Annotated in this window: 84 protein-coding genes and 2 pseudogenes (1 of these 86 cut by a window edge); 21 read left to right on the top strand and 65 right to left on the bottom strand. The window is 50.8% G+C overall.

Features of this window, described 5'->3' with window-relative positions; genetic code table 11:
* Nucleotides 1–171: 171 nt before the first annotated feature.
* The 17 genes from DWZ56_RS13310 to DWZ56_RS13235 all read right to left on the bottom strand — a co-directional run bounded on the left by DWZ56_RS13310 (nucleotide 172) and on the right by DWZ56_RS13235 (nucleotide 17,927).
* A complete protein-coding gene (locus DWZ56_RS13310; RefSeq protein WP_118557106.1) occupies nucleotides 172–438 on the bottom strand; it encodes an HPr family phosphocarrier protein in 267 nt (88 codons plus the stop codon).
* 83 nt (nucleotides 439–521) lie between these two features.
* Nucleotides 522–1,709 carry an acetate/propionate family kinase gene (locus DWZ56_RS13305; RefSeq protein WP_118557105.1) on the bottom strand — a complete coding sequence of 396 codons (1,188 nt, stop codon included), beginning with the start codon at nucleotides 1,707–1,709 and terminating at the stop codon, nucleotides 522–524.
* A gap of 151 nt (nucleotides 1,710–1,860) precedes the next feature.
* Nucleotides 1,861–2,511: an epoxyqueuosine reductase QueH gene (locus tag DWZ56_RS13300; RefSeq protein ID WP_118557104.1), complete on the bottom strand. Its 651-nt coding sequence runs from the start codon at nucleotides 2,509–2,511 to the stop codon at nucleotides 1,861–1,863.
* Between the two features lie 109 nt (nucleotides 2,512–2,620).
* Nucleotides 2,621–3,748, bottom strand: a complete 1,128-nt coding sequence (gene rpoD / locus DWZ56_RS13295) for an RNA polymerase sigma factor RpoD (protein WP_118557129.1) — start codon at nucleotides 3,746–3,748, stop codon at nucleotides 2,621–2,623.
* A 204-nt stretch (nucleotides 3,749–3,952) separates the two neighbouring features.
* Entirely contained in the window at nucleotides 3,953–4,849 is an 897-nt protein-coding gene (locus tag DWZ56_RS13290; protein WP_118557103.1) for a diacylglycerol/lipid kinase family protein, read from the bottom strand.
* Nucleotides 4,850–5,003: 154 nt separating this feature from the next.
* Nucleotides 5,004–6,713 (bottom strand): ABC-ATPase domain-containing protein, encoded by a 1,710-nt coding sequence (locus DWZ56_RS13285; protein ID WP_118557102.1) that lies wholly within the window; start codon nucleotides 6,711–6,713, stop codon nucleotides 5,004–5,006.
* 64 nt (nucleotides 6,714–6,777) lie between these two features.
* Complete coding sequence (locus tag DWZ56_RS13280) at nucleotides 6,778–9,414, bottom strand: valine--tRNA ligase (RefSeq protein WP_118557128.1); 2,637 nt, start codon at nucleotides 9,412–9,414, stop codon at nucleotides 6,778–6,780.
* 523 nt (nucleotides 9,415–9,937) lie between these two features.
* On the bottom strand, nucleotides 9,938–11,515 hold the full coding sequence (locus DWZ56_RS13275) for a putative ABC transporter permease subunit (RefSeq protein ID WP_118557101.1): 1,578 nt from the start codon (nucleotides 11,513–11,515) through the stop codon (nucleotides 9,938–9,940).
* Nucleotides 11,505–12,221, bottom strand: a complete 717-nt coding sequence (locus DWZ56_RS13270; RefSeq protein ID WP_118557127.1) for an ABC transporter ATP-binding protein — start codon at nucleotides 12,219–12,221, stop codon at nucleotides 11,505–11,507. Before DWZ56_RS13270 ends, DWZ56_RS13275 begins: the two co-directional genes overlap by 11 nt.
* Before the next feature lie 13 nt (nucleotides 12,222–12,234).
* The gene (locus DWZ56_RS13265) at nucleotides 12,235–12,795 is read right to left on the bottom strand and encodes a helix-turn-helix domain-containing protein (RefSeq protein WP_176927262.1); all 561 of its coding nucleotides are present in this window, start codon (nucleotides 12,793–12,795) and stop codon (nucleotides 12,235–12,237) included.
* 183 nt (nucleotides 12,796–12,978) lie between these two features.
* On the bottom strand, nucleotides 12,979–14,358 hold the full coding sequence (locus DWZ56_RS13260) for a TrpB-like pyridoxal phosphate-dependent enzyme (RefSeq protein WP_118557099.1): 1,380 nt from the start codon (nucleotides 14,356–14,358) through the stop codon (nucleotides 12,979–12,981).
* 286 nt (nucleotides 14,359–14,644) lie between these two features.
* Nucleotides 14,645–14,779 carry a hypothetical protein gene (locus DWZ56_RS23340; RefSeq protein ID WP_279220294.1) on the bottom strand — a complete coding sequence of 45 codons (135 nt, stop codon included), beginning with the start codon at nucleotides 14,777–14,779 and terminating at the stop codon, nucleotides 14,645–14,647.
* A gap of 383 nt (nucleotides 14,780–15,162) precedes the next feature.
* Nucleotides 15,163–15,699 (bottom strand): hypothetical protein, encoded by a 537-nt coding sequence (locus tag DWZ56_RS13255; RefSeq protein ID WP_118557098.1) that lies wholly within the window; start codon nucleotides 15,697–15,699, stop codon nucleotides 15,163–15,165.
* A 52-nt stretch (nucleotides 15,700–15,751) separates the two neighbouring features.
* Complete coding sequence (locus tag DWZ56_RS22760; protein ID WP_158584577.1) at nucleotides 15,752–15,910, bottom strand: hypothetical protein; 159 nt, start codon at nucleotides 15,908–15,910, stop codon at nucleotides 15,752–15,754.
* Nucleotides 15,903–16,211 (bottom strand): hypothetical protein, encoded by a 309-nt coding sequence (locus DWZ56_RS22980; protein ID WP_147369423.1) that lies wholly within the window; start codon nucleotides 16,209–16,211, stop codon nucleotides 15,903–15,905. Before DWZ56_RS22980 ends, DWZ56_RS22760 begins: the two co-directional genes overlap by 8 nt.
* Before the next feature lie 448 nt (nucleotides 16,212–16,659).
* Entirely contained in the window at nucleotides 16,660–17,172 is a 513-nt protein-coding gene (locus tag DWZ56_RS13240; RefSeq protein WP_118557096.1) for an adenylate kinase, read from the bottom strand.
* A 95-nt stretch (nucleotides 17,173–17,267) separates the two neighbouring features.
* Entirely contained in the window at nucleotides 17,268–17,927 is a 660-nt protein-coding gene (locus DWZ56_RS13235) for a helix-turn-helix domain-containing protein (RefSeq protein ID WP_118557095.1), read from the bottom strand.
* A 328-nt stretch (nucleotides 17,928–18,255) separates the two neighbouring features.
* Between DWZ56_RS13235 and DWZ56_RS23665 the strand changes: the two genes are divergently transcribed.
* The 4 genes and pseudogenes from DWZ56_RS23665 to DWZ56_RS23470 form a co-directional block, all read left to right on the top strand.
* The gene (locus DWZ56_RS23665) at nucleotides 18,256–18,459 is read left to right on the top strand and encodes a Fic/DOC family N-terminal domain-containing protein (RefSeq protein ID WP_158584576.1); all 204 of its coding nucleotides are present in this window, start codon (nucleotides 18,256–18,258) and stop codon (nucleotides 18,457–18,459) included.
* Between the two features lie 173 nt (nucleotides 18,460–18,632).
* Nucleotides 18,633–19,325 (top strand): annotated as a pseudogene (locus tag DWZ56_RS23655) (head maturation protease, ClpP-related).
* Nucleotides 19,326–19,331: 6 nt separating this feature from the next.
* Nucleotides 19,332–19,637, top strand: a complete 306-nt coding sequence (locus DWZ56_RS13210) for a phage major capsid protein (protein ID WP_330424877.1) — start codon at nucleotides 19,332–19,334, stop codon at nucleotides 19,635–19,637.
* 15 nt (nucleotides 19,638–19,652) lie between these two features.
* Nucleotides 19,653–19,805, top strand: a pseudogene (locus DWZ56_RS23470) (phage major capsid family protein); the annotation flags it as partial.
* A 225-nt stretch (nucleotides 19,806–20,030) separates the two neighbouring features.
* Here the strand turns inward: DWZ56_RS23470 and DWZ56_RS13205 are convergent.
* From DWZ56_RS13205 to DWZ56_RS13180, 6 genes are all read right to left on the bottom strand, one after another.
* On the bottom strand, nucleotides 20,031–20,513 hold the full coding sequence (locus DWZ56_RS13205; RefSeq protein ID WP_158584575.1) for an FtsW/RodA/SpoVE family cell cycle protein: 483 nt from the start codon (nucleotides 20,511–20,513) through the stop codon (nucleotides 20,031–20,033).
* 68 nt (nucleotides 20,514–20,581) lie between these two features.
* A complete protein-coding gene (locus DWZ56_RS13200) occupies nucleotides 20,582–21,196 on the bottom strand; it encodes a permease prefix domain 1-containing protein (RefSeq protein WP_118557092.1) in 615 nt (204 codons plus the stop codon).
* Between the two features lie 3 nt (nucleotides 21,197–21,199).
* Nucleotides 21,200–21,520 (bottom strand): PadR family transcriptional regulator, encoded by a 321-nt coding sequence (locus DWZ56_RS13195; protein WP_118557091.1) that lies wholly within the window; start codon nucleotides 21,518–21,520, stop codon nucleotides 21,200–21,202.
* 233 nt (nucleotides 21,521–21,753) lie between these two features.
* A complete protein-coding gene (locus tag DWZ56_RS13190; RefSeq protein WP_118557090.1) occupies nucleotides 21,754–22,662 on the bottom strand; it encodes a hypothetical protein in 909 nt (302 codons plus the stop codon).
* 595 nt (nucleotides 22,663–23,257) lie between these two features.
* Nucleotides 23,258–24,136, bottom strand: coding sequence for an ROK family protein (locus tag DWZ56_RS13185; protein WP_118557089.1), 879 nt, complete (start codon nucleotides 24,134–24,136; stop codon nucleotides 23,258–23,260).
* 103 nt (nucleotides 24,137–24,239) lie between these two features.
* Nucleotides 24,240–25,598 (bottom strand): MATE family efflux transporter, encoded by a 1,359-nt coding sequence (locus DWZ56_RS13180; RefSeq protein WP_118557088.1) that lies wholly within the window; start codon nucleotides 25,596–25,598, stop codon nucleotides 24,240–24,242.
* A 254-nt stretch (nucleotides 25,599–25,852) separates the two neighbouring features.
* On the opposite strand from DWZ56_RS13180, the gene DWZ56_RS13175 reads away from it, so the two are divergent.
* From DWZ56_RS13175 to DWZ56_RS13160, 4 genes are all read left to right on the top strand, one after another.
* Nucleotides 25,853–26,653 (top strand): MerR family transcriptional regulator, encoded by an 801-nt coding sequence (locus DWZ56_RS13175; protein WP_118557087.1) that lies wholly within the window; start codon nucleotides 25,853–25,855, stop codon nucleotides 26,651–26,653.
* Between the two features lie 128 nt (nucleotides 26,654–26,781).
* Nucleotides 26,782–27,807 carry a glycosyltransferase family 2 protein gene (locus DWZ56_RS13170; protein WP_118557086.1) on the top strand — a complete coding sequence of 342 codons (1,026 nt, stop codon included), beginning with the start codon at nucleotides 26,782–26,784 and terminating at the stop codon, nucleotides 27,805–27,807.
* A gap of 90 nt (nucleotides 27,808–27,897) precedes the next feature.
* On the top strand, nucleotides 27,898–28,632 hold the full coding sequence (locus DWZ56_RS13165) for a gamma-glutamyl-gamma-aminobutyrate hydrolase family protein (RefSeq protein ID WP_118557085.1): 735 nt from the start codon (nucleotides 27,898–27,900) through the stop codon (nucleotides 28,630–28,632).
* Between the two features lie 120 nt (nucleotides 28,633–28,752).
* Nucleotides 28,753–29,829 carry a mandelate racemase/muconate lactonizing enzyme family protein gene (locus tag DWZ56_RS13160; protein ID WP_118557084.1) on the top strand — a complete coding sequence of 359 codons (1,077 nt, stop codon included), beginning with the start codon at nucleotides 28,753–28,755 and terminating at the stop codon, nucleotides 29,827–29,829.
* Between the two features lie 108 nt (nucleotides 29,830–29,937).
* Here the strand turns inward: DWZ56_RS13160 and DWZ56_RS13155 are convergent, their stop codons facing one another.
* From DWZ56_RS13155 to DWZ56_RS13130, 6 genes are read right to left on the bottom strand one after another with little or no spacing between them, the layout of a single operon-like run.
* Nucleotides 29,938–30,921: a LysR family transcriptional regulator gene (locus DWZ56_RS13155; protein ID WP_147369422.1), complete on the bottom strand. Its 984-nt coding sequence runs from the start codon at nucleotides 30,919–30,921 to the stop codon at nucleotides 29,938–29,940.
* A complete protein-coding gene (locus DWZ56_RS13150; RefSeq protein WP_118557082.1) occupies nucleotides 30,864–32,057 on the bottom strand; it encodes an amidohydrolase family protein in 1,194 nt (397 codons plus the stop codon). The genes DWZ56_RS13155 and DWZ56_RS13150 overlap by 58 nt, the downstream gene beginning before the upstream one ends.
* Nucleotides 32,054–33,058 carry an ABC transporter ATP-binding protein gene (locus DWZ56_RS13145; protein WP_158584574.1) on the bottom strand — a complete coding sequence of 335 codons (1,005 nt, stop codon included), beginning with the start codon at nucleotides 33,056–33,058 and terminating at the stop codon, nucleotides 32,054–32,056. The genes DWZ56_RS13150 and DWZ56_RS13145 overlap by 4 nt, the downstream gene beginning before the upstream one ends.
* Entirely contained in the window at nucleotides 33,055–34,047 is a 993-nt protein-coding gene (locus DWZ56_RS13140; protein WP_118557080.1) for an ABC transporter ATP-binding protein, read from the bottom strand. Before DWZ56_RS13140 ends, DWZ56_RS13145 begins: the two co-directional genes overlap by 4 nt.
* A gap of 15 nt (nucleotides 34,048–34,062) precedes the next feature.
* The gene (locus DWZ56_RS13135; protein WP_118557126.1) at nucleotides 34,063–34,938 is read right to left on the bottom strand and encodes an ABC transporter permease; all 876 of its coding nucleotides are present in this window, start codon (nucleotides 34,936–34,938) and stop codon (nucleotides 34,063–34,065) included.
* Nucleotides 34,939–34,989: 51 nt separating this feature from the next.
* Nucleotides 34,990–35,919: an ABC transporter permease gene (locus tag DWZ56_RS13130; protein ID WP_118557079.1), complete on the bottom strand. Its 930-nt coding sequence runs from the start codon at nucleotides 35,917–35,919 to the stop codon at nucleotides 34,990–34,992.
* A gap of 248 nt (nucleotides 35,920–36,167) precedes the next feature.
* Here DWZ56_RS13130 and DWZ56_RS13125 point away from each other — a divergent pair, with 248 nt between their 5' ends.
* Together DWZ56_RS13125 and DWZ56_RS13120 are read left to right on the top strand one after the other, a co-directional pair.
* Nucleotides 36,168–37,730 (top strand): ABC transporter substrate-binding protein, encoded by a 1,563-nt coding sequence (locus DWZ56_RS13125; RefSeq protein ID WP_118557078.1) that lies wholly within the window; start codon nucleotides 36,168–36,170, stop codon nucleotides 37,728–37,730.
* Nucleotides 37,731–37,811: 81 nt separating this feature from the next.
* Nucleotides 37,812–39,293, top strand: coding sequence for a serine hydrolase (locus DWZ56_RS13120; protein ID WP_118557077.1), 1,482 nt, complete (start codon nucleotides 37,812–37,814; stop codon nucleotides 39,291–39,293).
* Between the two features lie 82 nt (nucleotides 39,294–39,375).
* Here DWZ56_RS13120 and DWZ56_RS13115 read toward each other — a convergent pair whose 3' ends face one another.
* On the bottom strand, nucleotides 39,376–41,049 hold the full coding sequence (locus DWZ56_RS13115) for a phosphoenolpyruvate carboxykinase (ATP) (protein ID WP_118557076.1): 1,674 nt from the start codon (nucleotides 41,047–41,049) through the stop codon (nucleotides 39,376–39,378).
* A 253-nt stretch (nucleotides 41,050–41,302) separates the two neighbouring features.
* Between DWZ56_RS13115 and DWZ56_RS13110 the strand changes: the two genes are divergently transcribed.
* A complete protein-coding gene (locus DWZ56_RS13110; RefSeq protein WP_118557075.1) occupies nucleotides 41,303–42,217 on the top strand; it encodes a phosphate ABC transporter substrate-binding protein in 915 nt (304 codons plus the stop codon).
* 100 nt (nucleotides 42,218–42,317) lie between these two features.
* Here the strand turns inward: DWZ56_RS13110 and DWZ56_RS13105 are convergent, their stop codons facing one another.
* The 5 genes from DWZ56_RS13105 to DWZ56_RS13085 all read right to left on the bottom strand — a co-directional run bounded on the left by DWZ56_RS13105 (nucleotide 42,318) and on the right by DWZ56_RS13085 (nucleotide 50,682).
* Entirely contained in the window at nucleotides 42,318–44,948 is a 2,631-nt protein-coding gene (locus DWZ56_RS13105) for an alpha-L-rhamnosidase (RefSeq protein ID WP_118557074.1), read from the bottom strand.
* 10 nt (nucleotides 44,949–44,958) lie between these two features.
* Complete coding sequence (locus DWZ56_RS13100) at nucleotides 44,959–45,831, bottom strand: carbohydrate ABC transporter permease (protein WP_118557073.1); 873 nt, start codon at nucleotides 45,829–45,831, stop codon at nucleotides 44,959–44,961.
* A gap of 11 nt (nucleotides 45,832–45,842) precedes the next feature.
* The gene (locus DWZ56_RS13095; RefSeq protein WP_118557072.1) at nucleotides 45,843–47,825 is read right to left on the bottom strand and encodes an ABC transporter permease subunit; all 1,983 of its coding nucleotides are present in this window, start codon (nucleotides 47,823–47,825) and stop codon (nucleotides 45,843–45,845) included.
* Between the two features lie 111 nt (nucleotides 47,826–47,936).
* Entirely contained in the window at nucleotides 47,937–49,628 is a 1,692-nt protein-coding gene (locus DWZ56_RS13090; protein ID WP_118557071.1) for an ABC transporter substrate-binding protein, read from the bottom strand.
* Nucleotides 49,629–49,698: 70 nt separating this feature from the next.
* The gene (locus DWZ56_RS13085) at nucleotides 49,699–50,682 is read right to left on the bottom strand and encodes a LacI family DNA-binding transcriptional regulator (RefSeq protein WP_158584573.1); all 984 of its coding nucleotides are present in this window, start codon (nucleotides 50,680–50,682) and stop codon (nucleotides 49,699–49,701) included.
* Nucleotides 50,683–51,216: 534 nt separating this feature from the next.
* On the opposite strand from DWZ56_RS13085, the gene DWZ56_RS13075 reads away from it, so the two are divergent.
* Together DWZ56_RS13075 and DWZ56_RS13070 are read left to right on the top strand one after the other, a co-directional pair.
* Nucleotides 51,217–51,930: a TrmB family transcriptional regulator gene (locus DWZ56_RS13075; RefSeq protein ID WP_118557068.1), complete on the top strand. Its 714-nt coding sequence runs from the start codon at nucleotides 51,217–51,219 to the stop codon at nucleotides 51,928–51,930.
* Nucleotides 51,927–53,192, top strand: a complete 1,266-nt coding sequence (locus tag DWZ56_RS13070) for a diaminopimelate decarboxylase (protein ID WP_118557067.1) — start codon at nucleotides 51,927–51,929, stop codon at nucleotides 53,190–53,192. Before DWZ56_RS13075 ends, DWZ56_RS13070 begins: the two co-directional genes overlap by 4 nt.
* 96 nt (nucleotides 53,193–53,288) lie before the next feature.
* On the opposite strand, the gene DWZ56_RS13065 is transcribed toward DWZ56_RS13070, so the two are convergent.
* The 4 genes from DWZ56_RS13065 to DWZ56_RS13050 all read right to left on the bottom strand — a co-directional run bounded on the left by DWZ56_RS13065 (nucleotide 53,289) and on the right by DWZ56_RS13050 (nucleotide 56,608).
* A complete protein-coding gene (locus tag DWZ56_RS13065; protein ID WP_118557066.1) occupies nucleotides 53,289–53,690 on the bottom strand; it encodes a DUF3887 domain-containing protein in 402 nt (133 codons plus the stop codon).
* A gap of 52 nt (nucleotides 53,691–53,742) precedes the next feature.
* On the bottom strand, nucleotides 53,743–54,462 hold the full coding sequence (locus DWZ56_RS13060; RefSeq protein WP_118557065.1) for a YhfC family glutamic-type intramembrane protease: 720 nt from the start codon (nucleotides 54,460–54,462) through the stop codon (nucleotides 53,743–53,745).
* 81 nt (nucleotides 54,463–54,543) lie between these two features.
* On the bottom strand, nucleotides 54,544–55,848 hold the full coding sequence (locus DWZ56_RS13055) for a sensor histidine kinase (protein WP_118557064.1): 1,305 nt from the start codon (nucleotides 55,846–55,848) through the stop codon (nucleotides 54,544–54,546).
* Between the two features lie 58 nt (nucleotides 55,849–55,906).
* Nucleotides 55,907–56,608, bottom strand: coding sequence for a LytR/AlgR family response regulator transcription factor (locus DWZ56_RS13050; protein ID WP_118557063.1), 702 nt, complete (start codon nucleotides 56,606–56,608; stop codon nucleotides 55,907–55,909).
* Between the two features lie 435 nt (nucleotides 56,609–57,043).
* Here DWZ56_RS13050 and DWZ56_RS13045 point away from each other — a divergent pair, with 435 nt between their 5' ends.
* The 4 genes from DWZ56_RS13045 to DWZ56_RS13030 all read left to right on the top strand — a co-directional run bounded on the left by DWZ56_RS13045 (nucleotide 57,044) and on the right by DWZ56_RS13030 (nucleotide 60,530).
* Nucleotides 57,044–57,727, top strand: a complete 684-nt coding sequence (locus DWZ56_RS13045) for a response regulator transcription factor (protein ID WP_118557062.1) — start codon at nucleotides 57,044–57,046, stop codon at nucleotides 57,725–57,727.
* Nucleotides 57,728–57,812: 85 nt separating this feature from the next.
* Nucleotides 57,813–58,724, top strand: coding sequence for an ATP-binding cassette domain-containing protein (locus DWZ56_RS13040; protein WP_118557061.1), 912 nt, complete (start codon nucleotides 57,813–57,815; stop codon nucleotides 58,722–58,724).
* Entirely contained in the window at nucleotides 58,717–59,544 is an 828-nt protein-coding gene (locus tag DWZ56_RS13035) for an ABC transporter permease (RefSeq protein ID WP_118557060.1), read from the top strand. Before DWZ56_RS13040 ends, DWZ56_RS13035 begins: the two co-directional genes overlap by 8 nt.
* Before the next feature lie 56 nt (nucleotides 59,545–59,600).
* On the top strand, nucleotides 59,601–60,530 hold the full coding sequence (locus DWZ56_RS13030; RefSeq protein ID WP_118557059.1) for a sensor histidine kinase: 930 nt from the start codon (nucleotides 59,601–59,603) through the stop codon (nucleotides 60,528–60,530).
* Here the strand turns inward: DWZ56_RS13030 and DWZ56_RS13025 are convergent.
* From DWZ56_RS13025 to DWZ56_RS13000, 6 genes are all read right to left on the bottom strand, one after another.
* The gene (locus tag DWZ56_RS13025) at nucleotides 60,490–61,272 is read right to left on the bottom strand and encodes a peptidoglycan recognition protein family protein (RefSeq protein WP_330424876.1); all 783 of its coding nucleotides are present in this window, start codon (nucleotides 61,270–61,272) and stop codon (nucleotides 60,490–60,492) included. The two genes, DWZ56_RS13030 and DWZ56_RS13025, sit on opposite strands and share 41 nt — an antisense overlap.
* A gap of 143 nt (nucleotides 61,273–61,415) precedes the next feature.
* Complete coding sequence (locus DWZ56_RS13020) at nucleotides 61,416–62,219, bottom strand: hypothetical protein (protein ID WP_118557058.1); 804 nt, start codon at nucleotides 62,217–62,219, stop codon at nucleotides 61,416–61,418.
* 9 nt (nucleotides 62,220–62,228) lie between these two features.
* Nucleotides 62,229–63,641: a sensor histidine kinase gene (locus tag DWZ56_RS13015; protein ID WP_118557057.1), complete on the bottom strand. Its 1,413-nt coding sequence runs from the start codon at nucleotides 63,639–63,641 to the stop codon at nucleotides 62,229–62,231.
* Nucleotides 63,638–64,297 carry a response regulator transcription factor gene (locus tag DWZ56_RS13010; RefSeq protein ID WP_118557056.1) on the bottom strand — a complete coding sequence of 220 codons (660 nt, stop codon included), beginning with the start codon at nucleotides 64,295–64,297 and terminating at the stop codon, nucleotides 63,638–63,640. Before DWZ56_RS13010 ends, DWZ56_RS13015 begins: the two co-directional genes overlap by 4 nt.
* A 260-nt stretch (nucleotides 64,298–64,557) precedes the next feature.
* The gene (locus tag DWZ56_RS13005) at nucleotides 64,558–65,418 is read right to left on the bottom strand and encodes a tocopherol cyclase family protein (protein WP_158584572.1); all 861 of its coding nucleotides are present in this window, start codon (nucleotides 65,416–65,418) and stop codon (nucleotides 64,558–64,560) included.
* 70 nt (nucleotides 65,419–65,488) lie between these two features.
* Nucleotides 65,489–67,123: a Na/Pi cotransporter family protein gene (locus DWZ56_RS13000; protein ID WP_118557054.1), complete on the bottom strand. Its 1,635-nt coding sequence runs from the start codon at nucleotides 67,121–67,123 to the stop codon at nucleotides 65,489–65,491.
* Between the two features lie 327 nt (nucleotides 67,124–67,450).
* Here DWZ56_RS13000 and DWZ56_RS12995 point away from each other — a divergent pair, with 327 nt between their 5' ends.
* Both DWZ56_RS12995 and DWZ56_RS12985 read left to right on the top strand, forming a co-directional pair.
* Nucleotides 67,451–67,630: a hypothetical protein gene (locus tag DWZ56_RS12995; RefSeq protein ID WP_118557053.1), complete on the top strand. Its 180-nt coding sequence runs from the start codon at nucleotides 67,451–67,453 to the stop codon at nucleotides 67,628–67,630.
* Nucleotides 67,631–68,079: 449 nt separating this feature from the next.
* Nucleotides 68,080–69,255, top strand: coding sequence for an MFS transporter (locus tag DWZ56_RS12985; protein ID WP_118557051.1), 1,176 nt, complete (start codon nucleotides 68,080–68,082; stop codon nucleotides 69,253–69,255).
* A gap of 12 nt (nucleotides 69,256–69,267) precedes the next feature.
* Here the strand turns inward: DWZ56_RS12985 and DWZ56_RS12980 are convergent, their stop codons facing one another.
* From DWZ56_RS12980 to yqeC, 14 genes are all read right to left on the bottom strand, one after another.
* Nucleotides 69,268–70,248 (bottom strand): C39 family peptidase, encoded by a 981-nt coding sequence (locus DWZ56_RS12980; protein WP_243095251.1) that lies wholly within the window; start codon nucleotides 70,246–70,248, stop codon nucleotides 69,268–69,270.
* Nucleotides 70,249–70,400: 152 nt separating this feature from the next.
* Nucleotides 70,401–71,795, bottom strand: a complete 1,395-nt coding sequence (locus DWZ56_RS12975; protein WP_118557050.1) for an alanine/glycine:cation symporter family protein — start codon at nucleotides 71,793–71,795, stop codon at nucleotides 70,401–70,403.
* A 488-nt stretch (nucleotides 71,796–72,283) separates the two neighbouring features.
* On the bottom strand, nucleotides 72,284–73,372 hold the full coding sequence (locus tag DWZ56_RS12970; RefSeq protein WP_118557049.1) for a sulfate/molybdate ABC transporter ATP-binding protein: 1,089 nt from the start codon (nucleotides 73,370–73,372) through the stop codon (nucleotides 72,284–72,286).
* A gap of 2 nt (nucleotides 73,373–73,374) precedes the next feature.
* The gene (gene modB / locus DWZ56_RS12965; protein WP_118557048.1) at nucleotides 73,375–74,058 is read right to left on the bottom strand and encodes a molybdate ABC transporter permease subunit; all 684 of its coding nucleotides are present in this window, start codon (nucleotides 74,056–74,058) and stop codon (nucleotides 73,375–73,377) included.
* A 31-nt stretch (nucleotides 74,059–74,089) separates the two neighbouring features.
* A complete protein-coding gene (gene modA, locus DWZ56_RS12960) occupies nucleotides 74,090–74,899 on the bottom strand; it encodes a molybdate ABC transporter substrate-binding protein (protein WP_330424875.1) in 810 nt (269 codons plus the stop codon).
* A 26-nt stretch (nucleotides 74,900–74,925) separates the two neighbouring features.
* On the bottom strand, nucleotides 74,926–75,879 hold the full coding sequence (locus DWZ56_RS12955) for an MOSC domain-containing protein (RefSeq protein ID WP_118557047.1): 954 nt from the start codon (nucleotides 75,877–75,879) through the stop codon (nucleotides 74,926–74,928).
* Nucleotides 75,880–75,881: 2 nt separating this feature from the next.
* The gene (gene moaC, locus DWZ56_RS12950) at nucleotides 75,882–76,394 is read right to left on the bottom strand and encodes a cyclic pyranopterin monophosphate synthase MoaC (RefSeq protein ID WP_118557046.1); all 513 of its coding nucleotides are present in this window, start codon (nucleotides 76,392–76,394) and stop codon (nucleotides 75,882–75,884) included.
* A 9-nt stretch (nucleotides 76,395–76,403) separates the two neighbouring features.
* Nucleotides 76,404–77,441 (bottom strand): molybdopterin-binding protein, encoded by a 1,038-nt coding sequence (locus DWZ56_RS12945; RefSeq protein WP_118557045.1) that lies wholly within the window; start codon nucleotides 77,439–77,441, stop codon nucleotides 76,404–76,406.
* Nucleotides 77,438–78,523, bottom strand: coding sequence for an XdhC family protein (locus DWZ56_RS12940; RefSeq protein WP_158584571.1), 1,086 nt, complete (start codon nucleotides 78,521–78,523; stop codon nucleotides 77,438–77,440). The genes DWZ56_RS12945 and DWZ56_RS12940 overlap by 4 nt, the downstream gene beginning before the upstream one ends.
* Nucleotides 78,524–78,617: 94 nt before the next feature.
* On the bottom strand, nucleotides 78,618–78,989 hold the full coding sequence (locus tag DWZ56_RS12935; protein ID WP_118557043.1) for a winged helix-turn-helix domain-containing protein: 372 nt from the start codon (nucleotides 78,987–78,989) through the stop codon (nucleotides 78,618–78,620).
* A 34-nt stretch (nucleotides 78,990–79,023) separates the two neighbouring features.
* A complete protein-coding gene (hydA, locus tag DWZ56_RS12930) occupies nucleotides 79,024–80,394 on the bottom strand; it encodes a dihydropyrimidinase (RefSeq protein WP_118557042.1) in 1,371 nt (456 codons plus the stop codon).
* 21 nt (nucleotides 80,395–80,415) lie between these two features.
* On the bottom strand, nucleotides 80,416–82,974 hold the full coding sequence (gene xdh / locus DWZ56_RS12925) for a selenium-dependent xanthine dehydrogenase (protein WP_118557041.1): 2,559 nt from the start codon (nucleotides 82,972–82,974) through the stop codon (nucleotides 80,416–80,418).
* Complete coding sequence (gene yqeB / locus DWZ56_RS12920; RefSeq protein ID WP_243095248.1) at nucleotides 82,931–83,773, bottom strand: selenium-dependent molybdenum cofactor biosynthesis protein YqeB; 843 nt, start codon at nucleotides 83,771–83,773, stop codon at nucleotides 82,931–82,933. Before yqeB ends, xdh begins: the two co-directional genes overlap by 44 nt.
* A 163-nt stretch (nucleotides 83,774–83,936) precedes the next feature.
* Nucleotides 83,937–84,737, bottom strand: a complete 801-nt coding sequence (yqeC, locus tag DWZ56_RS12915) for a selenium cofactor biosynthesis protein YqeC (RefSeq protein ID WP_158584570.1) — start codon at nucleotides 84,735–84,737, stop codon at nucleotides 83,937–83,939.
* A gap of 175 nt (nucleotides 84,738–84,912) precedes the next feature.
* Here yqeC and DWZ56_RS12910 point away from each other — a divergent pair, with 175 nt between their 5' ends.
* Nucleotides 84,913–85,500 carry a nucleotidyltransferase family protein gene (locus DWZ56_RS12910; RefSeq protein ID WP_118557039.1) on the top strand — a complete coding sequence of 196 codons (588 nt, stop codon included), beginning with the start codon at nucleotides 84,913–84,915 and terminating at the stop codon, nucleotides 85,498–85,500.
* A 6-nt stretch (nucleotides 85,501–85,506) separates the two neighbouring features.
* On the opposite strand, the gene DWZ56_RS12905 is transcribed toward DWZ56_RS12910, so the two are convergent.
* The 6 genes from DWZ56_RS12905 to ssnA all read right to left on the bottom strand — a co-directional run bounded on the left by DWZ56_RS12905 (nucleotide 85,507) and on the right by ssnA (nucleotide 93,277).
* A complete protein-coding gene (locus DWZ56_RS12905) occupies nucleotides 85,507–85,743 on the bottom strand; it encodes a DUF3343 domain-containing protein (protein WP_118557038.1) in 237 nt (78 codons plus the stop codon).
* A complete protein-coding gene (locus DWZ56_RS12900) occupies nucleotides 85,740–86,882 on the bottom strand; it encodes an aminotransferase class V-fold PLP-dependent enzyme (protein ID WP_118557037.1) in 1,143 nt (380 codons plus the stop codon). Before DWZ56_RS12900 ends, DWZ56_RS12905 begins: the two co-directional genes overlap by 4 nt.
* 38 nt (nucleotides 86,883–86,920) lie before the next feature.
* On the bottom strand, nucleotides 86,921–87,559 hold the full coding sequence (gene yedF / locus DWZ56_RS12895; RefSeq protein WP_118557036.1) for a sulfurtransferase-like selenium metabolism protein YedF: 639 nt from the start codon (nucleotides 87,557–87,559) through the stop codon (nucleotides 86,921–86,923).
* An 81-nt stretch (nucleotides 87,560–87,640) separates the two neighbouring features.
* The gene (selD, locus tag DWZ56_RS12890) at nucleotides 87,641–88,690 is read right to left on the bottom strand and encodes a selenide, water dikinase SelD (protein WP_118557035.1); all 1,050 of its coding nucleotides are present in this window, start codon (nucleotides 88,688–88,690) and stop codon (nucleotides 87,641–87,643) included.
* A gap of 239 nt (nucleotides 88,691–88,929) precedes the next feature.
* The gene (gene ygfK / locus DWZ56_RS12885; protein WP_118557034.1) at nucleotides 88,930–91,929 is read right to left on the bottom strand and encodes a putative selenate reductase subunit YgfK; all 3,000 of its coding nucleotides are present in this window, start codon (nucleotides 91,927–91,929) and stop codon (nucleotides 88,930–88,932) included.
* A gap of 10 nt (nucleotides 91,930–91,939) precedes the next feature.
* The gene (gene ssnA / locus DWZ56_RS12880; protein WP_118557033.1) at nucleotides 91,940–93,277 is read right to left on the bottom strand and encodes a putative aminohydrolase SsnA; all 1,338 of its coding nucleotides are present in this window, start codon (nucleotides 93,275–93,277) and stop codon (nucleotides 91,940–91,942) included.
* A gap of 385 nt (nucleotides 93,278–93,662) precedes the next feature.
* Here ssnA and DWZ56_RS12875 point away from each other — a divergent pair, with 385 nt between their 5' ends.
* A protein-coding gene (locus DWZ56_RS12875) for a helix-turn-helix transcriptional regulator (protein WP_118557032.1) crosses the window boundary here: on the top strand, nucleotides 93,663–94,135 show its 5' portion. 172 nt of this gene lie beyond the right edge of the window; 473 of the gene's 645 nt are visible here — the first part of the coding sequence; the start codon lies at nucleotides 93,663–93,665; the stop codon falls past the right edge of the window.

Genomic DNA, 94,135 nt, shown 5'->3' with positions numbered 1-94,135 from the left:
AAGTGCGTAAGTTTGGTTACCGGTAACTTACACACTTTATTTTACACTCCCTGGCATAAGCAATTTTTACTGTGTGCCGCCAGGCGCACCACGCTAAAAACGGCAGAGATTTTCATCTCTGCCGTTTTTTCATTCAGTCGGATTTTATGGCCCTGCGGCCATATCCTTTTGTTACAGCTCGCCCAGGCCGCTCTCAATCGCTGCGGACATTGCATCCATAGCCGCCTGCTCGTCTTCACCCTCACAGATCAGTTCGATCTCAGAACCGCATTTGATTCCTGCAGCCATTACATTCAATACGCTCTTCGCAACCACTGTTTTCTCCCCACATTTGATTACGATATCGGATTTGAATTTCATCGCTTCCTTAGAAAGAACGCCTGCCGGTCTTAAATGCAGCCCGGAAGGATTTACAACTGTCAATGTCTTGCTTAACATAGGTCATTTCTCCTTATTAATTATTTCTATGTAGCAGCGCGGGATTTCTCCATCCGCGCATTTACATCAGATATCATGCCGCATTACAGCAGCGCAACAGTTTCCCTTGCTATCGCAAGCTCCTCATTGGTCGGCACGATCATGGCAATCCGCTCTGAATCGTCGGTGCTGATGATGCGCTCCACTCCGCGGCAGTTGTTTTTCTCCTTATCCAGCTTGATTCCCAGATAACCGAGATAAGAGCATACCTGCTCCCGGACAACCGCATCATTTTCGCCCGCGCCCGCTGTGAACGCCACAACATCCACGCCGTTCATGGCAGCAGCATATGCGCCGACATACTTGGCCACATGATAGGAAAATGCTTCCACTGCGACCTTCGCGCGCTCATTGCCCTCTCCTGAAGCGGTATCCAGATCCCTGAAATCGCTGGAAACGCCGGATATACCGAAGATACCGGACTTCTTGTTGAGCACATTTAAAACCTCACCGATGCTTAAATTCTCTTTGTTCGCAATAAACTCCACAATCGCAGGATCGATATCGCCGCATCTGGTTCCCATAATCAGGCCCTCCAGAGGAGTAAAGCCCATGCTGGTATCTACGGACTTGCCGCCGTCAACGGCACATACGCTGGCGCCGTTGCCGAGATGGCAGACAATCACCTTCAGATCCTCAGGCTTTTTGCCCAGGATTTGTGCCACACGCTTGGATACAAAACTGTGGCTGGTTCCGTGGAAACCATAACGTCTGATTCCGTATTTCTCATAATATTCATAAGGAAGGCCATACAGATATGCTTTCTTGGGCATCGTCTGATGAAACGCCGTGTCGAACACACCTACCATAGGAACATTCGGCATCAGCTCCTTGCAGGCGTTGTAGCCGATCAGGTTGGCGGGATTATGCAGCGGCGCAAGCTCACAGCATTTCTCAAACTCACGGATCACCTCATCTGTCAGGACTGTGGAGCAGGCAAATTTTTCTCCGCCGTGTACCATCCTGTGACCTACCGCACCGATCTCATCCAGGGAAGAGATCACTCCGTTTTTCTCGTCAGTCAGCTCTTTGAGCACCAGGCTGACCGCCGCCGTATGGGTAGGCATGTCCGCGCTTATCTCTACTTTTTCCTTGCCGGTGGGCTTATGGGTCAGCCTTCCGTCAATTCCGATTCTCTCACACAGGCCTTTTGCCAGCACTTCCTCGCTGTCAGAATCAATCAGCTGGTATTTCAGTGATGAACTTCCGCAGTTAATAACCAATACTTTCATTACAGTTCCTCCTATGAACATCGCTATTCATTTTTTCTCGTTTCTGAATATTTTATACATCAGAACCCTTCTATTAATTTTATACTTTTTTACCAGGACTGTAAAGCCTATGTCGCACTTTTTCATGTTTTTTCCTACAAACAATGCGGCATTATTCCTCCGATACGTTCAAAGCGCGTTCTTTTTTCTCCTGTTCGCGCTGCTGTCTGCTGTATATGCAGCCGCAATAATCCTGACGGTACATGCCATACTCTGCGGACAGCTCCACGGACCGCTTATAGCCATCCTTCTTTTTAAAATCTGAGAGGAGATAAGAAACGCCGTACTCCTTAGCCAGTTTCAGGCCGATCTCTGCCAGTTTCACCGCATTTTTAAGCGGGCTTATAGACAGGGTCGTGGTAAAATAATCAAATCCCTGCGCTTTTGCCATGGCGGCCGCCTCTCTAAGGCGCAGCTCATAGCATAAAAAACATCGCTCCCTTCCCTCCGGCATCGCCTCGTATCCCTTCACCGCCGAATAAAATTCCTGGGGTTCATACCTTCCTGCCGCAAAGGCCACCGGATACCGGGTATTCAGCAGGCCGATAAAACGTTCCTGTTCCTTCACCCTCATGCGGTATTCCTCTTCGGGATAAATATTGGGATTATAGTAAAATACGGTGATTTTAAAATATTGGGAGAGATATTCCAGCACATAGCTGCTGCAGGGAGCGCAGCAGCTATGAAGAAGCAGGGTTGGGACACCCCCCTCTTTTGTGATTTTCTCCAGCAGCTTTTCCAGTTCCTTTTGATAATTTTGCATGAATATATCCTCTAAAAACGAAGCTGCGCTCCGATTGTTTTCCAACCGAAGCGCAGCTTCCCAGCCGTTTTGATGCCGCTTTCACCGGTATCAGTATCACTGTTTGATCTTATAAGAAATCACGGATTCTCTTGCTTCTGACAGGGTTGCGCAGTTTACGCAGCGCTTTCGCCTCGATCTGGCGGATGCGCTCTCTGGTCACATTGAACTCCTTACCCACCTCTTCGAGTGTGCGGGGATGTCCATCTTCCAGACCAAAACGCAGCACGATTACCTGCCGCTCTCTATCCTTTAAATCTTCCAGCAGTGTGTCGATATGTTCTCTAAGCATCACAGATTCCACATTGCCTTCCGGTGTCACAGCATTGCTGTCCGCAACAAAATCGCCCAGATTGGAATCGTCTTCCTCTCCGATCGGCGTCTCCAAAGATGCCGGTTCCCTGGCGATCTGCATGATTTCCATCACCTTGTCTTCCGACATATCAAGAGCCTGCGCCAGCTCTGTCACGCTGGGCTCATACCCCAGCTCCAGAGTGAGCTTTCTCTGCATTTTAGACATTTTATTAATGGTTTCCACCATATGTACCGGCACACGAATTGTTCTGGCCTGATCTGCCAGGGCTCTGGTAACAGACTGTCTGATCCACCAGGTTGCGTAAGTAGAAAGCTTATACCCTTTGGTATAATCGAATTTCTCCACACCCTTGATCAGCCCCAGGTTGCCTTCCTGAACCAGATCCAGAAAACTCATCCCGCGCCCGGTATAACGCTTCGCTATACTGACCACCAGCCTTAGATTCGCCTCGATCAGGCGCTCTTTCGCAACCTTATCGCCTTCCGCCTTGCGTTTGGCGAGTTCCAGTTCCTCATCGGCCGTCAGCAGGGGGACTGTACCGATCTCCTTCAGATACATACGGACCGGATCCTCCGTACCAATACCATCCAGCAGATCAATGGAATCAAGGTCGATCTCCTCTTCTACATCCTCATCCAATGGGAAGTCTTCGTCTTCCGTATCCAGCACCAGGCTATCGTCGATGGAGAGGTCGTCGTCCATGACTCTGAGAACGTCAATCCCGTTGTTCTCAAGGTAGGTGTAAATGTGTTCCAGCTGTTCCACTGATAATTCCACTCCGGCAAAGAAGTCGTTGATATCGTTCATATCCAGCACGCCTTTTTTGCTCTTACCCAGTTCGACAAGCTTCTTCAGGTTTTCCATGAAATTGTCTTTTTCCACCATTTAACGTCCCTTCAATAAGTATAAATACATCTTTACTTCTGCAGCAGGACATACTCCATCCGGTGTATAAATCCAGGTCACATTCCTGCAAAATATTATTATACACCAAACCCAAAACGATGTAAATAGAAAACCTGCAATTTTCCAGCCTTTTCTACATTTTACGACGGCGCACGGCCAATTTCCGACACAGTCAGCTGCCTATTTCCGGATGATCCGAAGAGCCTTCTCACAAATTGTAACCGTGATATCCGTATGCCCGCCTCCATATTCTCCGTCCACCACAAAATCAAGTGGATTTTCTGATATAAATCTTATGCTGCCGGTCTTGAATCGATACACAAAATCGTGTTTCTTACTGTCATTCTGTATCAGCTCTCCGAGGACTGCGGTAAACTCCACCGGTGTCTTGGGATTTCGGATCAAAACCACCTCAAACAGACCGTCATCCAGTTCAACGGAATTGCCGGTGATACCTTTAAAACCGGCCACACTGATGGAATTCGTCACCATGCCCAGTAAAAATTCCTCTTCCAGCACCTGGCCCTCATATTCCACGCGGACGTGGTTGGGCTTTAACTCCGGCAGACGTTTGATCCCTTCCATAATATATGCGGGGTGCCCCAACACGTTTTTCATATCCTGAGGCGTCAGATAGGACACATCCATGAACGCGCCGAAACCTGCAACATAGGTAAAAAAGCGTTCTCCAAGCTTGCCGATGTCAGTGAAACGTCCCTCTTCCCTGACGGCGATTCCGGCTGCCTTCACCATTTCTCTGGGCAGGCGCAGGCTTTTGGCAAAGTCATTGGTAGTTCCGGCAGGGATATAACCAAGTACCGGCCGTTTCTCCTCCGGTATGGTCATCAGCCCGGAAACGGTTTCGTTCATCGTACCGTCACCGCCGCAGCAAACCACCAGATCAAACCTGGCCGCTCTTTTTTCCGTCACCCGTCTGGCATCCTCCCTGCACTGGGTCACATGCACCTGTACCTGATAACCGGACTTCACAAAGACATCCAGAATTTTTACCAAATGATTTTTTATCTGGCCTTTACCCGACAGGGGATTAAATATAAAAAGCAGTTTTTTAGACATAACGAGCCTCCACTGCCAGCATTCGTGTGCTGGCACACCAGATTGTTAATACTCATTTTACATCTTTGCCAAGTTTAAAGTCAATCAGTCAATCATTACAGTATTCTAAACAATTCGTTAACAAAACATATCGTTTCTTTTCAGCAAAGTTTTATTAACGTGCCGACCACCGCAATCCGCGGCAGCGGTTTAAGCACCCGAATAACTCCTGGCGGCGCGCCATGGCCGGCTGCCCGGCATGATATCCCGGCGGGACCACGGCGGCAAGCCCCTTTTTCTCTATAACTTCAAACACTTCGTTTACCACTTCCACAACCGTTTTTCTGCCGTCAATCACATGTTTCTGCGCATAGCGCATCATATAGCCCAGCGACGCCATCTGCCCGCATCCGGCAATCTGCTCCAGGCAGCGCAGGTCTACGGTTTCTTTATTAATCAGCAGGCCGTCCGTTCCCTGCACCTTGATCTTATAGTCATCATATTTATCGGTTGGAAGACCTTTTACAATTCTGCGTACCGATTTATAAGAGGGAAAGGATTCTCCCTCATATCTTCCTTCCATCTGCCATTTCCTGCAGATCATGGCCGCCTTTTTTGTAACGTCCTTCACGCGATAGTTCTCCAGCTGGAGCACGCAGTCCGCCGCAGCCAGATATTCTCCGGAGCTGCCCACCACAATCACCGAGGAGATGCCCAGATCCTGATACAGTCCACGGATTCGGCGGATAAAGGGGGTGATGGGCTCTTTCTCATCGTCCACCAGCTCTGCCATCACCGTATCGCGAATCATGAAATTGGTGGCGGAGGTATCCTCATCAATCAGAAACACCCCGGTTCCCGCTTCAATTCCTTCTATGATGTCCGCGGCCTGTGAAGTGCTTCCGCTGGCGTTTTCCGAAACAAAATCGGCGGTATCCTGTCCGCCCGGCAGATGGTTGATAAAGGGCGAGAGATTCACACATGCGATGCTTCTGCCGTCCTCCGCCCGAACTTTCAACGCAGTTTCATCGGTGATCACATATTCTCTGCCGTCACCGAGGATGTGATTGTAAACGCCGGACTCCAGCGCCCGCAAAAGCGTGGATTTGCCGTGGTAGCCTCCGCCTGCGATCAGCGTAACGCCCCTCTTCACCGCCATGCCAACAATCGGCTGTCCGTGCGGCACTTCCATAACCGTCCTCATGCTCTCCGGAGAGGAAAAAGGCACACATTTTTTCATCGGCCGGTCCGATACACCGCTCTCTCTGGGCAGTACAGCTCCGTCCGCCACAAACGCGACCAGCCCCCGCTTCTTAAGCTCCCCGCGGATATACCGCTGATTCTCTGCCAGCTCCATCCGCTTTTGAATCTGCGCGCTGTCAAGATTCTGATAATAAAAGCTCCGGCGGACGATCTCCGGCAGGATGTCAAACAGGATTGTATCCAGCTCTCCTGCCAGTATGCTCCTTCCTCTGGCGGGAAAGCCCACTTCAAATCTGGCCTCCAGTCCTTCCGGTCCGAACACCACCGCAATCTGTTCCAGGACCTCCTGCCCGGTGGGGCAGGTTGTGATGACACCGCTTTTGCCGGACCCCATATTGCGCCGCTCTCCGTTCAGGATATTTTGCCGGAATATGCGCAGCAGCCAGTCTTCCAGAGCATATTTTTTACAGCGGCTGTCAAAGAGGCCGGCCGGAAAGCCATGTTTTGACTTCGGGACGCAGATTCTAAGCCTTGAGGGGGCAGCGAAAGGATCCCCCTGCACATGGTCTATGAAGAGCAGATAGTCCTTAAAATCATAGCTGCCTGTCAGTTCTTTGTATGCGCCGTAGCTTTTTCTGTCAAGCTGTGTGAGTTTTTTCTTTAAATCATACATGGATAACATACGGATCTCCTTTATATGCAGAACAATCGATCAGGGATGCCGCGCTGCGGCATCCCTGATCGTTTTACTTAAGCTGCGCAAGCCTTGTCTCTACCTGCTCCATCATCTTTGTATATTTCTCCAGCTTATCCTTTTCTTCCTGCAGCTTGGCAGCCGGAGCCTTGCTCACAAATCGCTCATTGCCGAGCATGCCGTTCACACGCTTCAGTTCTCCCTCCAGACGCTTCTGTTCTTTCTCAAGCCGTTCGATTTCCTTGGCGATATCCACCAGATCGGCAAAGGGCATATAGATCACCGCATCCGCAGTCACAACGGACACCGCATCCTCCGCAATCCCCTCTTTGCCGCTTTGGATCACCACCTCATTGGCATAGCCCAGCGATGCAAAGAACACTTTACCCTTTTCAAAAATGCTGCGTATCCCGGAGTTTTCGGAAACCACAAAGACTTTGGCCTTTTTGCTGGGCCCTACATTCATGGATGTGCGCACATTGCGGATGCCGCGGACAGCCTCTTTTATGGTCTCGATCGCATTCTCCTCCTGCGCAAAATTCCACTCTTCCTTATACTCCGGCCAGGAGGAGATCATGATGGATTCTTCCTCATCCTGCAGATTGCAGAAAATTTCCTCTGTCAGGAAAGGCATATAGGGATGCAGAAGTTTCAGGGACTGAATCAGTACTGTCTTTAATGTCCACAGCGCCGCGGCATGGGAGGCATCCGCCTCATTGTAAAGGCGGGGCTTCACCATCTCTATATACCAGTCACAGAATTCCTCCCAAATGAAATCGTATATCTTCTGGAGAGCGATTCCCAGCTCATATTTATCCAGATTCTCCGTCACATCCTTAGCCAGGGTATTCACCTTGGAGAGGATCCAGCGGTCCGCATCGGTCAGATCCACAAGCCCTGCCTTCGCATCTTCCGCCTTTTCCATGTTCATCATAATGAAGCGGGAGGCGTTCCATACTTTATTTGCAAAGTTGCGGCTGTTCTCCACTCTCTCCCAGTAGAAGCGCATATCATTGCCCGGCGCGTTGCCGGTAATCAGTGTCATGCGAAGCGCGTCCGCACCGTATTTATCGATCACCTCCAGCGGATCGATGCCGTTGCCCAGGGACTTGCTCATCTTGCGGCCCTTAGAATCTCTTACAAGTCCATGGATTAAGACCGTATGGAACGGACATTTGCCGGTCTGCTCTATGCCCGAGAACACCATCCTGATGACCCAGAAGAGAATGATATCGTAACCGGTTACCAGCACATCCGTCGGATAAAAGTATTCCAGCTCCTCGGTCTTATCCGGCCAGCCGAGTGTGGAGAACGGCCAGAGAGCTGAGCTGAACCAGGTATCCAGCGTATCCTCGTCCTGGTCCAGATGGGTCCCGCCGCATTTCGGACAGGTATGAGGGGCTTCCTTTGCCACCACCATCTCGCCGCAGTCCCGGCAGTAATACGCAGGTATCCTGTGCCCCCACCAAAGCTGTCTGGAGATACACCAATCCCGGATATTTTCCAGCCAGTGCAGATAGGTTTTCTCGAAATTGGCGGGAACAAATTTCAGTTCGCCGGACTTAAGCGCTTCGATGGCAGGTTTGGCCATCTCTTCCATGCGCACGAACCACTGCGGCTTTACCATGGGTTCCACCGTGGTGCCGCAGCGGTCATGGGTTCCCACGTTATGGCTGTGGGGAACCACCTTCACCAGCAGGCCCAGCTCCTCTAAATCGGCAACGATCTGCTTTCTTGCCTCATAGCGGTCCATCCCCTGGTATTTGCCGCCCTTTTCATTGATCGTGGCATCATCGTTTAAGATATTGATCTCCGGCAGGCCATGGCGCTTTCCTACCTCAAAATCGTTGGGATCATGGGCCGGGGTGATCTTTACGCAGCCGGTTCCGAACTCCTTATCCACATAGGCATCGGCGATCACCGGTATCTGCCTGCCGGTCAGGGGAAGCTCAAGCATCTTGCCGATCAGCCCCGTATAGCGTTCATCCTCCGGATTCACCGCCACAGCGGAATCCCCCAGCAGTGTCTCCGGCCTCGTTGTGGCAATCTCTACAAACCCATCCTCACCCACGATCGGATAATTGATATGCCAGAAAAATCCGTCCTGTTCCTCATGCTCCACCTCAGCGTCTGAGATGGATGTCTGGCAGACAGGACACCAGTTGATTATTCTGGAACCTTTGTAGATATAGCCTTTCTCATACAGGCGGATGAATACTTCTTTTACGGCTTCGGAACAGCCCTCGTCCATCGTAAAACGTTCTCTGTCCCAGTCCGCGGAAGAACCCATCTTTTTAAGCTGACTCACGATCCTGCCGCCGTACTCTTCTTTCCACTGCCAGGCCCTCTCAAGGAATTTCTCCCGGCCAAGCGCTTCCTTGTCGATGCCCTCACTCCTAAGCTTCTCAATGATCTTTACTTCCGTAGCGATGCTCGCGTGGTCGCAGCCCGGCTGCCACAGCGCGCTGTATCCCTGCATCCTCTTATAGCGGATCAGGATATCCTGCATCGTATTGTCCAGCGCATGGCCCATATGCAGCTGACCGGTGATATTCGGCGGGGGCATCACAATTGTAAAGGGCTTCTTCTTTTTGTCTACCTTGGCTGCAAAGTATTTATTATTCAGCCATTTCTGGTAGAGTCGGTCTTCAATTTCCTGGGGATTATAATTCTTTTCCAGCTCTTTCATGTTTAACTCCTCATCTCTTAATGATTTCAGCTTCACCGCATCTGACCCCATGGGAGCAATTTCCCATGATATAAAAAGCCCTTTACTCTTCTGCACGAAAAGTAAAGGGCGAATCAGCGCGGTACCACCTTTGTTTCATCTCTTATCCCTTAACGCGGGGCACGTGGCTACTTACTGGCGGCGGGCAAATATCTTAAAACGCCGGTTCAGCGGTCCGGTTCCGAAGCTACTTCCATCCTCACTGCCTGCAGCGGTCTCTCAGCCGGTGAACCGCTTTCTCTTTCAGGTGCTCGTGGATGTACTCCTCTTCATCTCAACCTTTGTCTGATCTGTCAATTTTTTTGATCTTATATATCCTATCAATATTTTCATAATATACAGGACGTCGGATTTTGTCAAGCACTTTTCTGTATTTTACGAAAGATTTGGTAGCTGTTCATTACTATTCATAGCTGTCATAAACGTCCCGCTATGCGCTGCTTTATCGGCGACCTTGAATAGCAACAACAGTTCGGATCTTCACTCAAAGAAACAGTCTTACTCTGCGGAGACAGCCGTACATGACGCCGGTAAGCAGGAGCATGAGGACCGCATCCGCCGCCAGAATAAGCTGGGCATAATTTGCCGCAGCATATAGCAGAACCATGGGAAGCACCGCACAGACCAGCCCTGCCGCCATCGTAATCAAGACTCCCGGCGACTGTTTCACGGCCTGATACTCGCTGGTCCAGTCATAGTTTGGATATTTGAGATCGAAGAACAATCCGGCCACCGTTGAAAACAGCACGAAGACTGTCGGAATCACAAACAGCCATACCGCACCCGCAAGGCCGGGGTTCAACGATACGATGAGCAGCGCCGCACTGATCCATACCGCAGGAAGCATTGCAGTCAGATTCACCGCCATCTTGGCATGAAAAATGTCCATCGCTCTGATCGGACAGGAAAACAGGAGCCACCGGTACTTTCCTTCCACGGACATGGAGACCGCGGTGGTCGATGTCATGCCGGCAATCAGGGCGACTGCAAACGGTGCGGCTGTTATGATCAGATCCAGGTATTGGCCCATGCCCGCTTCCGCCACCCGCTGCACCGGATTCACAAACAGCAGCGCCGCGCAGGCCGCCACCAGCAGCACGGCCATTATGCAGGAATTCAGCAGATAAATGCTGCAGGAAACCAGATGCTTCAGTTCCCTAAGGTAAAGAGCTTTCAGCTGTCCCCGGCAGCGCATCTGTCCGACTTTATAGGAAGCCGCCGCCCGGTGTGAAAATATGGCTGTGTTAATCTTTGTGTAGAAGCGGGCCAGCAGCGCCACAAACAGGGCAGTCCCGGCCACGGATGTAAGTAAGAACAGGCCGAACTGCAGAAGGCTCCCCTCATTTAAGGCTGCGGCGACCCAGCCGGCCGGAATCCAGATCCTGCGCACAGTTTGCTCTGCAGCTATGGCTAGGGATATAAGCTGCGCGTCATCGGCCTGGTCCAGCTTCATGGAGCCCGCCAAAATGGCCAGGATGGCCGCAACGCTTAGAAGGATGACCAGAACATTACTGTGGCCGAATCTGACGGAGACGGCCGTGATCACCGCACCCAAAAGCATGGCCAGCACCATGGGCAGCAACGGCGAAAGCACGAGGCATACGCACATGACAAATACCGATACGGCCGATCCGTTCACCGTCACTCCATAGGCCACCATGGACGGCACCAGAACGAGACAGCCAAATAAAAAATTCATGACATACATGGACAGCAGGCGGCTTACAATAACCGCTGTGCTGCTCACCGGCAGTGACATGACCATATCATAGTCCTTCATCCCAAACAACACGCCATTGCACTTCATAAAAGTGAAGATAAAGGTTACGACAGAACTGACCGCCAGCATCAGCGCCGGCAGCACCGACGCCATCCCTATCATCGCGCATCCCGCCGCGATCATACAGCTGTAGGAAATCATTACGAGAATCACAAACACCACGCCCACAGCTAAAAAACCCATCTTTCTCTTTTCCTGCCGGCTTCCCCCGTATCTTAGACGGTTGATCCCGAAAAAGCCCAAAAGCTGCAGCCGTACTAACAGAAGACATTTATGAATCATGCTCCGTCACCTCCAGAAATACTTCTTCCAGGCTGCTGTTTCCGCGCACCTCATCGGTTTTTCCGCTGGCAATGAGCTTGCCGGCCTTAATGATGGAAATACGGTCACAGAGCTTTTCCGCCACTTCCAGCACGTGGGTGGAAAAGAAGATCGCTCCCCCTCCGGCGCACAGTTCCTTCATCATCTCTTTCAAATGAAAAGACGCTTCAGGATCCAGTCCCACAAAGGGTTCATCCAGCACCAGCAGGCGCGGATGATGCATAAATGCGGAAATCAATGCCAGCTTCTGCTTCATGCCATGGGAGTAGGAACCGATCAGCCCTCCCAGTTCCTTAGTAAGCGACAGGAGATCCCCATATTTCTCTATCTCTTCCTTCCGTTCCTTTGCAGGCACGCCGAACATGTCTCCGATATAATTTAAATACTGAATGCCGGTCAGATAGTCATACAGATCCGGGTTGTCCGGTATGTAAGCCATCATGGACTTGCACAAGACGGGCTCTTTCTGTATGGAATGCCCGGCAATCAATATCTCCCCCTCTTCAAATTCCAGCACGCCTGCTAACGCCCGGATCGTCGTAGTTTTCCCCGCACCGTTGTGGCCGATAAATCCGTGGATCTCACCCTTCCTCACATCCAGATTAAGCTGATCCACCGCCCGTTTCCCTCCGGAATAAATTTTTGTAAAACTCCTTATTTCCAATATGTTTTCTGACATTTTAAACCTCTTTTCCGCGCGGATCCGCGCATGTTTTAGGTGGAGTTATAATGGTACCGATGCTGTGCAGACTTCTCTCTGATGAAGGGGGATTGCTGTGCAGTTTTTTTAATATTCCCCCAATTTCCGTCATCGCATCCTCCAGTTCCTTCAGGGTTGCATATACCGGCACCACAGAGAATCCTGTGCCGTCATGCAGGATATCAATATCTCCTCTGTCCGTATACTCCTGAAATTCTTTCAGAAAACCCATCATATACTGCATGAACATCTGCATATACAGCTTTCCGGAGCGTTCTGTCAGCACTTCTCCCGCATCCAGGATCACGGACTCTGCGATCACATATACCTTTTCCGCCACGCCCCTCACCTGATTTTCGCGCACGATTTCAAGCGCTCCATCCTTCAACAGGCGGTTCAGATACCGGTACAGCGTCGCCTGGGGGATATCCGGCAGTTTCACGGCCAGCTGCTTCGCCGTCGCCTCCTCAAGTTCCTGAACCTGGAGGATAATTCTGCATTTAATAGGGTTTATCAGGCATTCCATTAAACTATCTTTCATTTGTCGGTGAGGCATCCAAAATTTCAGCTTGCTGAACTCTTTTCTTCCTCTTTCGCCCCTTTCATTATCATTATGATAATATTATCACTTTGATAATATTATTGCAAGCAGATTTACAAAAATAAAACGGTCAGGACCCCTAAAGATCCTGACCGCAGTGTTTTGTCCTTATCCTTTATTCATTTATTCCTGAATGCCCGGAATCTTAGGAAGGCCTGCAAATCCGACGGCCAGCTCCTCATCCGTGGGGATATAGTCGCTCATGCTTCCTGCAAGATAGGAGGAATAAGCATTCATATCAAAATAGCCGGTTCCTGTCAAGCCGAACAGAATCGTCTTGGCCTCGCCGCTCTCTTTGCACTTCAGCGCTTCATCCACCGCCGCGCGGATCGCATGGGCGGATTCCGGCGCGGGCAGAATGGTTTCCTGCTTTGCGAACATGATTGCCGCTTCAAATACTTTGGTCTGTTCCACTGAAACAGCTTCCATGTAACCGTCATGATACAGTTTGGAAAGGATCGGGGACATTCCATGATAGCGCAGGCCGCCCGCATGGTTTGCGGATGGAATGAATCCGCAGCCCAGCGTATACATTCTGGCAAGCGGCGTTACTTTACCCGTATCACAGTAATCGTAAGCGTAACGTCCTCTGGTGAGGGAAGGACAGGATGCCGGTTCCACCGCTACAATCCTCGGATCGGCTTTACCGGTCAGCTTATCCTGCATAAACGGTGCAATCAGACCGCCCAGATTGGAGCCGCCGCCTGCGCATCCGATCACGATATCCGGATACTCGCCAAGGATTTCCATCGCTGTCTTGGATTCCAGGCCGATCACGGACTGATGCAGCAGCACCTGGTTCAGCACGGAACCCAGCACATATTTATAGCCGGGGGTACTCACAGCCTTTTCCACAGCCTCAGATATGGCGCATCCCAGGCTGCCGCTGGTATCCGGATGCTCCGCCAGGATCGCACGGCCGGCATTGGTGGTCATGCTGGGGCTAGGCACGATGTCCGCATCAAAGGTTTCTATAATCGCCTTGCGGAAGGGTTTCTGCTCGTAAGAGCATTTCACCATATATACGGTCAGGGGCAGATGATAATATGCGCACGCTTCCGCCAGCGCCGTTCCCCACTGGCCGGCTCCGGTCTCCGTGGTCAGACCCTTTAAGCCCTGCTCCTTAGCGTAATATGCCTGTGCGATTGCGGAATTGAGCTTATGGCTGCCGGAAGTATTGTTTCCTTCGAATTTATAATAGATTTTCGCCGGCGTATCCAGCGCTTTCTCCAGATTGTAAGCCCTGATCAGCGGTGACGGGCGGTACATCTTATAAAATTCCTGGATTTCTTCAGGTATATCCACATATCTTGTGGCACCGTCCATCTCCTGATGAGCCAGTTTTTCACAGAATACCGGATAGAGTTCTTCTTCCGTGGCCGGCTGAAACGTGGCAGGGTTTAACATCGGGTCCGGCTGTTCCTTCATATCCGCCCTCAAATTGTACCACTGCTTCGGCATCTGCTCCTCTGTCAAATAAAGTCTGTGCGGAATCTTTGTCATAATTGTACTCTCCTTTACTTTTAATTGAGATTGTTTCAATGAAATGTATATGAATCCCGCTGGCAGGTCGCTTTAGCGACATAATGCCTTCCTGCAGTGCGATCCTTGCTAAGCATTTTTGTTCAATAGGTCGTATTTTCCTATTGAATAAAAAAACAGACCTCCATCCCATTACTGGGACAAAAGTCTGTCGATCACTTTTGCGGTACCACCCGGCTTAGCGCATTGCGCTCACTCTCACTGCATACATCCATATGCACTTCCCTGGTAACGGGTGAAGTCCCCGTCAGGTATTACTGAATGCTCCCGCATCGTTCTCCCTGCCCTCATAAGTCCATTCCACACCCTGACTGCTGCCCTGATCCCACCGCTTAGGGCTCTCTGTAAACAATACTTCCGGATATGTACTATTCTTATTCATCGGTTTCAATCTCTGATTTATGACGTTACTATACTAAATTGCGGGCAAAATGTCAAGCGGTTTTTTCTGTATCTCCATAGGTTGTCGTATTCATCATCGACTGCAATAAAGCGGACATTGATGGCATTTCTGCGAAGCATCGCAGAACTGTGTCCGTTGATCCTTGGCATTACCTCATTTTTTTGATATGATATGCTTATACTTGCAGCTGATCGGATTTGCTTGCGGTAAGTCGTCCGATAAATACACTTCGGCAGTTACACTGTTTTTGAATAAATAGTTTTCAACAGCCTGCTTTGCTTCCCCAAATACCTGCCTCCTATTATTCGCTGTCAGACGCAATTCTAATTGATTGTTACTATGCTGTATAATCTGGAAACGCTCTATTCCATGAGATTGTATTTTACGGAGCCGCAGCCCAGATAAAACCCATTATCCGCAAATAGAGCAATTGTTTTTCCACCGCTTTGCATAAATTTCTTCATATCTGATTTGCGGGCAAAGCTTCGCAAAACGCCGATAGCCGAAGAAACATTGATAGCAGTATCATCATAAAGGACAATGCAGGGAGTTCCTGTTGATCCCGATGTAGTATAGACTAAGTATTTTCCATTTAATTTTGTCCCGTCATTTGACAGGTCGGACATGAAATACTCAACCTGTTTCCTTGATACGTTATTGTCTGTCAGCCATTCATCAAAATGTGCCATCATTTCTTTTTTGTTTGTAACAGGAAAAGAGGACAGCGGAGCTGCAAGATTGATTCCCTCATATAATTTTGAAAAATAAGGGCTGTTTTCTTTCGCATATAAAATTAACTCATACAGGCGTTTCTGCTGCAGCGCAGTACGCTCGTCGGCAGTCATTTTATCGGCTTTCCATGTCAAAGCCATTGCCTTAAATAATCCAATCGATTTCATTTCAGACCTCTTTCTCAATTCACCATATCGGAAACTGTTCACCTTCTTAAATTCATTTTTTTAATTCTTCAAGCCCTGCATTTACATAGCGTTCCAGATAAAGCAAAACGCAAACACACATCCCCATGCACTGCCTGTTTTCTTTCTTACTATCAGCATTCCATATATCGCAAGTATAGAAAACAGTATAAGCATCCTCATCTTCATTCAAAAAATCCGATTCCGACCTTTTGGGGATCAGCCATAAATTCTTTTGGAACAGGAAGGGGCCTCGCAGATTTTGTGTTTGTCAGCGGCGGATAAAAAATATTTTTCCTATGTATTGCACAATCAACGGAGCCAAATCTGTCATTTTCACTTTTCAGCTCATAAATACCACATGGCTTTTTCATACTATAATCAGCAGTACGCAAATACAATTTTGCAATTTCTAACGACTTAAAAGGGAAATTCCACCGTTGCAATCCACGATTGGGGTCATGCTCAATGCAGATACAGAGCCGTTGCATCATACTTATCATCTTCATAATTAGAATATAGACCAATTGCATATTCGTTTGTCCTACCGTGAATTGCAGCTGCAGACTTTGGCGAATATAGCTTTTCCCATAGCCCACCTATTACGCTTTACATATCTGCACTGGTGTTACTAGTTCTTCCGGTATAACCTACAACGATTTTTTGTTTAACCTCTACGATTTCGTAATTCATTTTACATTCCTCCTAAACTCTTGTAATGTTGTTTACAAGAATAAGGATAACAATAAAAACATGACAATGTATGTCATATTATCTATCTTTTATAGTAAATATCAAAAGAATTTCCATCAGTCCCGCTGTACAGCCAATCACAGCAATCACACTTTCTTTCCTTGCACAATTCCGGTTGAAATTGTATAAATCACGCCGGTTCCCGGCAGCAATACAATAATTAACGATGTAATTATTTTTTACTGTTTATCATAAATCAATATCTATCTCATAACTATCATCAATAAATACGATATTTACATTATGTTTTTTTGCACTTGTAAAAAAATGAGCATTATCTTTTAAAACGCTTTCCATCGTACAACATTCATCATCTAAACGATTTTCTACGGCACTTGCATATTTTTTTATACTATCAAAATTATTCTTAATATATCTTTCGCTCATCACAAGGCAGTAGTATTTGATATTATCAAGATATTCTTTTGCAAAAGCATTTGCCCAATCAAAAGGGATATAACACCCTTCAATAATAAGGTTTTGCTTATTCTCTATGGCGGTCTTAATCATTTCACGAACAATAGGCCACAGATACTCTGTAAGCTCATCGTCATCTTCGGGTGTAAGCTTGGTATAGCCACTACGAATGAAACCCATTTTCAAATGGTCTATTGAAAAATAGGGATATTTATATTTTTCGAGTAATTTTTGAGCAAGTACTGTTTTGCCTGTATGTGATGCTCCTGTAATTAAAACAATCATTTCTTATCCTCATAACTTCCGACTTATCGAGTCAAATAGGCAACTTTTCATTTCTTTCATCCCGCCAACTCGGGATTTGTCTTTTTCAACAGCGTTTATTTACCGTTGCTTTCTGCTTTTTTGCGTTGTGTAATTTGCTTAATCCCGATGCCGATTGCCAGCCCGACAGCGGACACGATACACCCGCCTAAAATCATGCCCCATTCTGGCGCATTGATATTTCCGAAAGTTTTCATATTAGCCGCGCTGAAGGTCGCATATTCGGCGAGCATATACATCACACCAAATACGACGGCGGAGATCCATTTCAGCTTGCCCCAATAGTCGTTTTTCCCTATGAGTAAAGAAAGAACGAAAGTAGTTATCGGGATAAGCACCCACAAAAACATGACGCCGTACCCCATTGCGTCGGAGGGGTCGGAAAAAAACCAAAAAGTAATTAACGCAAACGCCCATATTGCAAGATACGAAATAATCAGTATGAGCTTTGCCAGCTTGTTTTTGCTTTTTACCACATTTGTGCTTTCATCGAGATACTCCAAATAATTTGACATAGACTTTTCCTCCTTTAGCAGGCGGTCAAGACTAACGGAATACAGGTCGCTCATTTTAACAACGCTGACAATATCCGGGTAGGTCTTTTCGTTTTCCCAATTTGAAATTGTCTGTCTACTCACGCCCAGAGCTTCCGCCGCATTTTCCTGTGTGAGCTTCGCGTTTAATCTTGCTTCCTGTATTCGTTTTCCAATATCCATTGTTTGTCACCGCCTTTGTTGTGCTTTTTATTTTACGGAGGAGAAAGCCTTTCGTCTATCAAATGGCTTTGTCATATGTATTATTACCTGTCAAAATCCTTTTACAATGAGTTGTCTCGCCTGTTTTCACAATAGGCTGTCGTCCCCATTTCTTTTTTGTCTGTTCAGCTCTACAACTTCCAGTTTGTCTTAGAGTATATCACTTATCCATCCCTTTTTCCATCACAATCGTTCAATTCCCAATCGCCCAGAAAGGGCCGCCTGCGGCTGCACCTTTCCGTGCTTCATCCATAATCAGGGACAAGCCCCACTCCTGTTCACTTCGTCTGTGACTGGCTGGATCTGCCGCAAGGATTTTCCCCTCGCTGGTGACACCGCGCGTACATCTCGTTTGCCCACCGCTCATCCAACGATTTTGGAAAGCATTGCATCCCGCATACCAAGCGTTTCCTTATTTGTTTCCGTGTATGTCCGTAAGGAAGCCCTGCTGTCCTCACAGATTGAAGGCACATATTCCGGGCCTCGGCTTTGACGGTCTTGTTGGCTACAGTCCCATTTCGATGGCGAAAAACGCTATCGGCAGACAGAACGGCTGAATGAGTGCAAACGACATCCGTGAACTTGAGAACTTAGACCGTATCCCTGCCGAAGAAGTTCTGGAACTGAAAGACCCAGACGGTGACCAATCAGGAGACTCTGGAGACGGTGACGGAGAGAACGCTGTTCCTCAACGGAACAATCGCCGTGGAAAGCTGGTTTGACGATGATGTCACTCCACAGATTTTCAAGGATGAGCTGAACTCCGGCTCTGGTGACATTACTGTTTGGATTAACTCTCCCGGCGGCGACTGCATTGCAGCAGCGCAGATTTACAACATGCTGATGGATTACAAGGGCAATGTGGCCGTCAAGGTAGACGGTATCGCAGCGTCTGCGGCATCTGTTATCGCTATGGCCGGTACCAAGGTGCTGGTATCTCCGGTTTCTATGCTGATGATTCATAACCCCATAACCGTTGCCTTCGGTAACTCTGCGGAAATGCAGAAAGCTATCGACATGCTGGACAGCGTGAAGGATTCGATTCTGAATGCTTACGAAATCAAGACCGGCCTCTCCCGTGCCAAGCTCTCCCATCTCATGGATGCGTAAACTTGGATGGATGCCAACAAAGCCATCAAGCTTGGCTTCGCCGATGAGCTGATGCAGCGCTCTGCCTCTACCGACGAAGTGCCGGTGCCGCAGGTCAGCATGATGTTCTCCCGCACAGCAGTGCTTAATTCCCTCATGGATAAAAACGCTGCCAAGTGCAAGATCAAAGCCAGACCCACACAGACAGAAACCAAAGTCAAAGCCGGCTCCCTGATGGATAGACTCAATTTTGTCAAAAATTGGAGGTAATTTATTATGACTATTTTGGAACTCAGAGAAAAGCCTAACAAGGCATGGGAGGCTGCAAAGGCCTTTGTGGAAACCAAGCGTGACAAGGACGGTCTGCTCTCCGATGAGGACGCCAATACCTATGCCTCCGATGTCCTTTCTGAAGGTATCGATGAGAACGGCGGCTACCTTGTGCCTGAAGAGTACGATTCCCGTCTTATCGATGTGTTGACTGAGGAGAACATCTTCCGTGGTCTTGCCAATGTCATCACTACCAGCGGCCAGCACAAGATTAACATCGCCGGTGCCAAGCCTGCAGCAGCGCGGATTTAGGAAGGCGGCGAGCTTACCTTCGGTGACGGTAACGGCAAGCCTCTGGGCCTCTTTGCTGAGACCGGCGGCGCAGAAATCGGTGTGACTGCAGCAGGCGGTACGGAAATCACTGCCAGCGAAATCATCAATCTGCTTTACGCACTCAAGCCACCTCTGTGGAGAATGTAAAAGGCCATGGCATGTATATATGCCCTCTGCAATGAGCTTGTTCCGCAGCTCATTCAGACAGTAAATCTACCCATTTCACAGCGTTAACTGATTGCCGGTTCTTTCTGTATCTCCATATACTGTAGGATAAACGCATTAATTGTGTTCATACAAAAAAGTAAACATAGAAAGCAATTATTCTTTTGTATCTTTCCATATAAATCCTACATATTTATATTGTTTTTATTATTCCATACAATGGCTTCTACTTAAGAAAAAAGGTTCTTCAACCATAAGCCGATTATTGCGCAAAACATTACTTATGATTCCTGCAAGTATTGTATTCATGATCATACTGATATGCCCATCGGAAATAAACGGATAACTGACAGATAAGCCATAACCATAGCCCAAATTAGCAAAAGTATAAACTATACATTGCATAAATAAACCAAGCATACATCCAATGGCAACATATTTTCCAAAAGAATTACGCTCTCCATGCACACACTTTAACAGTTCAATATACACTGCAAATAACACAACAATTACAATACAAGTCGGCAGTATCCCCCATTTCACTATTAAAAAAGCCCATATAAAATCACTCTGATAATACTGCGGCAATATATTGTTAAGCTGCTCTTTGCTTCTGATATATTTTGACTGCCCCACCCAATTTGCGTTTTCAATTAATGACCGTACAATCTCATTGTTATCTTTTATCAATAAAACAGACGGATCTCCTTCTGTGTCAAACTCTTCTGGTACATTACCGTAACCATCTGTATATATATTTACATAAGAATTGTTGGCGCATCGCGTTTGCTGCCCCATATCAACACAGAACACAGCACAGCTGACAGAAGTATACCGCAAAATAGAATACTTCTATTTCTGCCCAGGTGCCACCAGTCTGAACCGGCCATTCTTAGTAAGGGATATGCTACCGCTGTCAACATAATGACAAAATACATACTTGAATTTGCTCTTATTATACCTTTCGCATAGCTGAATCTCGAAAAGGTGATCGCCAGCAAAATCACAATACATACAACATACTGAATACTATTTACAAAAAAGGAATCTGCCAATTCATGATTAATCACATCCATATAGCATCTTAAAACTAAGCCCACAGTTAACATTACTATGATTGCTGCAATAAATATCTTATTAATTTTGGGCGAATACAAATTATTTATTGACCTGCCCACATCTTCAGGAGCCCCCATCTCTTCTATTGCACGCAAGCCTGCTTCCTTACTGTCCACTCCCAAATGTACATATTCAAATACTTTGTCATCGATATGATTCATTAATTCATTTGCCGCTTTCTTCCTGATCAAAGGGAATTTAATATATGAACAAACCTGTTCAATATAATCATCTGCTTCTGAATATTTGCTCATGCACTAGCCCTCCACAATCCTTTTAACCGCGTTTTCATAAGTCAGCCACTTTGATTTTTGGGACTCCAGTTCCTTTCTGCCCTTCTTTAACAAGCTGTAATATTTTCTTTTCTTCCCATTTTCAGCCACTTTTTCATAACTGCCTACAAATCCCTGTTGTTCTAATTTGTATAACACCGGATATAGCGTTCCTTCTTTAAACTCAAAAACATTTTCACTTTTCTCAGACAGGCGTTTTATAATTTCATATCCGTACAAATCTTCCTTCGCAATAATGCTCATTACCAGAAGAGCAGTCATATTATTAGTAACCTCTTTATACATATCTCTCCTCCAAGCTTATATATTTAGATGATCTAAGTATATTATACCTAGATCATCTAAATATGTCAAGTCTCCTACTGGATTACAGCATTAAATCATGCTAACAATTCTGTGCAAGGCATTAAGCAGCAAAATCCCAATAGAGCATTTGCATTTCAGCATGGTGCTGATACCCTGGAAAAATACGAGCCCAGGCTGATACCCTCACGAGATCAGTCTGAGCCCTTTATAAGTTACTTGGCCGGCAAAAACCACTTTTCCACATACTCTTCAGACGCTTCCTGTGAAAGTGAAAATTTTTCTTCCAGCTTTGCAACTATTTTGTTCCTCGGAATACCTAACTCTGCATAGGCTTCGATCAGAGCCTTTATTCCTTGCTCTAACCCTTGATTTAATCCCTGCTCTAATCCCTCTTGTCTGCTAAGCTCCTTTTCACTGGCTATATGAAACTGTTCATCATATTCAGTAAGAATCACTTCATTCACCTCCGCTCTATGGGCGATCAGAAATTCCGCGAGAATCCCCTCTTTGATGCAATGGGTTATGGCTTCATCTGCCGCTTCTTCCAAACGCGCTCCCCTATCGAGTCTCTTTCTCACTTCTCCGACAAACTGTGCATATTCTTTCAGTTTTTGGCAGTGTTCCATCAACTCCTGATTGTGCCCAATATTGATATTGAGCATCACAGCCTTAAATTCCAGACACGGCGTAAGCTGCGAATATTTCTTCGAATAGGCATCCGAGATCTTAAGTTCCGTTCGGTCCGGTTCCTCTTCGCGCCCGTTGTAAAAGACATAGTACTGCGGCAGCGGCAACCGGATCAGGCTGCTGCCGTAAATATTCAGCCTGTACTCTTCAAGATACCGGCGGTATTCATTGGCCATATACAGCACTCCCCGAAGAGGCATGTTGGGATTTTTAGTGCTCTGGTGCTCATACAGGTTTAATATGTCATCAATCAGAAAAGCGGCATCGTTTTTCATGCCCATGTAGATCACATCGTCCAGCGTGACAATCTCAATTTCATCCGGATCCGTGCAGCTGTTTCCGGAAACGGCGTTATAAAGCGCAAGCAGCGCCTCCCCGCTGCTGAATACCATGCGGAATAACCGGTCTTTGTACTTTCTGTTTACTGTAGTCATCTGTTATCTCTCCTTTATTTTACATGAATTGTGAGCGCGAAGCAAGGGGCAGCCGATAAAACTGCTGATTCACTACCTATATTTTTATCATTATCAATCCTCCCAATTTCATCCGCCAAAGGCCGAAGTTTTTTGCGCATGATGAGCGCCTTAATACAGGGAAAAAGGCTCCAAAAGAGCAGAATAATCCCTTGTATCGCTGCAAATTAAATGGGAATCAAGCGGCCGAAACTGCCGCGCGGTCCAGGAGAATGCTCCTGAAAAGAAATGAAAAATCTTATTGTACTGATGGAACTTATGTTATCATACTTTTGTTTATACGGCAAGCGGCATTTTGAATTATCCGCACATTTTGAATTATCCGCAGTAAATTTTCATCGGATTCATCGGATGTGTTGCTATTCACGGTTGGCGGTAAAGCAGCGCTTCACGGAGCGAGAGCGCGTCCCTATGGGGACTATACTCTGCCCCGCTATGCGCGGGACGTTTACGGCAATTGTAAATAGTAACACATTAAAAACCATTCACGGCTGCCGAACAGCAAAAATCAAAAAGCTGTTCGGCAGCCGATAAACTCAACCCTATCATTCAATTTTCAGGCAGAAACCGTCAGTGCCCTCTTAGCCAGCTCCACGCATCCCATAATCCCCTGATCGTCGTGCAGGCTGCTGGGAACGATGTAACTGTCCATATCCTTTAACTCCTTCGTATTCAGGTAGCCGTTCAAAAATTCCGTCACCTTGCTGCGGATCAGAGGAAACAGCTGTTCCTGATGCATGACGCCGCCGCCCAGTATGATCTTTCTGGGAGAAAGTGTCAGTATATAGTTGACAAGGGCCTGAGCGATATACCAGCTCTCCATCTCCCATACCTCGTCACGGTCCGCCAGATTTTTAGCCTTATCCCCCCAGCGCGCTTCAATCGCGGGGCCTGCGGCCATGCCTTCCAGACAGGTCTTATGATAGGGGCACTTACCCTCATAAGTATCCTCCGGATGTCTTGGCATGAGTATATGCCCCGCCTCCGGATGCAGCATGCCATGCAGCAGCTGTCCGCCGATGGCTATGCCGGCGCCGACGCCCGTGCCGAAAGTAAGGTACAGCACATTGTCGAGTCCCCTGGCACACCCAAAGGTCATCTCCCCCAGGCAGGACCCGTTCACATCGGTATCCAGTCCCATAGGAAGATGCAGACCCTCCCGAAGGGCTCCCAGCAGGTTATAATTCCTCCATGGCAGTTTCGGTGTATCCAGGATATATCCGTAAGTTTCGGAAGTCGGATTGACATCCACCGGACCGAACGCAGCCACACCGAGTGACGCGATATCCTTGTCCTTAAAATACTCGATAATCTTGGGCAGCGTCTCTTCCGGAGTGGTGGTTGGAATGGATACCTGCTCCAATATTGTTCCGTCTTCTTTGCCGACCGCACACACCATCTTCGTGCCGCCCGCTTCCAATGCTCCATACAGCATACTTTTTCCCTCCCATAAATATAAAGAATCCCGCCCTCGGGCTTCCAGTGTACTGACACGCTTACGTAATAGTCTAACAGCACACTAATCATTCTCTATTCTATCATGAGTTTTGGGACAGGGGAATAGTGTTTTGAGCGTTTCTTAAATTTTTTCTTCTGCTGCTGACCCTGCCAACCGCAAATACCAGCAGCAGGCAGGCGCTTTCCGATACCAGCGTCGCGAGCCAGATCCCGTTGATGCCGAAGAAATATGCCATCGGAAACAGGCTGGCCGCCAAAAGCACCAGGCCTCTGCCCACGGATATGATCAGGGACTGGGTCGGCCGCTCCGTAGCCGCATAGTAACCCGCGGTTACCACGTTGTATCCCACCACAAGGAATGAGAACGAGAACAATTTCACCGCCCCCACGGCTTCTGCAAAGATCTGGCTGCTTCCCTCCTCCAGAAACAGGGACACGATTCCTCCCGCAAACAGATTCACCACCGCAAAGGACGCTGCGGATAAAAGCAGCACTGCGATCAAAGCATAGCGGTACAGGCTGCGGCAGGCCTTCCTGTCCTCTTTGCCATAATGAAAGCCGACCAGTGGCTGCATGCCCTGGGATACGCCCACCATGGTCATCACCACAAGGGAGTTGACATAAGCGGCGATGGTATAGCAGGCCACTCCCTGGTCACCGGCTACGGAAAGCACCACATGGTTAAACATAAAGATCACGATTCCGCTGGACAGTTCCGTAAAACCGTCGGAAAGTCCCAGGGGAATCATGCTCCTATATACGGACAGCCTGGGTCTGCACTTTACAAAAGACAGCTTTGACTTCTTACCAAGAAAATGCTTCAGGTAAACCAGCACCGTCAGCATTTGTGACAGCCCCGTAGCGATGGCTGCGCCGGCCACCCCCTGTTTCCACACGATTACGAACAGGTAATCCAGCACACAGTTGGTCAGCGCGCCTAAGATCACGGTTTTGGTGGCCAGCTGCGGATAGCCATCCACCTTTACCAGTATCTCAAATGAGTAGGAAATAATATAACAGGGCGAAAAAAGCAGGATATAACGCAGATACTCCATCACCATGCCCCTGGTGGCATCGGTAGCTCCCAGAAAATTCGCCAGCTGCGGCAGTAAGATCAGCGACAGGACCGCCATAGTGACCGCCGCAATGACTAACACTATGGTATTCATAGAAAATATACGGTTAGCCTTCTCCTTATCCCCACGCCCGAAGGAGATGGAAATCATCGTGGAAGCCCCCACTGAAAAAATCAGCGACAGGGCGAAGATAAAATTAATATACGGTATGGAGATATTTACCGAGGCCAATGCCAGCTCACCGGCACCGCGGGCCACGAAAATACCGTCCACCATGGAATACAGGGTGAACACCCACAGTGACATCACCGTGGGAATCACATAACGTATCAGATCTTTTTTTAAACTTTTACTTTGCTTCATAATGCTTTCCCTCCATTCGAAGCCTTTCCACTACGCTTTTTCAAATGAACACAATCATGGATCCCGCAGCGGTTCTTACGCTGCGGCGCCAAAAAACGCACTGGAAAAACTTTTCCTCTTGACATTTATCATTTTAAACCTTACCATGGTGGTAAAGTCAAGTCTTTTTTATTTGATGTCCCGTTTGATGATTTCTATTCACGGCTGCCGATAAAGCAGCAATACTCTGACCTTCCAGAGAAGAAAGGTTGAAAATGAAAGAATTCTACTCCATCGGCGAGATCGCCGCGCTCTATCATCTATCCCCCCATACCATCCGCTATTATGAGGAGCTTGGCATCCTCACTCCGCAAAGAGCGGATAACGGATACAGGCTCTATACCACCTCCGATACCTGGAAGCTCAATGTGATCCGGGAATTGCGGCAGCTGGATTTCCCGATGGAGGACATCGCCGCCTATTTCAAAAACAGGAATGTGGACAGCACCATAGAAATACTGGAAAAAGAGCTCGAATATATCCGCCGTCAGGAAGCATTTCTTAAGGACTGCAGAGACAGCGTAACCAGGCGCCTCACCACCTTCCGCGACGCGAAGACGCTGCCCCTGGATCAGGTACAGATGCTGCGTATGCCTGCGCGCCCCTGTTTCTGCCTGCACGAACCCTTTTCCAGGGACGCGGATATGGATTTTCTGGTGCGCAGGCTGCAGGAAGCGCATCCCGGTACTTTTTATTTCATCGGAAACCGGCAGATCGGCTCCATGATCACGATGGAAAATGTCCGGAACCATCACCTGCATCACTATCACAGCGTATTCGCCATGCATCCCGACGGCGATGAGCTGCTGCCGGAGGGCAATTATCTGGCAATCGCATACCGGGGGGATTACACGGATGGCAACGCCAGATGCATCCCTCTGCTGCTCTCTTATCTGGAAGAAGCCCGCCTAAAAGCGGATGGGGATCTGCTGGAGCTTGTCTGGGTGGACATCCATACCACCGGCAACCGGGCGGAATACCTCACACAGTTGCAGCTGAAAGTCAAAAATATTTAAGAATTGCCGCCTTGAAAGCCCCTGCCAAAAGCTATATAATGGCTAACATAGGCATATAGCGCTCATCGATCTGACGGTCGGTGGCAGCATATAAATAACATGATGTCATATATTATAGGAGGAAGATTGTGAAATTACTATCCGTAGCGATTCCGTGTTACAATTCCGCAGACTATATGGAGCACTGCATCCAGTCTCTGCTTGCCGGAGGGGAGGAAGTGGAAATCCTGATCGTCGATGACGGCTCCGCAAAGGACAATACCGCAAAAATAGCCGACAGCTATGCAGAAAACTATCCCTCCATCGTCCGTGCGATTCATCAGGAAAATGCCGGCCACGGCGGTGCGGTGAATACCGGTCTCGCAAATGCGTCCGGGGTTTATTTCAAAGTGGTGGACAGCGACGACTGGGTGGATGAAGACGCTTATCTGCGCCTTCTGGATGTGATGCGCGACAGCATAAATGAGGGCTGGGAGCTGGATATGCTGCTCTCCAACTATGTATACGATAAACAGGGCGTTACCAATAAGATGGTAATGCAGTACCGCAGGCTGCTGCCGGCAGGACGCCTGTTTACCTGGGATGAGATCCATAAGTTCCCCATCGGCAAATACATCCTCATGCATTCCGTGATCTACCGCACACAGCTGTTGCGCGACTGCGGGCTGCAGCTTCCCAAACATACTTTTTATGTGGATAATATTTTCGTATTCCAGCCGTTTCCTTATGTGAAAAACATGTATTATCTGGATGTGGACTTCTACCACTATTTTATCGGCAGAGAGGACCAATCCGTTAACGAAAAGGTTATGATCTCCCGCATAGATCAGCAGTTAAAGGTCAACCGGCTGATGATCGACTGCTATACGCAGTCCGCCGGGGACATTGGCTCCGACAAGCTGGACCACTATATGTTAAGCTATCTCAACATCATTACCACCATCTCCTCAGTGCTCTGCATCCGCTCCGGCCTGGAGGAGAATCTGGTAAAGAAGGACGCTGTATGGAACTATCTGAAAAAGAAGAATCCTGCGGTCTACAAAAAATTCATGCATTCACCTCTGGGAATCGCGCTGCATCTGCCCGGAAAGGCTGGGCGCCGGATCGTGAGCTGGGGGTATATGCTGGCACAGAAACTGTACGGATTTAATTAAGGCACTGCCGCACCGTGTGATCATCTTGATTTCCTGTGCGGCAGTTTCCATATCATCAGACTGATTCAGATCCCAAGGAGGCAAACTTATATGAAAAAACCAATCATAGCCCTCACACCATCCTATGATCTGGAGGGCGATTTTCTTCGGATGAATCCCACCTATACGGATGCAGTGAGCGCGGCCGGGGGCACCCCCGTCATACTTCCGTTAACGCTGTCGGATGAGGAACTGCAAGCTGTCGCAGGACTCTTTGACGGTTTTCTGTTCACCGGCGGCCCAGATGTAAACCCTCTGATCTTCGGTGAAGAGACCCGAGCCGGATGCGGCGCCGTATCTTCTCTGCGGGACGATCTGGAACTGCGGCTGTTTCCTGAGCTTGTAAAGGCTGACAAACCAGTGCTGGGGATCTGCCGCGGCATCCAGGTGATGAATATCGCCATGGGAGGGGATATCTACCAGGACATTTGCTCCCAGTATTCCACCACCCAGCAGCACAGCCAGGCATCCAAAAGCAGTGTCGCATCCCACCATATCTGCCCGCAGGCAGGCACCCTGCTTTGGGATATCCTAAAGAAAGACAGGATAGCGGTCAACAGCCACCACCACCAGGCCGTCCGCGCGCTGGGGAAAGGTTTTCAGGCTGACGCATATGCGCAGGACAGACTGATCGAGGCCATCAGCATGCCGGGCAAAAAGTTTATACTGGGCGTGCAGTGGCATCCGGAGGGGCTGTGGAAGCATGACGCGGATTCCGCCGCCATCTTTCAGGCATTTATACGCGCGGCTGCTTTAAATTGCAGCAGTGCAGGCCGCGCGGAATGACCATCATGAAAAAAAATCAATAGCCGGCCTTTCTCTTTAATAGTATAATATCATTATATACCCGGCGGTTCTTTCCGGCTGCCGCGGCACGAATATCAAGAAGGACAGGTGGGAAAATCAATGAAGATCACAGACATCAAAATAGAAAAGGTGCGGATCAACCTGACAGAGCCCTTCCGCGTAGCATTCGCAGAAATCAGCTATTCGGAAAATATTCTGATTAAGGTATCCACGGATATGGGAATTGACGGCTACGGCGAAGCGGCTCCGATCGCATTCGTAACCGGTGAAACTTCTGACAGCGTGGTCAGTGTGCTCAATATGTTAAAGCCCGGCTTAATCGGTATGGACCCTCTGGATATCGAAGCCATCCACAGCCTGATGGACGGCTGCATCCTGGGCAACGGCTCCGCAAAATGTGCGGTGGACCTGGCCATGTATGACATCAAGGGAAAACTGATGGGACAGCCCGTCTATAAGGTGCTGGGCGGCTATTCTAACAGCGTTCAGAACGATATCACGATCGGCATCAACGCTCCGGAGAAGATGGCGGCGGAAGCAAAGAGACATGTGGAGGAAGACGGCTTCCATATCTTAAAGATCAAGGCCGGCATCAATGTGAAGGAAGATGTCCGGGCCATGAAGCTGATCCGTGAAGCGGTAGGCCCCGATATCCGCCTGCGCGTAGATGCCAATCAGGGATACGATGTGGCCGATGCGGTCTATGCTCTGACAGAATTTCGTCAGTATGGCATCGAGGCTGTGGAGCAGTGCCTTCCTCATTGGGATTTTGACGGTTCCGCCTACATAAGAAGCAAAGTAAACGGCATCAAAGTGATGCTGGATGAGTCCATTCACAATCACATCGATGCCGCCAGAGCCTGCAAGTACGGCTGTGCGGATATACTGAATATCAAGCTGATGAAGTGCGGCGGCCTCTTCCGCGCAAGCCAGATCAACTCCATCGCCGAAGCTTACGGCGTCACCTGCATGGTGGGCTGCATGATGGAGACCAAGCTGGCCACCACCGCAGGCGTCAGCCTGGTGGCTTCCAAGAAAAATATCACCGAGGCCGACTGTGACAGTTTCCTCTTCTATGAGGATGAGCAGACCGGCATGAACGGCGGATTCACCAGAGTGAACGACCGCTTCACTCTGCTTGATCAGCCCGGATTCGGACTGGATATTTCTTTCTAAAAAAGAATCCCGCTCGCGGGATTCTCCGTACACAGACAAAGGCCATCGCTTAACAGCCCTGCGATGGCCTTTTCATGGTCGGCGGCCTTTTCAGCCGCTTGTTATAGTTTAACGAAACAGTCTGGTGATCTCGCCCACAAACAGTTTCTCCACCGTTGTGAGCTCCGTTTTCTTAAGCTTAATCCACCCAAACTCATACTTCAGATTCACATTCTGATAAGGATATATCTGCATGGTCAGGGACATATTCAGCTTGCTGTAGATTTTATTGCTCTGCGCAACGCAGAAAAAAGCAGGAACCTGGCCGCTTAAATTGAGAGCCGTGTCATTGTCCGCCACATATACTGTGCGCGGACTGCCAAATGCAGCTTCAATCTCCTTCCGCTCTCTGGAGAAAGGATCCAGCGTCTCTTCAATCATGATCAGCATCTGATCCGACAGCATTCCCTTTTTCAGCCGCGTGATGCCGGACTTGGCCACCGGATTGTTCTTATGAAGCGCCACGCCCACATTCAAGCGTCCCAGCGTATGGTATTCCAGCCCGTTTCGTTCAAACATCTGGCAGGCATCCTCCGTATAGGTATTGAGGGTCATCAATACGCCCACGTCGCTCACGCCGTCCTTCACATCCGTATATACTTCAGAGTAACTCCTCTGGCGAAAACGGAAATCCGTATCCACATCGAGGAAACGGTACAGAAGCCCGGCAAAAATCTCGCCGGCAAACAGCATCTGACCGCAGGAAGCGCTGAATTTTAACGGACCGGCCCCGGACTCATTCTGGGACAGCATGGCCATGTTTTTAATCTTTGTTATATGCTGCAGCGCTTTTTCCGCTTCTGCCAGAAACATTTTCCCAAAATCGGTGATTGTAACGCCGTCTGTTGTGCGGATAAAGATTTCCTGCCCAAGCTCCATCTCCAAGGCATGAATGGACTTGCTTAGCGCGGACTGCGAGATAAAGAGAGTCTGAGCCGCCCTGCTGAAGGATCCCAGCCGGTTGATCTCGCTGGCATAGACCAGCTGGTTCAGATTCATGGCTGCCGAAAGCCAGTCTGCCGCCCTGCCTGATATACGGCTTCCACATGGCAAAGCGCCGTGATGTCCTCGGCCGGATTGCCTTTCACTGCGATCATATCCGCCGTATAGTTTTCTTTCAGCTGGCCAAGGGTGTCCCCCAGCCCCAGAGCATATGCCCCGTTTGCCGTAGCGCATTCAATCGCCCGAACCGGCGGCATGCCGTATTCCACAAAGAACGCACATTCGCCTGCCACAGGGGATGCCTCATCTACATTGAGGCAGTCCGTATCCGTACCCGTTGCGACACGCACGCCGGTGCGGTAAAGTGTCTCAAAATTCTCCCGGTATGTATCCACCGTATCTTTAAGGTAAGCCCTGTTATCATTGAGCAGTTCATCCTCACAGCCAACCTGGCACACGGCATTGTATGCGGCGTTAAACACATAGATGGTGGGCACCCAGGTCTGATCCGCCGCCTTCATCTGTTCCGCCTGCATGACGGTCAGATGCGTACCGTGTTCGATGGTATCGCACCCGGCATCGATGCAGTCACCGATGGACGTGCCGTAGCCTGCATGGGCCGCGATCCGTTTCCCGAACCGATGGGCTTCCTTTACGGCAGCCTGGATCTCTTCCTTTGAGAACTCTTCCCCGCGGTATGCCTCACTGGTGAGTATTTTAATGCAGTCGGCACCGTCGCGTATATCTCTGCGGACCGCCTTTCTCACCTCTTCCACCCCGTCAGCCTCTATGACGGCGCCTTTCATATTGTAACCGTGTCCGCCGGTCATGCAGATTCCCTGAAGGCTGGTCAGAATCCTCGGAGCCTTGATATAACCGTATGACGCGGCTTTCTTCAGTGTTACGCCGATCCCGTTTGCGCTGGATACATCGCGGATCGTGGTCACGCCGGCCTTAAGCGTCTCTTCCATGCGTTTCTGCACGAAATAGGCGTGAAGCATCGGGTTCTCTTCAAATTCTCTCTCCTGGGGCCTTCCGTAATAATATCCGATATGGGTATGCAGATCAATCATACCCGGCATCAGGGTGCAGCCCTCATAGACTGTCTCCTCTTCACCTGGATATCGTTCCTTCAACTGCGCGGTGGGTCCCACGGCCAGGATCTTCTGTCCTTCTAAAACCACACTGCCGTTTTCAATCACCGTTACACCGTCCCCTGTGATCACTCTGTCTGCAGTTACTATCATATCCGTTCTCCTTTTCTGCGTGCTTCCTCCTGCGCGCGGCGGCACATCACCATATGACCGTCTTCCAGTTCTGTCAGTTCCTGTACTTCTTGGCACTCCGGCTTCGCATATGGGCAGCGCCCGGCAAAGCGGCAGCCCTTCGGCGGATTATAGGGAGTGGGCAGGTCTCCCTCCAGCAGTATCCTCTTTTTCTCCCGCTTTTCCTTTTTGGTAAATGCGGGCGCGGCCGACAGCAGGGCCTGTGTATAGGGATGCGCCGGATGGTCAAAGATCTGCGCCTTGGTTCCCATCTCCACAATCTGTCCCAGATACATGACCGCCACATCGTCGCTGATAAAACGCACGATGCTCAAATCATGGGAAATGAACAGATAGGTGAGCCCCATCTCTTCCTGCATGTCCTTTAACAGGTTTATGATCTGGGCCTGTATGGATACGTCCAGCGCCGATACCGCCTCATCGCAGACAACGAACTCCGGCCGGGTTGCCAGGGCTCTGGCAATGCTGATTCTCTGCCTCTGCCCTCCGGAGAACTGATGCGGGTAGCGGTTGGCCTGTTCCGGAAAGAGTCCGCATTTCAGCATCAGCTCGTTCACCTTTTCTTCCAGATCCGCCCTTCCATCGACCATCTTCTGCGCGACCATGCCTTCGCTGATCAGATCGTATACCGTCATCCGCGGATCCAGCGAAGAATACGGGTCCTGAAATACGATCTGCATCTTCCGGCGGATCTCATGCTGCTTCTCACCTTTGGCGCCGGCGATATCCTCACCTTCAAACAGTATCTTTCCTTCCGTAGCCGGCGTCAGTCCCAGTATGGTTCTGCCAACTGTGGACTTGCCGCAGCCGCTCTCTCCCACCAGACCCAGCACCCGGCCTTTCTTAATGGTAAAGCTTATATCATCCACAGCCTGCACATAACCGAGCGTATGGCTGACGAATCCGCCCTTCACCGGAAAATATTTTTTCAAGTGCTGTACTTCCATTATGTTTTCCATCATTGCACCTCCGAAGCATTGCAGTATTTCCAGCAGGAAACCCTGTGCCCGTCAGGATATACTCTCTCCGGCGGAAACGCTTCCCCGCACTGCTTGCTGGCATACGGGCAGCGGGGATGGAACGGACAGCCCGCAGGCTTATCGTTTAAGGATGGCACGTTTCCCGGTATCACCTGCAGACGGTCTCCGTCATAATCCGATGTGGGCCTGGAGTGAATCAGGCCCTGGGTATAGGGATGCATTGCATGTTCAAACAGCACATCCGTATCAGCCACTTCACATACTTTTCCGCCGTACATCACCACCACACGGTCCGCCATCTCACTGATCACGCCCAGATCATGGGTAATAAAGATGCAGGAGCTGCCGGTCACATCCTTCAACGCGTTCATCAGATCCAGTATCTGTGCCTGAATCGTAACGTCCAGCGCAGTGGTCGGCTCATCCGCGATGATCAGCTTGGGATTGGTAATCAGGGCCATCGCGATCATAACCCTCTGTCTCATGCCGCCGGACAGGCTGAACGGATAGCGGTTCAGCATCTCCTTAGGCATCGGTATCTTCACCTTTTCCAGGTATTCCACACATTTTTCCCTGGCATTTTTCGTGCTTAGCTTCTTATGTATCTTAAGAGCCTCCATCATCTGGTCACCCACCGTATACAGCGGGTTTAACGCCGTCATCGGCTCCTGGAATATGACGGAAATTTCTTTTCCGCGAAGCTTTCTAAGCTCCTTTTCCGTCATCTTCAGCGTATTTTTGCCTTCAAACAGAATTTCTCCGCCCTCATACCGCACATTGGGGCTCTGCACCAGTTTCAGTATGGACATGCAGCTGATGCTTTTTCCGCATCCGCTCTCGCCGACAATGCCGAGGGTCTCCCCCCGTTTCACGTCAAAGCTCACATCGTCCACGGCCTTTAATACCTGGTCCTCATTGACAAAATATGTTTTCAGATTTTTTATGGATAACAGTGTTTCCTGTTCGTTCATCGATCGTTCTCCCCCTTATGCCTTCAGCTTCGGATCCAGCGCATCCCTAAGGCCGTCGCCCACCAGGTTTAACGACAGAGCGCTAAGCGCGATTGCGATTCCCGGAAATGCCAGGAGATACGGCGCTTTGGACATGTACTCTCTCGCCGTGCTAAGCATTACGCCCCATTCCGGCGTCGGAGGCTGTACACCCATGCCGATAAAGGACAGCCCGGCGGCAGTCAGCATCATGGAGGCCACGGACATGCTGGCCTGCACGATGATGGGACCCATGGCGTTGGGAAGGATATGGCGGGTGATGATCACCCAGTTGCTGCTGTCGCAGGCCCTGGCCGCATAGATATATTCCTGTTCCACGATGGACAGGATGACCGAACGCACAATACGGATAAAACCCGGAATACTGATGACCGTCACAGCGATCAGCAGGTTCTGCATGCTGCTTCCCAGGGCGGCGACCACCGCCAGCGCGAACAAAAGCCCCGGCACACAGTTTAGCACATCGCAGAGCCTCATCACCACACTGTCAAATTTCGAGCCGTACAGCCCGCAGCAGGCGCCGATAAAACCGCCGATCAGCAGCGAGATCAACGTGGTGCCCACGCCCAGAGACAACGACCTGCGGCTGCCATGCACCACCCTGGCAAACATGTCCCGGCCGAACTCATCCGTGCCGAACCAGTGTGAGGCGCAGGGTGCCATCAGCCTATCCGCGGAATTTTGCGTAATGGCCTTGGAATAAGGAATGATCACGTCTGCAAAAACTGCAAAAAACACAAAGATAAACAGCACGCAGAGCCCTACCATAGCCGCTTTATTCTTCTTAAAGAGCTTCCAGGTCTCCCCCGCCCTTTCGCCTCTCCTCTTCTTTTTCGTGAATGTACTCTTCATTGCTTTCTCCATTCTAATCTCTTAATTATCAAAGCACAGCGCCCCAGAGCACTACCTGCTCACACGTTCGCGGATCCGCGGGTCGATCACCGCATAGAGCAGATCCACGACCACCATAACCAGACAGAAGAACGCGGCAAGAAAAACGGTGGACGACATCACCACCGGAACATCCTTGCTCCGGATGGCCGTCAGCACATAGGTGCCCAGGCCCGGTATCGAAAATACGGTTTCACAGATCACGGCGCCGCCTAAGATGGAGCCGAAGCTGGTGCCCATCACAGTCAGAACCGGCAGCACCGCGTTTTTCAGCGCATGTTTCCAGATCATGCGCGCATTGCTGCAGCCCTTGGCCTTAGCGGTCCTTATGTAATCCTGGCGGATGGCCTCTAACATCGTCGTCCTGGTCAGCCGCATGATGGCCGCGCTGCCTCCTGCAGTCAGCGTTGCCACCGGAAGCACATAGCTCTTCCAGCCGTCGATGCCGTGGGTGGGCAGAAGCCCCAGCTGCAGGCCGAACAGGTAGATCAGCACCATCCCCAAAAAGAACGCGGGAATCGAGGCAAACAGAATCGCCGCCAGGGTGCTGAAGGTATCCGTCCAGGAATACTGTTTCACCGCCGACAGGATTCCCAGCGACACGCCGATAATGGATGAAAAAACAAACCCCCAGGTGCCCAGCTTTAAAGTGATCGGCAGCTTCCCGAAGAATTCATCGGCGAAGGGCTGCCTGGTCCGATAGGATATGCCCAGATCTCCCTGCGCCAGATCTCCGATATAGGAAAAAAAGCGCGAAAAGAACGGACGGTCAAATCCCAGTTCATGGTTCAGCTGATCCACCTGCTCCTGCTTGGCGGATATACCGAGGATCTGCCTGCCGGGATTACCCGGCGTAAAATTCATGATCGCAAAAACGATAAATAATACGCCCAACAGGGTCGGAATGATGAGAAGCAGACGCTTGATCGTGTATTTCAGCATAAATAAGCCTTCCTTTCAATTTAACTGTACAACATGCATAATTTTCATGGATATTTTTCCAATTACTTCATTACTTTATTGCAGTACAGTTGCACATAGTCTTATATTATTGCATGTTTGGGGTTCTGTCAACCGGATGCCGGTGTATAAGGTATAACTTTTATTCATATGGAGTGTGATATTTTTGCAAATACATCTGTCTGAATTTAGTGTATAATATTAAATACTTTAATAAGGAGGAAACTATTATGAAAAAAGCAGTAAAAAGAGCCTTAGCAGCATTCTGCGCTCTGATCCTGGTGCTGGGGCTGGCTGCCTGCAGCAATAATTCCAACAATGAAGGCGATACCACCGCGACAGGCAACAGCGGAAACAATTCCTCATCCGCCGGACGCACCGACCTGAATTACCGCATTCCCGATGCGTTCAACACACTGGATCCCCACAATCTGGCGCTGGAAAACGACATGCTGATGAGCCGCCAGATCTACGAACCGCTTTACTGGATCGATAAAGACAACAAAGAAATCCCTGTGCTCGCAACCGAATACACCGTAAGCGAGGACAACCTGAACTGGACCTTTAAAATCAGGGAGGGCGTAACCTTCCACAACGGCGAGACACTCAAAGCCAGTGATGTTGTATACTCCTTCAACCGCTGTCTGGAAAGCGCTTATATGCAGAGCTATGTGGAGCCGATCGAGTCCGTTGCCGCGACGGACGATTCCACGGTTGTATTCACACTGAAATATCCCTTTGCACCTCTGCTCGAGAATATCTCGGCCATCGGTATCATCAATGAAAAATTTGCTGAGGATAACAAGGATGAGCAGGGACAGATGGGTTTTAATACCTGCGGCACCGGCGCATATCAGCTGACGGAAGCCATAACCGATGTAAAGGTTACGATGGAAGCATATGCAGGCTACTGGGACGGTGAACCCCCGATCAAAACCATAAACTTTGAACTGATCGTGGATCCCACCACCGCCTTTACGGCATTTGAGGCGGGAGAACTGGACATCTGCTCCGTTCCCACATCGGAATGGGAATCCGTTACCGGCAACCCGAACTACGGCAGCGCTTCCTATACCTCCAATCATGTTACATACCTGATTTTCAACACTGAGGTGGAACCGTTTAACAACAAGAAGCTCCGTCAGGCGATCGCTTATGCGATCAACCGTCAGGATATCATCGACATGGCTGCGGACGGGCTGGCAGATCCGGCTACCTCCCTGGCGACCCCCAGAGTATTCGGCTTTGATGAAAGCCACACCGCATTTGACTATGATGTGGAAAAGGCTAAACAGCTGCTGGCTGAAGCCGGCTATCCCGACGGGCTGGATATCGGCAGCATGAAAACCGTAAGCGGCACCTACTTTGAAAAGGTCATGCAGGTAGTACAGTCCCAGCTGGCTGCTATCGGTATCACCGGTACCGTAGAGGGCATGGAGGGCAATGCTTTAGTGAACGACTGTGTAACCGGCAACTTCACATTTACGGATATGGGGCAGAGCTTAAACCGCGACTACGATTTCATTAAAACCTTTGTCGGTACCGATTATATCAACGGACTGAACATGGCCAGACTGTCCAATGCGGATCTGGATACTCTGTTTGCCCAGGGCGCAGAAACGGTCGATAAGGACACGCGTCTTGACATCTACAAACAAGCTGAGGAAATCATTCAGGATGAATGCGCTTATATCCCGCTGTTCAACAAGAAATCCACAGCGGCATGGAATAAGGATTTAAACTTTGAGCCTTCCTTCGTTCGCACCCTGTTCAAGGATGTGAGCTGGAAGTAATCACTAAAGTCCCTCCGGAATAGAAAACGGGGGGACTTTATCGGCATTGCGCATTGTAGATGCGCGGAATTGGAGGTTAATATGAGTGATGCTGGAAAACATCTGAATCAACATCTGGAGGAATTTCTGGAGACGTTTCAGATACCTTCCGTAAGCGTAACCGTGTACCGGGATCCGCAGCGCACAGCTTCGTGCGATTCCCCTTATCAGCATTTTAATGCCGGGTATAAGGATCTGGAACACAGTCTTTGCGCAGGGCCGGATACCATGTATGCGATCGGCTCCTGCACCAAGTCCTTCACCGCCGCCGCCATCGGCGTCCTGTGTGACAGAGGGCTTTTAAATCTGGAGGATCCGGTTCGCAAATACATACCGGAATTTGAAATGTACGACCCCTATGCCGGAGCGCATCTGACCGTACGGGATATGCTCTGCCATCGCTGCGGTCTGCCCCGCCATGAGGTCTCCTGGTATCCCCGGCTGGATACCTATACCGAAGCCGATATGATCCGCATCCTGCGCTATCTGAAGCCCAATGCGCCGTTCCGGTACAAAATGCAGTATCAGAACCTGATGTTTACGCTGGCCGGCTTTGTGATTGAACGGGTATCCGGCACCTCTTGGGAGAACTTCCTAAAGGAAAACATTACCGACCCGCTGGGCTTGGGCTATGTGGCCTTCGATGCCCCGGACCTGGCGGCCGCAAAAGATCCGGCCGTCGGATACCGCTTTAACGACAAGAGCGGCCACAATGAAAAGGTAGAATACGCCACTTTAAACACCATGAGGGCCGCAGGATCCATCAGCCTCACAAGCCATCAGCTGGCACAATGGGACGCGATGTTCCTGCACAACGGCTCCTATGAGGGGAAACAGATTCTCTCCGAAGAAATATGCAGGGAAATGTGCTCTCCTCAAATGTTAATCAGCGATCCGGTCATTGAGCCTCTGCAAGGATACGTGGAGATGCAGTCCTATGGCCTGGGCCTGTTTACCGAATGCTACCGCGGGGTCCGCATCCTGCACCACGGAGGACATATTGACGGTTTTATCGCCGATCAATGCTTTGTACCCTCCCGTGGCCTGGCTTTTACCGTGCTGACCAATTCCGAAAATGCTTTCGGCGCGAGAGCCATGCGCTATACGCTGCTGGACCGGTATCTGGAGCTGGAGCCGGTGGACTGGATCGGCAGGTTTCATCAGTTCTCACAGAAGCGTAAAGAACAGGCAGCCAGCCAAAAACGGCCTGATCCCCAGCTATCTATACAGTATCCCTGTCCTGTTTCCCTGGACGAAATAGCCGGTGAATACATGGATATGGGGTATGGCAGCATCACGGTCACCGCCTGTGACGGCCGCCTCGTCATCCGCATGGGGACCCTGACACTGGACGGCGTCCATGTGCGCGCACAGCATTTCCTGCTGACCGAGGAGCATGTGCTGCCCGGCGAGCTGCTGGAAGCTGAAGTTGAGATGGACAAGGAGGGAAACGCGGCTGCGTTTCTCATCGCGCTGGAATCCACTTCCGCCGAGAAAATCCGTTTTGTCAGAGTGAAACATTAAAGAACCGCCGGGCAGCACATACACTGCCCGGCGGTTCTTTTCTTCAATAGGAAAATACGGCCTATTTATTTTATACCGCTTCTTATTTCAGTTCGTCAACAACCTTCTGAATAGCTTCCAGAGCATCTTCAGGCAGTTTGTCATAGCCGCCCTTTTCAACTGCAGTATTCTTAACGAATGCTAATCTGTCGTTCATTCTGGCCTTTAACTGTGCGACGTAGTCAGCGTCATTCATATCCGGAACAAAGCCTTCCCAATCAAAAATCTCGATATCTGTGAACGGTCCCCAGGGCTTAAACTCTGCCTTGCCCTCTACGATCGCTTCCAGAATTCCCAGCGTATCCTTGGGCTGTACTTTCTTGCCCATGAAATCACCGGTATTTACGATATAGCAGTCTACGTTCTTCTCTGCAACCAGCTTCTTGAATTTCTCGAAGTCGTTTGCCAGAGGATAGGTCCTGAACGGGTTTGCATAAGGAACTACAACCAGAGCGTTGGGATCTACGCCTTCTGCCAGTCTTTCCGCAGAAGATCTCTTTGTAGCCAGTGTAGCGCCCATTACAGATGCAAGGGAAGCGCCTTTCAGCTTCACTACCGGCGGAATGGTAGGATCTTTCATGATCCAGAAAATTGCGTTTACAGGCTCGTCAATCTTGTCCACACGGTTCGGAGACCACAGTTTGGACTTGATCGCACGGCCGTTGCCGTTACGGATATCTTCTGTCACCAGAACTACCTTGCCGTCCTCATCCAGAGTTGCGGAGCAGTTCTGAGCGGTCAGCAGGTACTTGTTGTCTTCACAGTTGGTCGGATAATCCTGTGTCTTATCGAAATAAGTAGGCTCCAGAGCTACGGAAGCGCATGTATCTGTATTGATGATAAACGCATCATCATGCAGTACGGTTACATCATACTTGCCGCCATGCTTTGCATGGGTCAGTGTGGACTTTCCGGATCCTGACAGACCGAATACGGATGCAACATACTTTCTTCCGTCCGCCAGTCTGTACTCCTTCTGTCCGCCGTGGCAGGATGCATAGCCGTTGCGGTTAGCGATCGCCCATGCCATGGTCAGAGTACCCTTCTTGTGCTCACCGAAGTATCTCATGCCCAGGATTGCTGCACAGTTCTGCTCGGTATTGAAGTAGCACAGGCACTTAGGGTCATAGGAAGGCTTGGTGGTACCTACCCACTGAGGGTTGGAGAAAATATAGATATCGGGCTCTTTGCCGTCGCCTACCGGCTTGGAGTTTTTATACATTCTTACATATTCGTCGGACATGTACTGGAAGTTCAGCATCCAGGAATACATGAGGTTCTCTTCCCCTTCCGGAATCAGAAGATGTGCCTTTACCATGAATTCAGGATCCAGACCTACAAATACTTCCGCATGGTACATGGTTACCCATCTCGTATCGTAGATCGCGTCCATCACCATCTTATCCAGCTCGTCACAGTTTACATTGGGCTCGCCGGCAATTCTGCGGGCTGCAGCATAGCGGCCAGTGATGGAACCGTCATTGAACAGCAGAACCTTCGCATCCTTCTCCAGTCCAAATTCTTCTCCTCTATAAACGGGCATATCGGTAACAATGGTTCCCGGTGAATTCTTCGCCAGCTCGTAAGCTTCCTTTAAAGTATTCACTTTTACTACATTGTTGCCGTAGAATGCAGCTTCGATGATGGAACGTGTTTTGGCAAAGCCAACTTTTCCAGCACCAATTTCGGTTCTTGGATAATACGCTTTTGTTGCCATGAAATTTCCTCCTTCTTTAAAACCAAATTTGAGTCAATTATCCCACAAAACATTTCAGGAGTCAATAGATTTATGCCCCCTGTTACCCGTTTTGTGAAGATTTTATCAATATTTAATAATTAGATGCAGGATGTCAGCAACTTTACAAAGTATTTACGATTCATATACATGAATATGATAGTTTCACTGAAGCAGAAATGCTACACTGTCGTTGCAACAGCAAAAGGGATAAAAGAAAGAAGGAGATTTCATTATGAAAAAAGCACTTGCAATACTCTTAACACTTGTGATGGCAACCGGCCTTATGAGCGGATGCGGCGCTAAGGCAGATGAGACTACGGCCGCTTCCACCACCGCGGCAGCGGCGGAAAAAGGCAGCTCTACAGAAACGCCGGCGACTGAGGCCGCGACTACGGCGGCAGCCGCCGATTTAAGCGGATCCATCGTAATGTCCGGCTCCACCTCCATGGAAAAGCTCTCCAACGCATTGGCGGAAGCATTTAACCTGAAATACCCCAAGGTTACAATCAGCCCCGAATTCACCGGTTCCGGCGCAGGCATTGAAGCCGTGACGAACGGCACCGTGGATATCGGCAATTCCTCCAGGGCGCTCAAGGATGAAGAAAAAGCGAATGGCATCGCAGAAAATATCGTGGCAATCGACGGCATCGCGGTGATCGTGGATACTGCCAACACCGTTGCCGATCTGACTAAGGACCAGCTGGTTTCCATCTACAAGGGTGAAGTGAACAACTGGAAGGATCTTGGCGGAGAAGATCAGGTGATCGTAGTGGTAGGCAGAGAGGCCGGATCCGGTACCAGAGGCGCATTTGAAGAAATCCTCGGCATCGAAGACGAATGCAAATATGCAAACGAACTGGACAACACCGGCGCAGTGGTGGCAAAGGTTGCCTCCACCAAGGGCGCGATCGGCTATGTATCTCTGGATGTGCTGGATGACAGCGTAAAGGCCCTGGCTTTAGACGGTGTAGAGGCGACCCCGGATAATATCAAGGCCGGTACATACTTCTTAAGCAGACCTTTCGTTATGGCTACCAAGGGCGGGATTTCCGAGCAGAACGAACTGGTGCAGGCGCTGTTTGACTACATCTATTCCGATGAAGGAAGCCAGCTGATTGAAAGCGTAGGACTTCTGACTGCAGAATAATACTGTTTTATCGATAACAAAGGGCCGGCCCGCTCGCGATTTTAAATCCGCAAGCGGGCCGGCCCTTTAAAAGTGGGTTCCTTAGGAACCGCACTGCGGGTTACTCCGCTGTAATCTCATATACTCCCGGCATAAGAAGCAGCCTTTGGTTCTTTCTTAGTTCTTCCGATTCCTCTCCGTTTACCAGCACATTCCCTGCCGGCCGTGCGAGCACAAACAAAGCCTGCGCATCAAAAGGAACTTCCACAGTATATACCGTCCTGTTTCCGTCCCGCTTCCACTCTGACCGGTACAGGCCGCTGGCGGATAAGTAAGATGCTTTCGCATAGTCAAAGCGTGCATCCGTCTGAGGTTCAATCCTGGCCTTTTTAAAGCCCGGCGCATCTTCCGAAGGATTGATACCGCACATATAGCGGTACATCCATTCCACCACAGAACCGTACGCATAATGATTCATGCTGTTCATGCCCGTATCGCTGACCAGTCCGTCGGGCAGCACGGAATTCCAGCGCTCCCATATCGTGGTGGCCCCCATATTAACTTCATACAGCCAGCTTGGGAAATCCTCATTTAGCAGCAGTGTATAGGCATAATCCGCCATCCCGTTCAAAGACAGTGCGGAACAGAGCTGATAGGTTCCCACAAATCCGGTATCCAAATGGATATTTTTATCATCCAGCCGCTTTTTCAGATCCCGTACAATCCTTTCTCTGTGCTGCTCCGGCACCAAATCCATGTACAGAGCGATGGCCATGGCGGTCTGAGTCGGAATCGCGATGCGGCCTGTAACGGTGAAATACTCTTTCTGTATGGCGGCCTTCACTTCCTCCGCCAGATTATGGTAATACTGATATTCCTCTTCTTTTCCCAGAGCCTTTGCCGCCTTGGCGGTGAGGGAGGCCGAGTAATAGTAATAAGCGGAAGCCACATAGTAGTCTTCGGTTCCGCCGAAGCTGCTGCCTGCTACCGGATTGTCTAACGCCAGCCAGTCCGCAAAGTGGAACCCGCACTGCCACAGTCTCCTGCCGCCGCAGCGCGTGTCATCCTCGCGCTTGATAAAGTCGGTCCACATCTTCATATTGTTAAACTGGCTCTCTAACAGCGACCGGTCGCCATAATACAGGTAGCTGACCCACGGAATTACCGTGGCCGCATCCCCCCATGCACAAGAACCCGCCGCCAGGTCACCTTCCTGATGCAAAATTGACGCGATCTGATCCAGGATATCTGGCACCACATGAGGCACCGAACCGCCTAAGGTCTGCTGCTCCAGCTGCATATCGTACAGGAATTTCCTATAAAAGGCCGGCGTATACATCTGCAGACTGGCCGTCGCTGCAAACACCTCCGCATCTCCGGTCCAACCCATACGCTCATCCCGCTGAGGGCAGTCTGTTGGAACATCCACAAAATTGCCTCTCTGGCTCCACAGCGCATTTTCAATCAGGCGGTTCACCTTGCTGTTAGAGGTTGTAAGACTCCCCACCTTTTCCAAATCGGAGTACATGACGCAGGCCGTAAAATCCTCCGGCCGCACACTGTCAATGCCTTCCACCTTCATATACCGGAAACCGTAGAAGGTGAAATGCGGACGCACATGAGCTTTCTGTCCGTCACTGATATAGGTAAATTCCTCTTTCGCGGTCCGCAGATTCTCGTTATAGAAATTGCCGTTCTGCAACAGTTCTCCAAACTGCAAAAACACCCGGCTTCCGGCAGGAAGGTCACAGTCAAACTCCACCCAGCCAGTCATCACCTGTCCGAAGTCAATCACAGTTTCTCCGGCAGGCGTGCACAGAAGCTCTGCTTTTTTCCATCTCTGGCGGATCTTAACCGGCAGGCTTAAGCGTTCGGTGACAGGCGCCTTCGGTGCGTCCGCCGGCAGGGCGGGACACAGACCCGCCGCCTTTAAACTGTCTTTTGACCAGTTCTTCACACGCATCCTCGCATCCTGAACCTCGCCGTCATATATGCTGCTGGATACAATCCAGGAAGGAATGCAATCCCAGTCCGGACCGCTGCCGATCACGGTCCGCTTTCCGTCCGCCGCTTTCACATCTATTTCACAGAGCATTTTCATCTCATCGCCGTACAGCTCGGCCATGTTTTCCACAAACCCGAAACGGCCCTTGTACCATCCGTTTCCCAGCATCACACACACTCTGTTGCTGCCGGGTGTGAGCAGAGAGGTGATATCATAGGTCTGATACTGTATCCACAGGTTATAATCGTTGTAGTAAGGCGTCAGGTACTCATCCCCCACCCTCACGCCGTTAATTTTCAGCTCATAGAGCCCCAGGCCCGTGATATAGGCTCTGGCTGAAGCGATATTCCCGTCCAGCTCAAACTCTTTTATAAAGATCGGATGCACTTCCTTGTCGAAGGGCGCCCTGATCCATTGAGCCTGCCAGGGTTCTTTCATCTTCCCCGTCTCAAACCAGGATACGGCGCTTCCTTCTTCCTCTGCGTCAGTCCATACGGTCACTTCCCAGTAATATCGGCTTACGGCCTCGGGGATAAAATCCGCCTCAAAGCCCAGGCTGCTGATATCCTTACGCTTCCCGCTGTCATACACAACATCGGTCATATCCTCGCAGCGGCTGATCTTTACGCGCGCCGCTTCCTGACGCGTTCCTGCCGCACCGGAAACGATCCAGGAGAATACCGGCTTCTCCAGCCGGTATCCCATCGGTTCCGTCACATGATTTGTTCTTAGCCTGCTAATCTCCATAACTTTCCCCCTATCCCTTCAGAGCGCCGGAAGTAAGTCCTTCCATATAAAGCCTTGAAGTAAATATGAACAGAATAAACAACGGGATGGTAGCAAATACAAAGCCCGCCGCCATTGAACCAATATCCGTAGCATTGCCGTTGGACTGAAGAATACGGATCATAACCGTAATGATCTGCTTTTTATTCGATTCAATGGCAATCAGCGGCCAGATAAAGTCATTGTAGTAGTCGATCATCTTCATAACAACCACTGTGGCCAATATCGGTTTGGACAGCGGCACCGCAATGGACACCAGCGCGCGGAGCTCACTGCAGCCGTCTATTCTCGCCGATTCAAACAGATCCGTCGGCAGTTCTTCCATGCTGGTTCTGCAAAGCAGGATGCCGAACACCTGCCCGCCGGAGATCCACGGCAGGATCAGAGCCCACCAGGTATTGTATATATGGTAGGTCTGAATCAGGTTGTACAGAGGGGTCAGCGTCAGTATGCCGGGCACCATCATAAGCGCCAGTATCAGCATAAACAGGACGTTTTTCCCCGGAAACCGCAGCTTTGCAAATACATATCCGCCGACTGCGCTCAAGACAGCCGTCATGGCGGTGGCGATGAACACCACGGTCAGCGTGTTGATCATGTTAGGGATCAGCTTGGTCACGGCGATATTGAAGTTCGACCACATCACCGGATGAGGCAGGGTGAAGAAATCCCCGTAAATCTGCGCATTGGATTTCAATGACAGCAGCAGCATGATAAATATAGGTATGAATGCCATGAATAAGAACACAATGGCGATCACCATGATGATGGTCTGAAAGCCTAATTCTCTCTTATTCACTTTCTTTTTGATTTCAATTCCTTCCACTACTTTTGTTTTTCCCATATGCCGCCTCCTTAATTTTTAGCGGCGCTCGCACGCCGTCCGATCAAAGTAGCAACCATGATAAAGAGGAACATCACTACGCCCAGGGCACAGGCATAGCCGTATCGTCCAAAGGTGGTGGCATTGAAATACAGCTCCAGGCCGGGCACATAGGTGCTGGTTCCCGGACCGCCCTGTGTCAGCAGATAAACGCCGTTGAAATCCTGTACCACACCGATGAAGGTCAGTGTCAGAATCAGCCTTAACTGCGGCAGTATCAGCGGGAACTGAATTTTCTTAAAGATGTCAAAACGCTTGGCCCCGTCCATCCTGGCTGCTTCATACAGCTCCGCATCAATGCTGGTAAATCCGCCATAGTACAGCAGGAATGCCAGCGCATTGACAAATGGGAATCCCATGAAGATAATCGCCCAGATTGCCGTCTTTTCATTGCCGAGCCATACTCTCTGCCAGCTCTCCAGTCCCAGTTTGCCTAGCAGCTGGTTTAAAGCGCCGATATTCGGATCATAGATCTGCATCCACAGAAGCGCGCTGACCACGGATGGAACCACGATCGGCAGCACGAATAAAAACCTCAGGATATACTTTGTGCGGTCACCCTTTACAGAATATACCAGCCAGGCGATCAGAAGCGGCACTGTCAGCACCTTCAAAAAGCCTGTCACCACTATTTTCAGCAGGTTTTCCAGACCGGTCAGGAAATATCCTTCCGTAAACATCATCTTAAAGTTATCAAAGCCTACAAATTCTATATCCGCCGCGGCATAATTGAACTTTGACCAGTTGGTAAATGCTCTGGTAAAAGCCATCACAATCGGGACATAATTAAAGAAAATCAGCAGACCGAAGGTTGGAATCAGCAGGATATACGCAGTCCTGTAACGGTACACCATCTTACCAAACCGTTTAGCCAGCCGGTTCGTCCTGGGGATCGCCATGATCAGGGATAAGATCACCACGATGGGGCTGAACACCGTCAGAAAATAGATGAGGGTGCTGTAGCCGCTAAGGCTTGCCATCAGATCCAGATCCGCGATATCCAGGCTCATGACAAAATCTCCGTACCCTGTGATATACACTTCATCTCCCATCGGCAGGAATCCGGAAACGGATGTCCCCATATCCGCGGTATAAATGATCCTTCCGCTGTTGTCTATGATATACACCGTACCCTGTTTGGTTCCGATCAGTATATGTTCGCCGTCCTGATCTCCTCCTATTGAAAGAGCCACAGAACCGCTCATCATGTCCGGCGTACCGGTCCGGATAATGTTCAGATCGTCATCCACAACCATATAGGAGCCGTCGCTGCCCATCGCCAGATACTCACCCTGCGTTCCGTAAGGGACCATCATCAGAACCTCGTAATCCATTCTGACCTTCTTAACTTCCGTCCCGTCTGTTTCCATACGGATGATTTCACCGCGGTTGTTGGCGGTGATCAGATTGCTGCCGTCCGCCGTATAGCAGACGCATTTCACCTGGAATGTATACTTATTGTTATGGAGCTGTTCCCCATCACTGGAGTACACCAGTATATTGTGCTTTGCCGTGCTGACTCCGGCAGATATCACGACTTCGCTGCCGTCCGCAGTCACATCAATGTCATAGATCCTCCTCTGGACATTGATATCGGAAACAACCTCCCCGGTTTCAATATTCACAAAATACACATGATTATCATCGCTGCCTGCATACAGCATATTGTCTTCCGAATGAACGATTAATTTACGGAACACACCTTTTCCATCCATTTCCCACAGTTTTTCTTTCGTCTCGCCTGAAAATGCTATCAGTTTATTATCATATGTACCCACAAAGAATATATCTCTGTTTTCATCATAAGCCATCGTGTTGTTTTTCACACCGGTCTTATAGCCGGTATCGGAGAACAATTTGGAACTCTGGTTCAGCACGCTGTTTAAATAAAAAGAGACACCGAATATGAGACAAAAGAGCACACACAGGACAATCCACAGTTTTTGGCGGCGCATTAAGGTCTCCCCCTTTCCTGGTCTGTAAATAAAGAATTCTTCTGATCAAAAAAGACGGGGTGTTGCAAAATCTGTATTTTACAACACCCCTCATTCCCTACCTGTTACTGATTACTGTCCTGTAGGCTGGTTTTCCGGATGCTCAAGATCAGACGCGCTGATACCGGAACTGATCATAGCCTCTTCCTTATACTGATCGATGTTTGCACAGTGCTCTTTCACCCATGCTTCAATATCGATATCGCCGCTTAAGAACTTGTAAGTATAGTCATAGAACAGACGATAGGAAGCATCAATATCTCCTGAACTGCCGGACATACCGCGGGCCAGCTTCTGGCCGTTGCCCTTCTGGCAGTTACCGATAAAGGACAGATTGTCAAAGGATGCCTGGATATCAGCCGGAAGCTTCACATTGTACACCAGAGAAGGACCCTGAACGGTCATAGCGTTCTCAATACCGGTGGACAGGAATAAGCTCTGGCCTTCTTCTGATGAGAAATACATCAGCAGATCCGCAACCTGATCATCATGTGCTTTGTCTTTCTTAATTGCTCCAAGGAATCCTGTTGCAACTTCGATTGTACGAACAGGGGCTTCAATTCCGTCGCCTTCCATTGTAGGCATATTAAATGTACCGATATTGAATTCCTTAACGCCTTCGATTACCGCATCATCGCTGCCGGTAACACTTCCGCCGGATCTTAATTTCTCCATATCGTTCTTAAACTGGATCAGACGGCCGCAGGTATCAGGTCTCATAGCTGCTTTTCCCTGGTAGAACAGGGATACAGAACCGTTGTTATCCGTGCCAAAGAAGGAGTCTCCGCCCGCATACTGAGGGAAAATCTTCGCCATATTGGTCCATACGGTTCTCATACCGGGGGTATCCGCCGTATAGGTTCCGTCCATAACAGCCTTAAATACGCGAACTGCATTCTGGTTTACTTTGTAAGAATCATCGTTATAAGGGTCTGTAGGATCGTAAGACCATACGCCGTCCACATCGGGATCGTAGCAGAAATCACCTTCCTGAGCCTTATAAACTTCAATCATGGAACGGGTGGTCTGATCCGCATAAATTTGTGCCAGCCAGCCCATAGCGCCTGACCAGAAGCTGTTGTAATCGCCGGCCATAGCGATCGGCTGATATCCGGCTGCCTGGATCTTCTCACATACGGTGATAAATTCGTCCCAGGTCTTCGGAGGCTCTACGCCTACTTCTTCAAAGATATCCTTATTATAGGTCCAAACTACCTGTACGGAATCCAGAGACAGAGAGGTCATTTCATTTCTCGCAAGGTCACGTACCTGTGCTTCAAAATTGAACTGTTCCTGCCATGTTCCGTCGGAATACGGGCTGTCATTGCTCATGTACTCCAGCCAGTTGATGGACTTGCCGGAAGCCACTGCGCCGGCCAGGTTGATATTTACAATATCGGTTTCTGTTCCCGCTGTTGTAAATGCCTTCTGTACCCATTCTGCATAGCCGTCTACCGGTTTCAAGTCAATAACGACTTCCACGCCCGGGTTCTTCTCCATGTAAGCTTTAGCCACAGCTGTCCAGGCTTCCTCTACACCCGTACCCGCCTGTACACTGACTGTAACTTTCATCTTGTCGCCCGATGCATCCGGCGCCGCTGTCGTTGTTTCCTTTTCAGCCGCCGTTGTCGTCGGTGCCGCCGTCGTATTCTCCGGCGCTGCGGTCGTACCCGCTGAGCCGCTGCTGCACGCAGTCAGGCCGCATACCATGGCTACTACCATAAACAATGCCAACCACTTCTTGAAAGACTTACTCCCTTTCATTTGCTAACCTCCTTTAGCATTTCATTGTTATAGTGAACATGATTGCTCATGTTGCGCTCGTTTCATTGTTTTACAAGACATCCCTGACTCTTGTCACACTTGCTTTCGGCACATAAAAAGCTGTCAGTTCCACCCTCTTGGGCTCTCTGCCGTCAATGCATTCAACCAGGCTGTCCATAAACGCCTTCCCTGTTTCAAACGCCTTCGTGTCAACGCTGGATAATGTCGGATACATATAATCCAGCACATGCATGTTATCACATCCTATTACGGATATATCTTCCGGAATGCGGTAGCCGTGCCTGCGCAGTTCTTTCATCGCCCCCAGCGCCATCAGATCGTTAACCGCGATCAGTGCCGTAAACGGCTCTTCTCTCTCCAGCAGCTCTCTCGCCGCCTTTTCCCCCATCCTTCCATCTGTGGAAGCATTGGGTTTCGCATCGACAATCAGATTCTCCCTGTATTCGATTCCGAATTCACTGAACGCTTTGCATAACGCCTTATAGCGGTAATGAGAGGGTTCGGATATCGGAATACCGCTTAAAAAAGCGATTCTCTCATGTCCGTTTTCTTTTAATTCTCTGATCACCGCATGATAAGCCGGTTCATAATTAATCGTGGTATATCTTCCCAGCCAGATCACCGGGCCGCCCAGATTCTGATAACGGTCCAGTGTCGAATTATCGTAGGACCCCAGTGCCAGAAGCAGGCCGTCTATCTTTCGGCTGATCAGCTCCTGTACGATGTCCTGGGTAAAGCTGTCCACCGCTATCACCGATACTATGTAGCCCTTCTCCGAGGCCAGGGACTGCGCGCCCTCCAGCACCTCACAGTAATATGGGTTTTTCAGATTATCAACGAGAAGCGCCACATGCTGAGTGCGTTTGGAAGCCAGCCCCTTTGCCACGAGATTCGGCTTGTAACCCAGCTCTTCAATCGCTTTCTCCACCCGCCTCTGAACCTGCGGTGTCACATTCTTAGTACGGTTCATCACATATGAAACAGTTGCCACCGATACACCGGCTCTCTCCGCCACCATTTTTCTGGTAACCACAACCCTTCCCCCCAATCCAGGCATCCTTGTGCAGAACTTAGTTACTCGCGTAACCTCTTCTGGAAAAAAAGAAGCACGTGAATTCACATACCGTTCTTCTGTTTGGCGGTAAAGCAAACCTGTCTCTGAACAAGTCACTTATCTTCCAGTTTCTGTTTTTTGTATTAAGTTGCGTCCGATCTTATGACCGGATACAAGATGCACATATACTGTGCGCGGATTACCATTTAAAATTAATCTTACTTTTGGTTACTCGTGTAACCTCCATGACATAAGAATATCACATATTGTATATTATTGCAAGTGTTTTTTTCGATTTTTTGAACATTTTCACTTCTTTCTCTCCCTGATTTTATGCATTTTATCTTTTCTCCCTTATATGTCCTGCTAATTCCACAGATTAAACAGTCATTTTGCCCATGCCGTTTTTTTATATGTCTGATATTAAGCTTCAGCCATCCCTTAATTCCCTTGACAAAACCAGCAGCCCCATCTATAGTGTTCCTATAAAGAAACACTAATAGGAGGCTGATCATGGAACACATAGACGCGCTCACCCAGTACGGGCTGACCAGGCAGGAAGCGAATCTATATCTGCTGCTTTTATCCGAAGGCAGTCTGACCGGTTATGAAGCCTCTAAACAGACCGGCATATCCCGTTCCAATACATACAGCGGCCTTGCCGGCCTCGTAGATAAGGGGGCTGCTTATGTAGAGGAAGGCGCGGTCACCAGATATTCACCGGTAAAAGCGGAAGAATTCTGCAGCAATAAGATACGGTTTCTGGAAACGCTGAAACAGGAGCTGGCCGCTTCGCTTCCCAAGCAAAAGGGAAGCGAAGAAGGCTATCTGACCATCCGGGGAGAACGCCATATATTAGATAAGATGAAATCCATGCTGCAGCAGACGAAGCTGCGCGTTTATCTGGCAGTTTCCTCCAATGTGCTGTCGCTTCTGGAACCGGAGCTTACCGATGCCGCAGGCAGGAATATTAAGACCGTTATTCTGTCCGATGAAAGGCCGCAGATTGCCGGCGTCATCTACTACCCAAGCCCTTGCCAAAAGAATCAGATCCGCATGATCACCGATTCCCGGAATGTGCTGACCGGAGAGCTAAACGGCGAGCTCTCGACCTGTCTCTATTCCTGCAGAAAAAACCTGGCCGACGTATTTAAAGAGGCGCTGAGCAACGAGATAAAACTGATTGAACTGACCAGTAATGAAAAAAAGGAGGACTCCATCCAATGAGTAAAACACCCTTTGTAACCCTTGAACAGTTAAAAGAAATTACAAAAACATACCCGACCCCATTCCACCTGTATGATGAAAAGGGGATCAGGGTCAACGCCGCCAGGCTTAGGGATGCTTTTTCCTGGAATCCGGGCTTTAAGGAATACTTTGCCGTAAAGGCCACTCCGAACCCCTTTATACTGAATATCCTAAGAGAGTATGGATGCGGCTGTGACTGTTCCTCTATGACCGAGCTCATGATGGCGGACGCGCTTCATTTCTCCGGTTCCGATATCATGTTTTCTTCCAACGCCACGCCGGCTGAGGAATACGTATTCGCCAGAAAGATCGGCGCCACCATCAACCTGGACGATATCACACATATCAAATATCTGGAAAACTGCGCCGGACTGCCGGAAACGATCAGCTGTCGATATAATCCGGGCGGCCTGTTTAAAATCAGTAATGATATCATGGATAACCCGGGAGATGCAAAATACGGATTTACCACAGAACAGCTCTTTGAAGGTTTCCGTATCTTAAAGCAAAAAGGCGTAAAGCATTTCGGCATTCACGCGTTTCTAGCCAGCAACACGGTCACTAACGAGTATTATCCGATGCTCGCAAAGGTGCTGTTCGAGGTTGCGGTACATCTCAAAAAAGAAACCGGAGCAGATATCCGTTTTATCAACCTGTCCGGGGGAATCGGCATTCCCTACCGCCCCGATCAGCAGCCTAACGACATCTATCAGATCTCCGCTGGTGTTAAAAAAGTGTACGAAGAGGTGCTGGTTCCTGCCGGCATGGGCGACGTGGCGCTGTATACCGAGCTGGGACGCTATATGCTCGGGCCTTACGGCTGTCTGGTTACTACCGCGATACATCAGAAACACACACATAAGGAATACATCGGCTGCGATGCATGTGCAGTGAATCTGATGCGCCCTGCCATGTACGGAGCATATCACCATATCACCGTGATGGGAAAAGAGGATCAGCCCTGCGACCATAAATACGATGTGACCGGTTCTCTCTGCGAAAACAACGATAAATTCGCTATCGACCGCATGCTTCCGGCCATCGATACCGGCGATCTGCTGGTGATACATGACACCGGCGCCCACGGCTTCTCCATGGGCTATAACTATAACGGCAAGCTTAAATCAGCAGAACTGCTTCTTAAAGAAGACGGATCTGTCCAGATGATCCGCCGAGCAGAAACCCCAAAGGATTACTTCGCCACCTTTGATTTCTGCGATATTCTGGATAAATATCTCTAAAAGTAGATAAATGCTTACCTGTGTGCCCATCGAGCACACGCCAAAGGGCATGCCCGGCCAGGACATGCCCTTTTTATTCAATAGGAAAATGCGGCCTTATTTTATATAGAAGCCGGTTATCTTCATCTCCTGGTCAAACGCCACCTGAAACTGGATGGATGCGTTTTCATATTCCGTTACCAGAACCGCGACAGCGATATCGTTTCCGTCCTCATCTTTCTGCCCAACAACGGTCTCCGTCTTATAGCTTTTGAATTCACCAAGTCCCAGCTGATCCCATGCAGCTTCGATCTGGCCGGTCACGCCGGCATCCGCCATCTGCTGAGTCATCATGCTGTTTAAGGTCTCGTAGTCTTTCTCATTGACGAGATCCACAGCTGCTTTCGCTTCTTTCAGCACCTCATCCTTATCAAAGCCTCCCGCGATCTTCCCTCCGGCGCATCCCGCCAGGATTCCCATGCACAGCACCGCCGCCATCAGTGTCATTAAATATCTCATATTCTTCCTCCTTTTCCTGTCACCAGCCGTAGGCTGATGACCTACGCACACTTCAGTGTGCTTCTTCTTTCAAAGGAACATTCTTCTTTCTGCCCCTTTTTGTAATGATGATATAAATAAAAAGCAAAATGCCAATTGCGGCAATACTGCCTTCTATTTCCACAATTCCCATGCCCCAGACCGTCTGTGCCAGCACGCAGTAGGCATCCACCGCTGCATGAAGAAAAACTGCCAAAACGAGCCAGAAGTACTTTCTTTCCCGCACGGCCTGCATCACCATGACAGAAAAAGCCACATGGACCGGCAGAACAAACAGCCGCTCCAATCCTCCTATAAAGAAATTCGATCCCATAACGGCGATCAGCCCGGGATTCATAAACAGAGTGTATACCGCATTTATTCCTATGATATACAGGGCTTCCATGGCCCAGTGTCCGACGCCGAACACCACGTCTTCCCAGGCGCCGCGCTCTTTTTTCATGAAAAGCTTCATGGTGAGAAAGCGGCCGCCTTCCTCGAACAGTGCCGCAGTAAAACCCAGAAACAGGGCATACAGCCAGGGGCTTTTAAGGAACAGGATGCTCTGCCACCCCATGGATGACATCCGGTTTAAAATCGGCACGCGAAGCAGTATCTGAAATACCAGAAAGGTGGCAAGGCCCGCAAAATAGCTTTTCAGATAGCGTCTTCTGCCGGCCAGCAGTCCGATCAGCATTACAGCCGGAAATATGCCGGTGATACAAAGGGTAAATACAAAACAAACCACATTCATAGAAATATCCTCCACTTTATGTTATCAGCCCATGGTCCGATAACCTGCAAATGTTTCAACGCGTCTCCTTTTCCCACAAATTTAAACCGGTATCATTACATTCACTTCAAACACTCCGTCCTCATAATGAAACGTCAGAGTTCCGTCATAGGCCTGCACCGCGCGATTCACATTTTGCAGACCGATTCCTTCTTTGCCGTCTTTTGCAGAGATTAATCTGCCATTACGGGAGACCGGCGGATCAACAGCCGCATTCCGTACATTGATTACCACAAAGTCCCGGATCTGATCCATCCTAAACACCACCCATTTTTCCTCTGCTTCCGAAGCCGCTTCCAGCGCATTATCCATCAGATTCGCAAAGACCGTGGTGATATCCATCTCCTTCATAAAAGTCAGGTCGGTTCCTGCGGCGCGTATCTCAAAAGTTATGCCCAGGCTCTCTGCCAGCTGCGCCTTGTCGTTTAATATTATGTTCAGCACGCGGTTTTCCGTATAATAGTTCTGTCCCAGCTCGTTAAGCATCCGGTGCATATCCTGCATATAAGAGACACTGCCCCCATCCTTTTCCTGATACAGCTGTTCAATCGCAATCAGGTGGTTTCTCATGTCATGGACAACCTTGCGCGTCTTCAGATATTTTTTCTCCAGTTCCTCATAATAGCGGTACTGCATAGTTTCTTTCTGGCGGATCAGATTCAGTTCGTTCTCCAGCTCATTTTTCTTTACAATATTGTCAAATATATAGCTCACATAAATATTTAAAAGCAGGATGCAGACCAGGTTCACAATTAAAGTAATGATGCCTTCTTCTGTGGGCAGAAGCGCCACATAGGCGGACATGGACAGCAGGAATACAACCGAAAAGACAGGCAGTATAAAAGAATTTAAAATCTGCTGCCACCTAACGCTCCCCTCCTTCCTCCTGCCGAATATCCAGACAAACAGCTTAAGATTTAACAGCTCCATCAGCTGTTTAAACGTCATCAGCGCGCAGCTGTATACGATGGCACTGCTTACAAAATTGCCGGTTTTTGCCGCATACCACTGGAACGCGACTATGGAAAATATCTGTACCGCGATAATGCTGCAGCCGTAAACCAGATTATAGATAATGTGCTGCCCTGTCCGGTTAAAAAGGAAGTATCCCAGAGCCACCGGCGATACGGTCAGCATAAGGCAGCCGTACAGATCGCTTCTGATCACGGCAGAGAGCAGAAGCGCGGCCATATACAGAGAAAAGCCGAGTATATAATAACCTTTAGGCAGGTACAGATTCCTGCCTGTTTTATTTAAAAACTGGTACATGGCATAGATCAGCACGGCATAATCCGATATGGCGATCACCATGTTTATAAAAATCATGAATTCCTGTGTCATCTCCATGTAACCCCCGCTTCATATCAGATACGCGCAATGCGCGCTTCGGCTCCCGCTTGTACAATCACAGCATATTTGCCAGATATCTGTTCAGCCGCTCCCGAAACTGCACCGATTTCTTCTGTGACAGGGGGAGGGTCTGGCCGTCCATCATCTGAATTTCATAGCCCTTCACCGATTTTACCTGATACAGATTGACGAGAAAACTCTTATGCGGCATACAGAAATCATACTGCTTCATGCGCTCTTCCATATTTTTCAGGGTATCGTTCGTCTCGTATACCGCTTTTTCCGTATGAATGACGACTTTACGCTGCACATACTCAAAATAGCAGATCTTTGAAAGTGGAAGACGTATTCTGCCGTTCTGCGTTTGAAACTCAAAAACCGGGTCATCCTTTTCTTCTTTCAGATAATCCGCAGCCTCATCGAGCTGGCGGTAAATCGCCGTGTCACGTATAGGTTTGATCATATATCCGAAGGCATGGACCGAGAAAGCCGATCCCACATAATCCCTGTAACTGGTCAGATAGATGATCTTTACCTGTTTGTCCTTCTCCCGAAGCCGTTTGGCCGCCTCGATCCCGTTGATGCCCGCCATATCGATGTCCAAAAATATCACATCGTAACGGTTTTCGGACTTAATAAGCTCCTCCCCGGAAGCAAAACAGTCCGTCAGGCATTCCCTTTTCGTATACCCCGACAGTATCCGCTCCATCTGCTCTCTTACGCTCTTCTCGTCATCACACACCGCGATCCGGAACATTCTCTCTCACTCCTTAGTATTTCCAGGGTGTATACCCGTATTGTATGCATTCTTATCCTAGAATACAATAATTTCTGTCTCACGTATAGTTTTTTTGGTCTGAAATACAGGGAAGCGTTACTGTTCACAGTTACCGAAAAATTCCCGCGTAAGAGAGGGCAGGGTATGGTCCTCATTGGGACCCGCTCTCGCTCCGTGAAGCGCGCAGCGGTACTAATGCTGTAAAATACACAGCAATAAGTACCGGCGGGCTTCAAGGGATCCCTATGAGGACCATACCCTGCTCTCTCATACGCTGCTTTATCGGCAGCGTGTGAACAGTAACCCGTGATCAATAACGGGGAAGCTTCTATGCATGGGCGCATTGACATGTTTCCCTGCGGACAATATAATATAAACGGATGAAACAGGGACGGACGGTGCAGGGAGGGCTTTATGGATAAACTACAGGTTTTGCTTGTGGAGGACGATGCGCATATCAGCAATATGGAACAGGAACTGCTGACAGGAAACGGATATGGGGTGCGGGCGGCTTATTCGGGGACCGAGGCTCTGCTCCTTCTTTCCCTGCAGCGCTTTGATCTGGTTTTACTGGATCTGATGCTGCCCGGTATGCCGGGAGAAGAGGTTCTGGCTCATATAAAGCAGCAGACCGATATTCCGGTCATCTGCATATCCGCCAGGGACGATGTGGCGGTCCGGGTCGGCCTGATCCGGTCCGGAGCGGATGATTATCTCGTTAAGCCTTTCCATAATGAAGAGCTGCTGGCACGGATGGAGGCGGTCCTAAGGCGCAGCCAGCCGGCCCATACCCCCGATGCGGTCTGCTGTTTTAAGAATCTGACGCTGAACCGGGATACGCTGGAAGTTAAGGTAAAGGGACAGCAGATAAGCCTTACAAAGAGGGAATATCTGATATTGGAGCTGCTGCTTAGCAATCCGAACAAGGTATTCACTAAAAACAATATATTTGACGCTGTATGGAACGAGGAATACTATACAGAGGACAACACGGTTAATGTGCATATCAGCAATCTGCGCCAGAAACTTAAAAAAGCCGATCCAGACGAGCAGTATATCCAAACCGTCTGGGGGATCGGATTTAAGATGTTTCTTTAAGGTTTCTTTATGCTTTTCACAGGGTTTCCATAAGATTTCAGGCTATGATGATCTTAAAGAAGAACGAAAGAATGAGGATTTGCTTATGGAATATGCACTCAGAACCAATGCTCTCACCAAGGTCTATCACGGAAAAAATGCAGTCAGCAAAGTGACCATGAATGTGGGCCGCGGTGAAATCTACGGACTGATCGGTAAAAACGGCGCTGGAAAAACCACCCTTATGAAAATGATCATGGGGCTTGCGGCCCCGGGTACAGGAACCATAGAGCTGTTTGGTTCCACATCCCTGGATGAACAGAGAAAACGGCTGGGCTGCATCATCGAGTCTCCCGCTCTCTATCCGTATATGACGGCTCTTCAGAATCTGGAAAATCACCGCATCCTGCTGGGACTTCCGGATAAAGGCGCGCCGGTTAAGGCGCTTCAGGCTGTTGGCCTTACGTATACCGGTAAAAAAACGGTAAAACATTTCTCCATGGGTATGAAACAGCGCCTGTCCATCGCGATGGCCCTTCTGGGAAATCCCGATTTTCTTGTCCTGGATGAACCGATCAACGGCCTGGACCCCACAGGTATCAGGGATGTGCGCGATTTGCTGCTCAAACTGAATAAGGAAGACGGCATCACCATACTGATCTCCAGCCATATATTGGGCGAGCTCTATAAGATCGCCACCTGTTACGGCATTTTAAACGACGGAATGCTGGTAGAAGAATTCACGAAAGATGAGCTGGAGCTGCGCTGCCGGCGGTGTCTGAAGGTGGAGGTGGATGACGCGAAACAGGCATGTATCCTGATCGAGGAACTGTTCCATACCCGGGACTATGACGTGCTGGACGGCCATATCATCCGCATCTTCGGCCAGGATATAGACAGCGGTCTGCTCAATAAAGCGCTGACCGGCAGCGGTATCACTGTAAAAACCATTCAGTCCTCTGGGGAGGATCTGGAAGGCTATTTCATGGAACGGATGGGAGGAACAAAACATGCATAACTTAATACGATCTGAATTATATAAATTGTTTCACAGCCGCAGCTTTTGGACCCTGCTCATCATTTCCGCGGTGACCGGACTCATCATCGTTCTGATATTTCAAGGAATGATGACTCTGACAGCAAAAGATTCGGGGCTTAACCGCATGGGAGCCGGCCAAAACGGATTTCAGATTTCCGTAAGCGGCTCCGATGCAGCGGATGATTTCAATATAAGTGGTATATCACTGATGATGGAGACATTCTCCGGCAACCTCTATCAGACGCTGATCCTGATTTTTACAAGCATCTTCACGGCCATGGAATTCTCCCACGGCACCGTCAGGAACACAGTGAGCCGCGGGCTGGGGCGGGGACGCATCTATCTCGCGAAATATCTTTGCAATGCGGCAGCCTCTCTGCTGTTTACATTCGCCGCAATGGCCACAAGTTTTGCAGCGGCCAGCGTATTATGGGGAACCGGCCCAATCACAGGCTCTTTTGCGCTGACACTGCTGCAGACCATCCTGGTACAGCTGCTTCTGCTGGCCGCCTATTCCGGGGTCTGCATGTTTATTGCCATACTCTTTCGCAGCAGCGGCGGAGCCGTTGCGCTTAATTTCTGCCTGCTAATCTTTCTGCCGTCCCTGCTCTCCTTATCCGGGATCTTTACAGGGGGCAGGCTGCAGCTGGAACGGTACTGGCTGGTCAACTGTGCGTCCTCCATCGCCTCACCGGCCCCGGATGCGGCAGCGCTCTGTACGGCTGTAATCTCAGGTGTGATTACGCTTCTTCTGTCGGTCTTTCTCGGTGTTTTCTGTTTCAAAAAGAGGGACATCTAAAAACATTAGGAAGCGGCCGTTCAAGTCATACGGCTATCAAAAAACAGGAGCTGTCTATGGATATCCTACCTTTTTCACTCATTTTTATGCTTGCAGCTGCGGCCGCCATCCTGGCCGCCCGCCTGCACGCCGTGAAACAGAATCTGCGCGATTTGGACGCGCAGCTGTTAAAGATCCTTTCAACCGATACCAACCAGCTGATCTGCACGCAGCTGTCCCAAAAAGAGTTCTGCGCTTTAGCTGAGCACATCAATCAGGCGCTGGTCTCTCACAAAGAAGCTGTACGAAAGCAAAAGAAATCGGACCGGCTGTTCCGCGAAACAATTACGGCAATTTCGCACGACCTGCGCACGCCTTTAACAAGCGCTGGCGGTTACATCCAGATGATGAACCGCCAGGATCTAAGCCCCGAAAAGCGCAGGGAATACGGAATGATCGTGGAAGAACGCATGGAAGCGGTGCGCGCTCTGTTAGACCAGCTGTTTGAGTATGCCAGGCTGTCCAACAATGAGCTTACGCTCTGCATAGACACTGTCAGCATAAATGATGTGCTTCGGGACACTGTCTCAATTTACTATGATGATTTCTGCAGCCGCGGCGTGGAACCTGTACTTAAAATACCCGACCAGGCCTGGCTGGCAGCAGCCGATAAAGATGCGTTAAAGCGGGTATTCTCCAATGTGATTTATAACGCTTTCATACATGGCAAAGCTCCGTACAGCATCACCTCCCGCGCAAATGGCCGGTCAGCGGTCATTACATTTACCAATGCAGCTTTTGGCATCACTGCCGCCGACCTGGATTCTCTTTTTGAACGGTTCTATACCACAGATCTGTCCAGACAGAAAAAAACGACCGGACTCGGCCTGTCCATCGCCAAAACCCTGCTGGAAAAGCAGGGAGGCCGCATCCACGCAGAACTGGATCACGGCCTCTTCTCCATCATTATTGAAATACCTCTCTGCGAAACGCTTCCCAGGCCGTAGGGTTGTCCACATAATATTTCGGACATTCCTTTCCGGTTACATCATAGTGCCGGATTACGTCCTCTTCCTTTAGTTCAAAGGTTTCACAGATCCATCTGGTCAGTTTGACCAGGGAATCATAGGTTTCCTTTGTGAACTCCCCGCTGCTGTCCGGGTGGCAGCACTCGATGGAAAGCGTGTCCGAATTCCGGTCATTGGAACAGTAAGCGACTTCTCCCAGCGGCATGCACTGTATGACCGTGCCATCCATACCGATCAGGAAATTGCTGCTGGCATAGGTGGCTTTCGTTTCCGCCAGGCTGTTGAAGTAACTCCGGTTCTGCTCCGCAGTGGTATTCGGATTGCCTACATAGTGCACCACAACTCCGTTGACCGCCTCCAGTTGTTTCTGCGGTCTGGAATAGGGATTCGGAGTCAGGAAATCCTGCTTGATCCAGTCAGGAATCTCAATCGCGGAGAAATCCTTCGGCTCTTCCTGTTCCGGAAGAGCGGCGATAGTTTCCTTTGGACCGCCCAGATTCTGTTCACCGCCCCCAGCCGTGGACGTTTCCGTTTTGTCCGGTTTTATAAATGAAATCAGCGTCAGCAGGCAGACCGCACATGCACCGGCGGCCAGCGCGCGGCGTATCAGGATCTTTCTTCGTCTTCGGCGCCTCCGCTCTATCCTTCGCTGCTGTCTTAAACGCTCCTCTTTGCTCATTCTGCCTTCCGATTTCTGTTCTGTCTGCTCTCTCCCGTTCATAAAACCACCCTCGTCTCATTGATGATCTGTGCACATTTTATCCGCCGTCCGGATAATCATAACAGGGCAATGCATCATAATTGCAACAAATACCATTGCAGTAAATCAAAAAGCCGCTGCAAACCGTTCAGGCAATGCACCCGTCACTCAATTACGGCAAATGACGGCTGCAGGTTAAAACTGCCGCCGTATGAGGTCCAGCTGTAAACCACCTGCTCCTCTTCCGCTTTGTAAATCCACCGTCCTGACATACCGTCTTCCTGACTTTTCATGCCTACATATTCAAGCCCCAGGTATTCCCCCCATTTTCTGGCCATATCTTCCATGTTTCCCAGAACAATTCTTCCATCCTGTATGTTTATCGCCGCTTTCCGGGAGATTTCCTCCTGATTCGATTCCAGTACGCTTTCATAATACCCGAATTCGGTATCCGAATAAATCGAATAGATCTTTCCTGTTTCCTCATCCATATAGGCGACCAGGCTGCCGTATTCCGTCATCATGTAGACCACCCAGAGTTCCAGATAGACGGACGGTGTTTCCGTATTGATAAAATTATACATTCTGGCCTCTAAATGTGTCAGATCATACTGTATGTCCGGCAACGGACAAATGCCCATCTCCTGTACCTTCTCCACCTCATCCGTACATCTCTCCCAGAATGCGGATCCCTGTTCTTTGTCATTTACGGTCTGCTGAGGCGGTGTAACGATCACCCGGCCATCCTCATCGTTCGAAAAGTATCCGAACAGCAGGAGCTGCAGCTTTTCATATGTAGTCAGCTGATGACGGTAACCGTCCTGTGTCAGGGTCAGTTCCTCCGTCCAGCTCTCCCCCAGTATGCTCTTATCCTGTCCGTGGGATACATAGGACGGAAGGAGTATGCAGCCGGCCATAACCGTAATAAATATCAGGACTATCACCATATTTTTAATCACATTTTTCATAAATCTCCTTTATTGATCTGCCAGGGGAAGAATGACTTCTGCCAGCGTTCCCACATCGGGCACGCTCCGGAAGCGGATCTTTCCGCAGTGCAGCTCCACGATTCTGGAACAGATCGCAAGCCCCAGACCCGCGCCGCCCTTTGCCCTGGCGCGGGACTTATCCACCATATAAAACGCCTCCGTAATCCTGGAAAGCTCCTCTTTGGGCATCCCTCTTCCCGTATCCTTAACCAGTATATGATACCCGTCCTTCGCAATCCGGCCCCGGAAAAAAATCCGGCCGCCGTTATCGATGGCCTTCCTGCCGTTATCAATCAGATTGATACACAGCGTTTTCACCAGGTCAGGCTCCAGAACAAGCACGGCCTCTTCCGCCGCCATATTAAGCTCTATATGCTCCTTTTCCAGCACCGGATACATCACGCCTGCCACGCTCTCCATCAGATCCGTAATCTCCACCCTTCTCATCGGGAGTTCCTGCCGGTTGAGCACGATCAGTTCCATAAGTTTTAGCGATAGCGCCTCAAGGCGTTTGCCCTCCTGAAAGATATAGTTTGCCGCCACAAACCGGTCCTCCGGCATCATCTCCTTGGAACGCAGCATATCAGAATAGCCGATGATCGATGTCAGCGGCGTTTTCAGTTCGTGCGCAAAGCTGCCAATAAAATCCTCCTGCCTCCTGGCAGCCTCCTTCAGCTGTAATATCCTCTCCTCCAGATTATCTGCCATGAGGTTAAAATCCTGGGCCAGTTTTCCGATCTCATCCCCGCTGTGCACATCCACGCGCTTTTCATAATGCCCTCCGGCAATCAACCTGGCCGCCCTGGAGAGCTTTTTTACCGGATAGGTCAGCCACCAGGAAACCAGACCAATGATCATGCCGTCCAGCACAAGCAGCACAAGCATCAATTTCTGAAATATATCATACTGCACATCACGCTCTTCAAACAGGCTGGTGATGTCGCGGAAATTCTCCATGCACAGCGTATTTTGCTGTACGGCAAACACGCAGGCTGTCTGTATGTAATATCTGTCCGATTCCAAGTATATGCGGGTGATCCTGGTGTTTACAGGGATATCCAGTGGAAGGTCCTGGCGGACGGACAGACCCGCCGTCTGATAGTAGATGCTGCCGTCCTCGCCGCTGATGCGCATGCCAAGCCGGTATTCCCCATTTCCCACCGGCAGCGCCTGGGAAATGCTGCTGATCTGGCCGGCAGAAAGCTCACTGTTCTCGCCCGGCACCGCCGCGGCAGCCGTCAGGAAAGAAAATCGCATCAGTTCATTTTCTTCTATAGCTGTTTTTTTCTCCCGTTCCAGCGACTGATGAAACAGGGAGGATATCAGCAGATATCCTCCCAGGCTGAAAGTAACGGCCGTCAGCGTCAGCGTGCTGAAAAACACTTTCCAGGAAAACTTCAATCCTGCACCTCCAGACGGTAGCCGATCTTATAAACCGCGGTCAGCTTATCTTCCCAGCCCACCTTTTTTCTAAGTCTCTGCACATGCAGATCCACGGTACGGCTGTTTCCGTCGTAATCCCCTTCCCATATCCGCTCATAGATATTATCGCGGAACAGCGCAATATTTTTATTTCTGACAAACAAAAGGAGAAGCTCATACTCCTTTTTCGTCAGCCGTATCTCTTCTCCGTCCTTTTTCACGGTTCTGGAACCGGTATCGATCACAAGACCTCCGATCGCAATCTGTTCCTCCTCCTTATGGAATCTCCGAAGCACGGTCTCCACTCTGGCCAGCAGCTCGATGATCTCAAAGGGTTTGACCAGGTAATCCTCGGCCCCGGCCCTAAGCCCTTTTACACGGTCAGCCACCGCGCTCTTAGCAGTGATAAATATGGTAGGGATTCCATACGGTCGAATATATTCCATCAGCTCATATCCGTCGATCTGCGGCAGCATGATATCCAGAAGTATCAGGTCATATTGGTTGTCCTCTATCTTTACAGCCGCTTCCGTTCCGGTAAACGCGCATTCGCACTCATAGCCGGCAGCGGCCAGGTTCATCTCAATCAATTTAGAAATGGGCTTTTCATCTTCCACAATCAGAATCCGTATCATACTCTACCCCCTTTATCATTGTGAAATTTTACATCATTTTTGCATCATAGTTGTATCCTTTGGCAAAATCCCGTTTCTACCATCATACGGAACCAGGTCTTTTCTGTCAAGAGTCAAAGCTCCCGCTGTGAATAAGTTGTTACTGATCACGGTTGGTGCTAAAGCTGTTAATAGTAACTAATAAGTTGTATTTTGGGCACACCCTGTTGAACAAAAAAGGAACCGCTGCACACCACAAGTGCGCACGGTCCCACTGCTTTTTATTCGCTGTATTCAAAACTCGCCCTTCTGGTCTTTACATCCAGCAGCACCTTATCGCCTTCGGTCAGACGATAACGCGCGGCACCCATAAGGCTTTCGTTGATGCTGCGGGTCATGGCCCCCGATACAGGCGCTTTTAAGGTCAGGCCCTGTGGACCGTACCACTTCATTTTAAAGCAGAGATCTCCCTGGCGCAGTATGAGCGAATTGCCGGAGCATTCCATGACCTTGGCGCCCAGATAGGTGGCCAGGCGGTATTCCTTTCCTTTTAGGATCACCGCACAGATGCATCCCGGAAAGGACCAGGGTCCCATAGGGATCGTGGCGGCCGCTGCCATGATGCGGGCGCTGCCGTCGATAAAGTCTGAGCACTGGGTCCAGAGGTATTTGCCCGGAAAGGAACGGCCGCGGTCCGATTCGATGTAGCCGGTCCCTTCTGTAAAGTCCAGCTTTTTTCCATTGATATTGATGGCGCCTTCCAGCCGGTGCCCCATGCTGATCACATCGTGACGGCATTCCAGTCCCGGTATGAGCGCGAACACACCCATAATGTCATATTCCAGCTTTCTTAGAGGGCCGTACCAGAGCTTTCCCTCTACGACCGCGCCGGATCTTTTCAGATTGAGGCTCACCGCCCATCTCGTGAATACGCTGTCCCCGATTTTTAAATGGAACGGCCTTGCCCGATACTCCACCTGATCCATGGAATAGGGGAAGTAGGCAGAAAAACCGTCCGATATGATTTGTATAAATGCAGATTTCCTTCCGTGACGGTCCCTTTTCATGCCCGGAATCACCGCAAAAGCCTGGTTTCCTTTCTGATGTTTAAAATACCATCCCTCAAATGAATCTTTTTTCATAGCGCAGCTGCCCTTTCCCTCGGTCTGTTGATTTGTATTATTGTTCCTCAAAATCAACAGCCTATACACGCTATGACATTTTTGCATACTCCTCCGCTATATTCAGGGCGTGATCACCGATCCGTTCGAAATCGGTCAGCATCTCCGAATAGAGGATGCTGGCCTGAGCCGGACAGTCACCGCGCATCATGCGCCCGATCTGGTTCTGTCGGAAGCGTTCATTCATATCATCGCTTAGCTGCTCCATTTTTGCAATTTTTTCAAGAAGATGCATGCTGTCCTCACCCTCCCGGACATCCAGTGTCTCCATGATCTGTAAGGATATGGAGTGCATCTGATCCACCTCCTCCAATGCCATCTTTGACAGGCGCAGGCTGTCCCTTTTTAGCGCCTGGGCGTATCCCGCCACATTCATGGAATGATCGCCGATCCGTTCGATATTGCCGGCGATTTTAAAATAGCCGTTCATGATTCGGGAATCACCTACGGGCATCTCCATGGATATCAGCCTGGATATGCATTTGGATATCTCGGCATTTAAATAATCGAGATATTCCTCATTATATAGGATCCGCTTCATATCCTTTTCCGTGCTCTCTTTCACGGCATTGAAACTTAAGTTTACGTTCTCATTGGCAAATCTTAACATTCTGGATATTTCCTGGCGAAGCTGCGATATGGCCAGCGTCACCGCACCGATCTGATGTTCTCCGTGAAATGCCTGCGGCTTCAAATACATCAGGCGCATGGTTTCCTCTTCCTCCTCTCCCCTATCCGGCAGCAGCAATTTGGCGGCCTTTACTAGCAGCCCTCCGAACGGAAGCAGGATCAAGGTGGTGGTCACATTAAACACCGTATGTACATTGGCGATCTGTGCCGCGGGATTGCCGGGTGTTAGGGATTCCATAAAGGCGGTAAACGGTGTCAGCAGGCAGACAGCCACAAAAATGCAGGTGCCGATCACATTGAATGCCAGATGCAGTATGGTGGTCCGCTTCGCATTGCGGCTCGTCCCTATGGATGCTAAAATCGCGGTGATACAGGTGCCGATATTCTGTCCGAACAGCACAAATACGGAGCTTGAGAGTCCGATCAACCCTCCGCTTGCTAACGCCTGCAGAATGCCGACGGATGCGGATGAGGACTGGATCACCGCGGTAAACAGCATGCCTGCCAGGATGCCGAACACCGGATTTTTAAAGCTGGTCATCAGATGGATGAACCCTTCCGAATCCCTAAGCGGCAGCATCGCGCTGCTCATCATATCCATTCCGATAAACAGCACGCCAAGGCCTGCAATAATGCTCCCCAGATGATGCAGCTTCTCACCTTTTAAAAATACGATCATCACTACGCCGATAAAGGCGATAAACGGTGCGATCATGCTGATGTCCAGCGCAATCAGCTGCCCGGTGATTGTTGTGCCGATATTGGCACCCATGATAATCCACATGGCCTGTCCGAGTGTCATAAGGCCGGAATTTACAAAACCCACAACCATCACCGTAGTGGCGGAGGAGGACTGGATTACCGCAGTGATGCCTGCGCCCACCAATACGCCAAGAAAACGGTTGGCCGTCAGCTTTTCCAGGATGGTCTTCATCTTATTCCCAGCCGCAGCCTCTAACCCTCCGCTCATCATCTGCATCCCATACAAAAACAGCGCCAGCCCGCCTAAAAGCATACATAGATCCGATATCTTCATACGATTCTCATTCCCCATTATCAATTTTTTATTCATCATCTGCCAAACGGTTCCGATCCTTTTTACAAATGACGCAGTTAGTGTAGCATGCCTCTTACTTTTTAATCAATTCCTCCGATATGTCCTTAACGTTTTCTTTACGATACGCACGCAGCCGAATATTCTTATGTCCGTAAGCCGATACTATAGAGTGCAGCATATAAGCAGTAGCACGCTGAAGCGTGCGCAGGTCATCAACCTTCGGTTGGTGACATGATAAGCGGTAGCACGCCGAAGCGTGCGTAGTTCATCAACCTTCGGTTGGTGACATGATAAGGAGGGTTTTCGGTGAAAGAGAAAAAGATTGATGAACTGGATTATGATTTCTGCAACGCGAGTTCGGCCACAGACTGTACCGGGCTGATTCCTTCTCTCCCGCAGTCCGACGATGAGATAAGATCCTATGAGGAGCTCTATGACTTCCTGCCGCGTGCAGCGGACGGCAGTACAGAAAACCAGACAAGATAATGCTGCCAGTAACACAAAAAGGCTGCCGCCCTCACAGCAATGACCGTGAAAGCGGCAGTCTTTATTCAATTGAAAACTGCCGGCTGCCACCCTCCCTGCCCTGACAAACACGGGAAGTTTGCGGCGGCCGTAAACAGTAATTTTACAGAGTACCATTCGGAGCTGCCGATAAAGCAGCGCAAGAGAGGGCAGGGTATGGTCCTCATAGGGATCCCTTGAAACCCGCCGGTTCTTTCGCTGCGTAGTTTGCAGCGTTAGAACCGCTGCGCGCTTCACGGAGCGAGAGCGCGTCCCTATGAGGACCATACCCTGCCCTCTCTTGCGCGGGAACCTTACCGCAACTAAATAGCTTCGAAAAGTTTACGGCAGCCGTAAAACGAAAATCCATTGAAAAAATCTGCCGCGCATGCTATAGTAGCTAATTGTCAACAACTACAGGAGGGACAATCATGTACTCACTTTTACTAGCGCTCATTTATTTAGCTTTTATCAGCCTTGGACTTCCCGATTCACTTCTCGGCTCGGGATGGCCCGTTATACATAACGACTTAAACGTTCCGATCTCTTTTATGGGTATCGTTTCCATGGTCATATCGGGAGGAACCATTATATCAAGCATGCTGTCGGATAAGCTGACAAGAAAATTCAGCACACGCATTGTGACTGTGAGCAGTGTATTTCTCACGGTGATCGCTCTGTTTGGGTTTTCCTTTTCAAGCCAGTTCTGGATGCTCTTAGTATTCGCAATCCCTTATGGTCTTGGCGCCGGAGCGATTGATGCCGCATTGAACAACTATGTTGCCCTCCACTATACATCCAAGCATATGAGCTGGCTGCACTGCTTCTGGGGCGTAGGGACGATTGTCAGTCCGTTTGTCATGAGCTATGCTTTAACACATTCAACCTGGCACAGCGGGTACCGCATTGTCGCTTTCATACAGCTTGGCATCGGCCTGCTTCTTCTCGCCACTCTCCCTGTCTGGAAAGCCAGCCGGCAGTCTGACGAGGATAATGCAAAAAGTATCGGCCTCGTTGGCGCGCTGAAAATCAGGGGCGTTCCTTATCTATTGATCGGCTTTTTCGCATACTGTGCGGCAGAAGCGACCGCGATGTATTGGGCGAGCACTTATCTGGTAGAGGTTAAGGGCGTGACTATCGATCGGGCGGCAGGGTTTGCTTCGCTGTTTTACATAGGCCTGACCGTTGGCAGATTCCTCGGCGGCTTTATTATGAATAAGCTGGGTGACAGAAAGATGATTATTCTCGGCACCTGCATTTTATCCTGCGGGATTCTTTCACTGCTTATTCCAGTAGAAAACCCAACGGTCTCTCTGGTCGGATTTATCATCATCGGTTTTGGCTGTGCGCCGATCTATCCCTGCATTATTCATTCCACACCGAGTAATTTCGGCGCGGAGAACTCCGGAGCGATTATCGGAATTCAAATGGCAAGCGCCTATGTCGGATCGACATTTATCCCGCCGCTGTTCGGACTGCTCGGCAATCTGATCAGCTTTGCGATACTTCCGGTATACCTCTTCGTTTTTATCGTCATCATGATCAGTATGACTGAACTAACATTTAAAATCACAGCCCGCAGGGGAGGCCGGGAGAAATCGGCATAACATGCGGCGTACTTACTGCCCGGCCGTATAGCTCCACAAATTTTTGATCTGATACTGAAGCGTATCAAAATCCCATGTTTTTTCACTGCGTTTTCTGCTGTTGGGATCATTGACGGTAATCCTGCCGTCCTCATAGCCGGTCAGCACGATGAAATGGCCGGTTGTGGTGAAATCTCCCTTTCTCATGCTGCAGATGATGGGATGGCCGGCTTTCAGGGTTTCGATTACGGTATTTTCGCTTAAGGGAAGTTCCTCCGCTACGAGTCCAAGACTCCGGGCGCCCTCAGTCATCAGATCCCAGCTCGTCCCGGCGTCCTCGATGTACCCGCGCTTTTCAGCCAGCTGCGCCACCCGGTCCGGAGTGACGGACACATCCTCCAATACGCCCACCGCTACCATGGATAAACAGACCGGACCGCATCCGTCCAGTCCGATGATGCCGTCGCCGTACTCACCGTAGCCCCATCGCTGGTCCCACTGCAGCAGCAGCGGTATTTTACCCTTTTTATATTCCTCCGTCAGGTCGATGTTCGCTGACACGGTACCTTTCTTGGCCGGATAGCCCAGTACGAAATCCAGCGTATCCTCATCCTTCACCAAAAGCCTGAGAAGCGTCTCAGGATACTGATCCAGATTATAAAGGATCTTGTCCACCATGGGATTTACATCCTTCATCTCTTCCAGGCCCGCAATCAGTTCTTCATCATAACGGCTGCGGGCCTGGCCGGCAGCCGCAGCCTGCCCGCTCTCCTTAGGGAGAAAGGTGAGCGGCGAGGTTTCCTCATAAGGCACTGTCTCTTCCCGCTCCTGCCGGCGCTGCTCAATCAGTGTGACCGCCGTTTTCGCCGCAAATGTGGCCAGTATCACGATCAGCCCCGCCGTAATTGTTCCCTTGATCAGGCTGCGCAGCTTCTTTCTGCGGCGCAGCTTTCTCCTGCGGTTCACTATCTTTTCTTTTTGTTTCCTAAGCCTTTCTCTTTCCTGCTCTGTCATAAGGACCTCCGATGCTTTTCCCTTATTTTATCCATTTACGCTTCTCATATACCGGCAGATAAATGCGCTGCCGTTCAGATACCAGTGAATTTACGTAATGTTATACTAACATGTCAGAGCAGAAAGAGTATTAACCCTTTCTCATCAGAAGCTTAAGATTTTCTTATGTATGGCCCGGCCAGCTGCACCGCCTGACCGCTTAGCAGCACGATCGCGATCAGGTTGGGAATCGCCATCAGCCCGTTAAAGGTGTCCGAGATCTCCCAGACCATGGTAAGGTTCGCCATACAGCCCACCACGATCATAACAATAAATACCCATTGGTAAGGCTTCACCGCCTTCTTTCCAAAAAGATAGGATATGGCCTGCACGCCGTAATAAGACCATCCAAGCAGTGTCGAAAAAGCAAACAGCGTCAGGGCCAGTGCCACAAATTTCCCTCCTGCCGCTCCGAACACGCTGGAAAATGCATTGGCGGTCAGTGACGCGCCCAGCGGCAGCCCTTCAAAAGCCTCTGTGCCCAGCGCTCCCGCATAGATGCCCACATCGTATACGCCGGAGGTTAAAATGACCAGGGCGGTGATCGTGCACATCACGATCGTATCCGCGAACACCTCAAATATCCCCCACATTCCCTGCACCGCCGGCTCCTTAACGTCGGACGCAGAATGGGCCAGCACTGAGCTTCCAAGTCCCGCCTCATTGGTAAAAACGCCTCTGGAAATACCTTTTTTCATAGCGGTCATGATGCCGTAGCCCGCGGCGCCGCCGATTCCCGCCTTCCACTGAAAAGCCTCTCTGAAGATAGAAGCCACGGCCGCCGGCAGCCGTCCCGCGTTGAACCAAACGACAAGAACTGCCCCCAGCATATAAACGATGGCCATAAACGGCACCACCTTTTCCGTCACTCCGGCGATCCTCTTCATCCCTCCCATCACCACTAAAGAGATGATTCCGGCCATGACCACCCCCGTAATAAAAGGAGGCACCTGAAAGTTGGAAGCCATGGCATCCGCAATGGAATTGGCCTGGGACATATTCCCGATCCCAAAGGAGGCCAGCACGCACAGAGCCGCGTACACCATAGCCATCCCCTTCGCATGCAGCCCTTTTTCCATATAGACCATAGCGCCGCCCACCCAGTTTCCATCCGCATCCGTATACCGGTAGCGGATTCCCAGCGTGTTCTCCGCAAAGCTGGTCATCATGCCCAGAAGCGCCGAAACCCACATCCAGAACACAGCCCCCGGGCCGCCGGCCGCGATCGCCGTGGCAACCCCCGCGATATTGCCGGTACCAAGAGTGGCCGCCAGCGCGGTGCAGACCGACTGGAACTGTGATATCGACTTGCTGTCACCGGTTTTTCTCACATCTTTTCTGCGAAAGCAGGCCAATATGGTCTGATTCATCCACATCCTAATCCCCGTAATCTGAAAGAACCCGCACCGCACGCTGAACATAAAGCCAATGCTCAAAAACACCGCCAGCATAGGCAGTCCCCACACAAACCCATTTATCTTCGCGTTAACATCCATAATTCCGTCCATATATGTCCCCTAAACCCGAACACCGCTTTAGACTAAACTATGGATCAATCAAAAAAAATATGTCGCCTTACACCAAAATCGTTACAGTTTCACACCCTCCAGCCACATCCCCACATAGCAGTAACGTCCAATACTATATATGCTATAAAATAACCCCCAGCGATAAGTTAAAGTTAATTCCCCCGCACACAAAGTCATGGGTAACATTCTTAATTCAAAGATTCAGTCATCTTCTGGGTGCAGCCGGGGGCGCTGTCTGATTGGGTCTGCCGGTTTTGCATCTGCAGGTGTTTAGAGTATCTTAGGCTTTCTGATTTTATGCAAAGGCAAAATGAACCTTGTTTGAGCGAAGCGAGTTTGGTTCATTTTACCTTGTCCTGCATAAAAGCAGAAAGTCTTAGATACTCTTAACACCGAAGCCTGCAAAACCGGCAGACCCAATCAGACAGCGCCCCCGGCTGCACCCAGAAGATGACTGAATCCTCCTTCTATTGGCCCCGCAGGAGGAGCAGGCATTCCGGAGGTATGCGCAGATATTGCGGCATCTGCCCAGCCAGGTCATGATGCCGTATATCCTTCTCAAATTTCCACCACAAAGGCTTTTTCTCCCCCTCGCCCGAACCGGCATTTTTAAACACCACCACCCATTCAAAGGGGGATTCGGTGAGTGTTAGCACCCTCACCGGCATCACATTCTCCGCAGCGCCCTTATTCTGATCCGGCCCGGAGGCCGGCAGAAAATCATGGGCGCGCACTCCCACAAAGCTTAGATCGTCCGGCACCGGTTCGCATGTCACAAGTTCGATGCCCCAGTCCAAAGCGGCAAGACGATAGCGGGACAGTTTGCCGGCTCTGGACAGATTCTTGCAGCCGGTGAGTCTGGCGGAAAGATAGTGTGCGGGGTTCTGAAACAGCTGTCCGGTCCCCCCTTTTTCCACCAGCCTGCCCCTGTCGAGTATCATCAGATTTTTGGTCAGACGGTACACTTCGTCACGGTCATGTGTGACGAGGACCACAGGGCCCCGGTAACCGGACAAAAGCTCCAACAGCTCCAGCTGCAGTTCCTCCTTCAAATATCCGTCCAGTGCGGAAAAGGGTTCATCCAGCAGGATCGCATCCGGTTCGTAAGCCAGGATTCTTGCGAGGGCTGCCCGCTGCTGCTGTCCGCCGGAAAGCGCGTCAGGATAGCGGGCCGCCAGCTCGTTAAGATGAAACCGTTCGAGCATCTCTCCCACCCTTTCTTCCCGAAACGCCTTCGGGCCGGTCAGGCCGGCCGCCACATTTTCTGCCACGGTCATGTTGGGAAACAGCGCATAGTTCTGAAACAGATATCCGACTTTCCGTTTCTGAGGCTTTAAGCAGATTTTCTTTTCCGAATCAAACAGGATTCTCCCACCCAGCACGATGCGGCCTGCATCCGGCATCTCAATGCCCGCAATCATCTTGAGCATCATGCTCTTGCCGCATCCTGACGCGCCCAAAACGCCGAGACACCCGTCCCTTCCTTCCAGCCCATCCTGAAAAGAGATCTCCATTGTAAATTCTTTCAGCTTTTTTGTGAGTTCCACTTCCAGCATGATTATTTACCGCACCCTTTTCCTTTCGTTTTCTTCCGCCCGGACACGGCATTCATAAACACCACCACCGCAAAGGAGATCACAACGATGACCAGCACATACCGGTGCGCGCTGTCCATATCTCCCGCTGCCACGGCGGAATAGACCGCCAAAGGCAGTGTTCTCGTTTTTCCCGCGATATTGCCGGCCACCATAGCGGTAGCTCCGAATTCTCCCATGCCCCTGGCAAAAGCCAGCACTCCGCCGCTGACCACGCCGGGCAGGGCGTTGGGCAGGAGCACCTTCCAGAAAATCGTCCACTCCGACATACCTAACGTCCTGGCCACAAATATCAGATTGGGTTCCACCTGCTCGAAAGCGCCCCTGGCAGAACGGTACATTAAAGGAAAGGAAATCACCACCGCGGCAATTACGGCCGCCCCCCAGGAAAAGGCGATCTTTACCCCGAACTGCTCAATAAAAAAGCGGCCGACAGGGCGTTTAACCCCCAGCAGATAGAGCAGAAAAAAGCCCGCTACAGTCGGCGGCAGCACCAGGGGCATAGTGAGAATCCCGTCCCATATGGCGCGGGAGCGGCCATTCTTCATCCTCACCACAGCCCATGCGGCGAATACTCCCAGAAAGAATGTGATACATATGGCGGCAAATGCCGTCTTCATGGATACCCAGATTGGTGACCAGTCCATCCTCCGCTCCTTTACACTTTCGTTCTTTTACTTATTGCGCAGCATTATATACAGGTGAAAAGCCGTATTTTTCAAACACCGCAGCGGCTTTTGGTGTCTGCAGGAACTCTTTGAACAGATCGGCAGCCTCCCGGTGTTCTGTCGCCTTCAGCACGCTTAGCGGATAGATCACCTTTTTTTCCAGGCTTCCTTCCGGCGCCTCTGCAATGACTTTTACCGAGCCAGTCGTCGCCGCATCCGTCGCGTAAACAATGCCGGCATCGGCGCTGCCTTCCGCCACCCAGTTCAGCACTTCAGTCACATTGGTGCCAAGACTCGCCTTTTTAAGAGCCTGCTCCCACAGACCGAGGCTGGTCAGAGCCTCTTTCGCATACTGTCCCGCAGGTACACTCTCAGGATCTCCAAGGGAGAGCGTATCCGCCTTCACGATATCCTCAAATGACTTAAGTTCCAATTTTGAATCTGCGCCTGTGATCAGCACGATCTTATTCTCCAGCAGCGGCACCACATCCGCCCCTTCGATATATCCTTCCTCCACCAGCGCATTCATCTGTTTTTCCGCCGCAGACATAAACAGATCCGCTTTCAGCCCCTCTTCAATCTGGGTCTGCAGCTTGCCGGAGCTGTCATAGGTGCCTTCCACCGTGATCCAGGGATACTGTTCTTCAAACATTGGAATCAGTTCATCCTCAAACGAATACTGCAAGCTGGCGGCAGCCGCTGCCAGTATGGTGACATCCTGCTTTCCGGCTTCTTTTTTCTGGCAGGATACGAGGATAACTATACAGATCAAAATCAGCGCTGCAGCAACGGTCACTTTTCTGTTTTTCTTCATTTTCATACCTTTTCCTCACATGCTATAGGCTTTCATTGGACCGGCCTGATTTGTGCGGCGCATTCGGCCGCCGTTCCCTTTAATACGCGGATGCCGTGTTCCAGGGTATCCAATATGCAGTCCAGGCTCTCGTTCACAGCTTTCGGACTGCCCGGCAGATTGACGATCAGCGTGCTTCCCCTGATCACGGATACTCCGCGGCTTAACATAGCTCTCTTTGTCAGCTGCATGGAATAGGAGCGTATCGCCTCCGAGATTCCCGGGGCATTTCTCTCCGCCACAGCCAAAGTCGCCTCCGGCGTAACATCGCGTTTTGAAAAGCCGGTGCCTCCGGTGGTTAAAATCAGATCCAGCTGTCTGCCGTCCGACAGGCGGATTAACTCCGTCTCTATGCGCTTCTGTTCATCGGCAAGCAAAAGCTCCTCTTCCACCCGATACCCTGCCCCGGTCAGCCGTTTCGATACGGCAGGGCCGCTCTCATCCGTCCGTTCCCCCAAAGCCCCTTTATCGCTCAAGGTGATGACGGCGGCGCGCAGGGGACGGTTTTCTTCAGGGTCCGTCATCCTAAATTCCATGCCCGGGCGGATCACGCCGGCGGATACTACCCTTGCAAATACGCCCTCCCGGGGCATGATGCAGTCTCCCATGCGGTGATAAATCTGGCAGTGCGCATGGCATTCCTTGCCGATCTGCGTCATCTCCAGGACCACGTCTCCGCATATAAACCTGGTTCCCACCGGAAGGCTTCGAAAGTCAAAGCCGGACACTACAAGATTTTCCCCGAAATCCCCATATGCAACGTCCGCTCCGCTTTCCTTAAACTGCTGTATCTTCTCCCAGGACAGCAGACTGACCTGACGGTGCCAGTTTCCCGCGTGTGCATCGCCCTCAATGCCGTAATCCTGCAGGAACACAGCAGAATCCACAGGCCGCTTTACGGTGCCCCGCTTTTCACTGACACACACAGCTTTCACTTCTGTTTCCATTCTCACACCCCGCTTTCTTCCTGTCCGTCAGCCCCTTTTTCACCGCAGCGAAGGTAGGCGCCGCTCTTGCCTCCGGACTTTTTCTCAAGGCAGATCCCTGCAATCTCCATGCCCTTATCGATCGCTTTGCACATGTCATATACGGTGAGCAGCGCGACGGATACGCCGGTCAGAGCCTCCATCTCCACCCCGGTACGGCCTGCGGTGCGAACGGTGCAGACCGCCTCAATCTCCAGGCTGTCCGGGTGCATCACCCACTCCACCCCGGCTTTCGTCAGATTCAGGACATGGCACAGCGGAATCAGTTCCGGCGTCTTTTTCGTCCCCATGATGCCCGCCACCTGCGCGACCGTCAGGACGTCGCCTTTCTTCGCCGTACGGTTTTTCACCGCTTCATAACATTCCCGGCTCATCCGTATCCGCCCGCTGGCCACAGCTTCCCGTTCGGTAATCTCTTTGCCGCCCACATCCACTATCACCGCATTTCCGTTTCGGTCCATATGTGTGAATTCCATAATTCCTCCCTATGCTTTGCCGAATCCGCAGTTCGGCCAGGTACATACCGGGCAGGACAGGCAAAGCCCGCCTTCTCCCAAAGCCGCCAGTTCCATTGCTGTCACAGGATCGTCCGCCATAATTCTGGGCAGAACCAGATCAAATATTGTCCTCTTTGCATACATCACGCAGCCCGGAAGGCCCAGTACCGGAATGCCGCCTTCATAATACGCCAGCAGGAACATGGCGCCCGGCAGAACCGGCGCTCCGTAGGAAACGATTTGAGCCCCTGTATTCTTAATGGCCAGTGGCGTCCGATCGTCCGGATCCACGCTCATCCCGCCCGTACAGATCACCAGGTCGGCGCCTTCCTCCCGGATCATATGCAGTATGGCGGCCGTTATCCTCTCATGGTCGTCTCCAAGGATTTCATGTGCGATGACCCTGGCCGGATATTCCGACAGTTTCTCCTCTATGACCGGCGTAAAAGTATCTTCGATTCTGCCGTAAAACACCTCATTGCCTGTCGTAAGAATTCCCACCCGCTTATTCTTAAAGGGCATCAGCTGCAATATGGGTTCTCCGCCGCACAGGCTTTCTGCACGGAGCATCTTCTCCTCCTCAATGACCAGCGGAATAATCCTGGTTCCGGCCAGCTTATCCCCCTTTTTCACCGGCAAATTGCCATGGCGCACCGCGATCATCATCTGTCCCAGAGAATTAATCTGATAAAGAAGCTTCCGGTTTACCTTTAAAAGGCCGTCCTCCCCTGCGAGGATCTCGATCTTCCCCTCTTTCACGCCGCTTCTTACAAAGCATGCGTTCTCCCTGTCTCCGATGCACATGCGGCATAGGATTTCCGCGGCTTCATCTTCGTGGAGCATCCCCTCCTGCTTTTCCCATACATAGATATGATCCTTGCCGATGCTAAGAAGCACGGGAATGTCCTCCGGACGAACAATATGCCCTTTACGGAATACCGCATCCTTTGTCACCCCTCGTATGATCTGCGTCATATCATGGCATAATACCTGCCCCACAGCATCCTCTGTTCTGATTAATTTCATCGTTGATCTCCTCCACTCTCACCCGCCAAAGGCTTTTGAACCAGACTATCCGCGTTGTCCCTGCGCACCATAATCAGTTCCGCAGCGATGCTCACCGCTATTTCCTCCGGTGTTTCCGCACGGATCGCAAGTCCCACCGGTGTTTTGATCCTGTCCAGATCGGCGTCCGTAAACCCCTCTTTTTTAAGTGCCTCCCGGACGGCCGCCTTCTTTTTCCTGCTGCCCATGACACCGATATAGGCGGCGTTCGTCCTTAGCAAATGCGCCTGGACCCTCGTATCGTACTGATGCCCCCTGGTCATGATCACCGCATAATCGCCGTCCATCACCTGCACCGTATCCGAAAGCTTTTCAAAATCCACCTTTAATACCTGCGCCTCTGCCGGAAAATAAGCCGGATCCGCAAAGCTCTCCCTGTCATCCGTCACCACACAGGCAAATCCAAGATGCGTAAGAAGCGGCACCAGTTCCCGGGCCACATGCCCCGCGCCGAATATATAGACCCTGCTGCCGTCGCACAGACGTTCCACATATACGCTCTGATCCTCCCCGGTAAATCCCAGAAAACGGCGGTCCAGACAGCGCGCCCGTTCGCATTCGCCGATATCCGGCAGCAGTTCTGCCAGCAGTTCCTTAAGCTTCTGCTCCTCACAAATCGTCAGCCATCTTATGCCTTTTAAGCTATTGCGGACGGTAATCATCCAGCAGCGGCAATTCGCATTTAGACAGTCAAGAGCCGATAAAGCGGCCTCTTTCGCCTCGCGGTCTTCAGGATCTATGAACTGAAAGCAGACATTTACATCCCCGCCGCATACCATGCCTATATCCGCCGTTTTGTTCGGAGCCAGACAGAAAGGTCTGATCCCGGAACATTTCTGCTCAAGGCAGTTGACCGCAAATTTTTCCGCCTCATATTCCACCGCGCCTCCGCCGATGGTGCCGCAGATCCTGCCGCCGCTTCCCACCAGCATGCGCGCCCCCGCCCCTCTGGGCACCGATCCGGATGATGCGGTCACACTGACCATCACAGTGCTTAGTCCCTGTCTTTGATGTTCAAGCAGGGCACATAACAGTTCCTTCATTTTGTTCTCCTTTTCGGGTAGCATCCCGCTATTTCATCAGTCTGACCCGCATGATAGCATCGAATTATTTTCGCAAACAACTCGATGAGTAAAATCAACCCTTTTCACGGTTCTCACTGTTAAAAGAGAAATATTTCTCAAAGGCTCCGGCAGCGCTTTCCTGTACCTCCCGTTCATAAGCCTCAAAACGGGCCAGCAGATCCTTCCCCTGCTCTGTGACCTGTGTGCTTCCTCCGCCCGGTCCGCCCTGTTTTCTTAGAACAACCGCAAAGCCCAGTTCCTGCTCCATCCTCTTTAAGATCTTCCAGCCCTTGCTGTATGACATGCCCATCTGCTGGCATGCCATACGCACAGAGCCGGTCTCTTCAATGCCGTGGAGGATCTGAACAGTCCCTTTTCCGAAAAAAGGTTCCTGTCCTGCAAGCCTCACCCGTATATAGGGTCTGATCCCGCTTTTCTCTTCCATCGCCGCACTCCTTTTAAAAGCTCTCCGTTTAATATCACAGCCGCCCCGGCCCACGCTTCACATATTCTCCCAGAAGCTTTCTTAAAACCTGTCCGTTTTGTGCAGCAAGTTCTCCTCTTAGATAGACCTGGAAGGGCCGGCCGGCAACCTCTGTCCCCTCAAAAGGCGCGTAGTCGGTGCGGTAATGCTGCTGTTTCACCGAAATTGTCCCGCGGTATTCCGGGTCCCAGACCACGAGATCCGCATCGCTGCCCGGCTGTATGCAGCCCTTGCGGGGATACATTCCATAGAGCCTGGCCTGGTTCTCTGAGAGCAGACGGCACATTTGCGGAAGTGAGATGCGCTTTTTCATCACTCCATATGTGTAGAGCAGAGCAGCCCGGTCTTCCACTCCGGGCATGCCGTTAGGAATCCTGGTAAAATCCGCCCTTCCCGCAGCCTTCTGAGCCAGCGTGAAGCTGCAGTGATCCGTGCACACGGTCTGGATCTCATTGTTTTGCAGCGCCTTCCAAAGACATTCCTGATCCTCCCTTTTGCGAAGCGGAGGAGAGATTACATATTTCGCTCCTTCAAAGCCCTGCTGTGAATAAAGGCTGTCATCCATCAACAGGTACTGGGGACAGGTCTCCACATATACGGTCTGCCCCCGTTTTCTGGCCGCCGCAATCTGTTCATATCCGGACTTTGTGCTTAAATGCACCACCATGACCGGTGCGCCGGCCAGCCCCGCAGTCACCGCAAGGCGCTGTATGGCCTCTTCTTCTACGGAGGCGGGCCGGGAGAGAGGATGGGCCATGGGGCCCAGACGGCCGGCTGCCTTCTGCTCCTTCACAAGCTCCTTAATCAGCAGCCCGTTCTCACAGTGCACGCCCACCAGCGCACCCAGACGACCGGCCTCTTTGAGCACTTCATACAGTTCGCCGTCATTTACGGCCATATTGTCATAGGTCATGTAGAGTTTAAATGAGGTCACACCGGTCTGAAACAGCTCTTCCATCTCCTTTGCGGTCCGTTCATTCCAGTCCGATATGGCCATATGGAAACCGTAATCGCAGGAAGCTTTACCGTCAGCCTTTCGGTGCCAGTTTTCAAGCGCCTGATGCAGCGATTCCCCTCTGTTCTGGGTCGCAAAATCAATGACAGCAGTGGTTCCGCCCGCGATGGCCGCCTCTGTTCCGCTGGTGAAATCATCGGCGGTCACCGTATCTGAGACCTCCAGATCGAAATGCGTATGGGCATCTATGAATCCGGGAAAAACCAGCTTTCCCTCCACATCCGTGCACAGCGCGCCTTCGCATGACAGGCCGGTCCCTACGGCGGCGATCCGCCCGTCCTCTATCAGCAGATCGGCCTTTGTGTAGTCTTTTCCTGATACTAAAGTTCCGTTTTTAAGAAGCCGCTTCACCTTTCATTCCTCCATTTCCCGTTAAGACTTCCGGTAAAAGGTGTCCGGAAGGGGCAGGACGGTGCGCATCCTCCCATCCAGCCTGTAATATGCATCCGCACAGGCAGGAGCTGTCGGCACGGAACAGATTTCCCCGATTCCCTTTGCTCCGTACGCTTCCGCAGCCACATTGCCGGAATTTACAAAGATCACCTTGATCTCGGGCACGTCCGTGGCGCGCATCAGGCCCAGTTTTCCATATTTTAATGTAGGATATCCGCCCGCCATAGGAAAATCCTCCGTCAGGCCATATCCAAGCCCCATCACCACACCGCCTTCAATCTGGCCTTCTGCAGCCTTCGGATTGATCACGGTACCGGCATCATGAGCGGCCACCACTTCTTTCAGGCTCCCATCCTCGTTGAGCACCACCACTTGGGTGGCATAGCCGTAGGCCACATGACTCACGGGGTTTTGCTTGGGGCTTCCCATCGGATCGGTTTTGCCATAATACTCTCCGCAGAAGCGCCGGCCTTCCAGCGCCTTAAGGTTTCCCGCCTCGTCAATCGCTTTTTTCAGCTTAACGGCGGCAAGTCTCGCCGCTTCGCCCGTAAACAGAGTCTGCCTGGATGCGGTGCTGGTCCCCGCGTCCGGCGTTTTGGCGGTATTGGCCCGCTCATGAAGCATGAGTTCGGCAGGCAGACCGGTGGCCTCGCAGACGATGTGAACCATAACCGTGCCCACACCCTGCCCCATACATGCGGCCGAAGTCAGGATATGCACCCGGCCGTCCTCCACAAGCAGGTCGCACCGGCCGATATCCGGCAGCCCCACACCGATTCCGCTGTTTTTCATGCAGCAGGCGATGCCGGCGTACGGATTGGCTTCAAACACCTCTTTCACCGCTTCCAGCGTTTCTCTTAACGCACAGTCCGGCGTGACGATCTGGCCGTTTGGCAGCACCTGCCCCGGCCGCACGGCGTTGCGGTAGCGGATCTCCCATTCCGATATGCCCACCTCCCTGGCCAGCAGATCCAGGTTGCATTCCGTGGCAAAACAGCTCTGGGTCACTCCGAACCCGCGGTAGGCGCCGGCAGGAATATTATTGGTATACACTCCGTACCCTGTGATATCCACATTTTGATAGTTATAAGGGCCGGCGGCATGGGTGCAGGCTCTCTGCAGAACCGGCCCACCCAGAGAAGCATAGGCGCCGGTATCGGAATAAAGCACCGCCTTCATGCCGGTCAGATATCCGTTCTCATCGCAGGCGGTGGTAAATTCCATCTCCATGGCATGGCGCTTTACATGCACCCGCAGGCTCTCTTCTCTGGTAAACTTCACTTTAACCGGACAGTTCAGCACCCATGCCATCAGGGCCGCATGGTGCTGCACGCTCATATCCTCCTTGCCGCCGAAGCCGCCGCCCACCAGCTTGGTTTCACTGATCACCTTATCCTCCGGAATCTTCAGGATATGGGCGATCTCTTTCTGTTCATCATAAACCGACTGCGAAGCGGTATAGAGATGCAGCCCTTCCCCTTCCGGAAAGGCGATGGCGCATTCCGGCTCCATAAATGCATGATCCGTAAACGGCACATGATATGTAGTCTTTACCACATGGGCGGAGGCAGCGATGGCCGCATCGGCGTCACCGCGCTTTAGGACTTCTTTGGTCAGCAGGTTTCCGCCCTCATGGATCTTGGGGGCATCCTCCTTTAAGGCATCCCTGGGATTGGTCAAAGGTGTAAGCTCCGTATAATCCACCTCAATCAGGGACAGCACCTCATCGAGGCTTTCCTTATGCCTGCAGGCCACAAGGGCAAGCGCGTCACCGATATAGCGGGTCTCATGCCCTTCCGGTATCAGCACATCCCAGTCCTTTTTCAGATGGCCGTGCTTGTTGCAGGGTACATCCTCTGCGGTCAGGACGGTGATGCAGTCCTCATGGGAAAGGGCGCGTGATATGTCGATTTTATTGACGAGCGCTCTTGGGTACCGGCTTCTTAAGGCCTTGGCATATACCATGCCAGGCAGGACAATATCATCCACGAATTCCCCGGTTCCCAGCACTTTCTCCTTCGCATCCACGCGCTGGAAATGCTGGCTGACATGCAGCCCTTCCACGCTGTTATCCGGCACAGGCTTTTCCTCCCGGAAATACTCCGCCGCCATCAGGATCGCATCCTCTATCTTTTTATATCCGGTGCACCGGCAGATATTGCCCCGTATCGCTTTCTTCACCTGCGCGCGGTCCGGCGTAAGCGTTTCATCCAAAAGGGCTTTGGCGCTGATCACCATCCCCGGTATACAGTAGCCGCACTGTACGGCACCCGCCTCCGCAAAACAGTGGGCATAGACCTCCCTTTCTCTGCTGCTAAGCCCCTCCACCGTGAGGATGGATTTCCCGTCCATCCTGGAGATCTTCTGCACGCAGGCTTTGACCTTTTTCCCGTCCACAAGAACCGTGCAGGTGCCGCATGCGCCTTCACTGCAGCCCTCCTTCACCGAGGTGAGCCTAAGCTCATCCCTAAGATAATCGATCAGCCGGCCGTCCTCATCGCTCTGGCACAGCATCCCGTTTACAGTGAATTGAAACATACCCCTTCTCCTTTCCGCCGTACAGAACGGCCTCCAGCACACCGCCGCCTATGGCGCGCGCTTTATCCGATATTGAAAAGCAATGGGATACCTGGCATCTGCCGTCGATATCGCCGCATTTCATGCCCGCTTCCACTTCCAGCCCTTCTTTCAGCATCCCCCGCACCACGCCGGACATCTGCGCAGGGATCAGCACGCCTCCGCATTCCGCCACAATCTGCCCTTTCTCCACCCGGTCTCCGATGGATGCGCGGGGCAGAAAAGTGCCAGCGGCCAACGCACGGATCAGGCGTTCCTTTCCAAAACCTCCGATCTCCCCCGGCACGCCGGTATTGGGGAGAGCGCATCCCTCTTCGATCACCTTGCCCAGCGTATGGCCCCTCATCGTTTCCACCGCCAGATCGCAGTCCTGCCCCGCACAAAATCCGGGGCCGACACCGATGACAAGCGGCGCGTCCGTTCGCTTTGTGCCTGTATTTTTCTTGGCTATCACAGCATCCACCAGCACATCCGGTCTAAACTCCGCCTTGCAGGCAGCGGGCGGATCCACCAATACGGGGATCTTCCCGTCGTCGATGACCCTCCATGCCTCCCGCACATCCTGTACCAGCCGGGCCGTCACACCTTCCACCTCAGCGCGGCCCTCATATACCGCGCTGGAAAACGCCACAGTCCGCCGCACCGTGGTGGGGCGTTCTATCTCTGTCATCAGTACCGCACATCCGCACCGGTGCAGCCGCCAGGCAATGCCGGTGGCCAGGTCCCCCGCGCCTTTAATCAGTATTTTTATTGCAGTCATTGCCTGTAACCTCCCTTATATTTATACGCATCCAACTGCGTGCGCAGGTCATCAGCCTGCGGCTGGTGACAGTATTAGCGGAAGCACACTGACGTGTGCGCAGGTCATCAGCCTGCGGCTGGTGACAGTATTAGCGGAAGCACACTGACGTGTGCGCAGGTCATCAGCCTTCGGCTGGTGACAGTGAGGATGCTGCGATATGGCGGCAGCCCATGCTTTCCAGATTTTTCGCAACTTCCCCGGCCAGGCATAGCTGTTCGGGTCCGTCCGCTTTGTTTAAGAGCACATAAAACTCCTGACCCGTCCCCACATCCTTTCGCTGGCCTTTTTCACTCATCAGCAGCCTGGCTGCCTCCTCCGGCGTCAGCAAATGCTCAGGCGAAACTCCCAAAAGCCGGCAGACCAGTTCCGGTCTGTGACAGACCTCACGGACAGGCCGGTACAGGCAGTCCAACCCCATCACCGCAGCCACATCAGTGGTGCCCGGAAACAGAACCGGTTCATGTTCCGCCGGAGCTTTGGCCGGCATATGTCTGGCTCCGTCCGCTTCCGCTAGCACCACGTCCGCATGCATTGCCGCCTCTTCCAGAAAGGAAGACGGCAGGCCCTCTATTTTAGGCTCAAAAGCAGAGGCCGGTAAAGCCGCACGCTGCCCGATCACCACGTACGGCTCGACGGCAAGCGCCTCTCTCACCTCGCAGAGCCTGGGGGAAAGCAGGACACAGCCGTCTCTGGGCAGATACATCTTAGTGGTGGGCGCGATCAGCACCTTCCGTTTCTCCGCCCCCGGTCGTGAAAGCACCGCCAGGTCTGATAATTCCTCCGCCATCTTAAAAATCGCCGAGGTTTTTCCGCCGCCTCCTACAAAGGAGAATCTCCTGGGACCGCATCTGTCAGGCTGATAACATTCGCTTAATGTGGCAGCAGCCTTCCAGCCGCCGCAGTTATATCGAAAGAATTGCATATCCGCCTCCCGCAGGTTGACATGAAGAGCTTTATTATTTAAACTGTTACTGTTCATAGCCGATAAAGCAGCGCATGACGCAGAAGATTTACGGCATCTGTGAAGAGTAACTATACACTGCCGATAAATATCCCCGCTCCGTAGGGGCTTGTTACATAATAGGAAGGAGGTTCTTATGTCCCACTATACATCCCTGTCCATACTGCTTCTGGCCGCCGGCAGCAGCACCCGCTTTCAGGCCAATAAACTGCTCACCCCCGTAAATGGGATTCCCATGTACCGCCATACCTTAAGCTGGGCGCAAACCCTTGAGCCGGACCGGCTGGCTGTGGTTTCTCAATATGAGGAAATTTTAAAGGAAGCAGAAGCGGCTGGCGCGGCGGCAGTCTATAACGGGCACAGCGACCTGGGTATCTCACACTCCATTCACCTGGCGCTTAACGCGCTGGAGGGATTCGCTTCGGATGCCTTCCTTTTCACCGTATGTGATCAGCCCTGGCTGACCGCCGAAAGCGTACGCGCTCTGCTGGATGCTTTCCGGAAATCCGATAAGGGCATGGCCTGCCTCTGCCATAACGGCGTGCCCGGCAACCCTGTGGTGTTTGACTCCCGCTACAAAAAGGAGCTTGTTTCCCTGACCGGGGATACAGGCGGAAAACGCATCCTGAAAGCCCATCCCGAAGATGTGCTTTGGGTCGAAACACCTCATAACATGGAGTTAAAGGATATCGACTATCCGGAAGACCTGCCCTGCGACCTGTAGGCACGATTATATTTTTATCTCGTAAATATGTTCATACTGTACGCCAAATTCCCCAAGGAACTCCTCCAGATATTCCCGTTCAGAGACCTCCGCACACCAGGCTATGCCGCAGCCGGCGGAGATTTGTCTGGGGACGGGGATCAGCCTTCCTGCTGCCCCATTCTCCCCGCATTTTTTCTCCATGGCGATGGCTTGGGTGGTGGAGGGAAAGGTGATGACCAGTTTCAGTTTTCTTTCTCTCACACCAGATCCTCCCCCAGTTTCTTTACCGCGCAGACCGCCCGATCCACCTCTTCTTCCGTGTTGAAATGGGAGAAGCTGAAACGCACGGTTCCCTGCGACTCTGTGCCCAGGGCCTGATGCATGGGATATGCGCAGTGCATGCCGCTGCGGCATGCGATTTCAGCCTCCTCCCAGAGCATGGTGCTCACAGCGCCGGAATCGCAGTCGCCGACCGTAAAACTGACCACCGCGCACCGGTCCCAGGACGTGAAATCCCCGTAGACTCTGACGCCCGGTATCCCGGCGATCCCCTCGTAAAACCTCTGCGCCAGGGACAGTTCTCTTCGTCTTAGATTTTCTGTTCCCTGTTCCTGAATCCACCGAAGTGCCGCATGCAGCCCGGCAATGCCATGACCGTTTAACGTGCCTGCCTCCAGCACCTCCGGCATCACCGGAGGCTGTTCTTTCTGCTCGCTGGCAAACCCGCTGCCGCCCACCTTCACGGGTTTAAGGGAAAGCCATTCTGCCAGACATATCCCCCCTGTGCCCTGGGGACCCATCAGGCTTTTATGGCCGGTAAAGCACAGCGCGCCGATATTGCAGGCACTCATGTCTATCGGCACAATCCCCGCTGTCTGTGACGCGTCCAGGACAAATATTACGTCATGTCTGCGGCAGATTTCCCCCAGCCTCTCAATATCCAGCAGATTGCCGGTCACGTTGGAAGCATGCGTGCAGATCAGCGCTTTCGTGCCGGCGCGCATACATCCTTCAAGCTCCTGATAGGAGATCCGGCCGTCCCTGTCCGCCGGTATTACAGTCAGCTCCACCCCTTCTTTTTCCTTACGGTATAGGGGGCGCAGCACGGAGTTGTGGTCCAGCGCCGTGGTGATTACGTGATCGTTCGGCTCAAGCAGGCTGCCGATCACCAGATTCAGGCTTTCCGTCGCCCCTGAAGTAAACGAAACGCGTTCCGGTCCGGGAGCGCAAAACAGCTCTGCCAGCAGCTGCCTCGTTTCATAGATCATCCTCGCGGACGCCATGGATGCGGGATGTGTGCTGCGCGAAGCGTTGCCAAAAGTGAGCAGGGCGTCACGCACCGCATCCGCCACCTGGGGCGGACGGTGAAAACTTGTAGCCGCCTGATCAAAATATATCATGATATCCCTCCGCCTTTTTACAAACTGTCATATGCATGTTATGGGCGGATAATCATGTCCGCGGCCGCCTGCTTTTCCACTATGGTATACATATTGGTGATCTCGCCTACTATGAGCTTATCCTTCAGCCGATAGTAATCCAGGCAGGTTCCGCAGGAGAGGATTTCCACCCCCTGTGCTTTAAGCTCCTTCAGATCTTCTATGGAAGCGGAGCCTTCCGTCGTCAGCTTCACACCCCCGTTATAAAAGATGATGCAGGCCGGCGGTTCATCCAGCTGCGCCAGGGCGTAAAGGAATCCTTTCATCAGGATTTTGCCAAGTTCCTCGGAACCGTCCCCCATGAAAGAGGAACTGATCACAACCACCGTATTCTTCTTCCGCGGCTTTACCGGTTCTTCCTTCTTTGCTTCCGGCAGGAGGCACTGTGTTTCCTCTGCAGAAGGTTCGGGAGATATTTCCTTTTCCACATGAAATTCCACATAAAATCCGCCGTCTTCTTTCCCGCGCTCTGCATAAATCTGCATCTGGCCGGCCATCTTAAGAAGGTTTTGGACTGCGATTTCGTTATCCACCAGTACTTTAAGTATATCGGAAGGATGAAGTTCTTTCAGAGCCTTCTTCGCCTTTACCAAAGGGATCGGACACTGATCCCCTCTTGCATCCACTGTTTGATTCATAAATATTTCCCCCTTCCTGTCACCAACCGCAGGTTGATGACCTGCGCACACTTGGGTGTGCTTCCGCTTTCATATTACCTGTTAAGCAAACACGTGAATCCGGCCCGCGGTACATCCTTTCTTCTGATCTGACGGCTCTGTGACTTCACCGATGATACCGGCGGGCATGCCCAGTTCTTTTAATTTCCCGCTAAGCATCTGGGCATCTTCTTTATCCACCGCAAACAGGAGTCCTCCCGATGTCTGCGGATCAAACATCAGCTCTTCCATGGCAAAGCTCACACCGTCTTCAAAAAACACTTTGTCCCCGACAAAATTCCGGTTTCTCTGAGCCGCTGCCGTGATCAGGAATTCTTCCGCATAGGATGCTGCTTCCGGAAGCACCGGCAGGGCAGACGCATTGATCTTCGCGCCGTATGTTCCACCCAGCATCTCATTTAAATGGCACAGGAGTCCGAATCCGGTCACATCGGTACATCCGTGGATCCTGCAGCCATGAGCCGCCTGGGCCGCGTATCGGTTCAAAGCGGTCATGGAACAAACCGCCGCATCCACCGCCTTCTTCGACGCCTCTTTTACCCGGGAAGCCGCGGTGATGATCCCCACGCCGAGGGGTTTGGTAAGAATCAGCCGGTCTCCCGGTCTTGCCCCGTTATTTTTCCATATTTTGTCCGGATGCACCGTGCCGGTGACCGACAGCCCATATTTCACATCCGCATCCGCAATGGAATGACCGCCGGCCAGCACTCCTCCGGCCTCCTGTACCTTTTCTGCGCCTCCCTGCAGGATCCTGCCAAGAATATTCAGATCCATCTGCTCCGGAAAGCACACGATGTTTAAGGCGGACTTCACCTCGCCTCCCATGGCATAGATGTCGCTTAACGCGTTGGCCGCCGCGATCTGACCGAAAATATACGGATCCTCCACCATAGGCGGAAAGAAGTCCAGGGTCTGCACGATGGCCAGCTCATCGGTCAGCCTGTAGACAGCCGCATCGTCCGCGCTGTCATAGCCGACGAGCAGGTGATCATCCTGGCTCCGCGGGATTTTTTTCAGTACATGGTCTAAGATGCCGGGCCCCAGCTTGGCTGTACAGCCGCCGGTACGGCAGAATTGGATTTCACCTGACATGGATGTTTACCTGCCTTTAATTTTATTCAATACCCGTTTTCCAAAAAGCCGGAACGGATCTGCAATTGTGCGGGCACAACGCAGATTCGCTTCCGGCTTTTTCGCACCGCCTGCTTTCGATACGGTATGGGGATGCGCATGATTTCCTGGGGAAACGGTCTGCTTCGCAGACGGAAATCAGCGTGGTATAATGTCTGACGACATTATACCACATCCCCACCCCGATTACCATCGTAAAACTATTCGCTCAATAAATACGGATAGTCTTCACATACCGCGCACATAATGGCCTGCAGGCCGGCCGGAATCTTGGGGCTCTTTCCTCCGGCTTCCGTATCCGTGATCTCTGACAGATATCTGACACGGAAACGCTTTTCTTTTCTGTCCAGTATCATAAATCCCTCATTGGTGCTGTCTTTTAAGTCCGCCTCATTGGCAAACAGCGTGAACTTATCCTTGTAAGGGGCGCTGTCATACGGACAAAAGCTCATGCAGTTCCCGCATTCGTTGCACATGGCATCCACATGGATGATCTGCGCTTTTTCCATGCCGGGGACCTGAACGGACAGGTTCGCACGGTTCGGGCATACGTCCGCACAGTTTTCGCAGACGCCTCCGCAGTCCAGACATCTTACGTTATCCGGCTGACCGCAGACAGCGCTTTTAAGCACTCCTTTTTTTGCATATATGGCTTCCTTATCCACCGGTTCTCCGGTAAAATCGTTGGCAGCCGGCCGGCCCAGGATGGCGGACGCGCACTTCATGGCATCCCGGATTGCTTCCACGACGGTTGCGGGCCCGTTCAGGCCGTCCCCGGCGGCATAAACATTCTTAACACTGGTTTCCAATGTGTCCTGATTGGTCAGGACTCTGCCCCGTTCATCTAACGCTATGTCATTTGCAAGGTAGAATTCGGCATCCACCCGCTCTCCGGTGGCGGCGATTACGGTATCCACCGGCAGCTGTACCTGTTCACCCGTGTCTATGGGCCTTCTGCGGCCAGACGCATCGGCATCGCCCAACTTCATCACACTGCATATGAGCATGCCGTCCTGATGCGATACCGGAGATAAGAGTTCTGCAAATTCCACCCCATCCTCCAGAGCCAGCAAAAGTTCTTCTTCATCCGCAGGCATATACTGCCTGGTCCTGCGGTACACCAGGGATACGCTTTCCACTCCGACGGTTCTCGCCGCCGCCCGCGCAGCATCCATGGCCGTGTTGCCTCCGCCGATCACCGCCACGCGGCGGCCGATATCCGTATGGCCTTCCGTTTTCTTATATTCTTCCAGGAAGGAAAGGGCGTTGATAGCGGTTCCTTCTTCCAGATCACATAGGCCCGGCGCACCGGCTCCCACCGCCAGCACGATATGTTCATATCCCGCATTCTTTAGCTCTTTTACAGAAGGTGCCTCCGTATGCAGCCGGATATTAACTCCCAGTGCCTCCAGCAAAGATGCATCCCGGTTGATCGCCGCATCGGGAATTCGAAATTCCGGGATCACACGGCGCACAACACCTCCCAGGCTGCCGGACTTTTCAAACAGTGTCACCTCCATGCCCGCTCTGGCCAGGAAACAGGCAGCGGCCATGCCCGCAGGACCTCCTCCTACTACGGCCGCCTTCTCCGTATAGAGCACAGGAGGCTTTTCTACTGTTTTGATGAAAGCGTCATAGCCTTTTTTTGCACAGATCAGCTTCATGGACCGGATGTCCACCGGCTCTTCATAGGCGTTGCGCGTACACCTGCTCATGCAGTTATGGGCACAGATCGTGCCCGTAATAAACGGCAGCGGATTTTTCTCCGTAATCACCTGCAGAGCCTCCAGATAGCGCTCCTCTCTGGCCAGCTTCATATAAGCTGTAATATCCTGATGAATCGGGCATCCCTCCTTGCAGGGGGAAACAAAGCAGTCCAGCAGAGGCACTTTCTTTTTCATCTTCCTTGACGGCAGAGGCTTGACGGACTTCGTGTGATGCGCGTCGGTCTTGGCCGACTTTGCAAGCTCTGCCACAAGCTCCGCATTCACCGCGGTAAACGGGACATATTCTCTTCCAGCCAGCTCGTCGGCGATCTGAACCATCCTGCCGTATCCGCCGGGCTTAAGGACCGTGGTGGCAATGGTGACGGGCCAGATGCCCGCATCATAGATCCGGCCGATATTGAAATAATCCGCCCCGCCGGAGTAGGAAATCCGGAGCTTCCCATCAAATTCCGCCGCAAGCTTTGCGGCCAGCGATATGGATAGCGGATACAGGGACCTGCCCGACATGTACATCTCCTGTCCCGGCAGTTCCCCATGCCGGATATCCACGGGGAAGGTATTGGTGATCTTCACTCCAAAGGACAGTCCCAGCCCATCCGCCAGCGCCATCAGACGCGTCAGCATCAAAACCGCGTCCTCATACTGCAGATCGTCCCTGAAATGGAAATCGCCGAATTCCACATAGCCGTATCCCATCGCATCCAGCGTCTCTCTCGCATATTCATATCCCAGCAGCGTGGGGTTGCATTTGATAAAAGTATGAAAGCCCTTCTCTTTTAACAGGTAGCCGGCGATTTTCTCGATCTCCTGTGACGGACATCCGTGCAGAGTGGACAGTGTCACCGAATTGCAGATACAGGAAGGCAGATTCTCCGCCTCTTCTCTGCTCATATGGGTGAGCCGGTCCGCATGGTCCAGAATCCACTGTCTGCATTCCCGGTAGATGTCCGTCTGGGAAGCGTCCCGCATCCCGTTTAGGAAACGGTCAATCTTAGGGGACTTAATGCCTTCCAGATCATAACCCACGCTCATGTTAAACAGAAAACCGTCCGGGCTTCCAAGCCCGTATTCCCTGGAAATGATCTGTATGGCAAACCAGGCTTTTACATATTCTTCAAATGCCTGCGGCACAGTAAGCTCGGTGGACCACTCCACATTGTAGCACTCATCCTCCGCCCGGATGCAGGGCTTAGACACAGGCAGGTCTTCCCCGTCGAGAATCTGTACGGTCTTCAGTTCAAAGAAACGGCTGCCTGCGTAATAGGCTGCCACAATGTTCTGCGCAAGCTGTGTATGCGGGCCTGCCGCAGGGCCAAAGGGCGTCTCAATCCTGCCCCCGAACAGATTAAGGCTCTTATTCTGATCCGCTGTATAGGCTTTATGTACGCCAAATACGCTGTTTTGATTTTCCTTCTCCGTCAGGATCCAATCCATAAGCTGCGGGAAGGGAATCGGTGTCATTCGGTCACTCATTGCCTCTCATTTACCTCCATCCGTTAATTGTGTTCCAGAGTCTCTCCGCTTCTTGCCTGCATTCATACATCACTTTTTCTTCATCAATCGAAATCAGCCTGCGGTCCTTCATGACTACACAGCCATTGATGACGGTAGTCACCACGCTGCGCCCGTTCATGCCGAAAAGGATATGGCTGTTAACATTGGAGGCGTCCATCGGCGTAAGCGGAATATAATCGGCCACGATGATATCCGCGGCCGCCCCCTCTTTGAGCACGCCGAGCGGCTTCTCAAAATACCGGTTTGCAATCGCAGCATTGTTGTAAAACAGCATCTTTGGCACTTCCGTCCAGGCAGCGTTGGGATTGCAGGTATGGTGCTTATGCAGGATGTTGGCAGTCTTATAGGATTCTATCATATCATGGGTATATCCGTCCGTCCCAAGGCCGGTCAGGATACCCCGGCGGACGATCTCCATAGTGGGAGGACATCCTACCGCATTGCCCATGTTGGATTCCGGATTATGCACCACCGAGGTGTCCGTTTCCTTCAGCACATCCATCTCATGGGAGTTGATGTAGATGCAGTGCGCTGTAATCGTCTTTGGACCCAGCACCTCCAGATCCATCAGACGGTCGATGATCCTTTTGCCGTGATTTTGCAGAGAATCGTACAGATCATCTATTCCTTCGGCCACATGGATATGGCAGCCAGCCTCCTTTGGCTTGTGTTCCATACAAAATGCAATGCTGCTGTCCGACAGCGTAAAAGCCGCATGCATGCCCATCATCCCGGCGGTCATGCCGCTCTGATCCTTAAGGGCATGGCGGATAAACGCCTCATTTTCCCGTACGGCCTCCTTCATCTTATCCGGACCTTCCCGGTCAGACACCTCATAGCAGAGGCAGCTTCGGACACCGAATTCTTCCGCCACGTCAGCGATTGTAAACAGGCTGTCACGGATCTCTCCATAGCTGGCATGATGGTCAAAGACCGTGGTCACACCGTTCTTAATGCAGTCCAGATAGGTTGCCTTCGCGCTCATTCTTGTCTGGCGGTTGTCCAGCGCACGGTCGATCGTCCACCACATGCCGTCCAGCACGTCCAGAAATCCCTTGGGATTATATCCGTTTATGGATAGGCCCCGGGCCATGGCGCTGTAGATATGCTCATGGGTATTGATCAGGCCGGGCATGATCACCCCGCCCTTCGCATCGATAAACTCTGCTTTCGGATATGCCGCTTTTAGCTCCTCCGTCTCACCGGTGCGCACGATGCGGTCCGCATCCACCGCCACAGCACCGTTTTCATAGAAAGGAGTCTCCTCATCCCTGGTTACCATTCTTCCATTCCCGATAATCAGCATAGCCTTCCTCCGTTTTACTATATTTTACTTTTTCCGTCGTTGTGCATATTGTATAATATTATCTCACATTCTTCCGCGGCATAGCTCTTCATTAAAATCATTTCAAAGCAAATAGCCTGTCATTTTTTATGCAATCTGCACATAATAATTTCTATGTCTCTAGTCTAGCATTTCTATTTACAGATTGCAAGAGGGAAATCCAAAAATTTTTAGGTTAGCTAAAAAATTTTGCAAAAAGGTATTGAATTTCTAAAATTATATGCTATGATGAACTCATGGAGTACACAAAGAAACAAGTTTCAGACCGACTTCTCTCACCCCATTGTCTGTCCTTTTTTCTTTGGCGTGCCTTGTACCACCACCCCTTCGCGAAAGGAGTTTTCTCATGCAATACTGCTCTCTGGAGACACTGATACAGCTGGCCCACGGCCTGGCGGCGCAGTTCGGCCAAAACTGCGAGATCGTCATCCATGATTTGGGAAAGGAAGATCTGGAACACTGCATCGTTCATATTGAAAATGGACAGGTGAGCAACCGCAGCCTTGGCGGCGGGCCTTCCCATGTCGTTTTAGAAACGCTGCAAAAAAATCCGGATGACCTGAAGGATCATCTCGGCTACCTGACCAGGACCGATGACGGCCGTATCTTAAAGTCCAGCACCATGTACATAAGAGACGAACACAATCAAATAAGGTATATATTATCCATCAACTACGATATCACGGGACTCTTAGCCGTCGAAAACGCCATCCGTCCGCTGACTGAAGCCGACTCACCGGCCAACAAAGAGCCGGAAAAAATCACCCACAATGTCAACGATCTGCTGGATGATCTCATCGAACAGAGCGTTGCCCTGGT

Source organism: Lachnotalea sp. AF33-28 (genome assembly GCF_003477885.1).
Taxonomy (GTDB): Bacteria; Bacillota; Clostridia; order Lachnospirales; family Lachnospiraceae; genus AF33-28.
This window is presented reverse-complemented; position numbering and strand designations above follow the sequence as displayed.

What these genes read in the sequence shown, in the direction of transcription:
- DWZ56_RS13310 (WP_118557106.1), bottom strand. Translation starts at nt 438, where the DNA reads ATGTTAAGCAAGACATTGACAGTTGTAAATCCTTCCGGGCTGCATTTA.
- DWZ56_RS13305 (WP_118557105.1), bottom strand. Translation starts at nt 1,709, where the DNA reads ATGAAAGTATTGGTTATTAACTGCGGAAGTTCATCACTGAAATACCAG.
- DWZ56_RS13300 (WP_118557104.1), bottom strand. Translation starts at nt 2,511, where the DNA reads ATGCAAAATTATCAAAAGGAACTGGAAAAGCTGCTGGAGAAAATCACA.
- DWZ56_RS13290 (WP_118557103.1), bottom strand. Translation starts at nt 4,849, where the DNA reads ATGTCTAAAAAACTGCTTTTTATATTTAATCCCCTGTCGGGTAAAGGC.
- DWZ56_RS13285 (WP_118557102.1), bottom strand. Translation starts at nt 6,713, where the DNA reads ATGTTATCCATGTATGATTTAAAGAAAAAACTCACACAGCTTGACAGA.
- DWZ56_RS13280 (WP_118557128.1), bottom strand. Translation starts at nt 9,414, where the DNA reads ATGAAAGAGCTGGAAAAGAATTATAATCCCCAGGAAATTGAAGACCGA.
- DWZ56_RS13275 (WP_118557101.1), bottom strand. Translation starts at nt 11,515, where the DNA reads ATGATTCATAAATGTCTTCTGTTAGTACGGCTGCAGCTTTTGGGCTTT.
- DWZ56_RS13265 (WP_176927262.1), bottom strand. Translation starts at nt 12,795, where the DNA reads ATGAAAGATAGTTTAATGGAATGCCTGATAAACCCTATTAAATGCAGA.
- DWZ56_RS13260 (WP_118557099.1), bottom strand. Translation starts at nt 14,358, where the DNA reads ATGACAAAGATTCCGCACAGACTTTATTTGACAGAGGAGCAGATGCCG.
- DWZ56_RS23340 (WP_279220294.1), bottom strand. Translation starts at nt 14,779, where the DNA reads ATGAATAAGAATAGTACATATCCGGAAGTATTGTTTACAGAGAGCCCT.
- DWZ56_RS13255 (WP_118557098.1), bottom strand. Translation starts at nt 15,699, where the DNA reads ATGAAATCGATTGGATTATTTAAGGCAATGGCTTTGACATGGAAAGCC.
- DWZ56_RS22980 (WP_147369423.1), bottom strand. Translation starts at nt 16,211, where the DNA reads ATGATGCAACGGCTCTGTATCTGCATTGAGCATGACCCCAATCGTGGA.
- DWZ56_RS13240 (WP_118557096.1), bottom strand. Translation starts at nt 17,172, where the DNA reads ATGATTGTTTTAATTACAGGAGCATCACATACAGGCAAAACAGTACTT.
- DWZ56_RS13235 (WP_118557095.1), bottom strand. Translation starts at nt 17,927, where the DNA reads ATGGATATTGGAAAACGAATACAGGAAGCAAGATTAAACGCGAAGCTC.
- DWZ56_RS13210 (WP_330424877.1), top strand. Translation starts at nt 19,332, where the DNA reads ATGACTATTTTGGAACTCAGAGAAAAGCCTAACAAGGCATGGGAGGCT.
- DWZ56_RS13200 (WP_118557092.1), bottom strand. Translation starts at nt 21,196, where the DNA reads ATGAGCAAATATTCAGAAGCAGATGATTATATTGAACAGGTTTGTTCA.
- DWZ56_RS13195 (WP_118557091.1), bottom strand. Translation starts at nt 21,520, where the DNA reads ATGTATAAAGAGGTTACTAATAATATGACTGCTCTTCTGGTAATGAGC.
- DWZ56_RS13190 (WP_118557090.1), bottom strand. Translation starts at nt 22,662, where the DNA reads ATGACTACAGTAAACAGAAAGTACAAAGACCGGTTATTCCGCATGGTA.
- DWZ56_RS13185 (WP_118557089.1), bottom strand. Translation starts at nt 24,136, where the DNA reads ATGCTGTATGGAGCATTGGAAGCGGGCGGCACGAAGATGGTGTGTGCG.
- DWZ56_RS13180 (WP_118557088.1), bottom strand. Translation starts at nt 25,598, where the DNA reads ATGAAGCAAAGTAAAAGTTTAAAAAAAGATCTGATACGTTATGTGATT.
- DWZ56_RS13175 (WP_118557087.1), top strand. Translation starts at nt 25,853, where the DNA reads ATGAAAGAATTCTACTCCATCGGCGAGATCGCCGCGCTCTATCATCTA.
- DWZ56_RS13165 (WP_118557085.1), top strand. Translation starts at nt 27,898, where the DNA reads ATGAAAAAACCAATCATAGCCCTCACACCATCCTATGATCTGGAGGGC.
- DWZ56_RS13160 (WP_118557084.1), top strand. Translation starts at nt 28,753, where the DNA reads ATGAAGATCACAGACATCAAAATAGAAAAGGTGCGGATCAACCTGACA.
- DWZ56_RS13150 (WP_118557082.1), bottom strand. Translation starts at nt 32,057, where the DNA reads ATGATAGTAACTGCAGACAGAGTGATCACAGGGGACGGTGTAACGGTG.
- DWZ56_RS13145 (WP_158584574.1), bottom strand. Translation starts at nt 33,058, where the DNA reads ATGATGGAAAACATAATGGAAGTACAGCACTTGAAAAAATATTTTCCG.
- DWZ56_RS13140 (WP_118557080.1), bottom strand. Translation starts at nt 34,047, where the DNA reads ATGAACGAACAGGAAACACTGTTATCCATAAAAAATCTGAAAACATAT.
- DWZ56_RS13135 (WP_118557126.1), bottom strand. Translation starts at nt 34,938, where the DNA reads ATGAAGAGTACATTCACGAAAAAGAAGAGGAGAGGCGAAAGGGCGGGG.
- DWZ56_RS13130 (WP_118557079.1), bottom strand. Translation starts at nt 35,919, where the DNA reads ATGCTGAAATACACGATCAAGCGTCTGCTTCTCATCATTCCGACCCTG.
- DWZ56_RS13125 (WP_118557078.1), top strand. Translation starts at nt 36,168, where the DNA reads ATGAAAAAAGCAGTAAAAAGAGCCTTAGCAGCATTCTGCGCTCTGATC.
- DWZ56_RS13120 (WP_118557077.1), top strand. Translation starts at nt 37,812, where the DNA reads ATGAGTGATGCTGGAAAACATCTGAATCAACATCTGGAGGAATTTCTG.
- DWZ56_RS13115 (WP_118557076.1), bottom strand. Translation starts at nt 41,049, where the DNA reads ATGGCAACAAAAGCGTATTATCCAAGAACCGAAATTGGTGCTGGAAAA.
- DWZ56_RS13110 (WP_118557075.1), top strand. Translation starts at nt 41,303, where the DNA reads ATGAAAAAAGCACTTGCAATACTCTTAACACTTGTGATGGCAACCGGC.
- DWZ56_RS13105 (WP_118557074.1), bottom strand. Translation starts at nt 44,948, where the DNA reads ATGGAGATTAGCAGGCTAAGAACAAATCATGTGACGGAACCGATGGGA.
- DWZ56_RS13100 (WP_118557073.1), bottom strand. Translation starts at nt 45,831, where the DNA reads ATGGGAAAAACAAAAGTAGTGGAAGGAATTGAAATCAAAAAGAAAGTG.
- DWZ56_RS13095 (WP_118557072.1), bottom strand. Translation starts at nt 47,825, where the DNA reads ATGCGCCGCCAAAAACTGTGGATTGTCCTGTGTGTGCTCTTTTGTCTC.
- DWZ56_RS13090 (WP_118557071.1), bottom strand. Translation starts at nt 49,628, where the DNA reads ATGAAAGGGAGTAAGTCTTTCAAGAAGTGGTTGGCATTGTTTATGGTA.
- DWZ56_RS13075 (WP_118557068.1), top strand. Translation starts at nt 51,217, where the DNA reads ATGGAACACATAGACGCGCTCACCCAGTACGGGCTGACCAGGCAGGAA.
- DWZ56_RS13070 (WP_118557067.1), top strand. Translation starts at nt 51,927, where the DNA reads ATGAGTAAAACACCCTTTGTAACCCTTGAACAGTTAAAAGAAATTACA.
- DWZ56_RS13065 (WP_118557066.1), bottom strand. Translation starts at nt 53,690, where the DNA reads ATGAGATATTTAATGACACTGATGGCGGCGGTGCTGTGCATGGGAATC.
- DWZ56_RS13060 (WP_118557065.1), bottom strand. Translation starts at nt 54,462, where the DNA reads ATGAATGTGGTTTGTTTTGTATTTACCCTTTGTATCACCGGCATATTT.
- DWZ56_RS13055 (WP_118557064.1), bottom strand. Translation starts at nt 55,848, where the DNA reads ATGGAGATGACACAGGAATTCATGATTTTTATAAACATGGTGATCGCC.
- DWZ56_RS13050 (WP_118557063.1), bottom strand. Translation starts at nt 56,608, where the DNA reads ATGTTCCGGATCGCGGTGTGTGATGACGAGAAGAGCGTAAGAGAGCAG.
- DWZ56_RS13045 (WP_118557062.1), top strand. Translation starts at nt 57,044, where the DNA reads ATGGATAAACTACAGGTTTTGCTTGTGGAGGACGATGCGCATATCAGC.
- DWZ56_RS13040 (WP_118557061.1), top strand. Translation starts at nt 57,813, where the DNA reads ATGGAATATGCACTCAGAACCAATGCTCTCACCAAGGTCTATCACGGA.
- DWZ56_RS13035 (WP_118557060.1), top strand. Translation starts at nt 58,717, where the DNA reads ATGCATAACTTAATACGATCTGAATTATATAAATTGTTTCACAGCCGC.
- DWZ56_RS13030 (WP_118557059.1), top strand. Translation starts at nt 59,601, where the DNA reads ATGGATATCCTACCTTTTTCACTCATTTTTATGCTTGCAGCTGCGGCC.
- DWZ56_RS13025 (WP_330424876.1), bottom strand. Translation starts at nt 61,272, where the DNA reads ATGAACGGGAGAGAGCAGACAGAACAGAAATCGGAAGGCAGAATGAGC.
- DWZ56_RS13020 (WP_118557058.1), bottom strand. Translation starts at nt 62,219, where the DNA reads ATGAAAAATGTGATTAAAAATATGGTGATAGTCCTGATATTTATTACG.
- DWZ56_RS13010 (WP_118557056.1), bottom strand. Translation starts at nt 64,297, where the DNA reads ATGATACGGATTCTGATTGTGGAAGATGAAAAGCCCATTTCTAAATTG.
- DWZ56_RS13005 (WP_158584572.1), bottom strand. Translation starts at nt 65,418, where the DNA reads ATGAAAAAAGATTCATTTGAGGGATGGTATTTTAAACATCAGAAAGGA.
- DWZ56_RS13000 (WP_118557054.1), bottom strand. Translation starts at nt 67,123, where the DNA reads ATGAAGATATCGGATCTATGTATGCTTTTAGGCGGGCTGGCGCTGTTT.
- DWZ56_RS12985 (WP_118557051.1), top strand. Translation starts at nt 68,080, where the DNA reads ATGTACTCACTTTTACTAGCGCTCATTTATTTAGCTTTTATCAGCCTT.
- DWZ56_RS12980 (WP_243095251.1), bottom strand. Translation starts at nt 70,248, where the DNA reads ATGACAGAGCAGGAAAGAGAAAGGCTTAGGAAACAAAAAGAAAAGATA.
- DWZ56_RS12975 (WP_118557050.1), bottom strand. Translation starts at nt 71,795, where the DNA reads ATGGACGGAATTATGGATGTTAACGCGAAGATAAATGGGTTTGTGTGG.
- DWZ56_RS12970 (WP_118557049.1), bottom strand. Translation starts at nt 73,372, where the DNA reads ATGCTGGAAGTGGAACTCACAAAAAAGCTGAAAGAATTTACAATGGAG.
- modB (WP_118557048.1), bottom strand. Translation starts at nt 74,058, where the DNA reads ATGGACTGGTCACCAATCTGGGTATCCATGAAGACGGCATTTGCCGCC.
- modA (WP_330424875.1), bottom strand. Translation starts at nt 74,899, where the DNA reads ATGAAAATGAAGAAAAACAGAAAAGTGACCGTTGCTGCAGCGCTGATT.
- DWZ56_RS12955 (WP_118557047.1), bottom strand. Translation starts at nt 75,879, where the DNA reads ATGGAAACAGAAGTGAAAGCTGTGTGTGTCAGTGAAAAGCGGGGCACC.
- moaC (WP_118557046.1), bottom strand. Translation starts at nt 76,394, where the DNA reads ATGGAATTCACACATATGGACCGAAACGGAAATGCGGTGATAGTGGAT.
- DWZ56_RS12945 (WP_118557045.1), bottom strand. Translation starts at nt 77,441, where the DNA reads ATGAAATTAATCAGAACAGAGGATGCTGTGGGGCAGGTATTATGCCAT.
- DWZ56_RS12940 (WP_158584571.1), bottom strand. Translation starts at nt 78,523, where the DNA reads ATGAAGGAACTGTTATGTGCCCTGCTTGAACATCAAAGACAGGGACTA.
- DWZ56_RS12935 (WP_118557043.1), bottom strand. Translation starts at nt 78,989, where the DNA reads ATGGAAGAGAAAAGCGGGATCAGACCCTATATACGGGTGAGGCTTGCA.
- xdh (WP_118557041.1), bottom strand. Translation starts at nt 82,974, where the DNA reads ATGTTTCAATTCACTGTAAACGGGATGCTGTGCCAGAGCGATGAGGAC.
- yqeB (WP_243095248.1), bottom strand. Translation starts at nt 83,773, where the DNA reads ATGACTGCAATAAAAATACTGATTAAAGGCGCGGGGGACCTGGCCACC.
- yqeC (WP_158584570.1), bottom strand. Translation starts at nt 84,737, where the DNA reads ATGCAATTCTTTCGATATAACTGCGGCGGCTGGAAGGCTGCTGCCACA.
- DWZ56_RS12910 (WP_118557039.1), top strand. Translation starts at nt 84,913, where the DNA reads ATGTCCCACTATACATCCCTGTCCATACTGCTTCTGGCCGCCGGCAGC.
- DWZ56_RS12900 (WP_118557037.1), bottom strand. Translation starts at nt 86,882, where the DNA reads ATGATATATTTTGATCAGGCGGCTACAAGTTTTCACCGTCCGCCCCAG.
- yedF (WP_118557036.1), bottom strand. Translation starts at nt 87,559, where the DNA reads ATGAATCAAACAGTGGATGCAAGAGGGGATCAGTGTCCGATCCCTTTG.
- selD (WP_118557035.1), bottom strand. Translation starts at nt 88,690, where the DNA reads ATGTCAGGTGAAATCCAATTCTGCCGTACCGGCGGCTGTACAGCCAAG.
- ygfK (WP_118557034.1), bottom strand. Translation starts at nt 91,929, where the DNA reads ATGAGTGACCGAATGACACCGATTCCCTTCCCGCAGCTTATGGATTGG.
- ssnA (WP_118557033.1), bottom strand. Translation starts at nt 93,277, where the DNA reads ATGCTGATTATCGGGAATGGAAGAATGGTAACCAGGGATGAGGAGACT.